108 protein-coding genes and 1 pseudogene (1 of these 109 running past the window's edge) are annotated in these 115,343 nt (G+C 55.1%); 70 read left to right on the top strand and 39 right to left on the bottom strand.

Annotated elements, in window-relative coordinates; genetic code table 11:
• Both ACTIDN_RS01495 and ACTIDN_RS01490 read right to left on the bottom strand, forming a co-directional pair.
• Window positions 1-2,170: the 5' portion of an FUSC family protein gene (locus ACTIDN_RS01495; protein WP_441375764.1), read on the bottom strand. 26 nt of this gene lie to the left of the window's left edge; 2,170 of the gene's 2,196 nt are visible here — the first part of the coding sequence; it begins with the start codon at window positions 2,168-2,170; the stop codon falls past the left edge of the window.
• 134 nt (window positions 2,171-2,304) lie between these two features.
• The gene (locus tag ACTIDN_RS01490; protein WP_415507825.1) at window positions 2,305-4,485 is read right to left on the bottom strand and encodes an FUSC family protein; all 2,181 of its coding nucleotides are present in this window, start codon (window positions 4,483-4,485) and stop codon (window positions 2,305-2,307) included.
• 259 nt (window positions 4,486-4,744) lie between these two features.
• Here ACTIDN_RS01490 and ACTIDN_RS01485 point away from each other — a divergent pair, with 259 nt between their 5' ends.
• From ACTIDN_RS01485 to ACTIDN_RS01475, 3 genes are all read left to right on the top strand, one after another.
• Window positions 4,745-5,116, top strand: coding sequence for a YidB family protein (locus ACTIDN_RS01485; RefSeq protein WP_415507824.1), 372 nt, complete (start codon window positions 4,745-4,747; stop codon window positions 5,114-5,116).
• Between the two features lie 125 nt (window positions 5,117-5,241).
• Window positions 5,242-5,766 carry a hypothetical protein gene (locus tag ACTIDN_RS01480; protein ID WP_415507823.1) on the top strand — a complete coding sequence of 175 codons (525 nt, stop codon included), beginning with the start codon at window positions 5,242-5,244 and terminating at the stop codon, window positions 5,764-5,766.
• A gap of 252 nt (window positions 5,767-6,018) precedes the next feature.
• Entirely contained in the window at window positions 6,019-7,209 is a 1,191-nt protein-coding gene (locus ACTIDN_RS01475) for an MFS transporter (RefSeq protein ID WP_415507822.1), read from the top strand.
• 58 nt (window positions 7,210-7,267) lie between these two features.
• Here ACTIDN_RS01475 and ccmI read toward each other — a convergent pair whose 3' ends face one another.
• The 7 genes from ccmI to ACTIDN_RS01440 are packed head-to-tail and all read right to left on the bottom strand — an operon-like array spanning window position 7,268 to window position 12,582.
• Window positions 7,268-7,999, bottom strand: coding sequence for a c-type cytochrome biogenesis protein CcmI (gene ccmI / locus ACTIDN_RS01470; RefSeq protein ID WP_415507821.1), 732 nt, complete (start codon window positions 7,997-7,999; stop codon window positions 7,268-7,270).
• A gap of 4 nt (window positions 8,000-8,003) precedes the next feature.
• Entirely contained in the window at window positions 8,004-8,498 is a 495-nt protein-coding gene (locus ACTIDN_RS01465) for a cytochrome c-type biogenesis protein (protein WP_441375738.1), read from the bottom strand.
• Entirely contained in the window at window positions 8,495-9,082 is a 588-nt protein-coding gene (locus ACTIDN_RS01460) for a DsbE family thiol:disulfide interchange protein (RefSeq protein WP_441375737.1), read from the bottom strand. Before ACTIDN_RS01460 ends, ACTIDN_RS01465 begins: the two co-directional genes overlap by 4 nt.
• Window positions 9,079-11,067, bottom strand: coding sequence for a heme lyase CcmF/NrfE family subunit (locus ACTIDN_RS01455; RefSeq protein ID WP_441375736.1), 1,989 nt, complete (start codon window positions 11,065-11,067; stop codon window positions 9,079-9,081). Before ACTIDN_RS01455 ends, ACTIDN_RS01460 begins: the two co-directional genes overlap by 4 nt.
• A 47-nt stretch (window positions 11,068-11,114) precedes the next feature.
• Entirely contained in the window at window positions 11,115-11,654 is a 540-nt protein-coding gene (gene ccmE, locus ACTIDN_RS01450; protein ID WP_415507817.1) for a cytochrome c maturation protein CcmE, read from the bottom strand.
• Window positions 11,651-11,812: a heme exporter protein CcmD gene (gene ccmD / locus ACTIDN_RS01445; RefSeq protein ID WP_441375735.1), complete on the bottom strand. Its 162-nt coding sequence runs from the start codon at window positions 11,810-11,812 to the stop codon at window positions 11,651-11,653. Before ccmD ends, ccmE begins: the two co-directional genes overlap by 4 nt.
• Window positions 11,809-12,582 carry a heme ABC transporter permease gene (locus tag ACTIDN_RS01440; protein ID WP_415507815.1) on the bottom strand — a complete coding sequence of 258 codons (774 nt, stop codon included), beginning with the start codon at window positions 12,580-12,582 and terminating at the stop codon, window positions 11,809-11,811. Before ACTIDN_RS01440 ends, ccmD begins: the two co-directional genes overlap by 4 nt.
• A 165-nt stretch (window positions 12,583-12,747) precedes the next feature.
• Here ACTIDN_RS01440 and ACTIDN_RS01435 point away from each other — a divergent pair, with 165 nt between their 5' ends.
• Complete coding sequence (locus tag ACTIDN_RS01435) at window positions 12,748-13,041, top strand: YciI family protein (RefSeq protein WP_415507840.1); 294 nt, start codon at window positions 12,748-12,750, stop codon at window positions 13,039-13,041.
• Between the two features lie 3 nt (window positions 13,042-13,044).
• Window positions 13,045-13,464: an EVE domain-containing protein gene (locus ACTIDN_RS01430; RefSeq protein ID WP_441375734.1), complete on the top strand. Its 420-nt coding sequence runs from the start codon at window positions 13,045-13,047 to the stop codon at window positions 13,462-13,464.
• Window positions 13,465-13,513: 49 nt separating this feature from the next.
• Here ACTIDN_RS01430 and ACTIDN_RS01425 read toward each other — a convergent pair whose 3' ends face one another.
• Together ACTIDN_RS01425 and ACTIDN_RS01420 are read right to left on the bottom strand one after the other, a co-directional pair.
• Window positions 13,514-13,852, bottom strand: coding sequence for a TIGR01244 family sulfur transferase (locus tag ACTIDN_RS01425; RefSeq protein ID WP_441375733.1), 339 nt, complete (start codon window positions 13,850-13,852; stop codon window positions 13,514-13,516).
• Window positions 13,853-13,888: 36 nt separating this feature from the next.
• Window positions 13,889-14,572 (bottom strand): hypothetical protein, encoded by a 684-nt coding sequence (locus ACTIDN_RS01420; RefSeq protein WP_415507812.1) that lies wholly within the window; start codon window positions 14,570-14,572, stop codon window positions 13,889-13,891.
• Window positions 14,573-14,947: 375 nt separating this feature from the next.
• Between ACTIDN_RS01420 and ACTIDN_RS01415 the strand changes: the two genes are divergently transcribed.
• A complete protein-coding gene (locus ACTIDN_RS01415) occupies window positions 14,948-15,766 on the top strand; it encodes an EcsC family protein (RefSeq protein ID WP_415507811.1) in 819 nt (272 codons plus the stop codon).
• 101 nt (window positions 15,767-15,867) lie between these two features.
• Window positions 15,868-16,920 (top strand): NAD(P)H-dependent flavin oxidoreductase, encoded by a 1,053-nt coding sequence (locus tag ACTIDN_RS01410; RefSeq protein WP_441375732.1) that lies wholly within the window; start codon window positions 15,868-15,870, stop codon window positions 16,918-16,920.
• Between the two features lie 69 nt (window positions 16,921-16,989).
• Here the strand turns inward: ACTIDN_RS01410 and ACTIDN_RS01405 are convergent, their stop codons facing one another.
• Window positions 16,990-17,172, bottom strand: a complete 183-nt coding sequence (locus ACTIDN_RS01405; protein WP_415507809.1) for a hypothetical protein — start codon at window positions 17,170-17,172, stop codon at window positions 16,990-16,992.
• 39 nt (window positions 17,173-17,211) lie between these two features.
• Window positions 17,212-18,186: a 2-hydroxyacid dehydrogenase gene (locus ACTIDN_RS01400; protein WP_048838077.1), complete on the bottom strand. Its 975-nt coding sequence runs from the start codon at window positions 18,184-18,186 to the stop codon at window positions 17,212-17,214.
• A 187-nt stretch (window positions 18,187-18,373) separates the two neighbouring features.
• On the opposite strand from ACTIDN_RS01400, the gene aat reads away from it, so the two are divergent.
• Genes aat through ACTIDN_RS01380 form a run of 4 tightly spaced genes read left to right on the top strand, consistent with a single transcriptional unit; the run spans window position 18,374 to window position 21,223 of the window.
• On the top strand, window positions 18,374-19,027 hold the full coding sequence (aat, locus tag ACTIDN_RS01395) for a leucyl/phenylalanyl-tRNA--protein transferase (RefSeq protein WP_441375731.1): 654 nt from the start codon (window positions 18,374-18,376) through the stop codon (window positions 19,025-19,027).
• 47 nt (window positions 19,028-19,074) lie between these two features.
• Window positions 19,075-19,941, top strand: a complete 867-nt coding sequence (locus ACTIDN_RS01390; protein ID WP_415507806.1) for a DUF4412 domain-containing protein — start codon at window positions 19,075-19,077, stop codon at window positions 19,939-19,941.
• A complete protein-coding gene (locus ACTIDN_RS01385) occupies window positions 19,938-20,588 on the top strand; it encodes a hypothetical protein (RefSeq protein ID WP_441375730.1) in 651 nt (216 codons plus the stop codon). The genes ACTIDN_RS01390 and ACTIDN_RS01385 overlap by 4 nt, the downstream gene beginning before the upstream one ends.
• 47 nt (window positions 20,589-20,635) lie before the next feature.
• Window positions 20,636-21,223, top strand: coding sequence for a hypothetical protein (locus ACTIDN_RS01380; RefSeq protein WP_441375729.1), 588 nt, complete (start codon window positions 20,636-20,638; stop codon window positions 21,221-21,223).
• Here ACTIDN_RS01380 and ACTIDN_RS01375 read toward each other — a convergent pair.
• The gene (locus tag ACTIDN_RS01375) at window positions 21,220-24,456 is read right to left on the bottom strand and encodes an AsmA-like C-terminal region-containing protein (protein WP_441375728.1); all 3,237 of its coding nucleotides are present in this window, start codon (window positions 24,454-24,456) and stop codon (window positions 21,220-21,222) included. The genes ACTIDN_RS01380 and ACTIDN_RS01375 overlap by 4 nt on opposite strands.
• A 71-nt stretch (window positions 24,457-24,527) precedes the next feature.
• Between ACTIDN_RS01375 and ACTIDN_RS01370 the strand changes: the two genes are divergently transcribed.
• Window positions 24,528-27,650, top strand: coding sequence for a bifunctional [glutamine synthetase] adenylyltransferase/[glutamine synthetase]-adenylyl-L-tyrosine phosphorylase (locus ACTIDN_RS01370; RefSeq protein WP_441375727.1), 3,123 nt, complete (start codon window positions 24,528-24,530; stop codon window positions 27,648-27,650).
• A 54-nt stretch (window positions 27,651-27,704) separates the two neighbouring features.
• Window positions 27,705-28,181, top strand: coding sequence for a thioredoxin-dependent thiol peroxidase (gene bcp, locus ACTIDN_RS01365; RefSeq protein ID WP_415507802.1), 477 nt, complete (start codon window positions 27,705-27,707; stop codon window positions 28,179-28,181).
• A gap of 70 nt (window positions 28,182-28,251) precedes the next feature.
• Here bcp and ACTIDN_RS01360 read toward each other — a convergent pair whose 3' ends face one another.
• From ACTIDN_RS01360 to ACTIDN_RS01350, 3 genes are all read right to left on the bottom strand, one after another.
• Entirely contained in the window at window positions 28,252-28,671 is a 420-nt protein-coding gene (locus tag ACTIDN_RS01360) for a hypothetical protein (RefSeq protein ID WP_415507801.1), read from the bottom strand.
• A gap of 136 nt (window positions 28,672-28,807) precedes the next feature.
• Window positions 28,808-30,085 (bottom strand): MFS transporter, encoded by a 1,278-nt coding sequence (locus ACTIDN_RS01355; RefSeq protein ID WP_415507800.1) that lies wholly within the window; start codon window positions 30,083-30,085, stop codon window positions 28,808-28,810.
• Window positions 30,086-30,176: 91 nt separating this feature from the next.
• Window positions 30,177-31,475, bottom strand: a complete 1,299-nt coding sequence (locus tag ACTIDN_RS01350; RefSeq protein WP_441375763.1) for a dicarboxylate/amino acid:cation symporter — start codon at window positions 31,473-31,475, stop codon at window positions 30,177-30,179.
• A 366-nt stretch (window positions 31,476-31,841) separates the two neighbouring features.
• Between ACTIDN_RS01350 and ACTIDN_RS01345 the strand changes: the two genes are divergently transcribed.
• From ACTIDN_RS01345 to ACTIDN_RS01115, 47 genes are all read left to right on the top strand, one after another.
• A complete protein-coding gene (locus ACTIDN_RS01345) occupies window positions 31,842-32,585 on the top strand; it encodes a response regulator transcription factor (protein ID WP_441375726.1) in 744 nt (247 codons plus the stop codon).
• Window positions 32,572-33,930, top strand: coding sequence for a sensor histidine kinase (locus tag ACTIDN_RS01340; RefSeq protein WP_415507798.1), 1,359 nt, complete (start codon window positions 32,572-32,574; stop codon window positions 33,928-33,930). The genes ACTIDN_RS01345 and ACTIDN_RS01340 overlap by 14 nt, the downstream gene beginning before the upstream one ends.
• A 130-nt stretch (window positions 33,931-34,060) precedes the next feature.
• A complete protein-coding gene (locus ACTIDN_RS01335; protein ID WP_441375725.1) occupies window positions 34,061-37,231 on the top strand; it encodes an efflux RND transporter permease subunit in 3,171 nt (1,056 codons plus the stop codon).
• Entirely contained in the window at window positions 37,228-38,565 is a 1,338-nt protein-coding gene (locus ACTIDN_RS01330) for an efflux RND transporter periplasmic adaptor subunit (RefSeq protein WP_441375724.1), read from the top strand. Before ACTIDN_RS01335 ends, ACTIDN_RS01330 begins: the two co-directional genes overlap by 4 nt.
• An 8-nt stretch (window positions 38,566-38,573) precedes the next feature.
• Window positions 38,574-40,172: an efflux transporter outer membrane subunit gene (locus ACTIDN_RS01325; RefSeq protein WP_441375762.1), complete on the top strand. Its 1,599-nt coding sequence runs from the start codon at window positions 38,574-38,576 to the stop codon at window positions 40,170-40,172.
• Between the two features lie 106 nt (window positions 40,173-40,278).
• Complete coding sequence (gene rplK, locus ACTIDN_RS01320) at window positions 40,279-40,710, top strand: 50S ribosomal protein L11 (protein ID WP_415507795.1); 432 nt, start codon at window positions 40,279-40,281, stop codon at window positions 40,708-40,710.
• Between the two features lie 4 nt (window positions 40,711-40,714).
• On the top strand, window positions 40,715-41,407 hold the full coding sequence (rplA, locus tag ACTIDN_RS01315; RefSeq protein ID WP_048838090.1) for a 50S ribosomal protein L1: 693 nt from the start codon (window positions 40,715-40,717) through the stop codon (window positions 41,405-41,407).
• A 285-nt stretch (window positions 41,408-41,692) separates the two neighbouring features.
• Window positions 41,693-42,217 (top strand): 50S ribosomal protein L10, encoded by a 525-nt coding sequence (gene rplJ, locus ACTIDN_RS01310; protein WP_441375723.1) that lies wholly within the window; start codon window positions 41,693-41,695, stop codon window positions 42,215-42,217.
• A gap of 99 nt (window positions 42,218-42,316) precedes the next feature.
• Window positions 42,317-42,691 (top strand): 50S ribosomal protein L7/L12, encoded by a 375-nt coding sequence (rplL, locus tag ACTIDN_RS01305; protein WP_415507793.1) that lies wholly within the window; start codon window positions 42,317-42,319, stop codon window positions 42,689-42,691.
• Between the two features lie 232 nt (window positions 42,692-42,923).
• Complete coding sequence (gene rpoB / locus ACTIDN_RS01300) at window positions 42,924-47,096, top strand: DNA-directed RNA polymerase subunit beta (RefSeq protein WP_441375722.1); 4,173 nt, start codon at window positions 42,924-42,926, stop codon at window positions 47,094-47,096.
• 105 nt (window positions 47,097-47,201) lie between these two features.
• Entirely contained in the window at window positions 47,202-51,377 is a 4,176-nt protein-coding gene (rpoC, locus tag ACTIDN_RS01295) for a DNA-directed RNA polymerase subunit beta' (protein ID WP_048838094.1), read from the top strand.
• 345 nt (window positions 51,378-51,722) lie between these two features.
• Window positions 51,723-52,094 (top strand): 30S ribosomal protein S12, encoded by a 372-nt coding sequence (rpsL, locus tag ACTIDN_RS01290; protein ID WP_025826436.1) that lies wholly within the window; start codon window positions 51,723-51,725, stop codon window positions 52,092-52,094.
• Window positions 52,095-52,108: 14 nt separating this feature from the next.
• Window positions 52,109-52,585, top strand: a complete 477-nt coding sequence (gene rpsG / locus ACTIDN_RS01285; protein WP_006557752.1) for a 30S ribosomal protein S7 — start codon at window positions 52,109-52,111, stop codon at window positions 52,583-52,585.
• 95 nt (window positions 52,586-52,680) lie between these two features.
• Complete coding sequence (tuf, locus tag ACTIDN_RS01280; RefSeq protein ID WP_415507791.1) at window positions 52,681-53,871, top strand: elongation factor Tu; 1,191 nt, start codon at window positions 52,681-52,683, stop codon at window positions 53,869-53,871.
• 109 nt (window positions 53,872-53,980) lie between these two features.
• Window positions 53,981-54,289, top strand: coding sequence for a 30S ribosomal protein S10 (gene rpsJ, locus ACTIDN_RS01275; RefSeq protein ID WP_007282720.1), 309 nt, complete (start codon window positions 53,981-53,983; stop codon window positions 54,287-54,289).
• Between the two features lie 10 nt (window positions 54,290-54,299).
• Window positions 54,300-54,983: a 50S ribosomal protein L3 gene (rplC, locus tag ACTIDN_RS01270; RefSeq protein WP_048838096.1), complete on the top strand. Its 684-nt coding sequence runs from the start codon at window positions 54,300-54,302 to the stop codon at window positions 54,981-54,983.
• 4 nt (window positions 54,984-54,987) lie between these two features.
• A complete protein-coding gene (rplD, locus tag ACTIDN_RS01265; RefSeq protein WP_441375721.1) occupies window positions 54,988-55,602 on the top strand; it encodes a 50S ribosomal protein L4 in 615 nt (204 codons plus the stop codon).
• Window positions 55,599-55,934: a 50S ribosomal protein L23 gene (locus ACTIDN_RS01260; protein WP_048838098.1), complete on the top strand. Its 336-nt coding sequence runs from the start codon at window positions 55,599-55,601 to the stop codon at window positions 55,932-55,934. Before rplD ends, ACTIDN_RS01260 begins: the two co-directional genes overlap by 4 nt.
• Before the next feature lie 16 nt (window positions 55,935-55,950).
• The gene (gene rplB, locus ACTIDN_RS01255) at window positions 55,951-56,781 is read left to right on the top strand and encodes a 50S ribosomal protein L2 (protein ID WP_441375720.1); all 831 of its coding nucleotides are present in this window, start codon (window positions 55,951-55,953) and stop codon (window positions 56,779-56,781) included.
• A gap of 13 nt (window positions 56,782-56,794) precedes the next feature.
• Window positions 56,795-57,073 carry a 30S ribosomal protein S19 gene (rpsS, locus tag ACTIDN_RS01250; protein ID WP_048838100.1) on the top strand — a complete coding sequence of 93 codons (279 nt, stop codon included), beginning with the start codon at window positions 56,795-56,797 and terminating at the stop codon, window positions 57,071-57,073.
• Between the two features lie 2 nt (window positions 57,074-57,075).
• Complete coding sequence (gene rplV, locus ACTIDN_RS01245; protein WP_006557761.1) at window positions 57,076-57,486, top strand: 50S ribosomal protein L22; 411 nt, start codon at window positions 57,076-57,078, stop codon at window positions 57,484-57,486.
• Window positions 57,487-57,489: 3 nt separating this feature from the next.
• Window positions 57,490-58,167 (top strand): 30S ribosomal protein S3, encoded by a 678-nt coding sequence (gene rpsC / locus ACTIDN_RS01240; RefSeq protein WP_048838101.1) that lies wholly within the window; start codon window positions 57,490-57,492, stop codon window positions 58,165-58,167.
• A gap of 18 nt (window positions 58,168-58,185) precedes the next feature.
• Window positions 58,186-58,602 carry a 50S ribosomal protein L16 gene (gene rplP / locus ACTIDN_RS01235; protein WP_048838102.1) on the top strand — a complete coding sequence of 139 codons (417 nt, stop codon included), beginning with the start codon at window positions 58,186-58,188 and terminating at the stop codon, window positions 58,600-58,602.
• Between the two features lies 1 nt (window position 58,603).
• On the top strand, window positions 58,604-58,840 hold the full coding sequence (gene rpmC, locus ACTIDN_RS01230; RefSeq protein WP_048838103.1) for a 50S ribosomal protein L29: 237 nt from the start codon (window positions 58,604-58,606) through the stop codon (window positions 58,838-58,840).
• A 13-nt stretch (window positions 58,841-58,853) separates the two neighbouring features.
• Window positions 58,854-59,126 (top strand): 30S ribosomal protein S17, encoded by a 273-nt coding sequence (gene rpsQ, locus ACTIDN_RS01225; protein WP_048838104.1) that lies wholly within the window; start codon window positions 58,854-58,856, stop codon window positions 59,124-59,126.
• A 19-nt stretch (window positions 59,127-59,145) separates the two neighbouring features.
• Complete coding sequence (rplN, locus tag ACTIDN_RS01220) at window positions 59,146-59,514, top strand: 50S ribosomal protein L14 (protein ID WP_006557767.1); 369 nt, start codon at window positions 59,146-59,148, stop codon at window positions 59,512-59,514.
• Window positions 59,514-59,834: a 50S ribosomal protein L24 gene (gene rplX / locus ACTIDN_RS01215; protein WP_441375719.1), complete on the top strand. Its 321-nt coding sequence runs from the start codon at window positions 59,514-59,516 to the stop codon at window positions 59,832-59,834. Before rplN ends, rplX begins: the two co-directional genes overlap by 1 nt.
• A 10-nt stretch (window positions 59,835-59,844) precedes the next feature.
• Complete coding sequence (rplE, locus tag ACTIDN_RS01210; protein WP_048838106.1) at window positions 59,845-60,414, top strand: 50S ribosomal protein L5; 570 nt, start codon at window positions 59,845-59,847, stop codon at window positions 60,412-60,414.
• Between the two features lie 83 nt (window positions 60,415-60,497).
• Window positions 60,498-60,803, top strand: a complete 306-nt coding sequence (rpsN, locus tag ACTIDN_RS01205; protein ID WP_048838107.1) for a 30S ribosomal protein S14 — start codon at window positions 60,498-60,500, stop codon at window positions 60,801-60,803.
• Between the two features lie 9 nt (window positions 60,804-60,812).
• Window positions 60,813-61,211 (top strand): 30S ribosomal protein S8, encoded by a 399-nt coding sequence (gene rpsH / locus ACTIDN_RS01200; protein WP_048838108.1) that lies wholly within the window; start codon window positions 60,813-60,815, stop codon window positions 61,209-61,211.
• Between the two features lie 10 nt (window positions 61,212-61,221).
• Window positions 61,222-61,755, top strand: coding sequence for a 50S ribosomal protein L6 (gene rplF / locus ACTIDN_RS01195; protein WP_048838109.1), 534 nt, complete (start codon window positions 61,222-61,224; stop codon window positions 61,753-61,755).
• Window positions 61,755-62,117, top strand: a complete 363-nt coding sequence (gene rplR, locus ACTIDN_RS01190; protein WP_048838110.1) for a 50S ribosomal protein L18 — start codon at window positions 61,755-61,757, stop codon at window positions 62,115-62,117. Before rplF ends, rplR begins: the two co-directional genes overlap by 1 nt.
• Before the next feature lie 15 nt (window positions 62,118-62,132).
• On the top strand, window positions 62,133-62,711 hold the full coding sequence (gene rpsE / locus ACTIDN_RS01185; RefSeq protein WP_048838111.1) for a 30S ribosomal protein S5: 579 nt from the start codon (window positions 62,133-62,135) through the stop codon (window positions 62,709-62,711).
• Complete coding sequence (gene rpmD / locus ACTIDN_RS01180; protein WP_048838112.1) at window positions 62,704-62,889, top strand: 50S ribosomal protein L30; 186 nt, start codon at window positions 62,704-62,706, stop codon at window positions 62,887-62,889. The genes rpsE and rpmD overlap by 8 nt, the downstream gene beginning before the upstream one ends.
• A 1-nt stretch (window position 62,890) precedes the next feature.
• Entirely contained in the window at window positions 62,891-63,379 is a 489-nt protein-coding gene (rplO, locus tag ACTIDN_RS01175; protein ID WP_086651181.1) for a 50S ribosomal protein L15, read from the top strand.
• A gap of 143 nt (window positions 63,380-63,522) precedes the next feature.
• On the top strand, window positions 63,523-64,881 hold the full coding sequence (secY, locus tag ACTIDN_RS01170) for a preprotein translocase subunit SecY (RefSeq protein ID WP_441375718.1): 1,359 nt from the start codon (window positions 63,523-63,525) through the stop codon (window positions 64,879-64,881).
• The gene (locus ACTIDN_RS01165; protein WP_048838115.1) at window positions 64,878-65,528 is read left to right on the top strand and encodes an adenylate kinase; all 651 of its coding nucleotides are present in this window, start codon (window positions 64,878-64,880) and stop codon (window positions 65,526-65,528) included. The genes secY and ACTIDN_RS01165 overlap by 4 nt, the downstream gene beginning before the upstream one ends.
• Window positions 65,529-65,667: 139 nt before the next feature.
• A complete protein-coding gene (gene rpsM, locus ACTIDN_RS01160; RefSeq protein ID WP_048838116.1) occupies window positions 65,668-66,045 on the top strand; it encodes a 30S ribosomal protein S13 in 378 nt (125 codons plus the stop codon).
• Window positions 66,046-66,111: 66 nt separating this feature from the next.
• Complete coding sequence (gene rpsK / locus ACTIDN_RS01155; RefSeq protein WP_048838117.1) at window positions 66,112-66,504, top strand: 30S ribosomal protein S11; 393 nt, start codon at window positions 66,112-66,114, stop codon at window positions 66,502-66,504.
• A 111-nt stretch (window positions 66,505-66,615) separates the two neighbouring features.
• A complete protein-coding gene (locus tag ACTIDN_RS01150; protein ID WP_441375717.1) occupies window positions 66,616-67,635 on the top strand; it encodes a DNA-directed RNA polymerase subunit alpha in 1,020 nt (339 codons plus the stop codon).
• A 29-nt stretch (window positions 67,636-67,664) separates the two neighbouring features.
• Window positions 67,665-68,090, top strand: coding sequence for a 50S ribosomal protein L17 (gene rplQ / locus ACTIDN_RS01145; protein WP_048838119.1), 426 nt, complete (start codon window positions 67,665-67,667; stop codon window positions 68,088-68,090).
• 305 nt (window positions 68,091-68,395) lie between these two features.
• A complete protein-coding gene (locus ACTIDN_RS01140; protein WP_441375716.1) occupies window positions 68,396-69,721 on the top strand; it encodes an MFS transporter in 1,326 nt (441 codons plus the stop codon).
• Window positions 69,722-69,964: 243 nt separating this feature from the next.
• A complete protein-coding gene (locus ACTIDN_RS01135; RefSeq protein ID WP_441375715.1) occupies window positions 69,965-71,008 on the top strand; it encodes an ABC transporter substrate-binding protein in 1,044 nt (347 codons plus the stop codon).
• Window positions 70,987-71,769 carry an ABC transporter permease gene (locus tag ACTIDN_RS01130; protein ID WP_415508025.1) on the top strand — a complete coding sequence of 261 codons (783 nt, stop codon included), beginning with the start codon at window positions 70,987-70,989 and terminating at the stop codon, window positions 71,767-71,769. The genes ACTIDN_RS01135 and ACTIDN_RS01130 overlap by 22 nt, the downstream gene beginning before the upstream one ends.
• The gene (locus tag ACTIDN_RS01125; RefSeq protein WP_441375714.1) at window positions 71,757-72,572 is read left to right on the top strand and encodes an ABC transporter ATP-binding protein; all 816 of its coding nucleotides are present in this window, start codon (window positions 71,757-71,759) and stop codon (window positions 72,570-72,572) included. The genes ACTIDN_RS01130 and ACTIDN_RS01125 overlap by 13 nt, the downstream gene beginning before the upstream one ends.
• Before the next feature lie 84 nt (window positions 72,573-72,656).
• Window positions 72,657-72,899, top strand: coding sequence for a hypothetical protein (locus tag ACTIDN_RS01120; RefSeq protein WP_441375713.1), 243 nt, complete (start codon window positions 72,657-72,659; stop codon window positions 72,897-72,899).
• A 34-nt stretch (window positions 72,900-72,933) separates the two neighbouring features.
• Window positions 72,934-73,110 carry a DUF1328 domain-containing protein gene (locus ACTIDN_RS01115; protein WP_415508023.1) on the top strand — a complete coding sequence of 59 codons (177 nt, stop codon included), beginning with the start codon at window positions 72,934-72,936 and terminating at the stop codon, window positions 73,108-73,110.
• An 88-nt stretch (window positions 73,111-73,198) separates the two neighbouring features.
• Here the strand turns inward: ACTIDN_RS01115 and ACTIDN_RS01110 are convergent, their stop codons facing one another.
• The 5 genes from ACTIDN_RS01110 to ACTIDN_RS01090 form a co-directional block, all read right to left on the bottom strand.
• The gene (locus ACTIDN_RS01110) at window positions 73,199-74,770 is read right to left on the bottom strand and encodes an efflux transporter outer membrane subunit (protein ID WP_441375712.1); all 1,572 of its coding nucleotides are present in this window, start codon (window positions 74,768-74,770) and stop codon (window positions 73,199-73,201) included.
• A 10-nt stretch (window positions 74,771-74,780) separates the two neighbouring features.
• Window positions 74,781-78,083 carry an efflux RND transporter permease subunit gene (locus ACTIDN_RS01105; RefSeq protein ID WP_441375711.1) on the bottom strand — a complete coding sequence of 1,101 codons (3,303 nt, stop codon included), beginning with the start codon at window positions 78,081-78,083 and terminating at the stop codon, window positions 74,781-74,783.
• On the bottom strand, window positions 78,080-81,256 hold the full coding sequence (locus tag ACTIDN_RS01100; protein WP_441375710.1) for an efflux RND transporter permease subunit: 3,177 nt from the start codon (window positions 81,254-81,256) through the stop codon (window positions 78,080-78,082). Before ACTIDN_RS01100 ends, ACTIDN_RS01105 begins: the two co-directional genes overlap by 4 nt.
• Window positions 81,253-82,530, bottom strand: coding sequence for an MdtA/MuxA family multidrug efflux RND transporter periplasmic adaptor subunit (locus ACTIDN_RS01095; protein ID WP_441375709.1), 1,278 nt, complete (start codon window positions 82,528-82,530; stop codon window positions 81,253-81,255). Before ACTIDN_RS01095 ends, ACTIDN_RS01100 begins: the two co-directional genes overlap by 4 nt.
• Before the next feature lie 263 nt (window positions 82,531-82,793).
• Complete coding sequence (locus ACTIDN_RS01090) at window positions 82,794-84,188, bottom strand: MFS transporter (protein WP_415508031.1); 1,395 nt, start codon at window positions 84,186-84,188, stop codon at window positions 82,794-82,796.
• 108 nt (window positions 84,189-84,296) lie between these two features.
• Between ACTIDN_RS01090 and ACTIDN_RS01085 the strand changes: the two genes are divergently transcribed.
• From ACTIDN_RS01085 to ACTIDN_RS01075, 3 genes are all read left to right on the top strand, one after another.
• Entirely contained in the window at window positions 84,297-84,602 is a 306-nt protein-coding gene (locus tag ACTIDN_RS01085) for a CsbD family protein (protein WP_086651171.1), read from the top strand.
• 124 nt (window positions 84,603-84,726) lie between these two features.
• A complete protein-coding gene (locus ACTIDN_RS01080; RefSeq protein WP_441375708.1) occupies window positions 84,727-85,356 on the top strand; it encodes a ribonuclease HII in 630 nt (209 codons plus the stop codon).
• On the top strand, window positions 85,353-86,486 hold the full coding sequence (locus tag ACTIDN_RS01075) for a site-specific DNA-methyltransferase (RefSeq protein WP_415508018.1): 1,134 nt from the start codon (window positions 85,353-85,355) through the stop codon (window positions 86,484-86,486). The genes ACTIDN_RS01080 and ACTIDN_RS01075 overlap by 4 nt, the downstream gene beginning before the upstream one ends.
• 67 nt (window positions 86,487-86,553) lie before the next feature.
• Here ACTIDN_RS01075 and ACTIDN_RS01070 read toward each other — a convergent pair whose 3' ends face one another.
• The 5 genes from ACTIDN_RS01070 to ACTIDN_RS01050 all read right to left on the bottom strand — a co-directional run bounded on the left by ACTIDN_RS01070 (window position 86,554) and on the right by ACTIDN_RS01050 (window position 94,321).
• Entirely contained in the window at window positions 86,554-87,159 is a 606-nt protein-coding gene (locus tag ACTIDN_RS01070) for an ankyrin repeat domain-containing protein (RefSeq protein ID WP_441375707.1), read from the bottom strand.
• Window positions 87,160-87,229: 70 nt separating this feature from the next.
• On the bottom strand, window positions 87,230-89,407 hold the full coding sequence (locus tag ACTIDN_RS01065) for a VWA domain-containing protein (protein ID WP_441375706.1): 2,178 nt from the start codon (window positions 89,405-89,407) through the stop codon (window positions 87,230-87,232).
• A gap of 6 nt (window positions 89,408-89,413) precedes the next feature.
• Window positions 89,414-92,236, bottom strand: a complete 2,823-nt coding sequence (locus tag ACTIDN_RS01060) for a DUF4159 domain-containing protein (RefSeq protein ID WP_441375705.1) — start codon at window positions 92,234-92,236, stop codon at window positions 89,414-89,416.
• Complete coding sequence (locus ACTIDN_RS01055; protein WP_441375704.1) at window positions 92,233-93,294, bottom strand: DUF58 domain-containing protein; 1,062 nt, start codon at window positions 93,292-93,294, stop codon at window positions 92,233-92,235. Before ACTIDN_RS01055 ends, ACTIDN_RS01060 begins: the two co-directional genes overlap by 4 nt.
• Before the next feature lie 4 nt (window positions 93,295-93,298).
• A complete protein-coding gene (locus tag ACTIDN_RS01050) occupies window positions 93,299-94,321 on the bottom strand; it encodes an AAA family ATPase (protein WP_441375703.1) in 1,023 nt (340 codons plus the stop codon).
• Between the two features lie 131 nt (window positions 94,322-94,452).
• On the opposite strand from ACTIDN_RS01050, the gene ACTIDN_RS01045 reads away from it, so the two are divergent.
• The 5 genes from ACTIDN_RS01045 (at window position 94,453) to ACTIDN_RS01025 (ending at window position 101,165) form a co-directional block, all read left to right on the top strand.
• A complete protein-coding gene (locus ACTIDN_RS01045; protein WP_441375761.1) occupies window positions 94,453-95,013 on the top strand; it encodes a DUF1285 domain-containing protein in 561 nt (186 codons plus the stop codon).
• A gap of 3 nt (window positions 95,014-95,016) precedes the next feature.
• On the top strand, window positions 95,017-96,249 hold the full coding sequence (locus ACTIDN_RS01040; protein WP_441375702.1) for a CCA tRNA nucleotidyltransferase: 1,233 nt from the start codon (window positions 95,017-95,019) through the stop codon (window positions 96,247-96,249).
• Window positions 96,250-96,323: 74 nt separating this feature from the next.
• On the top strand, window positions 96,324-98,198 hold the full coding sequence (locus ACTIDN_RS01035; protein WP_441375701.1) for an ABC transporter ATP-binding protein: 1,875 nt from the start codon (window positions 96,324-96,326) through the stop codon (window positions 98,196-98,198).
• Between the two features lie 226 nt (window positions 98,199-98,424).
• Window positions 98,425-99,591 (top strand): HlyD family secretion protein, encoded by a 1,167-nt coding sequence (locus ACTIDN_RS01030; protein WP_441375700.1) that lies wholly within the window; start codon window positions 98,425-98,427, stop codon window positions 99,589-99,591.
• A complete protein-coding gene (locus ACTIDN_RS01025; RefSeq protein ID WP_441375699.1) occupies window positions 99,588-101,165 on the top strand; it encodes a DHA2 family efflux MFS transporter permease subunit in 1,578 nt (525 codons plus the stop codon). The genes ACTIDN_RS01030 and ACTIDN_RS01025 overlap by 4 nt, the downstream gene beginning before the upstream one ends.
• A 191-nt stretch (window positions 101,166-101,356) precedes the next feature.
• Here the strand turns inward: ACTIDN_RS01025 and ACTIDN_RS01020 are convergent, their stop codons facing one another.
• The 8 genes from ACTIDN_RS01020 to ACTIDN_RS00985 all read right to left on the bottom strand — a co-directional run bounded on the left by ACTIDN_RS01020 (window position 101,357) and on the right by ACTIDN_RS00985 (window position 111,126).
• On the bottom strand, window positions 101,357-101,848 hold the full coding sequence (locus ACTIDN_RS01020) for an RNA pyrophosphohydrolase (protein WP_441375698.1): 492 nt from the start codon (window positions 101,846-101,848) through the stop codon (window positions 101,357-101,359).
• 50 nt (window positions 101,849-101,898) lie between these two features.
• A complete protein-coding gene (locus ACTIDN_RS01015) occupies window positions 101,899-102,996 on the bottom strand; it encodes a divergent polysaccharide deacetylase family protein (RefSeq protein WP_441375697.1) in 1,098 nt (365 codons plus the stop codon).
• 24 nt (window positions 102,997-103,020) lie between these two features.
• Window positions 103,021-104,472, bottom strand: coding sequence for a S41 family peptidase (locus tag ACTIDN_RS01010; protein WP_086651161.1), 1,452 nt, complete (start codon window positions 104,470-104,472; stop codon window positions 103,021-103,023).
• A gap of 105 nt (window positions 104,473-104,577) precedes the next feature.
• A complete protein-coding gene (locus tag ACTIDN_RS01005; protein ID WP_441375696.1) occupies window positions 104,578-106,146 on the bottom strand; it encodes a murein hydrolase activator EnvC family protein in 1,569 nt (522 codons plus the stop codon).
• The gene (gene gpmI / locus ACTIDN_RS01000; protein WP_441375695.1) at window positions 106,147-107,685 is read right to left on the bottom strand and encodes a 2,3-bisphosphoglycerate-independent phosphoglycerate mutase; all 1,539 of its coding nucleotides are present in this window, start codon (window positions 107,683-107,685) and stop codon (window positions 106,147-106,149) included.
• A 161-nt stretch (window positions 107,686-107,846) separates the two neighbouring features.
• The gene (locus ACTIDN_RS00995; RefSeq protein ID WP_441375694.1) at window positions 107,847-109,466 is read right to left on the bottom strand and encodes a tetratricopeptide repeat protein; all 1,620 of its coding nucleotides are present in this window, start codon (window positions 109,464-109,466) and stop codon (window positions 107,847-107,849) included.
• A 120-nt stretch (window positions 109,467-109,586) separates the two neighbouring features.
• Window positions 109,587-110,177 carry a CarD family transcriptional regulator gene (locus ACTIDN_RS00990; protein WP_048838144.1) on the bottom strand — a complete coding sequence of 197 codons (591 nt, stop codon included), beginning with the start codon at window positions 110,175-110,177 and terminating at the stop codon, window positions 109,587-109,589.
• Window positions 110,178-110,250: 73 nt separating this feature from the next.
• Window positions 110,251-111,126, bottom strand: coding sequence for a bestrophin family protein (locus tag ACTIDN_RS00985; RefSeq protein WP_415508004.1), 876 nt, complete (start codon window positions 111,124-111,126; stop codon window positions 110,251-110,253).
• Between the two features lie 315 nt (window positions 111,127-111,441).
• Here ACTIDN_RS00985 and fghA point away from each other — a divergent pair, with 315 nt between their 5' ends.
• Window positions 111,442-112,305: an S-formylglutathione hydrolase gene (gene fghA / locus ACTIDN_RS00980; protein WP_441375693.1), complete on the top strand. Its 864-nt coding sequence runs from the start codon at window positions 111,442-111,444 to the stop codon at window positions 112,303-112,305.
• 7 nt (window positions 112,306-112,312) lie between these two features.
• Here the strand turns inward: fghA and ACTIDN_RS00975 are convergent, their stop codons facing one another.
• Genes ACTIDN_RS00975 through ACTIDN_RS00965 form a run of 3 tightly spaced genes read right to left on the bottom strand, consistent with a single transcriptional unit; the run spans window position 112,313 to window position 114,568 of the window.
• Complete coding sequence (locus ACTIDN_RS00975; protein ID WP_441375692.1) at window positions 112,313-112,882, bottom strand: YdcF family protein; 570 nt, start codon at window positions 112,880-112,882, stop codon at window positions 112,313-112,315.
• A 59-nt stretch (window positions 112,883-112,941) separates the two neighbouring features.
• On the bottom strand, window positions 112,942-113,892 hold the full coding sequence (locus ACTIDN_RS00970) for a cell division protein FtsX (protein WP_441375691.1): 951 nt from the start codon (window positions 113,890-113,892) through the stop codon (window positions 112,942-112,944).
• A 4-nt stretch (window positions 113,893-113,896) separates the two neighbouring features.
• Complete coding sequence (locus ACTIDN_RS00965) at window positions 113,897-114,568, bottom strand: cell division ATP-binding protein FtsE (protein ID WP_415508001.1); 672 nt, start codon at window positions 114,566-114,568, stop codon at window positions 113,897-113,899.
• Between the two features lie 271 nt (window positions 114,569-114,839).
• On the opposite strand from ACTIDN_RS00965, the pseudogene ACTIDN_RS00960 reads away from it, so the two are divergent.
• A pseudogene (locus ACTIDN_RS00960) lies at window positions 114,840-114,893 on the top strand (hypothetical protein); the annotation flags it as partial.
• Window positions 114,894-114,933: 40 nt separating this feature from the next.
• On the opposite strand, the gene ACTIDN_RS00955 reads toward ACTIDN_RS00960, so the two are convergent.
• Window positions 114,934-115,343, bottom strand: a 410-nt coding sequence (locus ACTIDN_RS00955; protein ID WP_441375770.1) for a hypothetical protein, incomplete at its 5' end; no start/stop codon positions are given.

Here is a 115,343-nt window from a genome sequence, read left to right as displayed (position 1 = left end):
GGAAACGGCGGGTTGTGTCCAGAAAGACCGCATTGGTCTCCAGTTCGTACCCGATGACTTCCAGACAACTGATAACCCGTGTGAGTTCAAGGTGAACGGAGAGATTGCCCTCTGATAAGGCAACCGGCAGGAGCTGGTTGAGCGCGCGCGTTGCATTCTGGGCAGGCTTAAGCGTGTAACCCCTGATATGGGCAATGCTCTCCAGCACTGCGCGGACTGGTTCTTCCTGTTCGGCGGTCAAGCTACCACCTGCCAGCACATGCCGGAGGCGTAGCACCAGCAGCCCTACTGTCATCAGACCCATGGCCCCAGCCAGATAGGCTTCTGTTGTGGCATCCGGGGTGTTACCGGCATGGCGGATAATTTGTGCCAACCTACTGCCAGACCGTGCAATCCAGTCGGAGGCAGTACACTGGGTGTCTGATGCAGCAACATGGCGCAGGTCGCGCACCAGTTTGCATCGCAAGCGCCACCGCTCACCAGCAGCATCAAAAGGCAACACCAGCCGGAAGACCCACACGCCTAGCCCTATGCCAAACACTACGGCTGTTGTGGTGTTAAACCACACCATTTCGTTCAGGCGCATGTGGTTGGCAGGCCCCACCATAAAAGGCAGAAAATTGTTATAAGCTGCGGCTGTACCAATGGAGTTTGGGGCTCTTACGGCCAGTCCACCAACAAGCATGGGGAAGAACAGGGAGGCTAGAAGTGTCTCGTTACTGGCCTGTTGCGGTAGCACCAGAAAAACAAGAAAAAACGAAACAACGGCTGCCCATGCTGCGCCACGCAAAAAACCACCGGATGCCAGAACAGGGTTTTCGAAGGACGCAAATCGTGTGCTGGTAACCGCAACAAACATGGCCACGGTGGCCCCCTCCGGCCATGCGGTCACCTCCCACAAAAGCCCCCCCAGACAGATGGCAACGGCCGCGCGTAAGCCATTATTCAGGGCAAGAGTAAAATCTTTTTCCGGGTGGCGGTCAAAATGGAAATGGTCTTTGGCGGGCGGCTCCTGAGTGGCAATGAAGTGCGCCAGAGCTACGTCAAATTCCAGAAGCAGTTTTGTCAGTGCAGCTTCGAGAATACGGCATTCGAGCAGTTCGCGCATGAAAGGCGTTGGGGTGTCAGACAGCACCCGCAAGCGTTCAAATTCGGTCAGATAGTCAACAGAGCGTTGAAGAGAGTCTGACCGATAGCGTTGCAGATCGTCCCGTATGGTTTTTGCGGCGGCAACAGGGTCTGCCCCTTTCAACCTATTGGGGATCTGACTGAGCAGGAGGGAGAGGGCGCGTAACCTATCCTGAAAGAAATCCGGCAGGAGCGGGGTGGCCTGCATATGGCGTTGGAAGCTAAGCCCCCGCGCCAGAAAAGTGGAAATAGCGGCAAGAGCTGCACGCGTGTGGTCACCCGCATGGCTATGTCGGCCCATTTCAATATCGCTGAACTCTGTTTGGTCCGCGAGGGATGGGATGCTGCCAAGCAGTGCGCGAGAACGCATCAAACCATCCTGTTGCCCTAAAAGAAGGTCTGTCATGCTGCGGCTTGCACCGCATAGGGCATCTTGCAGGCGGGTGCGTATTTCCTGCTGGGCGACTTTGTCGAGGCGTGGTGCGAAAAGACCCGCCAATGCACTTTCACACACAATACCCAGCGTAATGTAGGTTGTGCGGGAAAGTGCAATCATAAAAACATTGTCTGGCTGGTTGGCGGCGCTCAATACAATGATAGTGCAGGTAAAAGCGACCAAAACCAGAGCGTAAGAGCGAAAGTTCCTCAGGAAGGTGGCCCACGCGCAGCACGCCCCGGTACCCAATGCCAGAAGCGGAAAAAGCAGCCACGGGCTTTGCGGAAACGCGGCCAGAAAAGCAATGCCCGCAACAGCGCCAATAAATGTTCCGATCAACCGCCAGCGTGCCTTGGAAAGGCTTTGACCACGGGAGTTCTGAGCCACAATCCAAGTTGTCATGGCGGCCCATTGGGGGCTGTCCATTTCCATCCAGAAGGCCAGCGTCAGAGCAAGCAGTGCTGCACAGGTGGTGCGTAACGCAAACCCCAAATTGGCGGGTGATGGCGCAAAGAGCCAAGCAAGCGGCGTGTTTTCAGATAAACCGGAGGGAGCGCGTGCCGTATTATAAACCCAGTTGCGTAAGCGCTGAGGAAAAAGGGCCATCAAAGAAAATACAAGCACGGGTCAGACATGTCCTCCTTCCTTGTTATAACACGAAGTGGAAGAAGCGGACGATGTTAAAATAGTTTTTCAAATAGCGAGGGAGCGCCCCTTACAAGAAGGGGTTTTGGGTGTGTTCAAACGGCCTTGTAGGGTTTGGACGCATCAAGGAAGACGGCATTGGCCTCCAGTTCATGGGACACCACAATCAGGTAGGCGATGGCGCGTGTCATCTCGATACGGGTCGTAATGTTTGGCTCCATGGCTTCAATGCGGCGCAGGGTTTGTGTGGCAATGCGGGCGGAGCGGGAGGTGCGCCCGTACTTCCCTGTAAAGCGGCTCATGCGTTGCATCACCACTTCAATCGGGCGGCGGGCATTGGGGGGTAACTGGTCTCTGGCTAGCAACGTGCGGAGCCGAATAATATTCAACCCGATTGTCATGGCTGCCAGTGTCCCTTGCAGGCAGCCCTCAATTGTTGGGGTGGGTGTGGGGCCAGCGTGGCGAATAAGGCGCGCAAACCGGTCAATGTTGCGGCCAATCCAGTCGCGGGTTTGCGGCATGGGTTCTGCTGAGGCCAAAGTACGCAAATCCCGCAGCATGGTGCGGCGCATCCGCCACCGTTCCGCAGCACTACTGAAAGGCAGGATGGACCGGAACATGACCACTGCAAACGCCACCCCCAGCAAAATGGCGGTTGTGGAATTAAACCACCCCAGTTCGTTCTGTCTGCCCTGGTTCAGTGGGTGCACGAAATTTGGCAGCAACAAGGTGTAGGCGGCAGAATGGAGCGCAGTTGCAGCATTCCGGGCAGCCAGACCGCCAGCAATCATGGGAATGGCCAGAGACGCTACAAGCATTTCGTAATTGGCCTGTGTCGGAAGCACGACAAACACCAGAAAGAACGAAACCAGTGCAGCCCACATGCTGCCAATCATGAACTGGGTGCTGGCCACGACCGGGTTTTCCCGGGTGGCAAAAAGTCCGCAGACAATGGCCACAAAGGTAATGAAGGTCAGGCCATCGGACCATGCCGTCACTTCCCAAACTAACCCGGCACAGGCAATGGCAACGGTTGCCCGAATACCGTTTGAGGCAGCTTCGCGCCGGTCAACATGGGATTGGAGGCGGAAGTGGAAGTGATCACCGCGAATAAAATGCTGGCTGGCATCATATTCCCGTATAGCTTGTTCAAGCTCACCCAATAGCTCGTCCAGAGCATTATGCAGGATGCGCCCATCCAGCAGCACCTGAATGGCATCCTCATTACGCTGGTCCGCCGAGAGGCTGATTTCATGAGTCAAAGCGTCAACAATCTGCTGACGGCACTCTGCACGCAAAAGTTGCAGGTTGCGGAGTAGTTCCTGCACACTTTCATCTGTCTCGAGTTGCGGGGACAGGGTGTTCAGAAACGTGCTGACCCGTACGGCTGTCTGGCGGAAACTGGCTTGGTCTGTATCCAGATATTGCAGACGGACCGCCATACCCAAGCCGCGCGAAAGCAGTACGGAAACAGCAGCCAAAGCCGCCCGTGCGTGGTCCCCCTCGTGGCCGTGGGGGCCCATTTCTACTTCTGAAAATTCGATCTGATCATTAATGGACAGCAAAGGGCCGAACATGGCGCGTGACCGCACCAGCGCCTCGTCATCCCCTGAAAGCAGGCTGGCAACGGAATTTGAGACATTTCCCAGTGCCGTGCGCAATTTATCCCGAATGTTCAGCCGGGCCGTTGTGGCCAGATTATGGGCAAATATGCCCGCAACAGCGCTTTCACAGACAATGCCAAGCACAATGTAAGTTGCGCGGGACATGGCGGTGATAAAGACGTTTTCCGGGTTGTTAATGGCCCCGATGGCAATAATGGCGCAGGTATATCCTGCCAGCACCAGCGCATAGGAGCGAAAATTACGGACCAGCGTTGCCAGCCCGCAGCACAGCCCAACCCAGATGGCCAGTGCTGGAAAAAACAGCCATGCCTGCTGTATGAAAGCCGAAATGAGGGTGATGGACATAACCACCCCCACACCTGTGCCCACCAGACGCCACCGTGCTTTGGACAAACTCTCCCCGCGGGAGCCTTGGGCTACAATCCAGACTGTCATGGCGGCCCATTGCGGGTCATCCAATTCCATCCATAACGCAATGACCAGCGAGATCAGTGCCGCTATGGTTGTGCGGATAGCAAAGCCCAAAGCAGGCAGAGAGGGGGCAAAAAGCCATTGCAGCCGCATGTTCTGCTGCTCGCCGGGGCGCCGCAAGGGACGGAAATGGCGCAATGGACCAATACGGTCCAGAATGAAGAGCGGAAGACTTGGCAAAGCAGGTACTTTACTGACTGCGGCTGTGAGGCGAGGTGAAGGTATGGAACTTAGCGCGATTCCCGGAAATTTCCTTGGGGTGTCCTCTGCATATCAGCTATCGTAAAGCCTAATGCGGCGGATGGTTTTCCAGAATGGCCGGGTTATAGCTCTCGCATATGTCAGCTATTTGGTCCATGATGAAGTATCGTAACCATTCTTGCTGCGGGTGCAGGCTAGTATGGTGCCTGACAGAGAGAATTAAGTGGAGACCAGCCTGATGTCCGATTTTCTTTCCGGTCTTGTTGGAAAGGTAGAGAGCGCACTGGGGACCAGCCTGTCTGGCGCTGTCCAGCAGCAGTTACAGAGCCTGCTACAGCCCGGCACACTGGAAAACATTTTATCCAAAGCGGACGACGCCGGTCTGGGTGATAAGGTACGTTCCTGGATTGGGCATGGTGAAAACCTGCCAGCAACACCTGATGAAATTCGGGAAATTCTGGGCAGCAGCACGGTGCATGATCTTGTGGCACGTACCGGCCTGCCAGCAGATGCTGTTTTAACAGCCGTGGCACATTTCCTGCCTGCCGCAGTGGACAAAACCACGCCTGATGGCACCTTGCCTGCACAGGCTCCAACCAAAGACGCCTGAACTGCATTGCGTCTTTCAGGTGGGGGCAGAGATATCCCCCACCTGAAAGACGCGTATTCCGGCTGACTGTAAAGCTGGAGAAAGTGCAAGCTGCGTTCAGGACCATAATCCGCTATGGTGGACACATGAGTTTAGGTGAACGCATAACCGCAATAGATACTTGGCTGCTGGATAAAGCGTGCCAACCCCTTGCTGACCGCCTGCCTGACAAGCTAAATGCGCTTGATCTGGGCATGAGTTTTCAGTTGGGGTCTCTGCTCTTTTCGGCGGTCTCCATCATTGCAGTTTTTGTGCTGAATGGCATGAGTGATTTCAGCAACATGATTTTTAATGTGCTGATATGGGGCCTGTGCATTACTTTTTTTGTTGCTCTGACCCGTATGCGGGTTCTGGTCAAACCCGGGCACCCAAACCCTTTCCGGTATATGCTGCAAGGGGTTAGGCTTATGTCCATCCCCTTTACGCTTTATACGCTATATCAGGCCTATACTGTACCCCCGCCGTATTTTATGCCAATGTGGTTTAATGCCCTGTCCAACCTGGTTTTTGTGGTTGGCTTGTATCTGATTTCCTGTCAGCCCCGCCCACCCAAAGCACGTGCGCGTGAGGATGTCTGGGCACGCCATCTGCGTGAAGTAGGTACAAACTAATTTCTGACAGGTTCTGGTCTGAACCTGTATTGAGTACGGTAATAGAGAGCCGCGTTGGGCCGCCTTACAGATATGGGGCGGGCCCTACGGGCTCCTCCCAAATAGGCCGTCCCTCTTAAAAATTTTTCTGTTGGTCTGATGCCAGCATAAACCACCATTGGCGTTTGCCTGACTAATCCGAGCAAAAGCAGCCCGGCCTTCTTAAAGGTGCGGCTTTACCTTCCTTTTTTCTAAGCCATTAAGGACAAGCGTGTGACCACGACAAACACGAGAGAACCGGCCCAGAAAGTGTACTCCGCAAAATTAGCACTGCTTTCTCTGGCATGTGGTGCATTTGCAATTGGTGTGACGGAGTTTACCCCAATGGGGCTACTGCCAGTGCTTGCTGAAGGAGTGCATGTCAGTGTGCCTAAGGCAGGCGGTTTGGTAAGTGCTTATGCCTTTGGCGTCATGGGGGGTGCCCCTGTTATCACGCTGTTTCTGGCACGGTACCCGCGTAAATATGCGTTGATCGGGCTCATGGTTCTGTACGCCATTGGTAACCTGGCCTCTGCCATGAGTGGGAGTTATAGCCAGTTGTTGTGGGCGCGTGTCCTGACAAGTTGTGCCCATGGTGCCTTCTTTGGGTTGGGTGCTGTTGAGGCCGCAAGTCTTGTTGCACCCAACCGTCAGGCTAGCGCTGTGGCCAGCATGTTCATGGGGCTGACTGTTGCCAATATCTTTGGTGTGCCTGCGGCCACATGGCTGGGGGACACGTTGGGTTGGCGTTCTGCGTTTGCGACCATATCCTCTCTTGGTTTGATTGCCGGTGTGGCGTTGTGGAGCGCACTGCCGTTGGCGGAGGCTGGCCCAAGGCCCGATGTCCGGGCAGAACTGAAAGCTATTCTACGGCCCAATACCCTCATGGCGCTCGGTGTCACGGTGATAGGGGCAGGGGCGATGTTTGAGCTTTATACTTACATCGTGCCCATGTTGGAGACGATTACAAAAGCAGGCCCTACGCTCATAACGGCAGCGCTGATGCTTATTGGTGTTGGTTTTAGTGTTGGGAACAGTCTGGGCGGACGCGCTGCGGACAGGTCTCTGGTTGGCACACTGCTGACGGTATTCCCGCTGCTCGGCGCAATTATGCTCATCTTCCCATTTGCTGCGCGTACACCCGTGGGGGCTTTGGTGGGTGTGTTTCTATGGGGCGTGGCCTGTTTTTCCCTTACACCGGCCTTACAGATCCGGACCATGACGGCTGCGCACGATGCCCCGGCTTTGGCTTCAGCCGTTAATATTGGTGCGTTTAATCTTGGGAACGCGCTCGGGGCAGGTTTGGGCGGTGCCGTTCTGTCTCTTGGGCTAGGCTATCCCATGGTCTCTGTCGCCGGGCTGGGTCTAGGGCTGCTTGGCGCACTGATGGTGCTTATGTCCCGCACCGGGCGGCTTGCTCCCTAACGGGCTTGAGGCCTGCACGTATATTCCAATTTTTATGCGTGCAGGTTTTAGCTGAAAATCAGGGATTATCCTGATCGTGCTCGCCTTGTGCTATGCGGGCCTGCGCAGAACTGCGCCATGGTGCATCTTTAGGCGCAGCATCCAGCGCTTTACGGAACAATTCAAGCGCCTCTGGGGTCACGTGGTTATTGGCGCGTGTCATGGCTTCAGCAGTGCGGGCGGCAACTTCAGGGTCAAAGCTGATCTGGAGTGCGTGGGTCCAAGCCTCTGCCGCTTCTGCATAATGCGCGCGGGACGCTTCAGCCTGACCCAAGAGCAGATAGCCCTGACGTCGGTTAGGGTCTGTGTCAGGAAGTTGGGCCAGAGTTTGCCGCAGGCGGGCCAACACACCATCGTTCCGGGTGTTTTCCATGTGTTGTGCAACAAGCCGTGGGCCAAGGGGCTGCGCTGGCAGGCTTGGTACACCGTTAGTCAGATAAAGCCCGATGGCAGCAAACGGGATTACCCCAAGCCCAACCCAGACCAGAGGGGAGGCTATGGCATCACGCGCCTCGGTTGGTGCTGTATCTGCTGTCAGAATGCGTCGTTGAATTTCCAGACGGGCAATATCGTGTTCGGTCGGGGCAATCAGGCCTATGGCAAGGTCGCGGTCAATTTCTGAAAGTTGAGCTTCATGCAGGGCAAGAGCTGCGCTGCGTTCATCCCGGATCAGGCGTGTGCGCCGCCAGAGGGGCACGGCTGCGGGAGTGAGAGCCAGAAGGCTTAAAAGAGCAATGGAGAGCCAGATCATGTGCTCATTCCTTCGTCAGCTTGGCAAGACGGGCTTTTTCTTCGTCCGAAAGGGGGGGCGGCGCTTTGGGAGAGGCGGCACGACGGCGGTAGGCAAAAAACGCCAGTGCCAGCCCAATACTCAGCGCCAGAGCAGGCATCCCCCACAACAGCAATGTTCCCGCTGATAGTGGAGGGCTTAAGCGGATGAAGTTGCCATACCGCTCGACCATCCAGTCCATGACCTGACGGTCTGTTTCACCTTTGGCAACATGTTCCCGCACAACGCGGCGCAGGTCTCGCGCAAGGCCAGCACTGCTGTCTTCAATAGATTCATTCTGGCAGACAAGGCAGCGCAACTGGGAGCCAATGGCCTCGGCGCGGGCTTCCTGCTTGGCGTCTGGCAGCATTTCGGACGGGTCATCTACGGCCAGCACCAGAACCGGTGCCATTAGAACGCTCAGGCCCAGCAGGAAAGCGGGTATGAGGCGACGTAGGCGGAAGGATGGCAGACAGTTCATGGTGTTTTCAACTTTGCCAGTAAGGGCACAAGCGTCTGGCGGATTGTGTCTACCTCAAGCGGGGTGGCCGTATGCCAGCGGATAATACCACCCGGCCCGATCAGAAATGTTTCCGGCACGCCCGAAATTCCCCATTCAATACCCACGCGTCCATCCCGGTCGCTGCCAAGGCGCGTGAAGGGGTTACCGGAATGTTTTAAGAAGTTGGCCGCGTTTTCCGGGCGGTCTTTGTAGGCAACGCCCCAAAGTTCAAGGTCATCTTTTAGGGCAACCAGCGTTGGCATTTCCGCAAGGCAGGGAATACACCATGAGGCAAAGAAGTTGACCAAAACAGGTTTGGTCAACGCTTTAAGGTCCTGCGTTGCAAAGCCCTGACCGGGGGCTTGGTCAGGGAGTGTGAAGTCTGGCACAGGGCGGTTGAGGACCGGGGCATTCACATCATGCGGGTTGAAGGACCCGCTTTGCATCCCGGCCAACATTTTCCAGAATCCAACCCCCAGCACCGCCGCCCCGGCAAGGGGAAGGCCCATCATGAGCCTGCGGCGCGTGAGAGAAGACTGTGGTTGTTGCGGTTGGAGGGTCATGCTGCTGTCACCGTGCTGGTAGAGGCATTGCGGGCCCGGCGGGGTGCGCCCACCCGCATCCGTCGGTCAGAAAGGGAGAGTGCGCCACCCAGCGCCATAATCAGGGCGCCAAGCCACATCCACGGAGCAAGGGGGTTGTAGTGCAGGCGCAGCACATAAGTTGGCGCAGCCTCCGTACCGTGCTTGTCACCTAGAACGCCATACAAGTCTGAAAGCAGGTTGGTGTGAATGGAGACTTCGGTTGTCGTCTGGTTCTGGCTGTTAAAGCTACGTTTTGAAGGGTGCATAACGGTTACAATTTTCCCGTTATGTCGGACCTCCAGCGTGGCGACCATGGCGGTATAATTGGGGCCGGGTTCCTGCTCTACCTTTTGCAGGGTCCAGTCATAACCAGCCAGATGCTCCGTCGTACCAATGGGAACATCCACAATCTTGTGCTGGGCCTGAGACATGGCTGCCAGACCGAGTACGGTAACACCCACCCCGGCATGAGCCAGAGCGGTCCCAAAAATGGAGCGCGGCAGCATCCGGGCGCGTTGCAGGCTGCCTGCCAAAGGCATACGGAACAGCTTTATACGCTCGACAATATCCGTAATGCTGGCAGCAATGATCCAAACCGCCACAGCGCAGGAAAGAGCAGGCAACACGCCAGAAACGCCATAGAAGGCCACAGCGCAGGCCAGAGCGGTCAGAAGGGCAGCAATCCAGAGTCGTTGCAGAACTGGCCAAAGTTGTGCCCGCTTCCATGGGAGCATGGGACCAAAACCCATGAACATGAATAATGGTAGTGCCAGCGGAATGGTGGTGGCATCAAAAAACGGTTTGCCCACAGAAATGGTGCGGTCAAACAGCAGAGACATGAAAGGAGGGTACATGGTGCCTGTCACCACAACGGCGCAGATGGAGCACAACAGAATGTTGTTGAGCACCAAGGCTCCCTCACGGGATACAGGGGCAAACAGACCGCCCGCAGTAAGAGCCGGGGCGCGATAGGCGAACAGAGCCAGAGAGCCGCCAATAACAGCAGCCAGCAAGCCAAGAATAAAGATGCCGCGTGCGGGGTCATTCGCAAAGGCATGAACAGAATTCAGAATGCCTGAACGAACCAGAAATGTTCCGGATAGGGAGAAGGAGAAGGTGGCAATGGCCAGCAGGACTGTCCAGATTTTCAGGCCTTCGCGTTTTTCAACCACAATGGCGGAGTGCACGAGTGCCGTGCCGGTGAGCCATGGAATGAGAGACGCGTTTTCTACCGGGTCCCAGAACCAGTAGCCGCCCCAGCCCAGCACGTAATAGGACCACCAGGACCCTAGCGCGATACCACAGGTCAAAAAGCACCAGGCGGCAACAGCCCATGGGCGCACCCAACGGCCCCATGCTGCATCGACCCGGCCTTCCATAAGAGCAGCTATGGCAAAGGCAAACGGTACGGCAAAGCCAACATAGCCGGTGTAGAGAATAGGGGGATGGAAGGCCAGGCCGGGGTCTTGCAGCAGCGGGTTCATGCCCTGACCGTCCATCGGGGCGGGCCAGACACGGGCAAAGGGGTCAGACGTAGTCAGGCAGAAAAGTTCAAACCCGGCAGCAACAAGGCCCAGCACGGCAATAACCCGTGCCCGTAAGGCTGTGGGCAGGTTACGCCCAAAGGCGGCTACAGCAGCACCGCAAATGCCCAGAATGAGCGCCCAAAGCAGAACTGAACCCTCATGGTTACCCCATACGCCCGTGATTTTATAAAGAAGGGGCTTGGAGACAGCACTATTGGCCGCAATGTTCTGAACGGAGAAGTCATTTGTAACTGCGGCATAGATCAGACACAGGAAGGACACAGCCAGCCCAATAAGCTGACCAATGGCCAGCCCCGGTGCAAGCATCATGACTCGTCTGTCGCGCCGGTGCGCGCCTATTAGCGGGAAAATGCCCTGTGCGGCAGCAAAAATACAGGCAAGTGCTAGGGCATAATGTCCGAGTTCGGGGCTCAGCATATCTGGGGGGTAACTCCCGGGGGCTTAAAAAACTGTCAGGTCAGGGTTTAGCGGGCTGCCGGTGCGGGAGAATCCGGGTTTGCCTTGGTCTTCTGGGCATCCTGCGCGGTCATGGTGTTCCAGCTTTCTGCGCTGGGTGGTGGCCCGAAACGCGGGTCCCACTTGCCGGATTTTTTCAAGGCTTCAGCCACTTCCTTAGGCATGTAAGTTTCATCATGCTTGGCAAGGACCTCGCTGGCAACAAAACCATCCTTATGCATGGTGCCAACAGCCACAACGCTTTGCCCTTCCCGGAACAGGTCAGGCAGAATACCTTCAAACCGTACCGTGACGGCAGCCTGACCGTCTGTCACGTCAAAACGGGAAACGGGGGTTTCGCCCTGTTTTTCCTGTTTTACAGACCCAGCGACAACCATGCCACCTAACCGGACCGTACGGTCGGCAGGCGGGGGCTTGGTCTCAACCTGAGACGGTGTGACAAAAAACACGATATCGGATGAGAACGCCTGAAGCATAAGGGCAGCGGCGGCACCAAGGCAGGTCACACAGGCGATAACAAGCCAGAGACGGCGGGTCTTGCGGGTCATGGAGAAGAAGAAGCTCCTGAAGGGCGCGAAGAAGGACGTTCAAGTAGAGCCAGTCTGGCCCGTGCTGTTTTAAGGCGCAGGGCGGCGTTTACTGTCAGCGCAATGGCCAGACCGGCAAACAGGCCGTAGCTGGCAAGAATATAAGGCAGATGGGTCATGCGGCTTCTCCCCGGCGGCGTGGGTTGGAGAGCAGGCTACGCACCCGGCTTTCCATAACAGCAGCCCTCAGGCGGGCAATAACAATGGCAGCAAAGCCCAGCGAAATACCCAGCATGGACAGGCCAAGGGGCCACAACATGCTGCTAGACATTGTTGGTGCGCCTGTCAGGGTAATGCTGTCCGGCTGGTGCAGTGTGTTCCACCACTGTACACTGAATTTAATGATAGGCAGGTCAACAGCACCGGCAAGTGCCAGAATGGCTGCGGCACGGTAGCCACGTTGTGGGTCATCAAACGCCCGGATAAGCGCTATGTGGCCCAGATACAGGAAAAACAGCACCAGGACAGAGGTCAGGCGTGCGTCCCACACCCACCATGTCCCCCACATGGGCTTACCCCAGAGTGACCCTGTAGCAAGGCAGACCGCCGTAATACATGCCCCTACAGGCCCGATTTCCACCGCAGCAAGGTCTGCCAAGGGGTGCCGCCAGACCAGCGAAAGAAGCCCACATACGGCAAGGGCCGCGTAGCCGCTGGATGCCAGAATGGCGGTTGGAACATGCACGTACATGATACGCACGGAATCCCCCTGCTGCCAGTCTGCCGGAGCAAAGAAGAGCCCCCAGCCAAGACCCGCAAAGGTGAAAAGGAGCGCAAGCCCGGTCAGCCACGGTTGCAGCCGCGCAGCCAGTCTTAAAAATCGGCCGGGGTTGGCATACCGATGAAACAGGCTGCCAGTACGTGCAACAAGAGACTGTGGGGCGGTCAAGGGTGTGTCCGTTTCGTTTTCAAAACCAGTAGAGCGGCACCATCATCTGCTCTTTGGGGGGCGTCAAGACGTGTGCTCACATCTTCTCCTATATCATTCAGCCCCTCTTGACACGAGGCCGTTGTTCATGGGCGTCCTGCCTGCACAACACAACAGGAGAGCATGATGCTGTTTGCCGTTATCTGTACCGACCGCCCGAATGCGCTTGAAACCCGTAAGGCTACACGCGCGGAACATGTGGCGTTTCTGGACCAATACAAGGCATCAATCCAGTTTGCGGGACCTCAACTCGATGTGAACGGCGCCCCGAGTGGCAGTCTGGTCCTTCTTGACGTGGCTGATCGTGCCGCTGCCGAAGGCTTTGCCGCAGCAGACCCCTACGCAAAGGTAGGGCTGTTTGAAAGTGTGGTTATTCGTCCACTCCGCACGGTTTTCCGTGATGGCGCGCTGGTGGAGTAGCCCATGGCATACTGGCTGGTAAAAAGTGAGCCCGACGCTTTTAGCTGGGACGAACAGGTGGTCAACGGGGTCGAACCCTGGACCGGGGTGAGAAACCATCAGGCCAAAAAGAATCTTGCCAGCATGAAAGTGGGGGATAAGGCCTTTTTCTACCATTCCAACGTGCAGAGAGCCATTGTTGGTGTGGTAGAGATTGTGCGGGAAGCCTACCCCGACCCAACGGCAGAAAGCGGACAGTGGGTGTGTGTGGATGTCAAAACAGTAGAGGCGGTGCCGCTGCCTGTAACACTGGCGACTATTAAACAGACGCCAGAACTGGAAGACATGGCGTTGATACGTCAGTCCCGCCTTTCGGTCTGCCCGGTCTCAGCCGAGCACTGGCGCATTCTGTCCCAGATGGGTGGGCTGAAAACACCGGCCTAAGTTTTATAAGCACAGGCACCCAGTTTATGGAGTGCCTGTGCGGGCAGGCTCAGCCTTGTGTGGCAAGCGTCCACAACTGGCCTGCGCGGTTGCCCGAGCGGCAATAGCTGAAGATTGGCCCGGGCAGTGTGTTCAATGCTTCCTGCATCTCAATGACCGCATCGGATGACGGTGCCTGACCGCCAACCACAGGAATGGCAATAAAGGACAGACCAGCAGCCTGTGCAGCTTCTGCAACGGTTTGTGCTGTGGGCTGGCCCGGGTCTTCATGGTCCGGGCGTGTGCAGATAATGGTCTTGAACCCGGCATCACGGATGGCGGGAATGTCCTGAACCGTGATTTGGGGAGCGACAACAAAACTGTCTGAAAGAGCGCGATAGGCAACCATTGTTTATATCCTGACTAGAGTGGAAAAGCAGACGGCTTAGCCACGAATGAAGTAAAGATCCGAATACAGGTTTTTCAAAGCAGCCTTGGTGGCCATGCACCGGCGCACAAGGTGGGCCCGCAGGTCAAAAGCAGCTTTCTGCACCATGGGGTCTTTGATATCGGAACTGATTTCCGGGTGCCGTGCAATGCAGGCTTTAAGTTCCGGCTCGTTCAGGTTTAGCCCGGAATTAATTTCTTTCATGGTGTCATTGTAGTCTTTTTCTACAAAGGCATCAGAATACCATTCTGCGAGAGCAGACTGGGTTTTGCCCTGCTTGACCAGATAGGTGAAGGTCAGAAAGCCTGTTTCTGGGGCAGCATTCCCGACCTTTATGGTCATGCGGCAGGAGCGGCGGGAATAAGGGGGAACATTGATATCCGGCATAGGGGTTGCAGCCGTAACCTGTACAGGTGGCAGGGCCGCCGCAGGTGTGCTTGCAACGCTTTTCTGTCCGTTATCTTCATCCCGTGCACGCTGCCATGCCTCAGCCAGAAGGCCGTTATAGCGCGGGGAATAGCAGTAATCTGACCCAGTCTGGGCAGATTTCAGTGCGTCTTGCTCAGCTTGTTGCTGCGGCGTGAGCGCGCAGGCCGTAACACTCAGCAGGGTCAGAACACAGCCCGCATGCAGGGCTGTGCGGAAACGCAGGGGGAGGGAAGAGCGTCGTGGCTCTGGCATGACTCGACTCCTGTTGTGGCGCCGTTGGCGCAGAGAAAAACACGGTTCAGTTCTGTAAAACCTTCGGGCGATGGTTACAATGCTGCTGCCTGCGCCTGCTGCAATGCAGATACCTGACAGAGCAGAGGGCTGGGTGTGCTCTCCTGCCTGTTCCCCCGGATTTGTAAGCTGCGCCCTGTTTCTGCAGTGTGAAACTTATTGCGCCGCCACGCTTTTATGAGAAACACGCAGAGCATATGCCCTGCCAGCACGTTGTGTTTCTTTAAGCAGTGATATGATAGAGACACGACAACCGAATATGAGAGCGCGGCGCACACACTGCGCGGTTGGTCGATACGGCGGTAGCGTGGCGGCCATGAAAGAAAAGAGGCACAAATGAGCACCAATGACACAGCCAGCAGCGATATGGTCTCACTCAAGCTTAGCGGCCAAGACCTGACCGAGTTGGAAAACGCACTGGCACGGGTTGAGGCTGGTAAAGGGGTGCTTGTGCGGCTGGCAGACCTTATGGGCGGAGCGGTTGGTCATGCAGCACGCCTTGGGTTGCGTGGGTTGGGCATGGCCCCCAGCTTTGAAACCAAACTTCAGGGCCTTGCAGAAAGTGCCATTGCCCGCGCTTTTGACGTGGCAGTTCTGGGTATGCGCTCTGTTGATGATAGCCCGGCAGAAGCGAATGCGTGGCGTACTCCCGCCCTTCAGGCGGCTGTTGCGGTTTCTGGTGCTGTCGGCGGGTTTGCTGGTCTGGCTGGTCTGGCACCGGATATTGGCTTCACCACGCTTACCATCATGCGGGAAATTGCGCGCATTGCGCGTGAGGAAGGGGAAGACCTGTCAGACCCGGATGCCCGTATAGCCTGCCTTGAAGTATTCGCCCTCCGCGCATTCCCCAATGCGCGCTCCGAGGAAGAAAATGAACTTGGCTATTTCTCGGCTCGTGCCCTATTGCGTGGCCGCCCCGTGGTCATGCTGATCTCTGAAGTGGCGTCTCACTATGGGTTGGCTCTTGGTCACAAAATCTCGCTTCAGCTCATGCCCGTAGCAGGTGCCTTGTGTGGCGCGTCTCTGAACACAGCATTTTTAAACCATTATCAGGCTTTGGCGCGGGCGCACTTTACCATCCGCCGTCTGGAGCGGGAGCATGGTCCTGTCGTGCGGGATACAGCCATTGCCATGCGGAACCAGCCAAAAAGCTAGAACTTTCTGAGCAGCCGCGCCTCCTGTTTTCCATAGCGGGAGGGAGGAAACGGCTGTGCCCCTCCCGCTAGTCGGGAAAACCAGAGTGACTGTTTCAGCCAATGTGGGAAAAGCTACCTCTAACTCTGCCGCTTATTCAGGCCCCTATGGCAGGGGTTGCAACGCCAGCTTTAGCGGCGGCCGTTTCCAATGCAGGAGGGCTTGGCTCTCTGGGGTTGGGTGCATCGACTGTTGTGCAGGCCCGGCAGATGGTTGCAGCACTCAAAGCCCAAACGCACGGCCCGTTTAATCTGAACGTGTTTATTCACGCCGCTCCACAGCGGGATGTGGCGCGGGAGCAGGCATGGTTAAAACAGGCTGGGTCTGTGTTTGAAAAATTTGGCGCTACGCCTCCATCAATCTTGCAGGAAATTTACACCAGTTCTCTGGATAACCCGGAAATGGTTCGCCTGCTTGTGGAAGAAAGGCCGGCAGTCGTCAGTTTTCATTTTGGTGTGCCATCTGCGGCCATCTGCGCTGCCCTGAAAGCGGAGGGTATTTTCCTGCTGGCAACGGCCACCTGCCTACGGGAAGCTCAGCTGCTGGAAAAAGCCGGAATTGACGCCATTATCGCCCAAGGCTTTGAAGCCGGAGGGCATAGGGGCATGTTTGACCCCAACAGTCCGGACGACCAACTGAGTACTTTGGTGCTTACCCGTCTGCTTGTGCGGGCCTGTCAGGTTCCCATTATTGCAGCAGGCGGCATCATGGATGGGTACGGTATGGCAGCAGCCCGGGCATCTGGCGCAGTAGCGTCGCAGTTAGGGACAGCATTTATCGGCTGCCCTGAATCTGCTGCCGATGCAGCGTACCGTGCCGCTTTGATCGGTCCGGGCGCTTACCATACGCGCATGACACCGGTGATCTCAGGCAGACCTGCTCGTACCTTGCCGAACAGGTTTATGGAACATTTTGGTGAACGGCCTGTGCATGAGGTCCCAGCGTACCCCGTGGCGTACGATGCTGCCAAAGCTCTGCATGCCGCAGCTAAAGCCCATGGTGAATATGGGTTTGTAGCGCAATGGGCAGGGCAAGGTGCGCCTTTGGCACGTACTCTGCCTGCCGCAGAACTGGTGGCCGTACTCATGCGGGAGGCCGGAGGCATAAGCTTGTGACACGCGGGCACGAGCCGCAAGCTTATGGATGTCCTGCCCCTGTGCAGCGCGCACAACTGGGGCTGGTTTTTAGCCTTTTTGATTTATTCCCGCTGGTTTTGTTTCATCAATTACAACGGTTGCAACCAGCGCAAACAGTAGCAGAAGCCCCGCTATAATTTCTGCAGTCAGATGATAATGAGGGGCACAGACTCTCAAAAGCCCTGCCAGAACAATGCCAATAACGCAGGCCAGGCGCAGTGTCATTTGCATGGTGGGTGTGTTCTCCTGTGCCAGTCTTGTTTGTAGCGCTTATGCAGTCACCGGCGAGGGCAGTGGTGTGCCTGCTGCCATGGCCGCAACGTTATCAAGCGCTAACATACACATTGCTGTACGGGTTTCCACTGTTGCGCTGCCAACATGGGGGGTCATGAACACATTGGGTAAAGCCAGAATACGGGGGTCGGGGTTGGGCTCGTTCTGGTAAACATCCAGACCAGCGCCAGCCAGTTGCCCGGAGCGCAAGGCGTCTATCAAGGCGCGTTCATCAATAAGGGAGCCACGGGCGGCATTAACCAGCACGCTACCGCGTGGGAGCAGCCCCAATGTGCGCGCAGTCATGAGCGGTGGGCCGTTAGGGGCACCGGGCATGTGCAGTGTGAGAATGTTGCATTTGGGCAGCATATCTTCAAGGTTAGCGTAATATGTCGCGCCTTGTTCCTGCGCGGCATCAAGCTGGCGGCGGTTGTGGTACAGCACAGTCATGCCAAACCCGCGGGCGCGCTGTGCAACGGCCTGCCCAATACGGCCCATGCCAACAATGCCAAGTGTCTTGCCACTTACGCGATGGCCCAACATCTCATCCATACCTAAGGTATGGCCCCAGCCTTTCTTCATTAGGGTATAATATTCCGCAGCCCTGCGGCAGGCGGCAATAATCAGCATCATGGTTAGATCAGCATTACAGTCGGTCAAAACATCGGGGGTGTTAGAGACCGCAATGCCGCGGGCCAGTAGGGCCGGTACGTCAAGGTGGTCCAGACCCACGCTCACAGTCGCTACCAGTTTTACGCAGTCTGGCAGGGCTGCAACATCCTCTCCTTTTAAAGGAGCATGATGGGTAACGAGGATGGCTGAGGGCTGGAAATCTCGCGCAAGTTTGAGGATGGCCGCTGTATCCAGCGGCGCGGCAGGAGACGGTGGCGCCTGAAATTCCGTCTCAATGCGTTTTTCAGCAGCGGACAGCAGGCGAATGGAGCGGATAAGGCGCGGTTTATCAGCAGACATGAGCAGTCCTGAAAAAGAAGGTAAGATTGAGTTTTTGCACAGCCACGCTAGCATGGTGCTTACAAAAGATCATGGGGCGGCATAACCAGAAAGGAAAGGGCTTGGGCACGCTCTTTCGTCAACACTATCGTGACTGGTTGTATGGCAGCGCAAAACGCAAAAGCGGATGAGGGAGCAGGAAGGTAGCATGGCAGAGCAGGGGTTAACGCCGGAAATCTTACTGGGTGCCTATGCCGCGGGCCTTTTTCCTATGGCTGCCAGTGCAGAAGACCCAGAATTGCAGTGGTACGACCCAGACCCCCGCGGCATTTTACCGCTGGACGGTTTCCATTTGCCCAAACGGTTGCAGCGGACGGTTCTGTCAGACCGGTTTGCCGTTACTACAGATCAGGATTTTCCCGCTGTCATGAAGGGCTGTGCCACCCCGGCACCGGGACGGGAGGAAACATGGATCAATCAGGAAATTTTCCGGTTGTTCTGTGCTCTGAACCAGATGGGATATGCGCATAGTGTGGAATGCTGGCAGAATGGAGAATTGGTGGGTGGTTTGTATGGCGTAGCGTTGGGTGGTGCCTTTTTTGGTGAGAGCATGTTCAGCCGCGCAACCGATGCCTCCAAGGTGGCATTGGTCCATCTTGTCGCCCGCTTGCGGTTACAGGGTTTTTTGGTGCTGGACACACAGTTTGGTACAGACCACCTCTCGCGTTTTGGTGGCGTTGAAATCCCGGCGGATGACTATAAGTCAACACTGGAACGGGCTGTCCAGATGCTGCCATGTTGGCGTAATATAGTGCCAGACGATATGCTAAGAGCCGAAATAAAGGCCATGCGGAGTGGTTGAGACCACTCGCGGCAATGACCAAGCGATAATAAGGGAACAGACGCGTTATGACACTTAGCCACTTCCGCCAGAAGACGGGCCTTCTGACCCGTTGCTGCCTTCTGGCAGGCATATCGCTTGGTATGGGCGTGACAGTACCATCGCGGGTTTTTGCTGAAGATGCGCCCGCCGCGTCTGCCACACCAGCGGCACCAGCCGCACCGGCGGAGCACCCCCGGCTTACCCCCGCGCGGGATGCGATTGTGGATTATATTTTTCAACCTAAACCGCCAGCAGGTGCGGCCCAAACAGCTACGCCACCTGTGGCCGCACCCGAGCGGCATGTGCAGGTTCTGTTCTCCGGCGATGGCGGGTTGATGCGCATCCGTTACCTGAAAGACATGACAAACGATAACTCGCGTGGCTCGGTTATTATCAATCGTGCGGCGCAAGAGGTCATTATCATTCGGGACGACCAGAAAATTTATACGCGTCTGGTGCAGCAGGATGTGGCGCGTAATTCATTCCTGCTGGATATGTCCATGCAGTTTGCCCGCAAAGGGGCTTCTCAGGTTATCGGGCAGGCCTGCACACTGTGGGATGTTCAGAGCGCGCAAGGCAAGGGAACAGCCTGTGTTACGGAAGATGGGTTTGTGCTTGAGCAGGACGGTGTGGATGTTGATGGGCTGAATGGCCACCTCAAAGCCATTCGCATTTCCTATGACGCTCTGCCCGCAAGCGTGTTCACACCGCCAACCGGGTATCAGGAAGTACGGATTCATGCTCCGAAAGGCGCACCAACGGAGGGCGAGAGTGCGGAGAAAGCCCCCGCAGCGCAGCCCATTCCCGGCGGTGTAGGTCCGACCACAACAGTACCGTCTGCCCCTACAACCGATACACAGCCCCCCGTCCCAGCCGATGGGCCGACGCAATGAGGTTTGTGCGACTGGGTCGTGCGCTTCCGGCATGTGTTCTTGCGGCAGGAAGCGTGCTGCTAGTGGGGGGGCTTGCTGTTTCAGTTCAGGCTCAGACTGTACCGCCCTCTGTAGCGCCAGCGTCTTCTGACGCCTGTAATCAGACTGCTCCCTGCATTACGCCTTCAACCGATGCAGATGTGCTCTACGAACTGGCGTCCCCTACTGGGGATGCCACCATGAAGCAGCGGATGCGGTGGCAGGTTGCCTCCCTTCGGCAACGGCTAGACCCTGAAAATTCTTCTGTTTTCATGGTGACATCGTGGCCGGAGCATACACTGAGCGTGGTGGATGTGCCCCGGCACAAGCAAAGTACAATGCCTGCCCCAAGCCAGAACCTGACTCCGCCCGGCCATCCGGCCATGATAGGCACCTATGCGCGTTTGGGGAGTTCCATAGTGGCGGGGGAAAGCTGCACAGTATGGCGGACAAAGGATACGGACGGACATGCCAATGACGTATGTTATACGTCAGACGGTTTGCTGTTGCAGGTAGCGCAAGGGCAACAGATTACGGTACGCGCCCTGAGCGTAAGCCGAAGCCCGCAGCCTGACTCGGTTTTTGCCATTCCGGCAGGGCTGCGTCAGGAAGCTCCGGCAACGCCTTAAAACGCAGGCCACCCGGCCCGTATCCGGAACGACAGGGTTGCGGAGTGATGATGATAAAGCAGAAAACAGTTCAGTCATACGGTGCTATATTCGCGGTATTATTAGCCGCGGCGTCCTGTTTTTCCGCTCCGGTTCTGGCGCAAGCACCCGAGAAAGGGCCTGCTGCCGGTACCCTTGCGCCGATTGTTACAGGGCAGGGCGGTGTGTCCGTCTGTCTGACCACTTCGCAGGACGAACAACAGCCTACTTCTCTGCTGGTCGTGCCATCCGGTACAGTGTTTGAAGCCGCTACAGGGCCGGGTGGTCATACGGCGCAGGCCTTTGTCACGACTGAGACCGTCACCCTGACCAAGGCTCAGCCTTGTGGCATAGCGGATGCCTCAACGGTTGTGTCCCACACGCGCCACTGGTTGGTGAACCCGGTCAAGCCGCAGACGGAAACCAAGTTTCATCCGGTGGGAGAGGTGAGCGGTAACGGGGTGGATACATCCTTTGGGGATGAAGACGCCACACTACGTCATGCCATTACCGCCGATCATCTCATTGCGCGTGTGCAGGGTCGTTTGCATGACACGGTGTTTTTGACCGAAAGTGACGCCGATATTGAAGACCCGGACGCGCCGCCAAAACCCTAAAAAATCTTACGCAAGAGGCCCGGTAGCAGGATGGAAAGCGGGTTGACGTGAAAATCCGGGTTATCCAGCTTGCCGGACAAGTTAAAGGTCATGGCCAGCAGGCCGCCATTTTTCTCTGGGCTGAACAGCCGCCCAATGCCCGGCAAGCGGCCGGGTAGGCGGTTGAGTGCAAAAATAGGCACAACTGTGCCGTCCAGATCCAGCTTGCCGTGGTCAAGATCAATATCGCCTTCCAGCGTGGCACCAAGGGCATCGTTGCCTGTGCTGCTGTCATGAATACGCAGCACTCCATCTGAAAACGTGACCGGCATACTGAGGTGCGTGATCTCAAATTCCGGAGATTTACGGCTGTTGATCCAGCCGTAAAGGGACAGGTTGCGGGCCAGAAGAACAGTCTCTGGTGCTTTGGTAAGCACAAAGGGGCTGACTTTCAGAACACCGCTAAAGGGTGCTGAAGCAAGTGTGTCATCAAATGTTCCCTCTAACGAGGCATGACCCCCTTTGACATTGGGCATGATGTTGAACGCTGTCAGAAAACCGCCCATGTCCGGAATGGTGACATGCAGGCTGCGTTTGGCTCCCTCAGGGGTCAGATGCATGGTGGCAGGCGCAGGGCCACTCATGCTGAACCGCATTTTTTCCAGCCTTAGCCCGTTATGTTCAAAATGACCTTTCACCATACTCAGGGCTGGTTTGGTGTAGTTATAGAGCAGCGCATCACTTTGCAGATCAATGACCCACGCGTTACCGGGCGGCCCATGCAGAGTGCCACTGGCGGCTTCCGGCACATGATAGCCGCCACCAGCTTTACCAGCGGGAGCAGGCGTTGCCGGGTCATTTTCCAGCAGTGGTGTCAGATCCAGCATGGAGGCGTACACACCAACCTGAATGGTTTTGTCAGGCGTGTTGTAAGGCAGGATAAGCCGAGCGTGCCCCTGTGAGCGTTCAATATGGAACGAGGAAATAAGCAGTTCTGGCGCTTTGTTGGGTTGCAGAAGCGCATGTCCCTCTACCGCCAGATTGGGGCCAGACGCGGCAAGCTTGTCAACGCCCGTAATGGTACCGTCAAAGAGGTTGAGTTGGGCGGAAGCCTTGGCAGAGCGCCCTGCGGCCTTGTGCCAGAGCGGAATACGTATTCTGGCGGGTGTCAGGTCAAGATTCAGGCCTACGGTGGCCTGTTTATTTTCCAGCTTGGCGTAGTCTACTGCCAGCGTGGCGCTCCCATCGAAATGATCCCCCGCAGCAAAGCCTGCGCTGGCGGCAGAAGCAGGGGTGATGTGCGCCAAAACGTGGGCTTTTTCTGAAATCTCTGTTGGTTTGAGAGACCTGAAATCCATGAAATAGGAGACATCTGCCGGTAGCCCACCCAGCGCAGCATGGCCGCTGAGATCCATTTTTTCAGTGGTAGCATTAATCTTGAAGCTACCATTGGTAATGGCGCGGCCCATGACAACATTGCCAAGATGTGTTTGCGTAACAGTGGCGTGCGCATCCACGCTCATCTGGTCTGTGGTGACAGTGCTCTCCAAGGGGAGGCTAAGTGTAAAGGCGGCAGTTGCTTTGCCGGAAGGTGCGGTAAAGCTAAGCGGGTGGCGTGAAAGCAGATGCAGCCGAGGCTCGGCCAGAAGTGCCAGAATATCCCGTAAATTCCCATGCAGCTCGGTCGCAATGGTGGCGGTCTGGTCTTTTTTGGTCAGGCCAAAGATTGTCATGCTTCCGGCCCCGGCATCTACACGGCCAACGCCGGTTGCGCCTACATTCTTGTCAGCCAGATTGACCAGTTGGTAGCCATGATCAAACGTGATTTTCAGCGTATCGAGATCAGAGACAGACAGGTGGGCGTCCATGCCTAGCAGCGGAGAAATGGGGCGGAGCCAGTGAACAGTGAGGCCGGAGGCATCTACTCCGCCAGTAGCTCCTGTAACATCCAGCCCTTTCCAGCCCTGCGGGCTATGCAGGGCTAGGGTAACATGCAAGTCCCGCGCCTGCCCGGTGGTGATGTTTTTCATCACCCACTCACGGCCACCTTTGGCCATTTTTGTTGGCCAGAACTGGGCTATATTATCAAAGTCAACATGCGGGATATCAACATCCACCTGTCCGGCCAATGCCTGCGGGCTAAATAGATCTGACGCATTAAGCGTGCCGCGCGCCTGAATGCTGACCCCTTTTTCGGGTGCGTCTGGTTTGTCGGGATCCAGGAGGTCTAGCGTTAGACCCTTAACGGCCAGAACGGCAGGTACGTGGGTGCCTGACTGATGGTTCAGGTCAACATGCACAGCTGCATGGCCGTGTTTCAGCAGAAAACGAGAATGAGCAGCTTCTAGCGGGCCCGCGCCAATATCTGCGGTCAGGTCAAGTGCTGTTGGCAAAAGCCACGTACTGTCGGGGGCAGAGGCAAAAACAGCATCAGCCGTCAGAGCTACAGTGTTCTTTATGGTGGCGAGCGCCGGGGCCAGAACAGCAAATTGCGCAGGCTGGGCGGGCGCAAGGGCAATATGCCACTGCAGGGTTTTGTCTGGCATACGGGTGCCGGTCGCTGTCAGGTTCAGCTTTGCACCGGACTTTGCACCGGTTAGTGTCAGGCTGCCTGTGCCGGTTACACCGTATTTTCCATCAGTTTGGGTGACGGTTACGTCCCCTTCAACTGGCGCAGCAGTCCAGTGGGTACCCGTCAGCTGATCATCCATCGTGATGGTGGCATTGTGGAGGCTCAGCCGCGTAATATCCAGAAAATCAGGTATTGCGGATGTTTTGCCTGTCTTATCCTGTGTTGGGTTCTGGTCAGGTTTCAGAGCCGCAAGTGTTACACTGCCATCTTTCCCTCTGCGCAGTGCAAGGTGCACTCCGCTCACATCAAGCATACGCAGGCCGATGGCACCGCGCGCCAGGGCCAGCGGGTCCAGTGTTGCGTCTGCGTGCTCAATGATATCCGGGGCAGAGTGATCCGCTTTTATCATCTGCACATTCCGGAGGGAGAGCACTAATGGTGCGCCCAAACCGTCATGCAGGCCGTTCCAGCGGATTTGGGCGTGCTTCAGTGTCAGCGTTGCTGCTGGCGGGTGGCCGTGAGCGCCCTCCTGCACGGTCAAGGGCAGGAAAGGGCGGACGACAGGCGTAATGTTTACTGGCCCGAATGTCATCCGCACCAGCAATGCACCTCCGGTAGCAAGCGGGACGCCTACGCTACACGCTACAACAATCAGGCCAATGCGAAGCAGCTTTTTGTGCAAAGGGCGCGGGAGGTCTTGACCTGTTGAAGTCAACGCAGCAACCCTTTGTTCTTCACCAGAATGGTCAGACTATGCAGCCCGTCACACAGCCCCTGTTTAAAGATATCCGCCAGACCAGAAGTGCTCGTACCCAGCGTATCTGGCCGGATGCGGCATGGCCAGCCGCGGCCAATGCGCGCTCGGCATCCCTTTTCAGGGACGACATGCAACAGGCCTTGCACGCGCAGGGGCGGGAGGTCGTTCTGGCTATGGCAGGTACGGATGCCCTGCTGGACTGCCTGGGTGGCAACAGCCCATATTTGTCTGATCTTGCGTTGCAGGATGCGGTTTTCTTCGCGGCGTTGCTGGAAAAAGGCCCGAGCGTCTGTGCTGCGGAAGTGTTTGCCACACTGACCGCGTGCGACATCACCATAAGTTATGACCACGTGGCGCAAACCCTGCGTATCGCCAAAAAACGGGTGGCACTGTTGTGTGCTGTGGCTGATCTTGGCGGATTCTGGCCGCTGGAGGATGTTACGCAAACCCTGAGCCGTCTGGCGGATGTTACGCTGGAAGTTGCTCTCAGGCATTTGATGTGGGCCGCTCATCAGTCCGGTCAGATACAGGTGAAAGACCCCAAACGTCCAACATATGGATGTGGTTTTTTTGTGCTGGCAATGGGGAAGCTGGGGGCACGGGAACTGAATTTCTCCTCAGATATAGACCTGATGGTGCTCTATGACCCCTCCGGGCACAAGCAGCCGGATGCGATGCGGCGTGTGTTCATTCGTATGACTAGCGATCTTGTTCGCCTCATGGAAGCACGAGATGCGGATGGTTACGTTTTTCGCACCGATTTACGCCTCCGGCCGGACCCGGCATCAACCCCGCCAGCGGTTTCTGTTCAGGCTGCAATCGTTTACTATGAGAGCCTCGGCCAGACATGGGAACGGGCCGCTATGATCAAGGCGCGCCCTGTTGCAGGGGATCTGGCTCTGGGACGTAGCTTTCTGGCCGCTATTCGGCCGTTCGTGTGGCGCAGGCACCTCGATTTTGCGCTGATTGATGACATCCACACCATGAAGGCGCGGATAGACCACTACCGCAATACCGGGCGCACCGGGCTGGCAACTTTATCTGAAAGCGTTGTGGCAGACCCTCAAGCCAGTATGGCGTGGTTGCTGGGGCATAACCTCAAATTAGGGCAGGGCGGTATTCGGGAAATCGAGTTTATTGCCCAAGCCATGCAGCTTGTATGGGGTGGACGAGACCCGGACCTGCGCGAGAAAACGACATTTGGTGCTCTAAAAAAGCTGGTGCGGCTGGCTTACCTACCGCGAGAGGAGGCTGAGGTTCTGGCCCGTACCTACCGGCTGTTGCGGGATGCTGAGCACCGGCTGCAAATGCGTTCGGACCAACAAACCCACTCCCTGCCAGAGCAGGCTGAAGCGTTTGACGCGTTTGGTGTTTTCATGGGCTTTGCAGATGGGGCGGCTCTGGCGCTTGATCTCCTCCCGCGCATGCGGGAAGCCAGACGTATTTTTGAACGACATTTTGTAACCCAACCTCATCCGGCAGATGAGCAGGACCAAGCACTTCTTGCCGTTGCGCCAGATAATGAAAATTCGCCCGTAATTCTTCAAAAACTCGGTTTCCCACAACATCAGGCAGCAGATGCTGCACAGGTTTTGGCCCGGTGGCAGGGTAACAGTTTGCGGGCTCTGCGCTCGGAGCGAGCCCATGCGTTGTTACGCACCCTGCTTCCGGCGCTGCTGGCCAGCTTCACGGCACGGAGCAACCCGCTTGCATGCCTGCGGCGGTTTGATGCCTTGCTCACACGCCAACATGCCGGGGTGCAGCTTCTGTCCTTGTTCGAGCGGAACCCGGCCTTGATTGATCGGATTACAGCACTTTTTGATGCCTCTGCCTTTCTGGCAGATCATCTGGCCGACACGCCGTCAGCACTGGAAGGACTTCTGGAGCCGGAACCTGAGGAAGGGCGCAACGTGCAGGCGCGCCTGCGCCAGTTGGCGCAGGAAGTAGAAGATACGGAAATGCTGGTGACAGCGCTCCGCCCCCTCCTGCGTGGGGAAGAGTTTCGTCTCTCTGTTGCTGTGTTGGAAGCGCGTATGAGTGAGGATGAGGCCGAGCGGGCCCGGACCGCCCTTGCTGATACCATAATGACGATTTTGAAACAGGCGGTCGAGAAAGATCATATTCGCCGGTATGGCCGCGTGCCCGGCGGAAGCATGGCGGTGATTGCCTTGGGCAAGGTTGGCTCACGGGAGATGATGCCGGGGTCGGACCTTGATCTGCTACTGGTGTTTGACCATCCGGAAGACCAGTTGGTCAGTCAGGTGGGTAAAGCCGTCCGGCGGGTTACGGCCGAGGGGCTGCCTCTTGCGGCCCCCCGTAGTGTGGCGGTTAGTCAGTATTATACGCGTCTTGCTCATGCTTTTATTGCAGCGCTTACGGCACCGGGCCCGGAAGGCCCCCTGTATGCCGTGGATATGCGGTTGCGTCCTTCTGGTGCTGCGGGTCCTGTTGCCGTACCGCGCCGTGGGCTTATGCAATATCATCGGGACGCCGCATGGACATGGGAGCGCATGGCCTTGACCCGCGCACGTATCATCACGGCCCCGGTAGCGTTGCGTAAAGCTTTTTCTGAGGACATTGCCGCCATTCTGGAAGGCCGTACGCGTGTGCCAAGCGCAGAGACTGCAACCATTTTGGCCGATGCGTGTGCCATGCGGGCACGGCTTGCCCGTGACCTGCCTGCTACCGGCCCGTGGGATGTAAAGCGGCGTGCTGGTGGGCTGATGGAAGTGGAATTTATCGCCCAAACTCTGCAACTCGTTGGGGCTGACAAAGCAGTGCGAGACACCTGTACACGGCGGGCGCTGGTCAAGCTGGGAAAGGCGGGACTGATAGAAGCAGCCGATCTCAGATTGCTGTTACAAGCGGATAGTGCATGGCGGCGCTTGCAGGGGGTATTGCGGCTGTTATGTGGGCCTGTGCCACCACTTGATCTGGAAAAGGAACTCGCTCCGCCATCCCGCGCTGTTGTTCTGCGGGCCATGCGGGTTGAAACCCTGCCGGATCTGGTAAGCCAGTCCAGTGCCATGGCCCGTGCGGTGCGTCATTGCTTCAATAGGCTTATTGGCCCCGTTGCGGAGGGAGATGCCTTTGCCGAAGTGATGGTAGAGGGCGGCTGAAAAACGCGGTGAGCTTATTTTTTACACTACGCTAGAAGAGGGAAACGAAGCAGCATGTCTCAGGATCATCTTTTACAGGAGGGGGCAGTCGCTCCGGAATTTTCTATGCCCGCCAGCAGGAACCGGCGTGTCAGTTCACAGGAACTGAAAGGCAAACCGTTTGTGCTGTATTTTTACCCGAAGGCCGATACGCCCGGTTGTACCAAAGAGGCCTGCGGCTTTAACGAAACCTTGCGTGAGTTTGAAGGGGCCGGGCTGACGATTATTGGTGTTTCCCGCGACCCTGTCAGCAAATTGGATAAATTTGCAGAGAAATATGACCTGACATTTCCTCTGGCCTCTGATGAGGAAGGGAGTGTAACGGAAGCCTATGGCGTCTGGGTGGAAAAGTCCCTTTATGGCAAAACCTATATGGGTATTGATCGGACGACTTTTCTTGTGGGAGCCGATGGCAAAATTGCTCGTATCTGGCGCAAGGTGAAAGTGCCGGGTCATGTTGACGCCGTGCTAGAAGCTGCCAAGAGCCTCTAGACGCATAAACGAAAACAGGGCGCTTGAGCGCCCTGTTCCGGATTTAGAGATCGACGTTCAGTTTCGTGTCTCAGTAGCCGCCATAATAGTAGCTGCCCGGAGCGTAATAGCCCGGAGCCGGTGCAACGGGGACGACCGGCACGGCTGGCACCGCATAGACTGGTGGCGGAGGGGGAGGCGGAGGCCCATACGCCATGGGTGGTGGAACGGAAGGTCCGCTCATTGCGGCCCCTGCCAAAGCACCAATTGCCAGCCCCCCGATCAAGGCGCCTGCAATTGCCCCGCCATGCCCACCGCCGTGACGATAGCCATAACCACCACGTGGGCCCCAGCCACCTGCATAACGTGGCGGTGGTGGGCCGCCCCAATGGCGGCCACCGCCTCCCCAACCATAAGGGCCGCCGGGGTGCGCCTGAGCTGCCGGAACAGTTGCCAGCATTGTGCCTGCAATGAGCGGCAGAGCGAGAAGAGTTTTTGTCAAACGGCGCATGAAATGCCTCCTTCAAACAGGAAGCGGAGAGCAGGCCCTCCGTTTCTAATTCTTTAATAAGGCGCGAGTCATGGCAATTTAAAGGCCGGTTAAGGGCCTATTTTAGGCCCTTGCAGGAACTGGTTATTTGCCGGCTTTAGGCGGTGTGGTCAGTCGTCTCATTCAGTGTTGTGGTCTTTCTGAGTGTCAAAACCGTCAGCAGGGTTACGGCTGCACAGGCTGATACATAGTAGGAAAACCAGCCTTCATGCCCGGCCTGCTTGCACCAGAGAGCAATATATTCGGTGGTGCCGCCAAAGACGGAGACGGTTACCGCGTAGGGAAAGCCCACACCCAAAGCCCGGACCTGAGTAGGGAAAAGTTCCGCCTTAACAATCGCGTTAATGGACGTGTAGCCAGACGCGATAAAGAGGGCGCAGGTAATCAGGCCGAATGCTGCCCACGGCGAGTGCACACCAGACAGAGCAGACAGAAGTGGAATTGTACCCAACGTGGCGCACACGCCAAAATAGATCAGCAAAGGTTTGCGGCCGATACGGTCTGAAAGCGCCCCGAACGCTGGCTGAATAAGTGCGAAGACAACGAGCGATGCTGAGGAGACAAGCGTTGCTGTATCTTTGGGAAAGCCCAAGGTGTTAGCGAGATATTTCTGCATGTAGATGGTGTAGGTATAAAACGCCACCGTGCCGCCAAGCGTCATGCCACAAACCGTCAGGACAGCACGTTTGTGCTGCACCAGCATGGCAAGGCCACCTTTTTCCTTTTTTTCCTGACTTTTTTCAAAGCGTTCGCTTTCGACCATCTGTCGGCGTAGCCAAAAGACCAGCACAGCGCCTGTAGCCCCCAAGAAGAAGGGAATGCGCCAGCCCCACGACTCAATCTGCTGCGGTGTGAGGAAAATATACTGCATAAGCAGCAGGATGATCATGGCCAATAGCTGGCCCATAACCAGTGTGACATAGAGAAAACCGGACCAGAAACCACGATTACTGGGGGTGGCCATTTCCGCAAGATAGGTAGCGGACGCGCCGTACTCGCCCCCAAGGCTCAGGCCCTGCACAAGGCGGGCCACCAAGAGCACAATTGGCGCTAACAGGCCGATCTGCTGGTAGCTGGGGCAGACCGCAATGGCCAGAGACCCAAGACACATGGCCGTGACAGATATGGTGAGCGCGGCGCGTCGGCCATAGCGGTCTGCGGCGGAGCCAAGGAGCCAGCCGCCAATAGGCCGCATAAAAAACCCAACGGCAAAAATTGCCGCAGCGTTCAGCAGTTCTGCCGTTTTGTCCCCTCGAGGAAAGAAGGAGTGGGCAAAATAAATGGTGAAGGAGGAATAAACGTACCAGTCGTAATATTCCAGTAAGTTGCCGGCTGAACCTGCCAGAATGCCGCGAACGCGCTGAGCCGTATTCATATGAGCATTATCCTGTTGTTAGCACGTTTCCTGAACGGGCAAGGGGCGTCTTCAAGGTGTGGTCAGAAGGAAGTGGCCGTTCCAAAACGGGTTAAGGAGCGGGCTTATGTTCAAGGGCTTTGTGCAGTTGCGCTGTATCCAGCGTCTTTTCCCAACGGGAAACAACAATTGCAGCCACCGCGTTCCCCATTAGGTTGGTCAGGGAGCGGCATTCAGACATAAAGCGGTCAATGCCCAGAATGAGCGCCATGCCTGCAACAGGCACATTAGGCACAACAGATAGAGTGGCTGCCAACGTGATAAAGCCAGCCCCGGTGACGCCAGCAGCCCCTTTGGAACTGACCATGGCGACCAACAGCAGAGCCACCTGCTCCCCAAGGCTCAGATGCACATCAGTTGCCTGAGCAATAAACAGGGCGGCCAGTGTCATGTAGATATTTGTGCCGTCCAGATTGAAGGAGTAGCCCATAGGCACAACCAGCCCGACCACCCCCTGCGGGCAGCCCGCGTTTTCCAGCTTGGCAATAAGCCCGGGCAGAGCGGATTCAGAAGAGCTGGTCCCCAGTACAATCAGCAATTCTTCTTTCAGGTACCGTGCCAGACGGAATATGCTGAACCCCATCATACGGGACACCACACCCAGCACCCCAAAGACAAACACAAAGGCAGTGAAATAGAAGGTCAGGATTAGTTCCAGCAGGTTGCCAATAGAGCTTACGCCAAAGCGCCCAACCGTGAAGGCCATGGCGCCAAACGCCCCGATAGGGGCCGCATACATGACCAGCCGCACAACCCCGAAAACAAGTTCGGTCAGTTGGCGGAACAGGGAGAGTACTTTTTCACCCTTAGGCCCCATTTGCGCCAGACTGACACCAAACAGGATGGCAACCAGCAAAACCTGTAGAATTTCCCCAGATGTAAAGGCCCCCGCTGTTGTGACGGGAATGATGCGCATCAGGAAATCTGTGAAGGAATGGGCATGCGCTTCTGTCACGAAGGAAGCAACAGAGCTTGAATTCAGTGATTTAGGGTCAATATGCAGCCCGGAACCCGGCCTCACCACGTTGGCAACAATCATGCCAATAACAAGCGCAAAAGTGGAGAAAAACAGGAAGTACCCCATGGCCTTGCCTGCAACGCGGCCTGTCTGTTTCAGGTCGGCCATGCCCGCAATGCCAGTGCACACCGTCAGGAAAATGACTGGCGCAATCACCATTTTAATCAGTTTGACAAACCCATCGCCCAATGGGCGGAGCGCACTGCCAAGGTTAGGAAAGAAATAGCCGACCAGAATCCCAATCAAAACAGCAGCGATAACCTGCAAGTAAAGTGCTTTATGGCGGGATGACGAGGAGGGTGAAGAGGCGGATAACGCTGAGGGATTGGGCAGATCCACGCTAGTATTTCCCTGTTCTGAATTGTTATTATTGTTTATCGTTTTCTGCTTCTGAAAAACCTATATCACCCAGAAACAGCGCATGTCATTGCATTATCGTGATGGATCAACACTTTAGGCGGTGGGTTGTTGCATAGAAGCCTCTCTGATCTTTGGGAGAACCCCTGTCAGAAAGGAGTAATGCATTTTCTATACTTGGTGTTGCGCTTAGTGCCTCTGTTCTCGATGGTGTGATCGGAATGCAGGCTTTGTGATCGGTTTTGGGATTATAAATCTGACAGGTTTCCCACACCGCTATCCTCCACTAGTCTGAAATGAATTTTACTGGCGCACCCCGCAAGAAAGCAGCATCAGGGTATTATGACTGAACACACACACCATGACGATCAGCAGGACCAGTCAGACAAGCAGGCCGGGCGTATTGCCCGTGGATCTGTTCTTCTGATTGAAGATGACAGCACGATTGCTGAGGAAATTGTGGCCGAACTTACCGGCCATGGTCTTGACGTTCTGCACCGTGCCACAGGGGATTCCGGCTTGGCTGCGGCCCTTGCTGGCGGAGCCGATGTGTTGGTGGTTGACCGCCTGTTGCCTGGCCTGGACGGGCTGAGCGTTATTGAGACACTGCGCCAGCGCGGTATTCGGACGCCAGTTCTGGTGCTGTCCGCTCTTTCCGCCGTTGATGACCGGGTAACAGGCCTGAAGGCGGGCGGGGATGATTACCTGACCAAACCCTTTGCCATGGAAGAACTTCTGGCCCGTGTGGAAGCATTGCTGCGCCGCCCGGACGATACGCGGAGCACAAAGCTGTGCGTGGGCCCTCTGGAGATGGACCTGATCGAGCGTCGGGTCTGGCGGGGAGGGCGTGAAATTGACCTGCTGCCGCGAGAGTTTCGTTTGCTGGAGTACCTTATGCGGCGCCCTGATCAGGTGCTGACACGCTCCATGCTGCTGGAGGATGTGTGGCAGTACCGCTTTATTCCCAGAACAAATCTGGTTGATGTGCATATAGGCAAGCTGCGCCGCAAGGTTGATAGCCCCGGTGAGGAGCCTTTGATCAAGAGCATTCGCGGTACCGGATTCCTGTTACGTGTGGCTGACTGAACTTTGCCGCACTGCGGCGTTTCGCCTCACGCTCATGGCGGTTGCCGCCATGGCCGGTGTGATGGTGATGCAGTTTGGTCTGGTTTACACACAGATGGAAGCAGTTGAATCTCACCGTTCAACTGCCCTCTTGCGGGGTGAGGCCGAACTTCTGGCGCAAATGACGCCAGAGCATCTTGAATATGTGGTTCGTAAACGCGCAACCGATGATATGCGGTTGGTTATCAGTAGTGCCGGGTTGTTTGATGCCAGTCACGCTTTGATCGCCGGTGACCTGCGGGCTTGGCCTCACGGCCTTAAGGCGGACGGCAAGCCGCATAATATTGAAATTTATCCGGAAGAAGGCGCACCCTATCCGCTGCGGCTTCTGGCTGAAACCATGCCGGACGGCACTATTCTGGTGCTGGGAAGAAGTTTCCATCTTCTGGCAGAGCAAAAACTTATGCTCCGCCACGCAACGGTTTTGGCCGCCATTCCCACGTTGCTGTTCGCTCTATTGCTCGGCATGGTCCTCAGCCATCGTGCTCTGTCCCGTGTTAAGGATATGCATGAAGCCATAGACCTGATCATGGCGGGGGATATTCACGAGCGTCTGCCCGCCGGGAAAGAGCGTGACGACCTTGAACGGCTGGCGGGAAGCGTTAATCGCATGCTCGACCGGCTGGAAAATCTGATGGATGGTATGCGCGAGGTTGGTAACGACATAGCGCATGACCTTCGTACACCGCTTTCCCGTGTGCGCGCCAAGCTTGAGCGTGCCCTGTCCACAGGCAGTACGGGAGAGGTGCTGGAAGATGCGGTATCACGTGCGGTAGATGACCTTGACCAATGTCTTGGCATTATCACGGCCTTATTGCGTATTGCCGAAATTGAGAGCAGCCGCAGGCGCGCGGGCTTCGGCGTAGTCAATTTGGCTGAACTGGTTGCCGATGTGGTGGATCTGTACGAGCCAATTGCCGAGACGGAAGGCATTGCCTTGCTGACTAGGGTCAGTTCGGTTCCGGTCTGTATAGACGGGGACCGTCATTTGCTGGTCGAACTGCTAGCCAATCTGGTGGATAATGCCATCAAGTTTACACCGGATGGAGGCACGGTGACTGTATCTGTTATCCGGCAGGGCACCACGCCGGAATTGATTGTGACAGACACCGGTATAGGAATTGCTGTGGAGGAGCGGCAGGCTGTGATGTCTCGTTTTTACCGCTCTGACAAAAGCCGACATGTACCGGGAAGCGGGTTGGGGCTGAGCCTTGTTCTGGCCATAGCGCACCTGCATGAGGCTACCGTGACGATTGAAGCCGGACCAGACGGGCAGGGCACGCTGTTTCGTATTACATTTTCATGACGAACGGCGGCTTTTAGTCTTATTAAAACCATTTTTATTGGCGCAAGCAGGGGATATCTGTATCTCAAAGAGTCATGACCGATTCATCTGGATGCAGCCTTTTGTGTGCGCTTACCGGGGGTAAACGCGCATGAATGAAATTGTCGTTACGGCGCTGAAAAAGCCCTACACGTTCGTCGTTCTCTCTATCCTCATTCTGGTGTTCGGCATCAGAGGGATTTTCAATACACCAACGGACGTGTTCCCCAGCATCAAGATTCCGGTCGTTGCTGTTGTGTGGACCTATACGGGCCTGATGCCTGAAGATATGTCCGGTCGCGTTGTTTATTATTATGAGCGCGCGTTGACCGCCACGGTCAACAATATCGAGCATATCGAAAGCCAGTCTTATTACGGCCGTGGTATTGTCAAAATCTTCTTCCAGCCGGGCACGGATACCGCCGTTGCACAGACGCAGATTACCTCTGTGTCGCAAACCGTCATCAAGCAGATGCCCACGGGGTCCACACCGCCGCTGGTCTTGACGTATAATGCCTCCTCCGTGCCGGTCATTACGTTGCAGGTGTCTTCCACCTCCATGACGGCATCCCAGATTTATGACATGTCCTCCAACCTCATCCGTCCGGCCCTTGTGTCGGTGGCTGGTGCGGCTATTCCCAACCCTTACGGGGGTCAGCCGGGTAACGTCATGGTGGATCTGGACCCCATAAAACTGCTGGCGCACAAGCTCTCTCCCGTTGATGTTTCCAAGGCCCTTAACAGCCAGAACATCGTGCTGCCCGCGGGTGACCAGAGAATTGGCACTTTTGACTGGATGGTCCAGACCAACGCCTCCCCCCGTGCGTTGGATGAGATGAACATGATCCCCATCAAACAGGTGGGGGGCGCTGTTGTCCGGTTGCAGGACGTCGCATGGGTGCATCAGGGTGGCCCGCCGCAGACCAACCTTGTGCTGGTTAAAGGCCAGCAGGGTGTTCTGATTGTTGTGATGAAGAGCGGCGATGCCTCTACCCTAGAGGTTGTGTCCGGGGTTAAGGCTCTGCTGCCAGGTATTATCAAGACCTTGCCGGAGGGCGTCAGCATCAAGGTGCTGAATGACGCCTCAACCTTTGTGAAGGAATCCGTGCAGGACGTGCTGCGCGAAATGCTGACAGCGGCCTGCCTGACCGGGCTTGTGGTTCTGCTCTTCCTTGGGTCATGGCGCTCCACGGTTATTATTGCCACATCCATCCCCTTGGCCATGCTGTGCTCCATTATCGGGCTGGGCTGGGCTGGGCAGACCATTAACGTCATGACGCTGGGTGGCCTTGCACTGGCGGTTGGTATTCTGGTGGATGACGCCACGGTGATGATCGAGAATATCGATGCTCACCTTGAGATGGATAAAGATCTGGAAACGGCCATCATTGATGCTGCCAACCAGATTGTTATTCCAACCTTTGTCTCAACACTCTGCATTTGTATCGTCTGGATGCCGCTGTTCCAGTTGACGGGCGTTGCAGGTTGGCTGTTCATGCCAATGGCAGAAGCTATCATTTTTGCCATGATGGCGTCTTTCATCCTGTCCCGTACGCTTGTGCCCACCATGGCTAAATATATGCTGGCAGCACAGGTGGCGGCGCATGCCCATGGCCCGCAGGAGCCAAAAACAGTTTTTGGCCGTTTCCAGAAAGGGTTTGAGCGCAGGTTTGAGCGGTTCCGTCATGCATATCATGACCTGCTCAAGCACCTGGTTTCCATTCGTGGTACGTTTGTGCCTGTGTTTGTTCTGTGTTCTCTCGGGTCTCTGGGGTTACTGTTCTTTGTTGGGCAGGACTTTTTCCCCGAGATCAATTCGGACACTATGGCTATTCACATGCGTGCGCCGCTCGGCACCAAGTTGTCTGAATCGGGTAAAATATCCCAGTTGGTGAATGCTGAAATTGAGCGCACGTTGGCCGGGCAGGTTGAGAGCATAGTTGATAACTGTGGCCTGCCGTTCAGCCCGCTTAATCAGGCCTTCATTCCTACACCAACAGTAGGAACGCAGGACTGCGATATCACAGTCTCCCTCAAGGAAGCTGACTCTCCTGTTGCGGAGTACCGCAAAAAACTGCGGCACAACCTGAACGAGATGTTCCCGGGTACGCAAATCTCCTTCCTGCCCGGAGATCTGACCGCTAAAATTCTGAACTTTGGCCTGCCTGCGCCGATAGATGTGCAGATTGTCGGCCGCAACCTGTCTGACAACTTCAAGTTTGCAAACCGACTGGCCGACAGGCTGCGCCATGTGACTGGCCTGACCGATGTGTCGGTACAGCAGCCCATGACAACACCCACCCTGCGCGTGAACGCCCAGAGAACCTACGCTTTGGGAACGGGTATTACGGAATCAGATGTTGCCAACAACGCACTGGTTTCACTCTCCGGCAGTTCTCAGGTTGGGCAGGTTTATTGGCTGGATACCAAGACCGGGGTCTCCCATCTGATTGATATTCAGACGCCTGCCACCTTCCTGCAAACCATGAACGATCTGGAACTAACCCCAATTGATAAAGGGGACGGCAACCCGAACGGGCAAAATCCACAGATCCTTGGTGGCTTAAGTAGCATCGAACAGGTGGGCACACCTGGTGAGATCGCACATTATAATATCATGCCGGTGTTTGATATTTACGCCACGAATGAGGGGATTGATCTGGGTACGGTCTCGCGGGAAGTCAGCCGGATTGTGGATGAAATACGGCCAGACCTGCCAAAGGGGTCAACGCTGGAAGTGCGCGGTCAGGCAGTCACCATGAACAGTGCTTACGCGCAGTTGCTGGGTGGCTTGGCTATGTCGGTTCTGCTGGTTTACCTGCTGATTGTCGTTAATTTTCAATCTTGGCTCGACCCTTTCATTATCATCACGGCGCTCCCAGGTGCTTTGGCTGGCATTGCCTGGAGCCTGTTCCTGACAGGCACTACGCTGTCTGTTCCGGCTCTCACCGGCGCCATCATGTGCATGGGTACGGCAACAGCCAACGCCATTCTTGTGGTGTCCTTTGCAAGGGAGCGGCTGGACGAGCATGGTGATGCCATTGCAGCGGCCCTTGAGGCAGGCTTTGAGCGTATCCGACCCGTGCTGATGACAGCGTCCGCCATGATTATTGGCATGTTGCCAATGTCCTTAAGTAACTCGCAGAACGCACCGCTTGGCAAAGCGGTTATGGGTGGCCTGATGGTCGCAACAGTAGCAACCCTGCTGTTTGTGCCCTGCGTGTTCGCCATGCTGCATAACCGCAAAAAACCAGAGACGATGCAAAAGGGAGAAAGCGCATGAGCGCGCAGAATTACGGCAGTCATGACCAGAACGGCCTCCATGACAGCCAGACTCCGCCGCCTTCTCCGCCACGGCGTAAGCTTGCGCTCGTTCTTGTGGGGGGTGCTGCTGTGGTTCTGGCGGTTGCCGGTATTGTGTCGCGCCATTCGCACTACATGAATCTGGCACAGGAAATGGCAATTGAGTCCATTCCCGCGGTGCAGGTCATTGCGCCACAACCCGGCCCCAATGAGCGTCGTCTCTCTCTGCCAGCCAATATCGCTGCATGGTATCAGGCACCCATTTACGCGCAGGTCTCTGGCTACGTGAAAATGTGGTACAAGGACTTCGGTGCCGTTGTGAAAGCGGGCGATGTTCTGGCTGAAATTGATACGCCGGGACTGGATGCCCAGTACGCAGCCGCAAAAGCCAACCTGAATGTGGCGCAGGCGCGGTACAAGCTGGCTCAAATTACCGCCAAACGCTGGAAGGCTCTTCAGGGCACTCAGGCTGTTTCGCAGCAGGAAGTGGACGTGCAGGCTGCCAATGCGGAAGCCCAGAAAGCGCAAGTTGAAGCGGCGGAACACGATGTTGAGCGTTATGCAGCCCTTGAAGGCTTCAAGCGGATTGTCGCACCGTTTGATGGCGTCGTGACATCTCGTTTTGCGGATGTGGGGGACTACGTGAACGCTGGCCGTGGAGATGTTGATTCTCACGGCAATGCCACTGAACTGTTCAGCGTTGCCGATGTTCATGCCATGCGCGTGTTCGTAGCTGTACCGCAGGACTACGCGGATATTATTTCCCCACGGCTTGAGGCCGATCTGGAAGTGCCGCAATATCCGGGGCGTAAGTTTAAGGCCAGATTTCTAGCCACAGCTACAGCGTTCAATGCTTCGACCCGCACCGTAACAACGGAGCTTACGCTGGATAATAAATCTGGCGAGCTATGGCCCAACTCCTACGCGACCGCTCGTTTTCGCGCCCCCGGTGACACAAATATGTTGATCCTGCCGGAAGGTGCTTTGATTTTCCGCGCAGAAGGTACGCAGGTTGCGTTGGTGGATGAGACGGACCACGTGCATCTGGTGAATGTGACTGTTGGCACCAACTTGGGCACCACACTGCAAATTCTCAGCGGGGTGAAGAAAACAGACCGTATTATCAATAACCCATCAGCAGGTTTGTTGGATGGTCAGAAGGTGCGGGTGGTTAAAGGAACGCCCGGCTACAACATGCCCCCTAAAAAACCAGCGCCAGCTAATAAGGCAGAAGGTAACTCTGCGTCACAGGATAACACGCGCGCTATGCCTGAAGACAATACGCCTGCGGCTGAGGCCGGAGGTCGTCCATGACGCATGGCATGATGGCGCGTAAAACCTACCGATACAGTGTGTTGGTAGGGCTGTCTTTCGCAACCATGCTCTCTGGCTGTGATATGGCCCCTAAGTACCAGCCCGTGCCGCTCAAGGTGCCGGAAAGCTGGGGGAATACAGGGGTACTCAAGCAGGCAAGCCCGGCTGATGATGTCATCCGCTCTGACTGGTGGACTATGCTGGGGGACCCTCTGCTTAACCAGTTGGAAGAGCAGGCTATGCGCCTGAACCCAGACCTGCAGGCGCAGGCAGAGGCATTCATGCAGTCCCGTGAAGTGGCAATGGAAGCCAAGTCTCACCTGTACCCGCAGCTTAATGGGGCCGCATCGGGGGATAAGAACAAAGGCTCCCGGCACAGGCTTTGGCGTGGGGGAGGGTCTCAGGGGCCGGTTTATATGTCCTCTGAGCAGTATTCAGCCACAGCCTCTTGGGAGCCTGATTTTTGGTCTGCCATCCGTAACCGGGTTCGTATGACCAAGCAGCGCTCGCAAGAAGCGGCAGCAGAGTATGCCTTGGGGCGTCTGAGCTTGCAGGCTGAGCTTGCGAGTGACTACGTTTTGCTGCGCGGCTTTGATGCACAGAGTGCTGTGTATCGTGATTCTATTCGGTATTATCAAACGGCAGTGCAGGTCACTAAAATGCGTCTGGCGGGGGCTATTGCGCCCGGTATGGACGTATCGCGTGCCGAAGCTCAGCTCTATGCCACTCAGGCGCAAGAGACGGAAATCCAGACCCAGCGCGAGGTTGTGGAGCACGCCATTGCTGTGTTGGTTAATCAGGCGCCGTCATCGTTTCATATTGCGCCAACAACACGTTTGAATTTTGCAGCAACTATGCCGCCCGTTGCATTGCCCGCAACCTTGCTGGAGCGGCGGCCCGATATTGCGGCAGCAGAGCGCCGCATGGCGCAGGCAAACCGTGCAATCGGGGTTTCACGTGCGGCTTTCTATCCTCATGTCACCTTTAACGCCATGACGGGGTTTATGGATAACGGGTTTGACCTCGCGTCTCTCTCCAATTCCATGTACCAGTTTGGCGTTCAGGCGCTCATGCCGTTGTTTCAGGGGGGGCTGAGGCGTGCTGAATTGCAGCGCAACTGGTCTCAATACCGGCAGGAAGAAGACCTCTACCGTTCTACAGTGCTGAGCGCCTTTCAGGAGGTGCAGGATAACCTCACCCGTACAACTCGGCTGAAAACGGAAGAAGCGCAGCAGAGCAACGCCGTGGATGCCGCAGTGCGAACGCAAACCATGACTATGGCGCTCTACACAGGCGGCCTGACAAATTATCTGGATGTGGTTGTCGCGCAGGTAGCAGCACTGCAGGCGCGCATTGCGCTGGTGCAGGTGCAAACCCGTGCCATAGATGCCCGAGTGCAGCTTGTAAGGGCGCTGGGTGGCGGCTGGTCGCGGGCTGATCTGCCTAAGGCGGACCAGATCATGCCGTTTAGCCCTCTTCAGTATGGCAATCTGCGCCATGCTGGACCCGTTGCAGGTGTGACAACTCAAACAGATCCTGCTTCAGCAGACCTCGTGAGAGAGGAAAAAACGTCGCAACCCCTTGACACCCGCAGTCAGCGCCGCTAAGCGCGGCACTCCAATCGAACGCGGGAGGTCTGACTCGCACCATGCTTCGTGTGGTGCAGGGTGGGCCGTAAACCGCGGTTCGGGTTCATTATGAGGAGTCCCGGATATGGCCAAAAAAGTTGTTGGCTACATCAAGCTTCAGATTCCTGCTGGTAAGGCTAATCCTTCGCCTCCAGTTGGTCCTGCGCTCGGTCAGCGCGGTCTGAACATTATGCAGTTCTGTAAAGAATTTAACGCCAAGACCCAGGGTCTTGAGCCAGGTATGCCGATTCCGGTCGTCATCACCGCTTATGCAGACCGTACGTTCAGCTTCATCACCAAAACCCCGCCGAACACGTACTTCCTGCTTAAAGCTGCCAAAATTTCCAAAGGCAGCCAGACGGTTGGTAAAAGTGCCGCTGTGGGTAAAGTGACCATGGATCAGCTGCGCGAAATCGCAGCAGAGAAATCCAAAGACATGAACGCCAACGATATCGATGGTGCAGTTCGGATGCTGGTTGGCTCCGCACGCTCCATGGGTCTGACGGTGGAGGGCTGAGAGCATGGCTACTAAAAAGCGTCTCGCCGCTGCACAGGCGAAAGTAAATAGCGCGCAGGCTTATGGTCTGGACGAAGCGATTGCTCTGGTAAAGGGTAACGCAACGGCAAAGTTTGACGAAACGATCGAAATCTCCCTGAATCTGGGTATCGATCCGCGTCATGCTGACCAGATGGTCCGCGGTTTTGTGTCTCTGCCAAACGGCACGGGTAAAACCCTGCGCGTTGGTGTGTTTGCTCGTGGCGCTAAAGCTGAAGAAGCTCAGGCCGCTGGTGCAGACGTTGTGGGCGCAGAAGACCTGATGGAAAAAGTGCAGGCTGGCGAAATCAATTTCGACCGCTGCATTGCAACCCCGGACATGATGGCTCTGGTTGGTCGTCTGGGTAAAATCCTCGGTCCGCGTGGTCTGATGCCAAACCCCAAGCTGGGCACCGTGACAATGGACGTTAAAGGCGCTATTGAAGCTGCCAAGTCCGGTCAGGTTGAATACCGTGCTGAAAAAGCTGGTATTGTTCACGCTGGCGTTGGTAAAGCATCTTTCGATGCTGCTAAACTGGCTGAAAACGTACGTGCATTTGTTGATGCCGTGCAGAAAGCTCGTCCGACCGGTGCAAAAGGCACCTACATGAAGAAGGCTGGTCTGTCTTCTACCATGGGTCCGGGCGTTCAGCTGGATCTCTCAGCTTTCGCAGGCTGAGACTGAATGTTGCTGTGCCAGGGTTTTGCTCTGGCACAGTATCATGAGGAAATCTGATTTCGGTCTGATTTTCTAAACCTGTCCGAGACCACACGCGGCACGGCCTTAATGAGCCTTCGGGGCTTGCGGGTGGTAAGATGGGGATGCTGGTTGTTCATCGTTTTTCGGTGGCTCCGGTTATTCCGTTTCAAGGACAGGCGAGCTGAGTTTCATGGCGTTCATGAAGCTCTAAGGGCAACCCGTTCTGACTGGCTTTTGTCAGGCAGAACAAGACGGAGACGGGATTTGAACCGTACGGAAAAGCGGGACTTCATTGCTTCCCTTGCCGCCGTGTTTGCCGAAACGTCCATGGTCGTTGTAACCCGTAATGACGGGCTGACAGTGGCTGATGTGACGGATCTGCGACGCAAAGTGCGTGCAGCGGGCGCAACGTATAAAGTCGCGAAAAACCGGCTGGCAACTCTCGCCCTGGATGGGACCCAGTTCGACGGCATCAAGCCGCTGCTTAAAGGCCCGACCGCGCTTGCGTGGGCGGAAGATCCTGTTGCAGTTGCAAAGGTGATTGTCGAGTTCGCCAAAACCAATGACAAGCTCGTGCTGCTTGGCGGTTCTCTTGGCTCTCAGGTGCTTAGCGCCGATGGTGTCAAGGCTCTTGCCGGACTGCCGTCTCTGGATACGCTGCGCGCGCAGCTCGTGGGTCTTATCTCCACGCCTGCTACGCGTATTGCCTGCGTTACCAAGGAACCGGCTGGCCAGCTTGCTCGGGTTTTTGGGGCCTATGCCAAAACGGGTGAGGCGGAAGCCGCCTAAAAACACGCTCTTACAAGAGAGTGTGATGTCTTTAAGGTGCAGCCTTTCTGTTGAGGGGTTGCGCTTTGCAAACCAGTGTTTACATTAGGAAGTCTAATCATGGCTGATCTGAACAAGCTCGTTGACGAACTGTCCGCTCTGACGGTTCTTGAAGCTGCTGAACTCTCCAAGCTGCTCGAAGAAAAATGGGGCGTTTCTGCTGCTGCTCCAGTTGCTGTTGCTGCTGGTCCGGCTGCTGCCGCTGCTGCTCCTGCAGAAGAAAAAACCGAATTTGACGTTGTTCTCACCAAAGCTGGTGACAAGAAAATCAACGTCATTAAGGAAATCCGTGGCATCACCGGTCTTGGCCTGAAAGAAGCTAAGGATCTGGTTGAAGGCGCACCGAAGACCGTTAAAGAAGGCGCTACGAAAGACGAAGCCGAAAAAATCAAGAAGCTTCTTGAAGACAACGGCGCAAGCGTCGAAATCAAATAAGTTCTCACCATATCCGCTGCGTCTGCGGTGGGATGATGAGAAAAAGGTTTTCGGGTGGAGGTATGTATGCCTCTGCCCGTTTGCCTGTTCCGGGTTCTTTATCCGGGGTGGGTATGATGCCAGGGCTTTCCTTGGTGTGTATTAAGGCCTAAATCAAAGGTCGGACCATCAGGCCTGCGGGTAAGCGGCAGGCCTGATGGTCCGAGTAGTTAAGGGCGGGGCAGGAGCGACGATGAACGCAATCACCAAATCGTTCACAGGACGGAAGCGAATTCGCAAGAGTTTCGGGCGGATCCCCGAAATCGCTCCGATGCCGAATCTGATTGATGTGCAACGTGCGTCTTATGAGACGTTTCTTCAGGCGAATGTATCTCCTGATGCACGTACACCAACAGGTTTGCAGGAGGTTTTCCGTTCTGTTTTCCCGATCAATGACTTTGCAGGTCGGGGGCGTCTTGAATTCGTAAGCTACGAATTCGAAGAGCCAAAATATGATGTTGAAGAATGCATCCAGCGTGGCCTGACATTTTCTGCGCCGCTGAAAGTGATTCTGCGCCTTATCGTGTGGGATGTGGACGAAGACACAGGGTCTCGCTCCATCCGCGATATCAAGGAGCAGCCGGTCTATATGGGCGACATGCCCCTGATGACCGAAAACGGTACGTTTATCATTAATGGAACCGAGCGTGTTATCGTTAGCCAGATGCACCGTTCACCTGGTGTATTTTTTGACCACGATAAAGGCAAAACGCACTCATCCGGCAAATACCTGTTTGCCGCACGCGTTATTCCCTACCGTGGGTCTTGGCTCGATTTCGAATTCGATGCGAAAGATCTGATCTACGTTCGTATCGACCGTAAGCGTAAGCTGCCTGTTACAACCCTGCTCTATGCGCTTGAAGGTGCTGCTTCTGAAGCCGCTCGTAAAGCCAAGCTGGCAGAGGGTGGTGATGTTGACCTGCTCGACATCAAAGGCATGGATGACAATGAAATTCTTGCCTATTTCTACGGCAAAGTCATTTTCACCAAAACAGCAAAAGGCTGGGCTCGCCCCTTTGATGCGGATGCATTCCGAGGTCTTAAGCTGCTTGCTCCTCTGGTTGATGCAGAAACAGGTGAAGTTGTTGCAGAGGCAGAAGCCAAGCTGACAGCGCGCGCCGTCCGTAAAATTGCCGAAAAAACCCGTGAAGTGCTTGTCGGTGATATCGATCTTCTGGGTCGTTTCATCGCGCATGATATCGTGAACTACGATACCGGTGAAATTTACGGCGAAGCTGGTGAGGAAATTACCGAAGCTCGCCTCGCTGCGTTGGAAGAAGCTGGTGTTACAGATCTTCCTCTGCTGGCGATTGATGCTGCCAATGGTCCATGGATCCGCAATACCCTGACTGTTGATAAGAACAGCTCTCGTGATGAGGCGCTGATCGACATCTATCGTGTCATGCGTCCAGGTGAGCCGCCAACGGCTGAAACCGCAGATGCCATGTTCCATGGTCTGTTCTTTGACGGCGACCGTTACGATCTGTCTTCCGTTGGTCGCGTCAAGATGAACATGCGTCTTGATATTGATGTGCCTGACACCCTGCGCGTGCTGCGTAAGGAAGACATCCTGCGCACCATCAAAGTCATGTGTGACCTGAAAGACGGTCGCGGCCAGATTGACGACATTGATAACCTGGGTAACCGTCGTGTTCGCTCCGTTGGCGAATTGATGGAAAACCAGTATCGCGTTGGTCTGCTCCGTATGGAACGCGCTATTCGTGAGCGCATGGGGTCCGTTGATATTGATACGGTCATGCCGCATGATCTTATTAATGCAAAACCGGCCGCTGCTGCTGTGCGTGAGTTCTTCGGTTCTTCCCAGCTCAGCCAGTTTATGGACCAGACCAACCCACTGTCTGAAGTCACGCATAAGCGTCGTCTTTCAGCGCTTGGTCCGGGTGGTCTGACCCGTGAGCGTGCAGGCTTTGAAGTGCGTGACGTTCACCCAACGCATTATGGTCGTATCTGCCCGATTGAAACGCCAGAAGGCCCGAACATCGGTCTGATCAACTCTCTGGCAACCTATGCCAAGGTGAATAAATATGGCTTCATTGAAACCCCGTATCGCCTTGTAAAAGACGGCGTTCTTCAGGATGGTTGGAAATATCTTTCCGCCATGGAAGAGGAAAAGCTGATCGTTGCACAGGCTGACGCCAAGCAAAGTGCTGATGGCGCTTTGACCGACGAACTGGTTTCAGTTCGCCGTGGTGGTGACTTCCGTCTGGTGCCACCAACCGAAGTGACAGCGTGTGACGTGTCGCCCAAGCAGCTGGTTTCTGTCGCAGCAGCGCTCATTCCGTTCCTTGAGAACGATGACGCGAACCGTGCACTGATGGGTTCCAACATGCAGCGTCAGGCTGTGCCGCTCGTGCGCTCTGATGCGCCGTTGGTCGGCACAGGTATGGAAGCTGCCGTTGCGCATGACTCTGGCGCTACCATCGTTGCAAAACGTGATGGTATTGTGGACCAGATTGACGGTGCCCGTATCGTTGTGCGTGCAACCGATTCAACAGGTGCTACTCAAGGCGTTGATATTTACCGTCTGCGTAAATATTCCCGCTCCAACCAGTCTACCTGCATCAACCAGCGTCCACTGGTGCATGTCGGTAATCAGGTTAAAGCTGGCGATATCATTGCTGACGGTCCGTCAACCGAATTGGGTGAATTGGCTCTGGGTCGTAACGTGCTGGTCGCGTTTATGCCTTGGAACGGTTACAACTTCGAAGACTCCATCCTGATTTCTGAGCGTATCGCTAAAGACGACGTGTTTACTTCGATTCATATCGAAGAATTCGAAGTCATGGCGCGTGATACCAAGCTGGGTCAGGAAGAAATTACGCGCGATATCCCGAATGTGGGTGAAGAAGCGCTGCGTAACCTCGACGAAGCTGGCATCGTTTACGTTGGTGCGGAAGTGAACCCCGGTGATATTCTCATCGGTAAGGTCACGCCAAAGGGTGAAAGCCCGATGACGCCCGAAGAAAAACTTCTGCGCGCCATCTTTGGTGAAAAAGCATCTGACGTACGTGATACATCTCTGCGTCTGCCGCCAGGCACAACGGGTACGATCGTTGACGTGCGCGTCTTCTCCCGTCGTGGCGTTGATAAAGACGAACGTGCAATGGCCATCGAACGGGCCGAAATTGAACGTCTGTCTAAAGACCGCGATGACGAACGTGCTATTCAGGAACGCTCTTTCTACAGCCGTCTGCGCGAAAAGCTGCTGGGTCAGGTTGCTGGCGCAGGTTTCAAAGGTATCCGTTCTGGCACAGAAATTACCGATGAAGTGCTGGATGAGCATCCTCGCGGTGCATGGCGCAATATCGTTGTAGCGTCTGACTCCGTTATGGCTGAGCTGGAAACACTGCGTCGCGAATTTGATGCTTCCGTGCAGAAAATTCAGGGCCGTTTTGAAAGCAAGGTTGAAAAACTCCAGCGCGGTGATGAACTGCCACCTGGCGTGATGAAGATGGTCAAGGTGTTTGTTGCCGTGAAGCGTAAGCTTCAGCCTGGTGACAAGATGGCTGGTCGTCACGGGAACAAGGGTGTGGTCTCCCGCGTCGTTCCGGTGGAAGACATGCCGTTCCTCGAAGACGGTACGTCTGTTGACATCGTGCTGAACCCTCTGGGTGTGCCATCACGTATGAACGTGGGGCAGATTCTGGAAACGCATCTTGGCTGGGCTTGTGCGAACCTTGGCCGTGGCATTGGTGATCTTGTTGATGATTACCAGCGCAATGGTGAAAAGCGGCAGGAATTGCTGGACCGTCTGAAAGACGTGTACGGCGATGAAATCTACGACGAAGCCATTGCCAACATGAGCAATGATGAGTTGGTAGAACTTGCCAATAATCTGCGCAAAGGTGTGCCCATAGCCACTCCAGTGTTCGACGGCGCTTCTATCCCTGAGATTGAAGCCATGCTTGAGAAAGCTGGTGTCAATAAATCTGGTCAGTCCCAGTTGATTGACGGGCGTACGGGTGAGCCGTTTGAACGTGTGACCACCGTTGGTTACATTTACATGCTCAAGCTGCATCACCTTGTTGACGACAAGATCCATGCTCGTTCCATTGGTCCATACTCTCTTGTTACGCAGCAGCCGCTGGGTGGTAAGGCACAGTTTGGTGGCCAGCGTTTTGGTGAGATGGAAGTGTGGGCTCTTGAAGCTTATGGTGCCGCTTACACACTGCAGGAAATGCTAACGGTTAAATCAGATGACGTTTCTGGTCGTACCAAGGTCTATGAAGCCATTGTGCGCGAGCATGATGACTTTGAAGCCGGCATTCCGGAAAGCTTTAACGTTCTGATCAAGGAACTGAAGTCTCTTGGTCTGAATGTTGAGTTGGAGCAGGGGGGCGAGTAAAGGTAGGCATGACAACACGCTCTAGCATCACTCTCCGTTTTTATTTTGAAGGGGCAGCCGGACTGACACGTCCGGCACCCCATTTCCCTTTGGGGGCTTCGGCACATGAATGAACTCATGAAAATTCTTGGCCAGACCGGCCAGGCGATGACCTTCGATCAGATCAAGATCCAGCTGGCATCACCAGAGCAGATCCGGTCTTGGTCATTCGGCGAAATCAAGAAGCCCGAGACGATCAACTACCGGACATTCAAGCCGGAGCGTGATGGTCTTTTCTGTGCCCGTATCTTTGGCCCGATCAAAGATTACGAGTGCCTTTGCGGCAAATACAAGCGGATGAAATTCCGTGGTATTGTGTGCGAAAAGTGCGGCGTGGAAGTTACACTGGCCAAAGTGCGCCGTGAGCGCATGGGTCATATTCAGCTTGCAAGCCCTGTTGCACACATCTGGTTCCTGAAATCTTTGCCAAGCCGTATCGGTCTCATGGTCGATATGACCTTGAAAGATCTGGAAAAGGTTCTCTATTTTGAGAACTATCTGGTGCTTGAACCCGGTACCTCTCCGCTTAAGCAGTATTCTCTCCTGACCGAGGAACAGTACCTCGATGCTATGGATGAATATAGCGAAGAAGGCGTTGAAGTCGGTATCGGCGCAGAAGCCATCAAGAAAGTTCTTGAGCGGATTGATTGCGATGCTGAAAAAGTAGAACTGCGTCAGGAACTGAAGGAAACCACTTCAGAAGCCAAACGCAAAAAGCTGGTCAAACGTCTCAAACTGGTTGAAGCGTTTGCAGAAAGCGGTTCTCGTCCGGAATGGATGATCCTTGACTACGTACCGGTTATTCCACCGGAACTGCGTCCGCTTGTACCGCTTGATGGTGGTCGTTTCGCAACGTCTGATCTGAACGATCTGTATCGTCGCGTTATCAACCGTAATAACCGTCTGAAGCGTCTGATGGAACTGCGTGCGCCCGATATCATCGTGCGTAACGAAAAGCGTATGCTTCAGGAAGCTGTTGACGCTCTGTTTGATAACGGTCGTCGCGGTCGTGCGATTACCGGTGCCAACAAGCGTCCGCTGAAGTCTCTGTCTGACATGCTGAAAGGCAAGCAGGGCCGTTTCCGTCAGAACCTTCTTGGTAAACGTGTTGACTACTCAGGCCGTTCGGTCATCGTGGTTGGCCCGGAAATGAAGCTGCATCAGTGCGGTCTTCCCAAGAAGATGGCTCTGGAACTGTTCAAGCCGTTCATTTATTCCAAGTTGGAAAAATACGGTCACGCCACAACCATTAAAGCTGCAAAGCGTATGGTTGAAAAAGAGCGTCCTGAAGTGTGGGATATCCTTGAAGAGGTTATCCGTGAGCACCCGGTTATGCTTAACCGTGCGCCTACGCTTCACCGTCTTGGTATTCAGGCGTTTGAGCCCATTCTGGTAGAAGGGAAGGCTATTCAGCTTCATCCGCTCGTCTGTACTGCGTTCAACGCAGACTTTGACGGTGACCAGATGGCGGTACACGTGCCCCTGAGTCTTGAAGCTCAGCTTGAAGCACGTGTCCTGATGATGTCTACGAACAACATTCTTAGCCCGGCAAACGGTAAGCCCATTATCGTGCCGTCTCAGGATATTGTTCTGGGTCTCTACTATCTCAGCCTTGAACTACCTGAGTTTGCGGCAACACCTGACCGTAATGAATACGACAACACGACAGGTGAGCTGATCAAAGCCGGGGCGCCTTCTTTCTCATCCATTGGGGAAGTTGAATATGCTCTGAATGCAGGTGCTTTAAAACTGCACGACAAAATCCGTGCACGTTTTGAAACCATCAAAGACGGCAAGAAAACCTACGAAACAATCGTCACGACACCTGGTCGCGTTCTGATTGCGCAGATCCTGCCACTTAGCGAAGCTATTCCGTTCTCTCTGATCAACAAGCAGTTGACCAAAAAAGCTGTATCTGACGTTATTGATACGGTTTATCGTCACTGTGGTCAGAAAGAAGCGGTTATCTTCTGTGACCGTCTGATGGCTCTTGGTTTCCGTCACGCAGCAAAAGCCGGTATTTCCTTCGGTAAAGATGATATGATCATCCCTGAAGAGAAAAAGATTTTTGTTGAGAAGACTGCTGCTGAAGTTAAGGAATTTGAACAGCAGTATCAGGATGGTCTGATCACCGCTGGCGAACGCTATAACAAAGTGGTTGACGCATGGTCACGTTGCACGGATGAAGTGCAGGCAGCCATGACCAAAGAAATTTCCCGTCAGGAAATTGGTAAGCCGATCAACTCTGTCTGGATGATGAGCCACTCCGGTGCGCGTGGGTCACCAGCACAGATGAAGCAGCTTGCTGGTATGCGCGGTCTGATGGCCAAACCATCTGGTGAGATTATCGAACAGCCGATTATCGCAAACTTTAAAGAAGGTTTGTCGGTTCTCGATTACTTTACGTCCACTCACGGTGCGCGTAAGGGGCTGGCCGATACTGCGCTTAAAACGGCTAACTCCGGTTACTTGACCCGTCGTCTGGTGGACGTTGCTCAGGACAGCATCATTATCGAAAATGATTGCGGTACCGAGCGCGGCCTGACTGTGCGTGCGGTGCTAGACGGTGGTGAAGTTGTGGCTTCCCTCTCCGAGCGTATTCTGGGACGTACAGCCGCAGCAGACATTGTTGACCCAGCATCGGGTGAAGTGATTGTCGCCCGTAATCAGCTCATTGAAGAAGCTGATGCAGAGCGTATTGAAAATGCCGGTATAGAATCTGCTTTCATTCGTTCTGTTCTGACCTGTGATAGCCGGATTGGCGTGTGCGGTCATTGCTATGGTCGTGACCTTGCGCGTGGTACGCCAGTCAATATCGGTGAAGCGGTTGGTGTTATTGCGGCTCAGTCAATTGGTGAGCCTGGCACACAGCTGACAATGCGTACCTTCCATATTGGTGGTGCGGCACAGCGTGGTGCTGAGCAGTCAGCAATTGAAGCCTCTCGTGATGGTCTGGTCGTTATCCGTAACCGTAACGTGGTGCATAACTCTCAGAACGTGCCGATCGTCATGGCGCGTAACTGTGAAATTCTGATCACGGATGAAAACGGTTCAGAAAAAGCACGTTACCGTGTGCCTTACGGTGCACGACTGCTGACAACGGAAGGCGAAGCTGTTTCACGCGGTCAGAAACTGGCTGAGTGGGACCCCTACACACTGCCTATCATTACCGAAAAGGCAGGTAAGGTTGAGTATCTTGATCTGATCGACTCCATTACGCTTGTTGAGCGTATGGACGAAGTGACGGGCCTTACTGCAAAAGTGGTGGTGGACTACAAGCAGGCAGGGAAGGGTGTAGATCTGCGTCCGCGCTTGCAGCTTAAAGGTCCGAACGGCGAAGTCATGAAACTGGATAACGGCAGCGATGCCCGTTACTTCCTGTCGCCTGAAACACTTCTTTCCGTTGAAAACGGTGCAGAAGTCCATGCAGGTGACGTATTGGCCCGCTTGCCACGTGAAGGCTCCAAGACCCGCGATATTACTGGTGGTCTGCCGCGTGTCGCCGAGCTTTTTGAAGCTCGTCGTCCGAAAGACCATGCGATTATTGCGGAGATGGAAGGTCGCGTTGAATTTGGGAAGGACTATAAGTCCAAGCGTCGTATCATCGTGAAAAATGATGAAAGCGGCCATGAGACTGAATATCTGATTCCCAAAGGCAAGCATGTGTCCGTTCAGGAAGGGGACTTTGTCGAAAAAGGCGATCCGCTGGTCGACGGTCCTCGTGTTCCGCACGACATTCTGAAGGTCATGGGTGTTGAGGCTCTGTCCGATTACCTTGTGAATGAAATTCAGGATGTTTATCGTCTGCAGGGCGTTAAGATTAACGATAAGCACATCGAGGTTATCGTGCGTCAAATGCTCCAGAAAGTTGAAATTCTGGAGCCAGGCGACACGACTTACCTGATTGGCGAAACAGTTGACCGGATTGAGTTTGATGTCGAGAATACCAAATGCATGAATGCTGGTGAGCGGCCTGCCGTAGCCATGCCCGTGCTGCAGGGTATTACCAAGGCATCACTGCAAACTCAGTCCTTCATCTCTGCCGCGTCCTTCCAGGAAACAACGCGCGTTCTCACCGAAGCTGCTACGGCAGGTAAGGTTGACCGCCTGAATGGCCTGAAAGAAAACGTGATTGTTGGCCGCCTCATCCCTGCGGGGACAGGAAGCGTCATGAACCGTCTGCGTGCCATTGCGGCATCTCAGGACCGTCAGCGCGTAGGACGCTCCTCTGCGGCTGAGTAAGCCTTAATAGAGGGCACTAGGCTCGGAATAGGGGGTCGGGGCTAACGCTCCGGCCCCTTTTTCTATTTTATAGAGGGTTATCGGCTGAAAACCTTAAGAATCGCGTCTCTCCGCTTGACTTCGCGTGGGCACAGGGTTAGGTAGCAGCCCTCAGCTCCGCTCCATTGCAGGGGCAGGGGTAAATCGTAATTCTTTGTAAAACATGCGGTTGGCTTCCGGCAGGAAGCAACGCCGGATGTCAACATAGCCCCATATGAGCGTTTTGCTCGATGGGATTTTCAAATGACAGTCGGCAGTCGATGAAAAGACTAGCCGACCGAACTGTGTAAGGATCGGGAAAGGCGCATGCCGACCATCAACCAGCTCATTGCCAAAGGGCGCAAGCCTGCAGTTAAGCGCAATAAAGTGCCTGCTCTGCAGAGTTGCCCTCAGAAACGTGGTGTTTGCACCCGTGTTTATACGACGACGCCTAAAAAGCCGAACTCCGCCCTGCGTAAAGTTGCCAAGGTGCGTCTGACGAACGGCTATGAGGTGGTTAGCTATATTCCGGGTGAAGGCCATAACCTTCAGGAACATAGCGTCGTGCTAATCCGTGGCGGTCGTGTAAAAGATCTTCCGGGTGTGCGTTACCATATCCTTCGCGGTGTTCTCGATACCCAGGGTATCGCAAAGCGTCGCCAGCGGCGTTCGCTTTATGGCGCTAAGCGTCCGAAGTAAGGGAAGGTTAAGGTATGAGCCGCCGTCACCGCGCTGTTAAGCGTGAGATTCTTCCTGATCCGAAGTTCGGAGATATTGTCATCACGCGTTTCATGAACGCGCTCATGTATGATGGCAAGAAATCCACTGCGGAAGGGATCGTATATGGAGCTCTTGAGGCGCTTGTGCGCCGGAGTGGAGCTTCTGCGGATCCGGTTGCATTGTTCCACAATGCTCTGGATAACGTTAAGCCTGCAGTAGAGGTTCGTTCTCGCCGTGTTGGTGGTGCGACCTACCAGGTGCCTGTTGAGGTCCGTGCAGAGCGCCGTCAGGCGCTGGCTATTCGCTGGGTGATTGATGCTTCTCGCAAGCGGGGCGAAAACACCATGCAGGACCGGTTGTCTAACGAGCTGCTTGATGCCGTAAACAACCGTGGTGCTGCTGTTAAGAAGCGCGAAGATACCCACCGTATGGCTGAAGCCAACAAGGCATTCAGTCACTATCGCTGGTAATCATTCGAGTATGCTGGCGCTCCCTTGTTTTGGGGTGCTGGTAGACTTATTTGGAAACTGCTCCTTGCATGTGGCGAGGGGTATGGAGTGGAAAAATGGCTAAGGCTAAGTTTGAGCGGAATAAACCGCACTGTAACATTGGTACCATTGGTCACGTTGACCATGGTAAGACGTCTCTGACGGCTGCCATCACCAAGACGCTGGCGAAAGCTGGTGGCGCAGAATTCAAAGCATACGACCAGATCGATGCTGCTCCTGAAGAACGCGCTCGTGGTATCACCATTTCTACGGCTCACGTGGAATATGAAACTGCTAACCGTCACTATGCTCACGTGGACTGCCCCGGACACGCTGACTATGTGAAGAACATGATCACCGGTGCTGCTCAGATGGACGGCGCAATCCTGGTTGTGTCCGCAGCTGACGGCCCAATGCCACAGACCCGTGAGCACATCCTGCTTGCTCGTCAGGTTGGTGTGCCTGCTCTGGTTGTGTTCCTGAACAAAGTTGATCAGGTTGACGATCCGGAACTGCTTGAGCTGGTTGAAATGGAAGTCCGTGAACTTCTGTCTTCTTACCAGTTCCCTGGCGACGATATCCCCATCATCAAAGGGTCTGCTCTGGTAACCCTCGAAGATGGTGATCCGGAAATTGGTGAAAACCGCGTTCGCGACCTGATGGATGCAGTTGATGCCTACATCCCGCAGCCAGAACGTCCGGTTGACCGTCCGTTCCTGATGCCGATCGAAGACGTGTTCTCCATCTCCGGTCGTGGTACCGTGGTGACGGGTCGCGTTGAGCGTGGTGTTGTTAACGTTGGTGACGAAGTTGAAATCGTGGGTCTGAAAGACACCGTGAAGACGACTGTTACAGGCGTTGAAATGTTCCGTAAGCTGCTTGATCGCGGTGAAGCTGGTGACAACATCGGTGCGCTGGTTCGTGGTACGAAGCGTGAAGACGTTGAGCGTGGCCAGGTTCTTGCTAAGCCGGGTTCAATCACCCCGCACAAGAAGTTTAAAGCTGAAGCTTACATCCTGACGAAAGAAGAAGGCGGCCGTCATACTCCGTTCTTCACAAACTATCGTCCGCAGTTCTACTTCCGTACAACCGACGTGACGGGTGTTGTGCACCTGCCAGAAGGTACGGAAATGGTCATGCCTGGCGATAACTGCGCTATGGATGTTGAACTGATTGCGCCGATCGCCATGGATGAAGGCCTGCGTTTCGCTATTCGCGAAGGCGGCCGTACCGTTGGTGCAGGCGTTGTGGCTTCCATCTCCGAATAATTTCGGTAAAGAGGCCAAGGACTGTATGGCCCCGGCTGAGTCACTCAGCCGGGGTCTTACTTGGCGGCCGGGTTTCCCCGGACAAGTTAAAGTGTTGGACTAAAAAACAATGGACAACCAGAACATCCGCATTCGCCTAAAGGCGTACGATCACCGCGTGCTTGATAACAGCACAAAAGAGATCGTAAACACGGCGAAGCGTACGGGTGCGCGGGTTCGGGGTCCTATCCCGCTGCCGACGCATATCGAACGGTTTACTGTTAACCGCTCTCCCCACGTGGACAAAAAAAGCCGCGAACAGTTCGAAATTCGGACTCACCGCCGCTTGCTCGATATTGTCGAGCCAACTCCGCAGACCGTGGACGCCCTCATGAAACTCGACCTCGCCGCTGGCGTAGATGTCGAGATCAAACTTTAAGGTCCAGACGATGCGCACCGGATTGATCGCAAAAAAGTTGGGCATGTCCCGACTCTTCAAGGAAGATGGCACGCATGTGCCCGTCACCGTCCTGCACGTAGATGCGTTGCAGGTGGTTGATGTCCGTACTCAGGAACGTGATGGCTATACAGCTGTTCAGTTGGGTATGGGCAAAGCCAAGGTGAAAAATGTCACCCAGCCCAACCGCGGCCATTTTGCCCGCACGAAGGTTGAGCCGAAAAAAGTTGTTCGCGAATTTCGTGTTGCTGATGATGCAACGCTTGAGATCGGCGCAACTCTTTCTGCTTCACACTTCGTTGTTGGCCAGAAAGTGGACGTGACCGGCACCAGTAAAGGTAAAGGTTTCGCAGGCGCCATGAAGCGCTGGAACTTTGCCGGTCTGGAAGCCAGCCATGGTGTTTCGATCTCACACCGTTCTCATGGTTCTACCGGTAACCGTCAGGATCCCGGCAAAACCTTCAAGAACAAAAAGATGGCAGGCCATCTGGGTGACGAACGTATCACCACCCTGAATCTTGAAATTGCAGCGATCGATCCGGAAAAGAATCTGGTTATGGTGCGTGGCTCCATTCCCGGTGCAAAAAACAGCACCGTCCTGATTCGTGATGCGATCAAAAAAGCCCGCCATGTCGATGCGCCATATCCGGCAGCTCTCGTGACGGCGGAGGGCTGAGGTCATGGAAATCGAAATCAAAACGCTTGATAACGGCACAGCAGGGTCTGCTACTCTCCCTGATGAGCTGTTTGCGGTTGCTCCGCGTGCAGACATTATGGCGCGTGTTGTTCACTGGCAGTTGGCAAAACGCCGCGCTGGTACACACAAGGTCAAAGGCATGGGCGAAGTGTCCGGCACGACCAAAAAGCCATACAAGCAGAAAGGCACAGGTAGCGCTCGTCAGGGCTCTCTGCGTTCGCCTCAGTATCGTACGGGTGGTGTTGTTCATGGGCCGGTTGTTCGCGACCACGGCTATGATCTGCCAAAGAAAATCCGTCGTATGGGCCTGATCTCTGCGCTTTCACAGAAAGCTCAGGACGGCAAGCTGATTGTTCTGCAGTCTGCTTCTGGCATTGAACGCACGAGCGAACTGGCTGTTAAGCTGAAGAACCTCGGCCTTAAATCCGCCCTCATTGTTGACGCTGCTGTTGATGAAGGCTTCGTACGTGCTGCACGTAACCTGCCTAAAATCGATGTTCTACCGACCATCGGCGCCAACGTTTATGACATTCTTAACCACGAGGTTCTGGCCATCACCCAGGCAGGTCTCGAAGGTCTGAAGGAGCGCCTGGCATGACCAACATTCTTGCAGTGCGCAAGAAAGCTGAGCGTCTTTCCCGTGAAGCATTGTACGACATCATTCGTGCGCCGCTGATCACGGAAAAGGCAACCGCGCTTTCCGAAAAAAATCAGGTTGCATTCAAGGTTGCCATGACAGCAACCAAACCTGAAATCAAAGTCGCAGTGGAAACACTGTTTGGCGTCAAGGTTGTTGGTGTTAACACCCTTGTCCAGAAGGGCAAGGCCAAGCGCTTTAAAGGGCGTCTGGGGCAGCGTTCTGACATCAAAAAGGCGTTCGTTCAGCTTGCAGAAGGTCAGTCTATTGACCTGACCGCCAAACTGGCCTGACGTGGGGTAGGAACATATGGCACTGAAGCACTTTAATCCCGTCACGCCGAGCCTTCGTGGTACGGTTCTGATTGACCGCGCTGACCTTTGGAAAGGTAAGCCAGTCAAGCAGCTGACCGAAGGTAAGAACAAGACGGGTGGTCGTAACAATAACGGCCGTACGACTTCTTTCTTCCGTGGCGGTGGTCACAAACAGTCTTACCGTTACATTGACTTCAAGCGTCGCAAGTTTGACGTGCTGGGTACGGTTGAGCGTCTGGAATATGACCCCAACCGCACAGCGTTCATTGCGCTTGTGAAGTATGAAGACGGTGAACTGGCTTACATTCTGGCTCCGCAGCGTCTGAAAGTTGGTGATAATGTTATCGCTGGCGCACGCGTTGACATTAAGCCAGGTAACGCAATGCCGCTGGCCGCTATTCCGGTCGGTACCATTGTGCACAACATTGAGCTGAAACAGGGTGCGGGCGGCAAAATGGCACGCTCTGCAGGGACCTATGCTCAGCTCGTGGGTAAAGACGCTGGCTCCGCACAGATCAAATTGCAGTCTGGCGAGCTTCGTATTGTCCGTGGTGAATGCATGGCTACCGTTGGTGCCGTGTCCAACCCAGACAACATGAACCAGCATCTGGGTAAAGCCGGTCGTGCCCGTTGGTTGGGCCGTCGTCCACATAACCGTGGCGTCGTCATGAACCCGGTTGACCATCCGCATGGTGGTGGTGAAGGCCGTACGTCTGGTGGTCGCCATCCGGTCACACCGTGGGGCAAGCCCACCAAAGGTTACAAAACTCGGGTCAATAAGCGTACGGACAGTCTGATTATCCGTCGTCGCAAGACCGGCAAGTAAGGGGCAATAGAAGATGGCACGTTCCGTCTGGAAAGGCCCGTTCGTCGACGGGTATCTGCTGAGCAAAGCCGAAGCGTCCCGCGCGTCGGGTCGTAACGAAGTGATCAAGATCTGGTCACGTCGTTCCACGATCCTTCCGCAGTTCGTAGGACTGACGTTCGGTGTTTATAATGGTCATAAGTTCCTGCCTGTGCAGGTGACAGAGAACATGGTCGGACACAAGTTCGGTGAATTCTCTCCCACCCGTACATTCCACGGGCATGGGGCCGACAAAAAGTCGAAGCGGGGCTAACAATGAGCAAGCCGAAGCAGCCGCGCACGCTCGCGGAAACAGAAGCGCAGGCCGTTACGCGCAACATTCGGGTTAGTCCCCGTAAGTTGAACCTTGTTGCGGGTCTTATCCGCAACAAGCCAGCGTCTCAGGCAGTCGCCACCTTGACGTTCTCTAAGCGTCGTATTGCGCAGCAGGTCAAAAAGACCCTCGAAAGTGCAATCGCGAACGCCGAGAACAATCATCAGCTTGATGTTGATCAGCTGGTGGTCAAGACAGCTGAGGTTGGGAAGTCTATTGTCATGCGGCGTTTCCACGCCCGTGGCCGTGGTCGTTCCGCCCGTGTGGAAAAATTCTTCAGCCATCTGAAGATTGTCGTTGCAGAGCGGGCTCCTGAGCCTGAAGCAGCTTCTACTGAGCAGAAGGCGGCCTGAGGTATGGGACACAAAGTTAATCCAATCGGGCTTCGGCTCGGGATCAATCGCACGTGGGATAGCCGTTGGTACGCTGATGCCGACTACTCCCGCCTGCTGCATGAAGACCTGAAGCTGCGCGCATTCCTGCGCCGCAAGCTTTCTGGTGCAGGCGTGTCTCGTGTTGTTATCGAACGTCCGGCTAAAAAGCCGCGCGTTACGATTTATGCAGCACGCCCAGGCGTCGTGATTGGTAAAAAAGGTCAGGATATTGACGCTCTGCGTAAAGAGCTGACCCGGATGGCCGGTACCGAAGTTGCACTGAACATCGTCGAAATCCGTAAGCCGGAAATCGATGCGACGCTGGTTGCTGACAACATTGCTCAGCAGCTGGAACGTCGTGTGGCTTTCCGTCGTGCCATGAAGCGCGCTGTGCAGTCCGCTATGCGTCTTGGCGCACAGGGTATTCGTATCAACTGCTCTGGTCGTCTTGGTGGCGCGGAAATCGCTCGTATCGAGTGGTACCGCGAAGGTCGCGTGCCTCTTCACACGCTGCGTGCTGACATCGACTACGGTACGGCAACCGCACAGACCACCTATGGTGCTTGCGGTGTGAAGGTTTGGATCTTCAAAGGTGAGATCCTCGCGCATGACCCCATGGCTCAGGACCGCCGGGCAGCCGAACAGGCTCCTCAGCGCTGAGGCGAAGGATAAAAGATAATGCTTTCTCCAAAGCGGACAAAATTCCGTAAGGCGCATAAAGGTCGTATTCACGGCCTCGCCAAAAGCGGTACAACGCTTAACTTTGGTACGTTCGGTCTGAAGGCTCTTCAGCCCGAACGTATTACGGCACGCCAGATCGAAGCATCCCGTCGTGCTATTACCAGGGCTATGAAACGTGCGGGTCGGGTATGGATTCGTATTTTTCCTGACCTTCCGGTCTCGACAAAGCCTGCAGAAGTGCGTATGGGGTCCGGCAAGGGATCTCCCGAATACTGGGTAGCCCGTGTGAAGCCAGGTCGCATTCTGTTCGAAATCGAAGGTGTGCCACCAGAAGTCGCGCGTGAAGCGCTGGCTCTTGGTGCTGCAAAGCTGCCGATTAAGACCAAGTTTGTGACCCGAATTGGAGATGCGTGAGATGGCAAAGGCAACAAAGCCAGCTGATCTGCGTGCCAAAACGGCCGATGAACTGAACGCGCTTCTGATTGAGCTGAAGCGCGAACAGCTCAACCTCCGTTTCCAGCAGGCAACCGGGCAAACCGAAGGCCAGAGCCGTGTTCGGGTTGTCCGTCGTGAAATTGCGCGCATCAAGACGATTGTCGCGCAAAATGAAAAGACTGCAGCAGGTGCAAAAACATCTGCTGCCATTTCCTGAAGGGAGTTGGACGATGCCAAGGCGCGTCCTTACCGGGCGTGTGACTAGCGACAAGATGGACAAGACCGTTACGGTTCTTGTCGATCGTCGCGTCATGCATCCGCTGTATAAGAAGTTCATCCGTCGCTCTAAAAAATATGCGGCGCATGATGAAGAAAATGTCTGCAAGGTGGGTGATGCGGTGCGAATTATTGAGTGCACCCCGATTTCCCGGCGTAAGACGTGGGCTGTGGTTTCTCGCAATGGCGAAACCGTTGACGCTTCTGCCGCTGGCGTGTCGGCTTAAGTTTAAGGATATCTAAGACATGATCCATCCCGAGACCAACCTCGACGTTGCCGATAACTCAGGTGCTCGTCAGGTGCAGTGCATCAAGGTGCTGGGCGGCTCCAAACGGAAGTCTGCCTCGGTCGGCGACGTGATCGTCGTTTCCGTCAAGGAAGCCATCCCCCGTGGGAAGGTGAAAAAAGGCGACGTCCACCAAGCTGTGATCGTTCGTACCTCTTATCCGGTTCGCCGTCCTGATGGCAGCGCAATCCGTTTTGATAAGAATGCTGCCGTTCTGATCAACAAGCAGCAGGAGCCGATTGGTACGCGTATCTTTGGCCCGGTTGTTCGTGAACTGCGTGCGCGCAAGTTCATGAAAATCATCTCTCTGGCGCCGGAGGTGCTATAATGGCTGCGCGTATTAAAAAAGGCGACACGGTCGTTGTTATCACTGGTTCCTCAAAAGGGACTCAAGGTGAAGTGCTTTCTGTGCGTCCGGCAGAAAATCGCGCCATCGTGCGCGGTGTTGCTATCGTTAAGCGTCACCAGAAAGCGACTCGCATGGGTGGAGAAGGCGGCATCATTTCTCGTGAAGCCCCGATTCATCTTTCAAACCTGAAGCTGGTCGATCCTGCTTCCAAGAAGCCTACCCGCGTTGGTTTCCGTGTTCTGGAAGATGGCCGCAAAGTCCGCGTTGCTAAGGCAACCGGCGAAGTAATCGAAGGCTGAGGGGGCGAGAATGACTGAGTCTAAGAGCGTTCGTTCCGTTCCTCGTCTTCAGGAGCGTTATGAAAACGAACTGCGTGCGAAGCTTCGTGAGCAGTTTGGTTACACAAACGTTATGCAGGTTCCGCGGCTTGAAAAAATCGTCCTGAATATGGGCGTTGGTGAAGCTGCTGGTGACCAGAAGAAGCTTGATGCGGCTGTTGCTGAAATGACACTGATTGCTGGTCAAAAGCCAGTCAAGACTGTGGCTAAAAAAGCTATTGCAGGCTTCAAGATTCGTGAAGGTCTGCCGATTGGTTGTAAAGTTACTCTGCGCCGCGTGCAGATGTACGAATTCCTTGATCGTCTCGTAACGATCGCTATGCCACGCATCCGTGACTTCCGCGGTTTGCCTGCAAACAAAGGGTTCGACGGACGTGGCAACTTTGCTCTCGGTTTGAAAGAACAGCTTGTTTTCCCGGAAATTGACTACGATAAAGTGGATGATATCCGTGGTATGGACATTGTGTTCGTGACCAGCGCAAAAACGGATGCTGAAGCTAAGGCGCTTCTTAAAGCATTCGAACTTCCCTTTGCAGCCTAAGGGAAATAGTCTACCTGTTTTCAGGTGTTGTTGTCTTGGAAAACCGTCGAAGGTTTTCGAAGGGTTCCGGAGGATAGATTTATATGGCTAAGACTTCTGCCATCACGCGGAATGCCAAACGGGCACGTATGTCCGCGCGTGATAAAGAAAAGCGTGCCGCGCTGAAAAACATTGTTATGGACCGTACGCTTCCTGTGGAAGATCGGTTCGATGCGTCTTTGAAGCTGGCTGAACTGCCTCGTAACGGGTCTCGCGTACGTGTACGTCTGCGTTGCAAACTTACGGGTCGTTCTCGCGGTAACTATCGTAAATTCGAACTGTGCCGCATTGCACTGCGTGATCTAGCTTCTGGTGGCCAGATCCCAGGCCTGGTCAAAGCAAGCTGGTAAGGGCGCACAATGTCACTTTCTGATCCGTTGGGTGATATGCTCACCCGTATCCGTAACGCACAGCGTGCGCGTCATGCGTCCTGTGTGTCTCCGGCTTCTAACCTGCGTTCAAACGTTCTGGATGCTCTTCAGCGTGAAGGCTACATTCGTGGCTATAAGCATGAAGAAGTCCGTAAGGGTGTGACTCAGCTTCATATCGAGCTGAAATACTCTGAAGGTGAGCCGGTTATTAAAGAAATTCACCGCGTGTCCCGTCCGGGCCGTCGTGTCTATTCTAAAATTAAAGAACTGCCACGGGTTTGTGCAGGTTTGGGTGTTTCCATCCTGTCTACGCCACGCGGTGTTCTGTCCGATGTCGAGGCTCGCACTGCCAATGTTGGTGGTGAAGTTCTCTGCCGCGTCTTCTGAGGAGCGATAGATGTCACGTGTAGGCAAATATCCCGTCGAAGTTCCTGGTGGGGTGACCGTCTCGATTGCAGATGGTATTTTCAAGGCAAAAGGCAAGCTTGGCGAACTTTCGCTGCCGCTGTCTTCTCACATTGAAGCGGCTATTGAAGACGGTAAGGTCTCGGTTAAACCCGTAGGCACAGCCGCTCAGGCTCGCATGATGTGGGGCACAACGCGCGCTTTGATTGCAACAGCAGTTAAAGGCGTTTCTGATGGGTTCTCAAAAACTCTGGAAATCAACGGCACAGGTTATCGTGCTGCTGTTCAGGGTTCCAACCTTGTGATGAACCTCGGTTTCTCTCACGACGTGGTTTACCCGATTCCGCAGGGTATCAAGATCTCCACGCCGCGTCCGACCGCGATTGTTGTTGAAGGTATCGACAAGCAGCGCGTAGGTCAGGTTGCTCTTGATATTCGCAGCTACCGCAAGCCAGAGCCATATAAAGGCAAGGGCGTGCGTTACGATACGGAAACCATTCGTCGCAAGGAAGGCAAGAAGAAATAATGAGCACTCAGCAGGAACTGCGGAATCGGCGGCGTGCACGTCTCCGTTTTCAGCTCCGTCGCAAGGCTGGTGGTCGTCCGCGTCTATCGGTCTTCCGGTCTGGCAAAAACATTTATGCGCAGGTCATTGATGATGTGCAGGGGCGTACCCTCGCTGCTGCCTCCAGCCTGGATAAAGAACTGCGTGAAGCCCTGAAGACGGGCGCAACAAAAGACAGCGCAAACGCTGTTGGTAAGCTGGTTGCCCAGCGTGCTGTTGCTGCAGGCGTCTCTCTGGTTGTGTTTGACCGTGGGGAATATCTTTATCATGGGCGCGTGAAGGCGCTGGCGGAGGCTGCCCGCGAGGGCGGTCTCTCCTTCTGAGGAAAGGATCACGTAATGGCTCGTGAACCAAGAGAAGGCGGTCGAGGCGGCCGTGATCGCGAACGCGAAGGTGATGAACTGGTTGATAAACTGGTCACCATCAATCGCGTTGCCAAGGTTGTAAAAGGCGGACGTCGTTTCGCTTTTGCAGCACTGGTTGTTGTAGGTGACCAGAAAGGTCGCGTTGGTTATGGTGCGGGTAAAGCTCGTGAAGTGCCTGAAGCAATTCGTAAGGCTACGGAACGTGCGAAACGCGGCATGATCCGTGTACCGATGAAAGAAGGTCGTACCCTGCATCATGACGTTGCTGGTCACTTTGGTGCCGGTAAGGTTGTTCTGCGCTCGGCTGAAGCTGGTACGGGTATCATCGCGGGTGGCCCAATGCGTGCCGTCTTCGAAAGCCTAGGCATCAATGACGTGGTTGCGAAGTCCCTCGGGACGCGTAACCCGCACAACATGGTGAAAGCCACGTTTGATGCTCTGACACGTTGCGCAAGCCCACGTTCAGTTGCTAACCGTCGCGGTAAGAAGGTTGCAGAAATCTTCGGTAAACGTGATCAGGCAGCTGTTGCAGGGGAGTCTGCAGATGTCTGAAGCAAAAACCTTTAAGGTTACTCAGATTGCTTCCGGTAACGGTCGCAAGCCTGGCCAGCAGGCAACATTGATCGGGCTTGGTCTTAACAAGATCGGGCGCGAGAAGGTTCTGGAAGATACCCCGTCAACGCGCGGTATGGTCAGCAAAGTGGCCCACCTTGTGAAGGTGGAGGATTGATATGAATCTGAACGAGCTTCGCGACAACGAGGGTTCTCGTTATCGCAAAAAACGTCTTGGGCGTGGTATCGGCTCAGGTAAAGGCAAGACATCTGGTAAAGGTGTTAAGGGGCAGAAAGCACGTGAAGGTGTTTCCCTTAACGGCTTCGAAGGTGGTCAGCTGCCGCTTTACCGTCGTTTGCCAAAGCGTGGCTTCAAGAACATCTTCCGCAAGGTTTATGCTCCAGTTAACCTTGGTGCAGTTGATAAAGCTATTGCGGATGGCAAGATTGAAGCCGGTGCTGTTGTTACAGAAGATCTGCTGAAAACAGTAGGTCTTGTAGGAACGGGCAAATACGCTGGTGTGCGCATCTTGGGTGAAGGCGAACTGACACGTGCAGTTACCTTTGAAGTTTCCGGCGCTTCTGCATCTGCTGTAGCAGCTGTAGAAAAAGCTGGTGGCTCCGTTAAGGTTCTTGCTCCGAAAGCAGCTGAAGCTAGCGCATCCTAATGCGATGGAGAGGGGAGGCTGTTTTTGGCAGTCTCTCCTTTCAGTCTGTTTTTCCAGAGATTTTTTCTGGTTTAGCTTTTAGACTATCATGCCAGCGTCCCGCATTAAGTGCGGCGGCGCTGTTTGTGTGAAAGGACGGATGCATGGCTTCCGCGGCCGAACAGCTGGCTGCCAACTTCAATGTGGGCTCCTTTGCCAAGGCAACTGAACTCAAAAAGCGGATTTGGTTCACGCTTGGCGCATTGATCATTTATCGTCTCGGAACGTATATCCCCGTTCCTGGTGTAGATGCGACCGTCATGGGCCAGCTTCTGGCACAACATCAGGGCGGCATACTCGGCATGTTCAATATGTTCACAGGTGGTGCGCTTGGGCGCATGACTGTGTTCGCGCTGAACATTATGCCCTACATCTCTGCTTCCATCATTGTTCAGCTTATGTCCACGGCAATACCGTCTCTTGAGACACTCAAGAAAGAGGGTGATGCTGGTCGTAAAAAACTGAACGAATACACACGCTATCTCACAGTCTTCATTGCGTTATTTCAGGCTTATGGCATTGCCGTTGGGCTTGAAAGCATGAGAAGTGCTGCGGGTGCTGCGGTTGTAAGCCCAGGTCCATTTTTTCTGGCATCATGCGTGACAACGCTGGTTGGCGGAACAATGTTTCTGATGTGGATCGGTGAACAAATCACATCTCGTGGTGTGGGCAACGGTATTTCGCTGATTATTTTTGCGGGCATTGTTGCGAACTTGCCGCATGCTTTAGCAAGCTTGTTTCAGTTGGGCTATACGGGGGCATTGTCTCCTATTTTTGTCCTTCTGTTTCTTGTGCTGGCAGCGATTACCATTACGTTCATTGTGTTTATGGAACAGGCCCAGCGTCGGGTGGTTATTCAGTACCCCAAACGCCAGATGGGACAGAGAATGTTTGGTGGTGACACCACACATATGCCGCTGAAAGTGAACACGGCAGGTGTGATTCCTCCTATTTTTGCGTCTTCAGTGCTGCTTATCCCTGTTACGATTTCCGGTTTCATGAACGGTAAGTCCATGCCCGGTTGGCTGTCGTTCCTGGGAGAAGAAATGGGGCAGGGGCAACCGCTCTACATGCTGTTCTATGCAGCAATGATCGTGTTTTTCTCTTACTTCTACGCTGCTGTGACGTTTAACCCGACAGAGACTGCGGATAACCTGCGTAAGCAGGGGGGCTTTATTCCTGGCATTCGCCCAGGTGCTGCCACGGCAGTATATTTTGACAAAATCCTGACACGCCTTACCACCATTGGTGCTGCGTATATGGTTCTTGTCTGCCTGCTGCCGCAAATTCTGATCAGCCGTTACAATGTTCCCTTCTATTTTGGCGGGACCAGTCTGATCATTATTGTCTCTGTAACCATTGATACGGTAACGCAGATTCAATCCCATTTGGTTGCGCACCAGTATCAGGGGCTTATGAAGAAGTCTCGTGGTGGGAGAAAGCAGAGGATTATCCGGCGATGAACATTATCTTTCTTGGCCCGCCGGGCGCAGGCAAAGGTACGCAGTCGAAGCTTCTGGAAGAGCGCTACGGCCTTGTCCAGATTTCTACTGGAGACATGCTACGCGCGGAAGTTGCGCGTGGCTCTGAGACAGGCCAGCAGGCTAAAAGCCTTATGGAGACCGGACGTCTGGTTCCAGATGACCTGATCATCAAAATGCTTGAGTCCAGAATTGCTCAGCCAGATTGTGCCAAAGGGTTCATTCTGGATGGGTTTCCGCGGACAACAGGGCAGGCAGAAGCGCTTGATGCGATGCTTAAAGCAAGCAACAAGCATATTGATGTCGTCCTGTTCCTGGACGTGGACGAAGATATTCTGGCTGACCGTATTTCCGGCCGTTTCACATGCGCAAAGTGTGGAGCGACCTACAACGAGGTCTCGAACCCACCCAAACAGGATGGTGTTTGTGATTCGTGCGGTAGCCATGAGTTCAAACGCCGGGCTGATGACAAACGTGAGACCGTTGTTGAGCGTTTGAAAGAGTACCGGAAACTGACTGCACCTATTTTGCCGTTTTATGAAAAAACAGGTCGTCTTCATGCCATTAATGGAATGCTGCCGACGTCTGAAGTTACGGCTCAGATAGAAACAGTTATGGCTGGACAGTAACAGATCACGAAAAAGTGATCTGTTTTCGTTGACTTGTGCGAGTGGCCGGTATATCTCGCGGCCACTGAGTGAAATCTGCTTCCGTGCATGGAAGCTATGAGAATCTGCCTTCGGGTGGATGTCTACAGGAGTGTAAGGCGTGGCACGTATTGCCGGCGTGAATGTCCCGACGAACAAACGGGTTGTTATCGGGCTTCAGTATATTTACGGAATTGGCGCAACCAAAGCAGCCCAGATCTGCACGGAAGCGGGTATTCCTGACGCGAAACGCGTTAACGAACTGAGCGACGACGAAATCATGAAGCTGCGTGAGCTGATTGATACCCAGTATCGCGTTGAAGGCGATCTGCGTCGTGAAGTTGCTATGAACATTAAACGCCTGATGGATCTGGGTTGCTACCGCGGCCTGCGTCATCGTCGTGGCCTGCCTGTTCGCGGCCAGCGTACCCATACCAACGCCCGTACCCGTAAAGGTAAGGCTGTTGCGATTGCTGGTAAGAAGAAAGTAGCACGCTAATCCGTGTTGTTGAAAAACTCCGGACGGCTTTTGCGGGCTTCTGGGTAGGGACTGAGGTAGAAAATTATGGCGAAAGCCGCAGCACCGCGTATTCGTAAAAAAGAGCGCAAGAACATTATTTCTGGCGTGGCACACGTTCTGTCCACGTTCAACAACACCATGATCACCATTTCAGATGCTCAGGGGAATGCTATCTCCTGGTCTTCAGCAGGTGCTCAGGGCTTTAAGGGGTCACGTAAGTCCACACCGTATGCTGCTCAGGTTGCAGCAGAAGATGCGGGCCGCAAGGCACGTGAGCACGGTATGGAAACGCTGGAAATTGAAGTGTCCGGTCCAGGATCAGGCCGTGAAAGCGCACTGCGTGCTCTTCAGGCTGTGGGCTTCTCCATCACCTCTATCCGTGACATGACACCCGTTCCGCACAACGGTTGCCGCCCGCGTAAGCGTCGTCGCGTCTAAGAGTGAAAATGAGTGGCTGCATTACTGTAGCCACTGTTTTTGGTCTTGTTTGTTAAAGCTCAGAGAAATCGCTGCTTCAGCAGTGGTTTTTCGTATTGAAAGGCCTGCACCTTGGTCCTTCAGAAAAACTGGCAATCTCTGATCAAGCCTGAAAAGCTTGAGGTCGAATCCGGAGTGGAGCCGACACGTATTGCAACGGTTGTTGCTGAGCCGCTGGAACGTGGTTTCGGGATGACCTTGGGCAATGCCCTGCGTCGCGTGCTGCTGTCTTCCCTGCAGGGCGCGGCTGTTACCGCAGTGCAGATTGATGGCGTGCTGCACGAATTCTCGTCTGTGGCGGGTGTACGTGAAGATGTGACGGACATTGTCCTGAACATCAAACAGCTTGCTCTGCGTATGCACGGCGAAGGCCCGAAGCGCATGGTGCTAACGGCAACAGGCCCCGGCGAAGTTCGTGCCGGCCAGATCCAGACAGGTCATGACATTGAAATCATGAACCCTGATCTGGTTATCTGCACACTGGATGACGGTGTGAAGCTGGGTATGGAACTTGTGGTTGGTATGGGCAAAGGCTATGTGCCAGCTGCTGCTAACCGTCCGGAAGATGCTCCAATCGGTCTTATTCCGGTTGACGCCATCTATTCTCCGGTCAAGCGTGTATCTTATAAAGTTGAGCCGACCCGTGTTGGTCAGGTTACCGACTACGATAAGCTGCTGCTGACGGTAGAAACAAACGGTGCTATCACGCCTGAAGATGCGGTTGCGCTTGCTGCACGGATCCTGCAGGATCAGTTGCAGTTGTTCATCAACTTTGATGAACCGCGTCCGGTACAGGCTGAAGAGCCGCAGGATGACCTGCCATTCAACCGCAATCTGTTGCGTAAGGTTGATGAGCTTGAATTGTCTGTTCGTAGTGCGAATTGCCTGAAGAACGACAACATCATCTATATCGGGGATCTCGTCCAGAAGAGCGAGCAGGAAATGCTGCGGACTCCGAACTTTGGCCGTAAGTCTCTGAACGAGATCAAGGAAGTCCTGACTTCTATGGGGCTTTCCCTGGGTATGAATGTGCCGGCTTGGCCGCCGGAAAATATTGAAGATCTGGCAAAACGGCTTGATGAGCCGTTCTAAGCCCACTTCTTACGACTAGGAACTGAACTATGCGTCACCGTATTGCCGGCCGTAAGCTCGGCGTTACTTCTTCTCACCGCGCTGCCATGTTCCGCAACATGGCAGTTGCTCTGATCAAACATGAACAGATCACAACAACCCTGCCGAAAGCAAAAGAACTGCGTCCGGTTGTGGAAAAGCTGATCACTTTGGGCAAGCGTGGTGACCTCCATGCTCGTCGTCAGGCTCACGCTCTACTGCGTGACGATGTAATTGTGAAGAAACTCTTCTCCGCAATTGCTGAACGCTACAAAGGTCGCACAGGCGGTTACTCCCGCGTGATGCGTGCTGGTATGCGTTATGGCGATGCAGCTGACATGGCTGTTATCGAACTTGTTGACCGTGACATCAGCGCAAAAGGCCAGGATAGCGGCCCGCGCCCAGAAGTTGCGGAAACACAGGACCTCGCAGCTTAATAGGCTGAGATGTTTGGGGAGCCGTAGTTTTCGGCTCCCTTTGCCTTTTTTATAAGGCGTCTGTTTACCTCCGTTGGTAGGCAGATATAAGCAACTGCGAATGTTGAGTTTGCTCCATTCAATGTTGTGTGGGTGAGATCTTTCCAGATCTGTCTAATCCGCGCTTTGTAGCGGTACCCAACCCAAAATCTTTTTTCACGAACTAGGTGAGCACTCCCGCCATGGTTCGTATTGATAATGCGCTTTAGTCCTGTGCAATGAGGCACATGGCCTATGCCGTTATCGCGTCTAAGGAGAGCATGTAGATGCAAACAGCAGCCCAGCAGGAAAAACAATCCCTCGCAGATCGAATAGGTATTCCACGGCCTCTGCTTTGGGGCTTTATTGGTTTATTACTTTTCATGATCGGGGATGGCGTTGAAGCCGGCTATTTGGCCCCTTTTCTTGAAGGGCAGGGACATTCCTCTACACAGGTAGCCCTGCTTTTTACCATTTATGGTGTTGCTGTTTCTCTTTCATCATGGCTTTCCGGCCCGCTGTCAGACCTTTGGGGACCTAAAAAGGTCATGTGGGTTGGCCTGTGGATTTGGGGTATTTTTGAAGTCTTTTTTCTGGTTTTTGGTCTTCAACCCAATAATTATCCTCTGATGATTGCCGCCTACACGGCACGAGGCTTGGGTTATCCGCTGTTCGCCTATGGCTTTCTGGTATGGATTGCTGCTGCAACCCCAGCACGGCAATTGGGGTCTGCCGCAGGGTGGTTCTGGTTTGCATTCTCGGGGGGACTGCCCACGCTTGGTTCTCTGTTTGCGAGTTTTGCCATTCCCCGCATTGGTGAAATGGGCACTTTCTGGTCGTCTCTGGCGCTTGTGATGGTGGGCGGACTTGTTGCGCTCCTGTGCACACACGAACCGCGTGGGACCCAACGCTTGAGCCCGCCAGATGTGACGCTGAAACAGGCCATGTTTGGGTCTATCAGCATTATCTGGCGTGAACCAAAAACGCTGATTGCTGGGTTGGTGCGTACCATCAACACTTCTTCTGAATATGCGTTTCTGGTTATTATGCCGGGTGTCTTTACAAAGGTGGTTGGCTTTTCGCTGGAACAGTGGCTTCAGCTTTTGTCTATTGTTTTCCTTAGCAACATTATCTTCAACCTGTTGTCAGGCATGATGGCAGACCGGTTTGGACCACGTGCGGTTGTGGCAGTCGGTGGGGGTCTTGGTGCTGCCATTTCTGTCCCGTTATTTTATTATGTACCGCTCTCAATGCCGCATAACTTTCCTATTGCTGCCGCTATGGGCATTCTCTATGGGGCATCTTTGGCTGCATTTGTCCCACTCTCCGGGCTTATGCCTCAGGTCTGCCCCAAGGAAAAAGCGGCCGCATTGTCAATATTGGGTCTTGGCGCTGGTGCAAGCACATGGGTTGGTCCTGCCATTGTGACATGGTTTGAAGGGTGGCACGGCGTTGAAGGTGTCATCTGGATTTTCAGTGGTCTTTATGTGCTTTCCGCTGTGATGACACTTGCCATTACGGTCTCTCCCGAAGCACGAGCTTATATCCGCCGGTCTGAGGCAGTCTCCCAGTCCGACCGTGAAGCTGCTTTGCACGCTGCGGGAAATCAGTAAAAAATTTCGACGTCTCACAGTATATGCCTAGGAAGGGCGTAAGGGCTTTATCCCTTGCGCCTTTTTTTTGGGCCGCAACAGGGAATGGTTTTCTGGCTTAATTTGCGGAGTAGGGCGGTAAAATACTCGTTGCAAGAATGTGATCGTAATATACCACATACTGCGTATGATTGACATAAAAGGAGATATTACCACTATTGCATGGTAATATTTGTCACTTATCCGCAGATAGGCGTAAAACACATGAAGCGTTTGTTTTCCAGATTGGCGCTGCTGGGCGCTGTAGCTCTCTCGGCGTTTGCAGTGCCAGCTAATGCAGGTACGCCTATAAAGGTTGGTTATATACCGGTCCTTGGCTCATCCGCCTTGTTTGTGGTGGATGGAGAGGGCTGGGCTAAATCTGCCGGGTTGGATTTACAGCTTGTGCGCTTCACGTCTGGCCCGCAAGCCATTCAGGCTCTGGTGTCGGGGCGTATTGATGCCTACGTAGCGGGGGTGCTGCCTTTATTGCAGGCACGTGCGCATGGTGCGGATGTCAAGGTTGTCACCGCTGCCTCTGTAGAGGAGTTAGAGGTTGTAGCGCGCGGCAAGCTGGCTGAAGCACTCCCCAAGCAGCAGGATGGGGATGTACCGGTATCCGCTGTTAAAACGGCCTTCGATAGCTTCAAGGCGCAGCAGTCACGGCCACCGCGTGTGGCTGCTCAGCCTGCCGGATCAGTGCCGGATACGCTGTTGCGTTACTGGCTCCAGAAACGGGTGAACATTCCCACGCCGTTGGCCAATACGGTCAGCATCGTCGGGGTTGATATTGATGCAGCACAGCAGGCTTTTCTTGCAGGTGCGGTAGATGCAGCCGTTCTGCGTGAACCTGCCTTAACGGTTGTCCGGTCACGTCTGCCCGAAACAAGAACGCTTGCGACCGGCCATGACCTGTTACCCGACCAGCCCGGATCAGTCCTTGCTATCGTCAAGCCTGAGGCTCCGGAACATCAGGCGTGGTCTCAAAAACTGGCAGAGTTGTTTGTGAAAGCCACAACACTTCTTGCCACTCAGCCAGATGAGGCTGCGCCTTTTGTTACGAAAGCTCTTGGCGGAGGCATTCTGAGTGAGGAGACCCTCAAAAAAGCGCTTGAACATTCGGCCTCCCGGTTTGTCAGTGACCCCACAAGAATAGTCGAGGGTGTGCGGCAGTTGCAGGATTTTGAAGTTGAGCAGGGCTTGTTACGCAAGGCACAGCCGGTAGATGATCTGTTTGATCTTGATTTATGGCGGCGTGTCAAACAGTGAGTCACACAGTTTCGGCTAAAAGCAGATGGCTCCTATCGGCTGTCGGATTACTTTTCTTTTTTGGGACTTGGGAGGCATCGGTCAGGACTGGCCTGCTTCCTGCTGGTATGGTCCCGGCACCTAGTTCGCTCTGGCAAGCATGGCGAGACGAAGTGCAGGGTGGATTTTGGCAACAGGCCATCAAGGACAGTTTAGGCCACTACCTTCTAGGCTTGGCCATAGGCTCAGTTTTTGGCGCCCTCTTGGGGCTGCTGTGCGGCATGCTTGCTGTGCTGGATGGTCTGCTGGATGGCGTTGTGCGATTGTTGCGGCCTGTGCCGGGGTTGGCATGGGTGCCGTTTGCCATTCTGTGGTTTGGGCTCAATACCGCAGGGGCGACATTTGTTATCGCCATCTCAGTGTTCTGGATTAATTTTTACGCAGCCTATGCCGCTGTAAAAAGCGTGGATCCTGAGTTTTATGAGCTTGCAGCCTCTTTTGGGCATGGCAGTTTTTTTGGCCGTTTGTTCAAGGTTGTCTTACCCGCTTCCGCCCCCGGTCTCATGGCCGGTCTACGTACCGGGCTAGGGCAAGGCTGGATGTCTGTTGTGGCCGCAGAGCTGTTCGGGGTGCCGGGTATTGGCGCCAGAATGATGCAGGCCTCTAGCCTTCTGGCAACAGATGTGGTCGTTGTCTATATGTTGACCATGGCTTTGCTTTATGCGCTGACAGATTTCCTGTTCGGGTTTGTGAGAAAATACGTTTTGCGGTGGCAACCATGAGCAACGCAGACCAGATTGCCGGGCTTGAAAACGTTGGCCTGTCTTATGATGGCGGAAAGAATTTTATTCTTCGTCATGTTAGCCTGACGTTACATAGAAATGAGTTTGTGGCCCTGCTTGGCCCGTCTGGCGTTGGCAAGTCCACGGTTCTGCGAGTGTTTATGGGGCTCACAGCACCATCCGAAGGCCGCGTGGTTTTATCGGATGAAGCCGGAAAGCTGCCACAGGAAAAAGCCAAACGGCGCGCTCAAGCTCTTGTGTTTCAGGATGCACGCCTCATGCCGTGGCGTAACGTTGCACAGAATGTGGCGTTTGGGCTTGAAGGCCTGCATTTGACACGAGAAGAAAAAGCATCTCGTGTCTTGCAAGCGCTGAAGCTTGTAGGGCTGGAGCAGGCCGCTGAACGATGGCCCCGCCAGCTTTCTGGTGGACAACGCCAGCGTGTTGGGGTGGCACGCGCCCTGACAGTTGACCCGGATCTGCTGTTGATGGACGAACCATTTGGCGCACTAGACCCGGTAACACGGCTTAATTTGCAGGATGAGTTGCTCAGGATATGGGAGCAAACTCATAAAACCGTTCTGTTTGTAACCCATGACATAGAAGAGGCACTCAAGCTTGCAACACGCATAGTCGTGCTTTCTGGTGCACCGGCAGGTATTGCTGGAGTTCTGGAGGTGCCCGAAAGTCAGAAAGACCCGCTCTCGGAAGCGTTTCGTATCAACTCTGCCCGTTTACGCGCCATGATCGCGGGTGAGGCAGATCCGGGTGGGGCTCCTTATTGGTACTCCGGCCAAATTTAGGTATTTTATCAAAAATTTGATGCGACCACGCATCCCAGCGCAAAATGCTGCGTTAGAAGAAGTTATTAGAAGGGAGTAGGCGTAATGAGTGACAAGGCAGATGACATTCAGCACAAACTGGAAGACGGTGTAGGCCGCCTGCAAGACGGTGCGGACAAGCTGTTTGATAAAGCCGATACTGCAACGGATGACTTTGTGAGCGGCGTTAAAAGCTGCACGGCACTGGATGCGGTGCGAGACACAATTGTTGACCAACCACTCCTCGCTGTTGGCGTGGCGGGGGCTGCAAGTTTTCTGCTTGGTGCTGTTCTAAAACGCAAACTTTAATCTAGTAACAGCTCTTTTTTAAGGACGTACTCTTATGCTGAAAATGGCTCTTTTCTTTTTGGTGATTTCTATCATCGCCGCGTTGTTCGGATTTGGTGGCATTTCCGATGCAGCCGCCGGTATGGCAAAAATCCTGTTCTTTATCGCCATTGTCCTGTTTGTTGTGTTTCTGGTTGTGGCGCTTTTGGCAGGTCGCACCATTATGAGATGATGCTGCGTTCTTTTTGAACAAGCGTCATAAAAAAAGCCTCTCCCATGAAAGTGGGAGAGGCTTTTTTGCGTACGGATAACGTCTAACTTCAGCGGTTGCTGGGCAGAAAGTTTTTATCTTTTTGGATAAAGCTTGGCAGGAAGGGGTTATCTTTCTGCATGGAATTTTTGCTTGGCAGAGTGGTGATATCCCAACCGCCACCAAGGTTCTGGATAAGTGCCACTGAATCCAAAACGCGGCTTTGCTGAATTTGGAGTGCCGTCTGGGCATTTGAAAGAGCTGTTACTTCAGACGTAATGACCGTCGTATAAATCTGGGTGCCAGCCATATATTGGTTCAGGGCAACAGTAACGGCTTTGTTAGCAGCCTCTAACGCCACTTTCTGTTCGTCTGCCTGCTGTGCAAGAATACGCAGGTTTGAGAGCTGATCTTCCACTCCTTGTAATGCAGTCAGTACTGTCTGGCGGTAGGTGGCCACGTACAGGTCATAGTTCGCGTCAGCTTGATGCACGGCGGCTGTACGGCTGCCACCCGCAAAAAGTGTCTCAGTTGCAGAAGCCCCAAGTGACCAGATACGGTTTGCAACCTGTACCAATGTACCTACCGGGTCGCCACTGTAAGAGTAAGAAGCACTTAGCTTAACTTCTGGATAAAACGCGGCAATGGCAGCACCAATCTGAGCGTTATATTCTTCCATACGTCGTTCTGCAGCGGCTACATCCGGCCGTCTTTCAAGCAGTTGAGCTGGCACGGAGACCGGAATGGCGGGAATATCCCGAGGGAGTGCGCCGGGAGCAATCGACTCGTCTGCCGGGGCCTTACCAATCAGAATGGCAACAGCATGCTCATACTGTGCCCGGCTAACCTGAGTAGCTGTTGCCTGAGCGCGGGTCTGTTCAAGCTGGGTTTTGGCTTGCAGCAGAGTTGTAGGGTCCGCTGTGCCAGCTTCATACTGGTTACGGGTGATATCGTAAGAGCGTTCGTAGAACTTTACGTTGCGTTGCAGCAGGTCATGCAGGCTGTCCTGATACCGCATGTTGAAATAAGCGGTTGCCAACTGGGCCTGATAGGACAGTTTGGCATTGGCTAAGTCAGCCGCACTTGCCTGTGTTTCCGTAACCTGAGCCTGAATCTGCCTGCGGATTTTGCCCCAGAGATCAAGGTCCCAGGAGGCACTAGGCCCCATCCCATACGTATTTGCTGTACTATTAGACGGCGCTGCCCCACCGACGTCTGTCGTGCCACCGTTGCTGACAACTGTACCAGAGGAGCGGGAGCCACGCCCTGCACTTTGCCGGTTAAAAGTGAGAGACCCGCTCAGGGTAGGGTAAAGCTGCGCGCGGATGGAATTAATGCTGGCCCGTGCTGCGCGGTAGCGGGACTCATATTCCTTCACATTCTGGTTGTTCAGTTCAACCTGAGCTTCAAGCTGGTTCAGCACGGGGTCATTATAAATGGTCCACCATGTGCCTTTAGGAAGTTCAGCCAAAGCCGGGTTGGCGTAGTTCCAGCCGGGGGCAGGGCGCAGTTCCTTGAATTTTGAGGATACGATGGGTGTAGGGCGTTTGTAAGATGGTCCAACCATACAGCCGGTAAAAACCAGCGGTGCCAGCAGGATACCCAAACGGCGTGAGAGCGGACGGAAAGGAGAAAGCTTCATCGGCGGTATTTCAGGTATCTTGCAGGTTACGGGAAAAAGGAAGGCGCCACAGTCTACCCTGTTCTATACGCAGGCGCAGGCCGTCTATCAGCAAATAAATAACAGGCGTTGTGTAAAGTGTCAGCGCTTGGCTGACGACAAGTCCGCCAACAATCGCAATACCCAGAGGGCGGCGCAGCTCAGCGCCATAGCCATTGGCGACAATAAGCGGTGCGGCCCCGAGGGCCGCGGCAAGGGAAGTCATCATAATCGGGCGGAAACGCAGCAGGCACGCGGTCCGAATGGCTTCCAACGACGAAAGGTTCTGCTCGCGCTCTGCCGCAATAGCAAAATCTACGAGCATGATTGCATTTTTCTTTACAATGCCAATCAGAAGAATAACGCCGATCATGGCAATGAGTGAAAATTCTTCGCCCGCAATCTGGAGTGCCAGAAGAGCTCCTACACCTGCGGAGGGCAAGGTGGAAAGGATGGTAAGGGGGTGAGCATAGCTTTCATAGAGTACGCCCAGCACCACATAGACGGCTACTAGGGCGGCCAGAATCAGCAGAGGCTCATCGTTAACGGTTTTCTGGAACTGTGCCGCGTTGCCAGCAAAACTGCCATGGATGGTGGGGGGCATGTGCAGTGCAACCTGTGCGGCTTCGATACTTTGCGTAGCAGCGCCTAGAGAGACGTTCTGAGCTAGATTGAACGAGATTGTAGAGGCGACAGATTGCCCCTGGTGATTAACCGAGAGGGGCGTTTTGGTCTGTTTAAGTTGCGATATAAAAGTCAGAGGGACGACGGAGGAAGAGGACGTAGAGACGGCAGAACCATTGGATGCTCCGCTACCACCGGCCAATGCATTGGCAATCTGGTTCTTGAAAGATTGTGTGCTCAGGCTGGATGCAACATTGTTCCCGGCTGAATCCCGCCCTTTGGTGTTGCGTACGCGGATGGTGTTGGCGCGCGTTCCCCCACCAGCGGAGCCGCCGGAAACACTAACCCAAACCTGATGCAGGTCATTGGGAGAAGACCAGAAGGCGGGGTCAGCTTCCATGACAACGCGATACTGGTTGAGCGGATTATAAATGACAGAGGCCGCACGCTGACCAAACGCATCATAAAGCGTGTTGGACAGCATTTGCGGGGTAACATTCACACGCGCTGCCGTGTCACGACTAATCATGACACTGATGGCGGAGCCGCCTTGCTCAACATCGGAGGTAACTTCCGTCAATTCCTTATGTTTTTGCAACTCGGCCTGCAGTTTGCTGGTCCATGAATACACCTCTGAGGCATCTTCTCCTTCCAGCGTGTACTGGTAAGAGGCGCTGCTTTGGCGTGCTCCGGCACGGACCGCACCGGGCTGCATCAGGAAAAACTGAGCGCCGACCATAGAGGTGAATTTGCTTTCAATGCGCGCAATCAACTCGGTTGGCGTATCGTGACGTTCTGATTTGTCCTTGAGTTGTAAAAACATATTGGCAGAGTTGGAAGAACCGCGTCCGCCCATAAAGCTCGCAACACTTTTTACATCCGGGTCGCTTTTGATAATGTTTTGTACCTGCGTAAGCTTTTTTGACAGGGCTTTAAAGGAAATGCCTTGGTCGCCACGTAAATGGCCCATCAACATTCCCGTGTCTTCTGTTGGGAAAAAGCCTTTTGGCATCTGCACAAATAACGCGACGATCATAACAAGTGTTACTGGTAGTGACAGAAGCACCAACCAATAGTGCCGCAAGGCAACATCCAAAGAGCGGGTGTATTGCTCCTGAACATTATCCAGAAAACGGGTGATGCCAGCGGATATTTTGGAAAGAAAGCTATATTTTCTGCGGTGTTCCGGCGGTGTTGATTTAAGGATTTGCGCTGCCATCATTGGGGTAAGTGTCAGGGAAAGCACCATTGAAATAAGAATGGTGATAGACACAGTCATGGCAAATTCATGAAAAAGCCGACCAGCCAAACCGCCCAACAGCAGAATGGGAAGAAAAACTGCAATGAGCGAAATGGAAATGGAAATAACCGTAAAGGCAACTTCCTGACTTCCCTTCAAAGCGGCATCTCTGGGGGACAGGCCTTCTTCAATATAACGCGCAATATTTTCCACAACCACAATGGCATCATCAACCACAAAACCGGTTGAGACGGTGAGCGCCATGAGGGACATGTTATCTAGCGAATACCCCAGAAGCTTCATAGCGCCGAATGTCGCGACAATAGACGTTGGGACAACAATGGCTGGAATAAGCGTCATACGGATAGAGTGCAGGAAGACCAGCACAACAAGAATAACCAGCACAACCGAGATAATGAGGGTGAGTTGTGTATCTGCCAAAGAGGCACGGATGGTCAGAGACCTGTCCAGCCCAATATGCAGGTCAACGCCTCCGGGTAAAGCTGAGCGCAGGAGCGGTAATTTGGCGTTAATTTCATCCACGGTCTGAATAACATTGGCCCCGGCTTGCGGGAACACGATGCCAATGACAGAGCGGGAATTATTAAAAAAACCGGCGTTGTGTAGGTCTTCAACGCTATCATCTACCCGTGCGACATCGGATAGCCTGACAGGGCGGTTGTTGCGCCACGCAATAATCAGGTCACGGTAGGATTGTGCGTCCCGCGCCTGATCGTTGGTATCCAGCGTAAAGCGGTAGCCGTTCTGGTCAATAATCCCTTTGGGCGTGTGTGCATTGGCAGACGCCAGAGCTGCACGAATATCCTCAAACCCGATCCCGTACCGGAAGAGCGGCAGCGGGTTGATTTCCACGCGTACTGCGGGAAGTGAGCTGCCGCCAATTTCAACCTGACCCACACCCCGGATTTGTGAAAGCTGCTGCACCAGAACATTGGTTGCGTAATCGTAAAGCTGGGGCTGCGTATGGGTATCTGACGTAAGCGCCAGAATAAGCACAGGCGCACCGTTGGGGTTTGCTTTGGAATAGCTGGGGTTCTGGCGCAGAGATGTCGGGAGGTCTGCATGAGCAGCCTGAAGAGCAGCCTCAACATCGCGCGCGGCACCGTTAATATCCCGAGATAAGGCAAATTGTAGTGTAATGCGCGTGGTGTTCTGGGAGGATTGAGACGTCATTTCCGTGAGGTCTGCAATCTGGCCCAGATGCCGCTCCAGTGGTCCGGCTACGGCGCTGGCTATTTCCTCTGGAGAGCCACCAGGTTGGCGGGCCTGCACCTGAATGACCGGAAAATCGACATTCGGCAGGTCCGCTACGGGCAGGCTTCTATATCCCATCAAGCCTGCCAGCAGTAACGCCACAGTCATGAGCGTCGTGGCAACTGGCCGGTCAATAAAGATCCGGCTTATGTTCACGGCGCAGCCTGTTCCGGGTGATGCGTCTGTTTGCCCTGCCGCCATGTTGCCCAGCGATGACCCCACGTATCAAGCGTGAGGTAAATGACCGGGGTGGTGAACAGGGTGAGAAGTTGCGAGAGCGCAAGGCCGCCGATAATAGCCAAACCCAGTGGATAACGCAGTTCGGACCCGGTGCCTTGTGAAATGACCATAGGCACAGCCCCCAGCATGGCGGCAAGGGTTGTCATGAGAATGGGGCGGAAACGCAGTGTTGCGGCCTGCCGTATGGATTGCAGAGAGTCCATGCCATGCTCACGCTCCGCTTCCAGCGCGAAGTCGATCATCATGATGGCGTTTTTCTTCACAATACCAATCAGCAGCACAATGCCGATAATACCCATGACATCCAGCCCGGCACCGGCAACCCACAGTGTCAACAGCGCCCCAATGGCAGCAGAGGGCAGGGTAGAGAGAATGGTAACAGGGTGAATGAAGCTCTCGTACAAAATACCCAGCACAATATAAACGGCGATAAGTGCTGCCGCGACCAAGAAGATTTCGTTGCTGAGAGAGCCTTCAAACGCAGCCGCAGTCCCCTGAAAGGATGTCTGGAAAGAGGCTGGTAGTTTGATCTCTTCTTCCACCTTGCGGATGGCTGCCGTTGCGTCCCCCAAAGAATAGCCGGGAGCAAGGTTGAACGAAATGGTTGTGGCTGGAAACTGCCCGAAATGGGTAATGAGTAGCGGTGCAGTATCATGAGTAACAGTTGTAACCGCTGGTAGGGGCACCAGCCCAGACGTTGGAGAACGCGTTGGGCCGGATGCACTCTCGCCCGAGTTTCCGCTAATGCCGGGCAGATAAAGCTGGTTGAGTGAGAACAGGCTGCTCTGAAAGCGGGGGTCTGCTTCCAGAATGACACGGTACTGGTTGGACTGCGTGTAGATGGTAGAGATCTGACGCTGGCCAAAAGAGTCATACAACACGTTGTCGATTGTTTGCGGTGTGATGGAATACCGCGCACCTGTTGTACGGTCGAGCGTAACCTTGGCCACTAGGCCCTGTGCCTGAAGATCCGATGTGACATCAGAAAGCGCAGGTTCTGCCCGCAGGCGTTCCAGCAGCTTTGGTACCCATGTGTTGAAAGCGTTATATTCCGGGTTCTCAAGCAGGAACTGGTACTGCGTTGCTGTAACCGTTGTATCCAGTGAAAGATCTTGCACTGGCTGCATGTAGAGCTTGATGCCAGTAACCTGCGCTGTTTCCTGTGACAGGCGGCGTGCAATCTCGGCAGCGCTGCTGGAGCGGGCGTCATGGTCTTTCAGGTTGATCAGAAAACGGCCCTGATTAAGGGTTGCGTTCTGACCATCTACCCCCACGAAGGAGGAAATGGACACGACATCCGGATCTTTAAGAATAACTTTGGCCAGATCCTGCTGATGGGTTTTCATGCTCTCAAAAGAGATGGACTGTGCAGCAACAGAGATACCCTGAATAACGCCTGTGTCCTGCTGCGGGAAGAAACCCTTGGGTATGACATAGGCCAGCACACCGGTCAGAACCAGTGTTCCTACCGCAACCAGAAGGGTTGTTACGCGGTAGGCAAGCACAACGTCCAACGCCCGGTCATAGGCCGCAATCAGCTTCTCTGTCGCAATCTCAACTTTTGCGGACCAACGCTGAAAGCGAGTGGTTGCGCTGCTGGCATCGTGCGGGCGCTCGGTCAGAATACGGGCGCACATCATGGGCACCAGCGTAAGAGAGACTATGGCTGACAGAACAATGGTGACGGACAGTGTCAGAGCGAATTCATGGAACAGCCGCCCAACAACATCGCCCATGAACAGGAGCGGGATGAGCACCGCGATAAGAGAGATGGTCAGCGAGATAATGGTAAACCCGATTTCCCCAGCCCCTTTGATGGAGGCGGACATACGGTCTTCACCCATTTCGACATAACGCGAAATGTTCTCGATCATGACGATGGCATCATCCACAACAAAGCCCGTTGCGATGGTCAGCGCCATAAGGGAGAGGTTATCCAGCGAGAAACCAAGTAGATACATGATGGCCAGTGTGCCCACGATAGACAGCGGCACGGACAGGCTGGGAATGATGGTTGCCGGGACATTGCGCAGGAAGACAAAAATAACAGCAACAACCAGAACCAGCGCCATAAACAGCTCGAACTCAACATCCGCAACGGAGGCGCGGATGGTTGTGGTCCGGTCCGTCAGGGGGACGATATCAATACCCGGAGGGAGCGATTTACGGAGCTGAGGGAGGGCATCCTTAATGTTGTCCACAACAGCAATCACGTTGGCACCCGGCTGACGCTGGACGTTCATGATCAGTGCTGGTGTCAGGTTGGACCATGCAGCCAGTTGGGTATTTTCCGCCCCAATCACCACAGAGGCAACATCCCGCAAGCGAATGGGGCCGCTGTTCTGATACGCAATGACCTGATTTAGCAGGGTGTCTATGGAGGTAATCTGCCCGTCAACGCGCAGGGTCGCCGCACGGGTTGCGCCATCAAATGTCCCGGTGGGGGAATTGACGTTCACGTTGCCAATGGTTGTCCGCAGTGTATCCAGATCAATGCCGTAGGAGGTCAGCTTAGGAATATTGACCTGAACCCGGATAGCCTTGCGGTTGCCGCCTGACAGAGAGACAAGGCCGACGCCAGAAATCTGGCTGATTTTCTGGGCCAGTCGCGTATCAACGTAGTCTTCCACCTCTGGCAGGGGAATGGTGGCGGACGTGATGCCCAATGTTAATACGGGGGTATCAGCTGGGTTTACCTTGGCGTAAATTGGCGGCGCAGGCAGGTCGCTCGGCAGGAGCGAGTTTGCCTGATTGATGGCGGCCTGTACTTCCTGTTCTGCCACATCCATGGACATGGTCAGGTTGAAACGCAGGGTGATGACCGAGGCGCCACCAGATGAGCGGGACGTCATCTGGTCAAGGCCCGGCATTTGCCCGAACTGCGTTTCCAGCGGTGCAGTGACCGATGTTGCCATAACATCCGGCCCAGCACCGGGGTAGAAGGTCTCAACCGTAACGGTTGGATAATCTACCTGTGGCAGGGCGGAAATGGGCAGAAAATGATAACCCAGCAAACCCGCCATCAGGATGGCAAACATGAGCAGGGTTGTGGCTACCGGCCTGCGGATAAAGAGGGCAGAAGGGTTCACTGCGCTGACGTGCCTGCTGGGGTGTCGGTTTTATCGGTTTTGGTCGCGGCTGGAATGGTGACTTTAGCCCCACCGCGCAGATGGTCCGTGCCGTCTGTTACAACCCGGTCACCAACTTTAAGGCCGGAGCTGACGACAGTGCGTGTGCCATCGGAAATACCAATGGTGACAGTGCGGACGTCTACCGTGTTGTCATCCTTCACCACATAGACAAACTGACCGGATGGCCCTGTTTGAAGAGAGGCAGCAGGAACAAGGATGACATCCTGCAAGGTTTTGACCAGCAGGCGTGCATTAACGAACTGGTTGGGGAACAGATGTTCATCCGTATTGGAGTAGATGGCGCGCAGGCGTACGGTGCCTGTAGCGGTGTCAATCTGGCTATCCAGAACACTGACCGTGCCGTCTGCAATTTTTTTGGTGTTGGAGCTGTCCCATGCCTCAACAGGCAATGAACCTGTAGCGCGGAGCTGTTCCGCTACCTGCGGCAACTGATCTTGCGGCAGGGTGAAAATGACAGAAATAGGCTGCATCTGTGTCAGGACAGCAAGGCCGCCTGACTGACCTGCTGAGAGGTAGTTGCCTTTATCCACTGCACGAATACCTATGCGGCCATCCACAGGGGCCACAATGTGACAGTAAACAAGCTGAAGTTTCTGGGCATCTACCAGCGCCTGATCAGACTTTACAGTCCCTTCAAGCTGTTCGACCATAAATTCCTGATCACGTGCGGTTTTGGCGTCAATACTGTCCTGCTTGATAAGGCGCTGGTAGCGACCGTTATCGACGCGGGCCTGCGCCAGTTGTGCCTTGTCGCGCGCTAGCTGGCCTTCATACTGGTCCAGCAAAACCTGATAGGGGCGTGGGTCGATAATGGCCAGAAGGTCGCCCTTATGAACGTGCTGCCCTTCCGTAAACAGAACATCCGTCAGGTAGCCCTCAACGCGGGTTTGTACCGTGACATTGGTGATGGGGACCACTGTGCCAAGTTCAGTTAGCACAACAGGCATGGTGCCGTGCTGGACAACTTCAACCGCGACGGGTTGTGCGTCTGATGCTCCGGCATTGGCTCCGGGGGCAGTGCTGGCTTGGGTGGCAGCATTATGCCGGTGGTGCTTGCCTGTTGTCTGCTTGGCTCCGTGTGGCCAGAAAGCAAAGGCCAGAAGGCATACGCCAGCAACGGCAACACCGCTCCAGATGAGGCGTTTTTTCTTGCCAGATGTGCGGGGAGGGTGGGGTGAATCGGATCGAGGGTCCGTGGTATGGTTATCCATAGGGCGCGCTTGGTCGTTCACCTGAAATTATTGACTGGAAACATACGAAATAGCCGCACCGGCTTTTGACGGCGTGCCGGGCAGGTAGATAGCTATGCCAGAGTCAGTGCCAATAAGAAACAAATAAAAGCACAAACGCATAGCTCCCAAGAATGAAAAGCAGTTTAGCCTATCCAAGTTTGGGAGGGGGGCCAAGGACAATGGGCTTAAAACAGAGTTTATATAAAAAATGACATATGCAAATAAGCAGAAAGGCGCTGATTTTATGCCTTTTTGCCAGTTAAAACGGCGCCCGCATTTGGCGCGAGCCGAGCCGCTGCCGGGGTGGCAAGTAACGAGATAAACCCAACCACCAGAAACGCTATGACAAAGTCATGTGGCGTGGGCTCGGGATGGACATTCAAGATGCCTGTCAGAGTCAGGGTGCCAGCCGCGATGCAAATGCCCAAAGAGAGCATCAGTTGCTGCATGGTGGCATAAAAGCTGGTTGCGGCACTCATGCGGCTTGCAGGAATATCAGCATAGGCAATGGTGTTATAGGCTGAAAACTGTACGGATTGTGCCATGCCGGATGCCAGCAGGATAGCTGCCAAAACCCAGAGTGATTGTCCGCGGTGATACTGGGCTAAAAGTGCTGCCAGTATGCCTGCGGAAAGTCCGTTTGTGACCAAAACCCGCCGGAACCCCCATTTGCGGAGTATGGCAGGCACAAATGGCCTTATCCCGATAGCGCCAACAGGGGCCAGAAAAGTCACCATGCCGCTTTGGGCTGCCGTCATGCCAGTGCCAATTTGTAGGAAGGTTGGCAGCAGAAAGGGAAAGGCCCCCACGGCAATGCGGGATGCAGCACCCCCGATAACAGAAATGCGGAAGGTGTCTGTGGCCAGAAGGCGGAAGTCCAGCAACGGAGACCGGATGCGTTGGGCATGGAGGCCGTAAATGCTCATCAGGCCAGCACCCATGAGCAGAAGAGTGAGGATGAGGGTTTTAGTCCCCTCATTATGGCTGAATAGCTCCGCTACAAGGGAGAGAAGCGCCAGGCCACCCCCGGCAAGAAACATGCCCTTGAGGTCAAACGGCGGTGGTTGTTTCTCTCTGACTTCTGGAATGAAGCGTCGGGTCAGAATAAGGCCGATAATACCAACCGGTATATTAAGGTAAAAATTCCACCGCCAAGAAAGGTAGGTGGTGATAAAGCCGCCCACAACCGGCCCGAGCAGGGGGCCAAGTGTTGCGGGAAGCATCATCCACGTCATGGTGCGGACAAGCTCTTCCCGAGGGGTGCTGCGTAATACAACAAGTCGGCCTACTGGCACCATTAATGCCCCGCCAATGCCTTGCAATGTGCGCATACAAGCCAGAAACGTGAGGCTGTGCGCGGATGCACAGGCAACCGAGCACAAGACAAACATAATAATGGCCCCGCTCAGCACAGTGCGGCTGCCCAGCCTGTCTGCTAAAGCGCCGGAAGCGGGAATAAATATGGCCAAACCAATAATATATGCAGTCAGCGCAACAGAGGTTGCAACCGTATCCACATGTAAACTGTTAGCAATGGATGGGAGGGCTGTTGAAAGAATGGTGCCATCAAGTTGCTCCATAAATAGCATGGAAGCGACAATAAGGGCTGTGAGATGAACGCGACTAAGTGACACCATGCTAGTCAGAGACGCGTTTTTGCGGTCTGATGCAACATCCGACCACACACTATTACCGCTTTTTTAAGCGGATGTGTGTGGGAAAACGATAACAAAAGGAGACGCCAAATGGCTGACGATAAACTGAAAAACGTGTCCAACAAGGTTGAAGGTCTGGTTGACGAAACCAAAGGACGCGTCAAAGACGCTGTGGGTGGTCTGACGGGTGATCTCGGTTTGCAGGCTGAAGGTAAATTTGACCAGTTTACCGGTGCAGCCCAGCAGGACTTTGCTGACCTGTACGAAGAAGGTGAAGGCGTAGTGGAAAAAGCTGTGACCTTCGTGCGCGATAAACCCCTGCTGTCACTGGGTATTGTGTCCGTAGTTGGCCTGCTGGTTGGCTGGCTGCTTTTCCCACGTGGCAAGCGTTCCTAAAAAAATACCGACTCCGAGTCTTGCGCTCGGAGTCAAAAAGTGATTCTCCTTGCCTCACAGAGTCGGTGATGGTGCGACTCGGTAATTTTAACCGAGTCGTTCCAAATCAGTCGAAAGAGGGGCAATGCCAGATTTTACGCGGGAAATGCAACACGGTGGGCGTGTGGCGGGAGTGGATGAAGTGGGTCGTGGCCCACTTGCTGGTCCTGTCGTGGCTGCCGCAGTCGTGTTTGCCGCTGGCGTGCCGGATGATCTGGCTGCCGTTATTGATGATTCCAAAAAACTGAAGCCAATGCTGCGTGAGGCTATAGCCGCACGCTTGCCCACTGTGCCGGGTATTGAAATCGGGCTTGGCGCAGCCTCGACCTCTGAAATTGACGACATGAATATCCATCATGCCGCACATCTGGCCATGCAGCGTGCTGTTGCGCGCCTGCCAAGTGTGCCGGACCACGTGCTGGTGGATGGCAACAAGACCCCGGATTTTGGGTGCAGCACACAAACGCTGGTTGGCGGTGACGGCCTGAGTCTGTCTATCGCGGCGGCGTCCATCATTGCAAAAGTGGTGCGCGACCGCATTATGGCGCGTCTGGATGCCCGCTGGCCCGCTTATGGGTGGGATAGGAATGCCGGTTACGGCACGCCTGTGCATCGCCATGCGCTGACTACAGTGGGTGTCACGCCGCATCATCGTAAAACTTTCGGCACAGTACGCCGGCAACTTGAACTTTTTAACAGGGAGGGCCGGGCATGAGCGGCGCACAATCAATGGGCATGGAACTGCCTCTGGACCAGATTCTGCGCGGCGAATGTGTGGAAACCATGCGTGGCCTGCCTTCAGGCTCCGTGGATTGCATTTTTGCAGACCCACCTTACAACCTTCAGTTGCGTGGTGAATTGCGCCGCCCAGATGACTCCCTTGTTGATGGGGTGGATGATGACTGGGATAAATTTACAGACCTTCAGGCCTACGACAAATTTACGCGGGACTGGCTGACGGAAGCCCACCGGGTGCTTCATAAAGACGGCACCATGTGGGTGATTGGCTCTTACCACAATATTTTCCGGATCGGGGCTATTCTGCAGGACCTCGGGTTCTGGATCCTGAATGATATTGTGTGGCGCAAGTCCAACCCTATGCCCAATTTCCGTGGGCGGCGCTTTACCAATGCGCACGAAACCATGATCTGGGTGGCTAAAAGCGAGACGAGCCGTTACCGCTTCAACTATCAGGCCATGAAAGCACTGAATGATGATGTGCAGATGCGGTCAGACTGGTATCTGCCCCTCTGCACGGGGAATGAGCGCTTGCGGAACGAGCACGGCCTGAAGCTGCACCCAACCCAGAAGCCCGAAAGCTTGCTGCACCGGGTTATTCTGGCCTCCACGGCTGTTGGGGATGTTGTGCTTGATCCCTTCACGGGCACAGGCACCACACCGGCTATGGCTCGCCGGTTGCGCCGCCGTTTTATTGGTATTGAGCGTCACCCGGACTATGTTGCGGCGGCACGAGACCGTGTTGAGCGTGAAGTGCCTCTCGCCGAGGACGCCGTGCAGGCCACACCTGATAAGCGCGAAACGCCCCGTGTACCGTTTGGCAGTCTGGTAGAGCAGGGGCTTATTGGTGCCGGTGTTGCTTTGTGTGACAAGAAACAGCGCGTTCAAGCCACTGTTGCACCAGATGGCACGCTTGTTAGCGGTACAAAGCGCGGCTCCATTCACAAAATGGGCGCTATGCTGACAAATGCTCCTTCCTGCAACGGCTGGACATTCTGGCACTTTGAGCGGAATGGAGAGTTGCTGCCTCTGGACGTGCTGCGGCAGGAAAGTCTCGCCTTGGCACAAGAGACTATGGAAATGGCGTTAAAAACGGCTGTTGGCTAAAAACAACTGCTTACGCAATAAAAAAGCCGCTCTTATGAGCGGCTTTTTTTGTTTGGGCAGGTCAGGCTTATCTGCCGCCAAACCCGAGAAAACCGACTTCCGGTTTCGGTGTGCCGCCGGACTGATCATAACGATTACCGTAGCGTGACGTTTTGCTCGGAGCCTTACCCGCGCCGATTGTAAGGTGGCCCGAACCGTTTTCCACGCTCATACGTGGCTCACCGGTTGCCACAGCGGTGCGTGCCCCCTGTTCGTCCGCACTGCGGAGGGAGAGCAGCAGAAAGGTGATGGGGTTACGGTTCAGGTCAATAGACATTTCAAGCGGGGTCTGTCCCAGAATATTCCGGTGATACATATCCGCGCCACGGTTGATAGATTCTTTGGCAGCACTCACGCTGCCACGATTGATGGCGTCAAACAGGGCTGCTGTTGGCTCCATGTCCGCATTGGCATGCTCACCGTCATCTTCATCATTCCCCGCGCCGGGAATGGCGGCCGGTGGGGCTGCGCGTTTGGCTTCTTTGGCAGCCTCAGCTTTTTGCTGGGCTTCTTCCGCAGCGGCCTGTTGCTCCTGCTCACGGGCGGATTGCGCCCAGGCAGAGGCAGGGAGGGCAACTGCCAGAAAACCAGAGCAGGCCAGAGTAGCCGGAAGAATGCGGAACAAGCGGGTCATGTTCTGTCCATACGGAAAACGATAACAGCCAAACTATCACATTGGCAGGACGGCGGGAAGAAGAAGCCGCTCAAGAACGTCCTTCCCGCCACCAGCCTATAAAAAGAAGGCTGAGTGAGACTATAAGCATAAGCCACGCAGGCAGGAGCGGTGTTGCGGTTCGGCCCGTGACGACATGAGCATTCCTGTGAGGAAACCCTGCCCAATCGGCCCCGTGAAAGGAAGAACCCTCTACCAGTTTAAGGCTTGGTACCTGCGCCGGAACCCCAGTCCAGAAAATGCCCCCGCCACTGGCGGTACTGAGTGGGGCGAGGCGCGAGGCCGTTGCCCGGATATCGGTAAATTCCTGTGGGTCAGGCGGCATGGCCGCAGCAAATGCCTTGTGGGTTCCGTCATCGACCTGCCAAATTCCGGCTTGCTCCGCCTGCATGTGGCCAGTGGCAATGCCACTTTTTACAGGAGAGGAAGTGGACGCAGCTTTATCTGGCTCAGCAGTCTTCAGGGCCAGAGGGTGTGTCTGCCCATCCGGTGCTGTGACTGTTACAGTGGGGGGAGTGCTGCCAGAAGCACTGCGGCGTGTGACTGTGAGTACGCCCCCTTCATTCTGTGCTGTCAGTTGTTCTTCTTCCAACTCCGGCTCTTTCATAAGCCAGTGAGAAATACGCCGTAACAGCTCAGCCTGTGGGCCTCCGCCTCCTTCCCCGCGTGACCAGAGCCATATTTGGTCAGAGAGCAGAAGGGCGACCCGGCCTTGATCCACCCGGTCTAATATCAGGAGCGGCGCATTGTCTGGCCCACTGAGCAAGGTTTGGCCATGTGTGGAACTGGGTTTGAGAGACCGATACCATGGCCCCCATTGGCCTGTGATGGTGTGCGCCGTGTCAGCCTGTGTGCCGGTGGCGGGCGTTGGAGCACCCGGTAAAGCGGCCGTAACAGGGTGATTTTGCCCCTCTGCTGTCAGACGCGGGCGGAAGGCCTGCTCTACCATGCTGCCATCAAGCGGAACATGCGCAGGCAGAATATCGCCTACCGCAGTGTCCTGTAACGTACCGGGGCCGACAAATTCCGGCCCGGCAGTCAGCAGCAGGCCGCCCCCTTTACGCACAAAATTTGCAATGTTGCGTAGGTAGCTGGGCGGTAGAATGTTCTGATTTTCAAACCCGTCCAGAATGATCAGATCAAACTGATCAATCTTTTCCTGAAAAAGCTCCCGAACCGGGAAGGCGATCAGAGCGAGGTCGGACAGGGGGGTACCATCATCCTTATCCGGTGGCCGCAGAATGGTGAAGTGTATGAGATCGACAGAAGGGTCAGCTTTCAGCAGACGCCGCCAGACGCGCTCTCCCTGATTGGGGGTGCCGGAGATCAACAGAACGCGGAGCCGATCGCGTATGCCATTCATCCGGGTAACGGTCTGGTTGTTCAGGTTGGAGACTTCGCCCTCCAGAGGGGACACCGCAAGGCTGACAAGAATTTGGCCTGGGTGTGAGGCCGGTATTTCAATATCCTGTGGTGTACCTGTTGTAATTGGTAAGGTGAAAGGGGCATCCCCATTCACACGCACCGTCAGGGTGGCTGCGGTCCCTTTTGCCGTACCGGGACCGGAATCATCAGCCTGCACACGCACGGTGGCGGGTTGGCCCACAATGGCATAAGGCGGGGCTTGCAGAACCCTTAGCCGACGATCACTTTCCTCCCCTTTGGCGGGAAGAATAACATGCAGTGGCAGTGTGGTTTTACGATCATCCGGGGCGGTGGGAGTCAGTTTTTCGGGCAGGCTTTGTGGTGTGTCCGCAACCTGACCATCCGTTAGCATGATAGCTCCGGCAAACTGGTCAGAGGGAATATCTGCCGCAGCTTGATCCAGCGCCTCAAACAGGCGTGTACCATCGTGGCCGGAATTCCGCACTGTCACTGTGCGAAGGTTCAGGCCCTGCTTTTTATCATTGGCCAACAGATGTTCTGCCTGTTGTGCCAGTGCAGCGCGTTGGCCCAGTGACATGGAGGGGGATTGGTCCACCACCAGCAGCGCTGTTTCTGGCAGCATATGCCAGCTTTCATGCAGGCGTTGCGGTCCTGCCAGCCACACAAGAACAGAGAGGATAGCGGCCAGCCGAAACATCGCGCCTTTTGTACGGTGGCGTAACGCATACCCGCACAGGGCAAGAGCGGCACAGCCCAGTGCGATGAGAGCCCATAACGGCACAAGAGGGGCAAAACCCAAGCTGGAGGTGAGGTGAGTGAGCATGGCCTCTTATTCCCCCAGCCGTTTAAGCAGCATGGGCACGTGCACTTGATCTGCTTTATAGTTGCCAGTCAGGGCGTAGATAACGGCATTAACCCCGAAGCGATATGCCAGTTGCCTCTGCTCCGTGCCGCCGGGAATAACGGCATAGGGGGTGTTGCCGTTTTCATCTACCGCCCATGCGTGCGCCCAGTCACCCGAACCAATGATAACGGGGCTGACATCATCATTCTCAGCAACGCCTTCACGCGCCACCCATATATTTTGCCCAGCATAACGGCCCGGAAAGTCGTGCAGCATATAAAAAGTATGCGCCAGAAGGTGGTGGTCGGTCATAACGCTGAGCGGCGGAATGGGTAGGCCATTCGTCACGCGCCGCAGGGCGGAGCGTGACCCGGGGGCATCCCCGGCAAAGCCAGCAGAAGGGTCAGTAGACTCTGCGTTGCCGGAATCCTGCCCTTGCGTATCAATCAGCAAAATGCCGCCATGCGCCATAAAGGCTGTTAACGCAGCGGTCTGCTGTGGGGTGATGTGTGCATCTGCCGTAATCGGCCAGTAAAGCAGGGGGTAGTAACTCAAATCATCCTGCCCGAGGGTCACTCCGTCCGGGTGCCCAAGCATGGCGGAGGTGCGGGCATTGGCATAATCAGACAACCCCTGAAGACCCTGCCGGGAGACGGTATCAATGTCGGTATGGCCAGTCAGAACATAAGCCAGCCGGGTTTCAAGCGCTCCACCGGGAACATGCGCCGGTGCTGGCGCGCTGTTAGTTGGTGCCACAGGCGTCTGTGCTTGTGCGGCGGGGTGCGCGGAGCACAACAGAACAAGCACCATGGCGACACTGCCACGACGGCTAAAGGTCTGTTTGCCCAGTTTTAAGCCTTGTCGCATGGCTAGGACCAGCAGGGCGTCCAGCAGAAGCAGCGCAAGGGCTGCCAGCAGGCAATAGCGGCCTAACGGCGTGTCTGGCCTATGACCAGATGGGCTGGTTATGACCCCAAACGCTGCCGCTGGGGTTAACATGTGCAACTGTGTCGCTGCATTAAGGGCACGGCGTGTGGCGCGTGGACCGTACAGGCCCGGTGGATGTGCTGCAGATGCCTGCGTGGTGGCAAAGGCATCGGCCTGTAAGCCCTTGGCTGTAGCAGGCGGAGGGCCAAGAGCGCCGTCTCCATCCAATGTCAGCACAGGAGAGAGAATGCTGTTATCCGCTGGCATGCTCACACCATTGGCGTGTTCCGTCAGGCGTTGCAACATGCTGACAAAAAGGCCGGACAGGGGCAGGTTAGACCAGTCTGCCGTGCTGCTGACATGAAAGAGAATGACCTCGCCTTTGCCAAGTTCTTTATGGGTGACAAGCGGTGTGCCATCTGCCAGCCGTGCCCAGCTATGGGCAGATAGGTCTGCCATAGGGCTGGCCAGAACCTGCCGGGAAATTGTGACATCTGACGGAATGGCCAACCCGTGAAAAGGAGAGGAGGCGTCAAACGGAGCAAGCTTCTGCGGTGTGCCCCAGGTCATGGTGCCGCCAAGCTGCCGCGACCCGTCTAGTAAGGCAACGGGGAGCAGTGCATCGTGACCATTATCCAAAGGATCTGTACCAGTTGGGGCATCGGCTGGAGGGGGCGTGCTACCATCGTGCTGGGCACCAGCAAGAGCCGGGCCTGCAAACCGAATAAGCGTACCGCCATTTTTGACCCATTCCGCTACTTTCTGGCGCAGGGCAGGGTCTGCCAAGGCGCCGTCTGGTGCAATTAGCACAGAAAAGGGTTGTGATAGCAGGGTTGCGGCAGGGCCTTCATGCAAATCTGCTGTCGGGGCTAAAGCACGGCGAAGGTAGAAAAGCGGGCCTATGAGAGGTGTATCAGCAGCGCCTGTCGTCATGAGACCAACCGGGCGCAGGCGGTCACCTTCATCAAGCAAAAGAGTGGTGGCGGCACTGGGTTGACCAGAGAGAGATAACCGGTCAATCCGGTTACGCACGGTGGTAGGGAGATCTACCACAATATCTGTTCCACCACTTTTGGCGGGGAGTGTGACAGGAACAACGGCTAGCGTTCCGCCATCCTGTGTATGAACGTGCACGGTAACAGCCCTTGGGGCATCGGTGGGCAGGGCAAGAAGATGCCCCATGACAGCCCCTGTGTGGGAGTGCGCCGGTTGCAGGGCGTAGATGGCACTGTCCGGAATGCGTATTTCCTGTACCGGGCCAAGCGCCTGCAGGCTTTTTGCCAACAGGGCATCTCCGTCACTGGCTACACCGTTAGCGATGTAAATCACGTTTCCGAAGGTCGGCAGGCTGTGCGCAGAAAGTTTGCGAGCCAGAGCGGTGCGATCTGTTTCCCATGGGGAGGGACGGAGGGAGGCCAGTTCCTGCCTGACCACGCTTGCCGGGCGGAGTACTGAGGGGGCGTCAGTAGCGTCTTCAGTACTCGTGCCCGCTGTGCGTAACAGCAGAATGGGTCTCTTAGCGTGGTCTGCATCATCAACAAGGCTTTGTGCCACGGCTAGCCGTTCGGGCCAACTTGCAGCGGACAGCATGTCATCATCCAGTACCAAGGCAATGGGGCCATGCCCGACGGAGGGGAGGGCATCCCCCGTGATAACAGGGCGAGCTAAACCCAAAACCAGCAATGTCACCGCGCACAGCCGTATAAGCAACAACCATAGAGGCGCACGACTGGCATCCACTTCCTGCGGATGGAGGCTACGTAAGATCTGGATAGCAGGAAAACTCTGCCTGCGTGGCCGGGGTGGCGTAGCCCGGAGCAGAAACCAAACAACCGGCAGGCTTAACAGCCCCAACAGGGCGAGAGGCGTTAGGAAGATCATAGGCGGTCTCCCTTCTGTGCGGCCTTATGGCGTATGGTGTTTTGAACTGCGAGCAGGCAACTTAGCGGCGAGTCCTGCGTGCAGTGAGTTACCAGCGAATGGCCATAACGTGCGGCCTGTGCCGCGAGGGCATTGTGACGTGCCAGAAACTGTTTTTCGTAATCGGCCCGCAGCGATTGCACATGTGGTAGATCGAGCGGTGCTTCCTGCTCCAGCCCTTCAAATGAAACACGGCCCTGATAAGGGAGGGTTCGTTCTGCCGGGTCATAAATATGGATGAGATGCGCTGCGGAAGGGACGCCCGCCAGTTGGCGGAGTGCCGTGTGCAAAGCCGCATCCTCGCACAAAAAATCGCTTGTTATCAGGAGGTGCGCGTGACGAGGAATATAGGCTGCTATAGGAAGAGCGGGGCACGAATGCTCGGCTGTTTCTGCAAGGCGCAACAAACCCAATGCCAAGCGTTCCAAGGGGCTTCCCCCTGTGGGAAGGGTGGCCAGCCCAGCGGGCGTCAACAGGCGTACGCGTTCTCCGGAACGCAAAAGGAGCGCTGCTACCGTAAGTTGTAACAGCAGAGCACGATCACGCTTTTCCGGTAGACTACTGTGAGAGCACCACTGCATGGACGGAGAGAGGTCGCACCACAAAAGGAGGGTCTGTGGTGCCTCGGCCTCAGTTTCACGCACGTATGTCTGTGTGCTTCGGGCGGATTGCCGCCAGTCGATATGGGCCGCAGGTTCTCCCGGCTGTGCTTGCCTGTATTGCCAGAAGGCTTCGCCCCACCCACCACGCCGTTGCCCGTGCTGACCCGCATGAAGTGTAGCCGCAATACGATTGGCTTTGAGCAACATGTCGGGCAAGCGGGCAGCAAGAGCCGCTGCCTGTGGACCAAGGTGAGTGCCCTGCAAGCCGAGGGCATTGTTGCCACTGTCATCAGGCTGCCTCCCGTGCAGAGACGCAGAAAAATCCTGCGTGGCAGCCCTATCGCTCCCCTTCAGTAAGGACGTGGCCTGACTGGTGCGCCCCTTCAGGCGTTGCAGGAGACTGGCGGGAGAAAGCAAGATGTCAGCCCAAATGTTTGAGGAGCTGGGTAATGACAGCATCAAGCTGCACCCCATCCGCCCGCGCCGCAAATGTTAAAGACATACGGTGGGCCAGAACAGGGTGCGCCAGAGCAATCACGTCGTCCAGATTGGGGGAGAGGCGTCCATCCAGAAGGGCGCGGGCCCGTGTGGCAAGCATGAGGGCCTGCGCTGCACGTGGGCCGGGGCCCCATGCAATTTGGTTGCGGAGGGTGTCATCATACGTGGTTTCCGGCCGTGCGGAGCGGACCAGCTTCAGAATGGCATCCACCACTTTGTCACCAACCGGGAGGGTGCGGACAAGGAATTGTGCGGCCAGCAAGTCCTGCGGTGTCATGACCGGTTGGGCGGTGGTGCTTTCGGCTCCTGTTGTGGCCAGCAGCATGGCCCGCTCGGCAGCTTCATCTGGGAAGTTGAGCGGAATTTGCAGCATGAAGCGGTCAAGCTGGGCTTCTGGCAGAGGGTAGGTGCCTTCCTGCTCCAGCGGGTTCTGGGTTGCCAGTACATGGAAGGGATACGGCAGGGCATGGTCCGTGCCAGCAATGGCAACGCGCCGTTCCTGCATGGCCTGAAGCAGGGCGGACTGGGTACGCGGGCTGGCACGGTTAATTTCATCGGCCATCAGAAGCTGACAGAAGACTGGCCCAGGCACAAAACGAAAACTCCGATGACCGGCCGCGTCTTCGTCCAGAATTTCACTGCCGGTAATGTCGGAGGGCATCAGGTCTGGGGTAAACTGCACGCGCCGGGCATCAAGCCCAAGCACAGTGCCAAGTGTTGTTACCAGCAGGGTTTTGCCAAGGCCCGGAGCGCCAACTAGCAGCCCGTGCCCGCCTGCCAGTATAGCTGTCAGGGTCTGGTTGATAACCCGTTCCTGCCCAAAAATAATGCGCGCAATTTCTTGCTGCACTGTTTTCAGGTGGGCGCAAAGGCGGTCAGCCTCACGCACATCTGGGGTTGCTGTGGCGGTCTGGCCGGTGATGGGCTGAGGGTCTGATGCGGTCATGGGTCCAATCTGGGCAGATACGGGGCTTACATCAAGCGGGGTATCATCCCTATATCATGGTCTACGCAGTGAAACAGTCATAACAGGATTATCTGCCAGTGCACGATGAAGGCCCATTCCAACAGAGCGCGGTGCCCTGCCATACCGCAGGACCGGAGGAAGCCGCACGCGGCGAAACTGACAGAAAACTGCCCTTTTTGATAAAGCGTGATGGTGTCTGGCTCTATAAGGGTACACCTATCAAACGCAAAGCCATGGTCTGTTTATTCGGGTCCATGCTCACGCGGGATGATAAGGGGGCATATCTCCTCCGCACTCCGTTTGAGAGTGGATGCATTGAGGTAGAGGATGTACCGTTTTTGGCGGTAGGGCTGGACTGGAAGGGCTGTGGGCGGATGCAAAAGCTCTGTTTTTGCACCAATGTGGACGAACCAGTGGTTGCCAGTCGTGAGAACCCGATTCGCGCGCAGTGGGACGTTCCGCCGGATGCATGCGCTGAGGGTGGTTGCCCGCCCTATATCACCGTGCGCGCTGGGGATGGTCGGTTTCCCATAGAGGCGCGTCTTTCCCGTTCTGTCTGGTACGAGCTTGCTGCTTTGGCTGAGCCCGGCCAGTGCAATGGTGTGCCCTGTATGGGCGTGTGGAGTTGTGACTGTTTTTTTCCGCTTTCCCGTATGCCCGCGGAAAGTTGATTCATGGCGAAGGAAAAATTGCAGCCTGTGTTGACGAAGGGAAGTGAGGGGTTAAGCCCACCGCAGCGTCAGGCTTTGGCTGAAATTTGGCATATTCTGCCAGAGGCCCGGCTGGTTGGTGGTGTTGTGCGTGACCTGATGGTAGGCCGCACCGTTGCGGATGTTGATCTGGCCACACCGGAGCCACCAGAACAGGTGCAGGAAAAGCTGGAAGCCGCCGGGATAAAAGTGGTGCCGACTGGGCTGTCCCATGGGACCGTAACGGCTGTTATCGGGGCTGCACCGTATGAAATTACGACCTTGCGCCGGGATACGGAAACGGATGGACGCCACGCCATTGTATGCTGGACACAGGACTGGCGAGAAGACGCTTTAAGGCGAGATTTTACCATCAATGCCATGTCCCGTGACAAAGAGGGGCTGCTTCATGATTATTTTGGCGGGCAGGCAGACCTTCTTGCCGGACATGTGCGCTTTGTCGGGCAGGCAGGGCTCCGAATAGAAGAAGATGCTCTGCGCATTTTGCGTTTTTTTCGGTTTCAGGCTCGCTATGGCCAAGGTCAGCCAGACCCGGACGCTGTGAAAGCCATAGCAGACCGGGTTGGGTTGTTGGCGCGCCTTTCTGTGGAGCGCATCTGGTCAGAGTTGCAGCGGCTCTTGAGCGGGCCAGCGCCAGCAGGGCAGTTGGCTCTTATGGCGGAACTTGGTGTGCTGGGGGCATTGTTTCCGCAAGGGGTTACACTAGAGCGTTTTAGCGCCTTGATGGATCTGATGCCTCCTGCCGATGCGGTGCTGCGTCTTGCCGCCCTTGTGCAAGGGGATGTGACGACCCTTGCGCGAGGGCTAAAATTTTCCCGTGCGGACGAATTTTCTCTAAAAGCTTTAACTGAGCAACCTGTTCCGGCACCTGATATGGATGACGCGGCGTTACGGTGCCTGTTATCTGATACGCCAGCCGCTATTCTGATCGGGCGGACATGGTTGGCGCAGGCTGACTTCAAGCGCGATAAGCCTCAGTCAGACGCAGAAAAAGCTCAGTTTGAGCGGGTGCGTCACAGGCTTGCTACCATGGATGCCCCCGTCTTCCCTCTGGCAGGGAGAGACCTGCTTGCCGCCGGTTTACCGCCGGGGCCAGAAGTCGGGCGTATATTGGCGCATATTCGGCACTGGTGGCAGCAAGGGGGCTGTGTGGCATCCCGGCAGGCGTGCCTTGCTTATGCGGGTTTGGTCTTGTGAGTTCGGCTGGGTAAAAATTTTTTTTAGGCTCTGCGGCTTTCACGCGTGGGGAAGAGGCTGGTAGAGGAAGCAGCATGAGCTCTTCTGACCCACTTGTACCATCTCCGTCTTCTCGCGCATCTGTGCAGGCGCAGCAGCATGAACCCTCTGCCGCAGTACGGCAGACTGATGAAGGCTCCCCTAAAAAGAAGAAGCGCGAAAAAGCGGCTCTCTCCGCTGATGATACGCGCGTGTTGCTGGGGCGGTTGTGGCGCGAGCAGGTTCGGCTTTACCCCAGTCGTATTATTGCTGTTATCGGCCTGACAGTGCTCACTGCCGTGTTTACTGCGCTGTATCCGTTGGTGATCCAGCGTGCGCTGGACATGTTTGCAGAACGCGACCCGCGTATTCTGTATCAGGTGCCCATGTTGGTGGTGCTGATTACGCTGGCAAAGGCAATTTCTCAATACGCCCAGACCTTGGCCGCACAAGGGTTGGTTCTGGTGGTAATACGCGGTTTGCAGGGCACGATGTTCGAGCATCTTGTGCAAACAGACATTACCCGTATTGAAAGCGAGGCCCCGGCCAAGCTGGCAGCCCGCTTTACAACAGATGCCGTGTCTATTCGCGAAGCCATGATACGGGCCGTCAACTCCTTAGGGGACGTTGTGACGGTCGTGGGATTGATTGTCTCCATGTTCTACATGGATTGGGAGCTGAGCCTGATTGCGGGTTTGCTCTACCCCATAGCTGCGGTGCCTATTCAAAAACTGGGTAAGCGCGTTCGCAGGGCTTCCGGTGGGATGCAGGAACGTATTGGCGAAACTGCTGCCTTCCTGACGGAGAGTTTCTCTCAGGCGCGGACGGTGCGTGTGTACGGGATGGAGCAGGGCGAAAAAGCAAGGGCTACACTGTCTTTCGATCGACTGTATCTTGCTATGCTCAGCATCACCAAAGGGCGTGCGCGTGTTGACCCGTTGCTTGAAGCTCTGGGCGGTGCTGCTGTGGCTGCCGTGCTGGGTTTTGCCGGGTGGCGTGCTGCTATGGGAGGGGCCACACTCGGCGATTTTTCCGGGTTTGTTGCAGCGTTGTTGCTCGCTGCCCGCCCGCTGCGTGCGCTGGGGTCTCTCAATGCAGCAGTGCAGGAGGGGCTGGCTGGTCTGATCCGCATTTTCAGCATTATTGATGAGAAAACTGCGGTGACTGATAGCCCCCATGCAGTAGACCTGCCGCCGGGGAAGGGCCATCTGGTGTTTGAGGATGTCGGTTTTGTCTACAGTGATGGCCGCGTAGGGCTTGATAAACTGAGCTTTGAGGCTTTGCCGGGGCAGACCGTGGCGTTGGTCGGCCTCTCCGGTGCGGGAAAGTCCACTGCGTTGTCTCTGGTGCCGCGTTTGCATGATGTCACGTCTGGCCGCATCCTTCTGGACGGGCAGGATTTACGGACTTTAAAGCTTGAGAGCCTGCGTGGCGCTATTGCTTATGTCAGTCAGGACCCGTTGCTGTTTGACTATTCCGTGCGGGAAAATATTCTTATCGGCAAGCCCGATGCATCTGAGCAGGCCGTAGAGCAAGCCGCTCAGGCGGCCGCAGCAGACTCCTTTATTCAAAGCTTGCCAGATGGTTACCAAACAGGGGTGGGGCCGGGGGGGCAGCGCCTTTCTGGCGGTCAGCGGCAACGTGTGGCGCTGGCACGTGCTCTTTTGCGCGACCCGCGGTTGTTGCTGCTTGATGAGGCGACCAGTGCGCTGGATAGTGAAAACGAGGCCGCTGTACAGCAGGCACTGGCGCAGATGCGGGATAAGCGGACCACGATTATTGTCGCGCATCGGCTTTCTACCGTCCGGTCAGCCGATCTTGTGGTTGTACTGGCTGAGGGGTGTGCGCTGGAGAGCGGTACCCATGAAAGCCTGATGGCGCAGGATGGTCTCTATGCCCGTCTGGTGCGTACCCAGGGGCTGGAGCGTTAAAAAGAGAAGTGCCGGAGAATTGGTTTAAGGGATTGTTTCCGTAGACCTTTTCTCAGGCTCCATTTGGCCGGGCGTAGGTGAAAATCAGGCAGGGCACGTTATGCCTGCTTGAAGCGCTCTTCTGATCGTGTCACATACTGACCGAACCGATCGGTCAGTGGCGTGCGAGGTATGCGCTCATGGCCGGAAGTGAGTGCGGTATTGCGTTTGAAAGACGGGGAACAGGATGGCTGACGACCATAACGAACAGTCTGGTGAAGAGGCTGAGAACGGGACAAAGCCTGCTGGGAAGAAAAAGAGTGCGCGCGGTAAGATCATTCTTACGGTCGTTATTCTGGTTCTGGCTGTTGCCGCAGGGGTTTACTGGTTCCTGACCCGCAACGAGGTAGAGACGGATGACGCCTTTACCGCAGGCCGCGCCGTTACCATTTCTCCCCACGTTGGTGGTTATGTGACTGAGCTGCTGGTGAACGATAACCAGTATGTTCACAAAGGTCAGTTGCTGGCTCGTATTGACCCGAGGGACTGGAAAGCTGCGCGTGATAAAGCGGCAGGTGTGCTGGAGCAGGCGCAGGCTGGGTTTCAGGCGTCTGAGATGCTGCGGGATGTTGCCGCCCTTGAATTCCCGGGTCGTCTGACGCAGGCGCAGGGTAATCTGGCAGCCGCCAAAGCGCAGGCCCTGAAAGCTGAAGCAGATTACAAACGCCAGCGTTCTGTTGAGCGTGCCGCAACATCGCAGCAGGATATTGACTACGCGCGCGCCGCGCTGGAGTCTGCCAAAGCGCAGGTTATGGAAGCCCAGGGTGCGGTACAGACTGCTACACCTGTTCTGCCAAACATCAACAACACCAAAATTCGTGTCAGCCAGCAGGAAGGGCAGGTTAAGTCTGCTCAGGCTGACCTTGATAACGCTGCCCTGAACCTTGAATGGACGGAACTGCGTGCCCCCTGTGACGGCTGGATTTCCCAGCGTAATCTGGAGCGCGGCAACTATGTGGCTGCAGGCCAGCATGTGCTGTCTATTGTAGAACCGGAAGTATGGGTTGTTGCTAACTATAAAGAAACGCAGCTCACGCACATCCGTCCCGGCCAAGCCGTGGATGTGAAGGTCGATGCGTATCCCTCCCTTAAACTGCATGGTCATGTTGACTCCTTGCAGAAGGGAACGGGCGCAACCTTCAGTGCATTCCCGCCAGAAAACGCAACCGGCAACTATGTGAAAATTGTACAGCGTGTGCCGGTAAAGATTCTGATTGATGACGGGTTGGATCCCAACCTGCCATTGGCTCTGGGGCTTTCCGTGGTGCCGGTCGTGCATATCGATACAGATGGCCATTCTGATGCCCCGGCACACACTGCGGCGCAACCAGCTCATGAGCATATTGCGCAATGAGCGGACAGGCCGACACAGCTAAGGCGGGGTGGAAGCCCCGCCACAACCCGTGGGCCGTTGCCTTCGTGGTAACCATGGCGGCCTTTATGGAAATTCTGGACACGACAATTGTTAACGTGTCCCTGCCACATATTGCTGGCAGTCTTTCAAGTACTTATGACGATGCAACATGGACACTGACCGCCTATCTTGTTGCTAACGGTATTGTTCTGACCATTTCCGGATGGTTGGGAAAAGTCTTTGGTCGAAAACAGTATTTCATGATCTGTATTGTCATGTTTACTGTCTCCTCGTTTCTTTGCGGTATGGCCACATCTCTGGTGGAGCTCATCATCTTCCGTATGATGCAGGGCTTCTTTGGCGGGGGATTGCAGCCCAATCAGCAGTCCATCATTCTTGACAGCTTCCCGCCGGAAAAGCGGGCGGCTGCCTTTGGCCTGACAGCCATTGCCGCTGTGGTGGGGCCGGTTATTGGCCCAACGCTGGGTGGCTGGATTACTGATAACTTCTCATGGCGCTGGATCTTCTTCATCAACGTTCCCTTTGGCTTCCTGACAACATTGGGTGTTGCCACCATGGTGGAAGACCCGCCATGGGCCAGAAAGCGCAAAGCGCCGGTTGACGTCATAGGCATAAGCTTGATCACGCTGGGCTTTAGCTGCCTTGAAGTGATGGTTGACCGTGGTGAGGATGCTGACTGGTTTGGTTCAACCTTCATTCGTATTATGGCTGTTCTGGCAGTGCTTGGCATTGGTGGTGCCATTATGTGGCTGCTGCATACGGACAAACCTGCCGTGGACCTGCGTGTCTTCAAGGACCGTAATTTCGCAGTAGGCACAGCGCTTATCGGGGCTATGGGGGCTTTGCTCTATGCATCGGCTATCATTGTCCCGCAGTTTGCCCAGCAGGTGATGGGGTACACGGCTACACTGTCCGGCCTGATTCTTTCGCCGGGTGGGATTGCCGTTATTATTCTCATCCCCATTGTCGGAAAGCTTATGTCGCTTACGAGCGTTCGTAACGTGATTGCGCTGGGGTTCTTCCTGATGGGGATAGCGCTTTATACCTCCGCCAATCTTGTACCCGCGCTTGACTTCAAGCATCTGGTCTTCTTCCGCATGATCCAGACGGCCTGTTTGGCCTTTCTGTTTGTGCCGCTCTCAACCATTGCGTATTCCACCATCCCTGAGAAGATGAATGCGGATGCGTCAGCGTTGTTCAGTATGTCGCGTAACGTGCTGGGGTCTTTGGCAATTTCTGGTGCAACAGCTTTGTTGACCGAACGCAGGCAGGCGCATCAGGCCCATATGGTGCATTGGATGACCCCGTTCCATCAGCCCTATAATGACTACCTGAACCATGTAAAAACAGCGGCAGAAGCCAATGGAGCCTTGCCGCAAACAGCGCAGGCAATAGCGGAGCATGTGCAGTTTGTGCGCTTCTCCCAACAGGTTGCGTTGCTGACTTACAATGAAGTGTTCATGATTTTGGGTGTAGGGGCGTTTTTGTGTGTTCCATTCTGCTTCCTGTTTTCTCCGGTGCGGGGAAATGGCAAGCCAGGTGCAGCACATTAAGTTTTTAACTGAGCACAAAAAGGGCCTGTACATCCGGTGTGCAGGCCCTTTTTTATTGATAGAGATGGTGCAATTTAAGTAACGCGCTTAGCTATGCGAGTATTCTCAATATTAGCGTAGAAAGATGGCGCAGCGTTTAGCAAAGCTTCATAAAGCCCAATAAGAGGCTATCAGCCGATAGAGTTCATGCGTTACGGGCGTGAGACGTAATGTGCCAAGACATGCTCATAGAGCGCTTTTTTGAAACCAAGATCCAACGCTAGAAACTCGGCTGGTGATACCCATTGGAAAACGTCAAATTCCGGAGGGTTCTGAAAAGCAAGGTTTATGTCTGAATCCTTGCCGAGGAATTCAACAACAAACCATTTCTGCGTCTGCCCTTTGTAACGCCCACCCAGTGCCTTACCGATGAGATGCTCTGGCAAGTCGTACGGGATCCATTCGGGATATTCGTATTTTATAATGAATTTGTCTGTCCCGAGTTCTTCGTGCAGCTCACGCAATACTGCGTGGCGCGTGTCCTCGCCTGCATCAATGCCGCCCTGAGGGCATTGCCAAATACCTTCAGACAAAGGGCCGCCTGCTCCGGGCATATCTGTGCGTCGCGCAGCCAGTAATTTACCATCTGCGCGTACAATAAGAGCACTCACATTGGGGCGGTAGGGGAGGTCTTGTGGTAACATGCTCAGCGTGGCTCGTTCTTCTTCTGTCGGGCGAAAGTAAGAAAAATATCTTACTGCTGTTTGCCCATTCGTGGGTTGGTCAGGTGAACGCGCATTGCTCCGTTATCCATCGTCGGTCCTGAACTGGAAGAGGGCGGGGCCGCTTGTGGTTGGGCTACTGGAGCAACCAGCATACTGACCGGCACCAGTGTAATCCCTACGTCCTTCAGATGTGGAATCCAGGCGCGGAGGCAGGCCAGAGCAACGGGACGCAGTGGCCCCATAACACCAATGGCACGACCATTGCGGCGGGCAGCCTGTTGCAGCTTGAGAAGCTGAATATCAATATTGACGATATCCGTATCCGTATTCACGGCAATATCGGCAGTCCCTGTGACCCCGGTTTTGCTGGGTAACGTCGTGTTGGGGGTGGCGTTCAGGTACAGAAGGCCGCGCTTATCAATATCGTCCAGCAGGGGGCTGAAGGCTGCGGAGTGTGTAAAGTCACTCTGGTTTGCGCCGGGCGCTGCATTTGTTACGCCAACATAACCGGCAAGGCTGGACAGTGCCCACTGGTAGTTTTGCAGGTTCTGGCGTGCGGAAAGATCACTTCCCAAAGCATTTGGGCCGGCTAAAGAAGCGGTTGTCTCAGCACCGCCTTTGTTCGGCTGGATGGGCAGAGACAGCAGGGTTTCGTGTTTGTTGGCACGTGCCTCCTCCAGCAAGTGCTTCATATCCGGCGCATAGGGAGAAATTACCAGAGAGACCGCGCCGGGTAGGGAGGTCAGGGCTTCGTCCGTCAGGGCACGCGCATCCCCTACACCAGTCACGACCAGAGCAATCTGGGCTTCTCCTGCCGGAACATCCACTGCAGGAGCCGCGTAAACCTGCCGTGCCACATGGCCATGCTGCCCCCGGCGCGGCAGTGGGTACCCGTTAGGGCCAGACCTTTTTTCCAGCAGATCAGCCTGCAAGCCGGGAATATCAGATTTATCCGCCGGGTTAAGTGCAGGAGTGGAGACGTCAATATCGTCACCGCCCATTGGTGGAGGGCCCGCAATTTGCAGGCCAATGGCCAATACGCCAGCGGCAACGGCACAGCCGCCCCAGAAGCGTACAAAAAGACGCCCGGAAGATGGCATTTGTTGCCAGAGGGACGCGCTGTGCATTGTCATTTTCCTTACCAACCGGCGTTATTTTGACGGTGCTTTACTCTCGTCTTTCTTGTCCACCGGCTTTGCCGGGGGCAATGCGGCGGCTGGGTCAAGCGCTGGCAGCCCCGCCATGGACCGTACAACCCGTAAGCCTTCCTGAAGCTGGAAGTCTGTCTTTGGCTTCAGATAGTCAAATTCTGGCCAGTTTGCCGGGGGCTCGTTAGGTATATCCTTGGCGATAGCGGGAAGATCCGTGCGAGGTGTGGCTTTGGTCTGGTTCCCACCCTGATTCTTCAGAATATGTTCAAGGTCAGCCTCGTGCAGGCTGAAGCCCGGATCTTCGCGGGATTCCTTGACTGTAATATCAGGAGTGATGCCCAGAGCCTGAATAGAACGCCCTGATGGCGTGTAATAGCGCGCCGTGGTCAGGCGTACAGCGCCATTGCCGGGTATGGGGATAATGGACTGCACAGACCCTTTGCCGAAGGAGCGAGTACCCAGCAGCACAGCCCGTTTATGGTCCTGCAAAGCGCCGGACACGATTTCGGAGGCGGAGGCTGATCCACCATTAATCAGCACGACAATGGGGAGGCCATTGGTAATATCTGTCCCATGTGCATCCCAACGCTGGCTATCCTTGGGGTGGCGCGCGCGGGTGGAGACGATCTCACCAGAACGGATGAAGTTGGAAGAGACTTCAATAGCCTGATTCAGAAGGCCACCGGGGTCACTCCGCAAGTCAAGAACCAGTCCCGCCAGTGTGCCGCCCGCCTGCTGTTTGAGCTGGTTGTAGGCTTTGAGCAGGCCTTTTTCCGTTTCTTCGTTGAACTGGGCAATACGGATATAGCCAACGCGGTCATACAGGGCAGACTTGATGACCTCGATATGGATGATCTCACGCGTCAGGGTGAGGATAATCGGTTTGGGCGTTTTTTCACGCACCAGCGTCAGCGTGATCTTGGTGTTGGGTTTGCCGCGCATTTTCTTCACGGCTTCATCCAGCGGCGTACCATCAACAGGGTGTCCGTCAACAGCAATGATATAATCACCCGGCTTGATACCAGCCCGGAAGCCCGGTGTGCCATCAACGGGGGAGACAACACGGATATGGCCGTCCTGCTGTTGCAGCTCCAGCCCCAGCCCGCCGAACTCGCCTTTCATCTGCGTCATCATGTCTTCGTACTGTTTTTCAGTCATGTACGAGCTATGAGGGTCAAGACCGGTCAACATGCCGTTCAGCGCGTTGGTAATCAGGTCCTTGTCAGAAACGGGTTCGACATAGTCTGCCCGGACCAGATCCAGCACGGTGCCAAACAGGGTTAGCAGGCGGTAGGTTTCTGCGTGGTTGGAGGTGGGGGAGGCATCAGGGGCTTTTTCCGCCAGAGCAGAAGATACCAGCATGGAGGAGCCCGGAAGCACTCCAGTGTGGGAGGCTACGGCAAAGCCTGCCAGAAAAGTGGCACCGAGCATCAGGCCTGTGCGAAACTTCATGCGTTCTCGTCTCCTGTCGCCGGGCGGTGCCCGTGCGGGTCGTATCCTTGTAGCTGGCAAGGTTAGCTGTTTCTTTGTGTCAGGAAAACTGCCTGCCAGCTTTTCTTAGAGGAAAGGCGCTGGATTTATGACTTTTTGGCCGTGCCTAAGCTGAATGAAGAGGGTGCCAGACCCACTCATATGCCCGACGGGAGCGCCTTTCGTCAGGCTTTGCCCCGTTTCTACGTCCAGCCCGCCTAACCCTGCCATGATGAATCGGTAGTGCTGACCACAGTTCAAAATAACCATCTGGCCGTAGGTTCTGAACGCCCCAGCAAAATCCACCCTGCCGGAGCAGGGGGTCCGCACACTCGCGCCCGAGGGTGTACTGTAGGTAATGCCGGTTGAAGGACCAGTCTCGGTCGCAGCCCCCCATGTTGCCACAATGCGGCCTGCAACAGGGCGCGTGCCGGAACTGGGGCCACTGCCGACTGAGGCACTGGTATCGGGTGAAGATGTGGTGGTTTTTTTAGAGGGTTGTGCGGCAGAGTGTTCGCTCAGGCCGGGGCCAGAAGACCGTTGCAGGGCCGCCATTTTGCGGCGTGCCTCCGCAGCGCGTTCTTCAGCCAGCTTACGAGCAGCTTCATCCCGCGCGGCTTTGTGGGCACGCTCTGCCGAGGCGATTTCTTTTTGTAGAGCACTTTCGGCATCGGCCTGTAATACGTCCAGCCGTGCAACGGCATCCTGTAAACTGGAGGCCTTGCGTGTCGCGTCTGCCAATCGTTGTGCGGCGGCTTTGGCTGCTGTGTTAGCCTGCTGCTGTGCCTGTTTTGCTTTAAGCGCCTGCTGGCGGACGGTATCGCGCTGGGTGGTTTGTTTGTGTTGCAGGGTCCCTAACTGGGCAAGGTGGTTGGTCAGTTCTGTATCAAGTGCTGTCAGTTGCGTTTGCCGGGTCCGCATATCTTCAGCCTGATGTTCCAGTTCCCTTGAAAGCCCTTTCAGAACAAGAAACCCGGTAACAGCCTCACCTTGCGGAACCGGGGCCGCCAAAAGTGTGTCTGACGGGTAGAGGGATAATCTTTCGGCAAGGGGTAAAACAGGCGCAAGGGCTTTTGCATCTTCCGCCAGTGCGCTGCGCAGTTTTTCCTGCTCCTGCCGGATAGTGGCAATGCGGCCATCCAGATCCGAAATCTGCTGCTCTGTTGTTTGCAGTTGGGATGTTGCGGTCACTGTCGCGGCTGATAATGCGGTAGCTTTAGCAGCACTTTGCACAGCCAGAGCCTGCGCGGCGTTACTTCTGGCGCGGGAAGCCTCAACCGCTGCCGCCTGCGCGGCTTTCTGTTTGGCTATGGCATCCCTTTGGGTTTGCGTAGTTTGCAACGCATCTCGCGCCTGCTTGACGGATTGCTCTGCCTGCACCTCCGCTTTGGTCAAAGGGCGTGCGGCAGCGGGATGTGACCCAGCAGAGGAAGATTTGCGGGAAGGAGAGGTTTTGTGTGGCTGCGGGGCACTTTTTGGGGTGCTGTGGCGTGCAGCAGAGTGATGAGCCCCCGTATGTTTATGCTCCGCTGCGTAAGAGTTTGCAGCAGTGCATAGGAGCATACAGCCTAAGGCTGTTTTAAAAACTCCCTTGCCAGCGCCGCCGCAAAGGCGATGCATGTGGGGAAAGCGCGGCAAGGGGGAAGAAGAAAGCATTTAGTCCGATAACAGGGATTGGCCCGTCATGTCATCCGGTTTGGCAACACCCATTATGGCCAACAAGGTGGGGGCCAGATCTGCAAGACGGCCATCCCGCAACGTCTGTTTACCAATATTGAAGGCCACCAGCGGCACTTCGTTGAGTGTATGGGCCGTATGGGCTTCCCCGGTTTCGGGGTCTTTCATGGTTTCACAGTTTCCGTGATCTGCGGTAACCAGCAGAGCGCCATTCTGTTTTTTGAGCGCCTCCAGAATACGGCCTACGCCAGTATCAACCGTTTCAACAGCTTTGATGGCGGCTTTCAGAACGCCGGTGTGACCGACCATGTCCGGGTTGGCAAAGTTCAGGACGATAAGATCGTATTTTCCGCTTTCAATGGCTTCAACCGCTTTGTCTGTCAGTTCCGGCGCAGACATTTCTGGTTGCAGGTCATAGGTGGCAACTTTGGGTGATGGAACCAGAATGCGGTCTTCACCTTCAAACAGCATTTCCCGGCCACCATTGAGGAAGTAGGTGACGTGCGGATATTTTTCTGTCTCGGCCATGCGTAATTGTGTGCGCCCGGCACGGGAAACAACCTCACCCAGAATATTTGTGAGTGTTTCGGCTGGGAAGAGTATGGAAATCTGCTCGGCCAAGGCATCACTGTAATGCGTCATGCCCAGTACAGCAGAAAACTGTACGATTTTTTTGCGGGCAAACCCGTCAAAAGCAGGGTCAACCAACGCATCCAGAAGCTGACGGATACGGTCGGCACGGAAATTGAAAGACAGGATGGCGTCACCATCCTTCATGCCTGAATAGCTACCGATCACTGTAGGCAGGATGAATTCGTCTGAAATATCAGCCGCATAAGCCTGTTTTATAACATCCAGCGGGGTGGCTGCGACTGGGCCTTCACCACTGACAAGCGCATTGTAATTTTTTTCAACACGGTCCCAGCGTTTGTCGCGGTCCATGGCATAATAGCGGCCGGAAACGGTTGCAATGGTTGCGCCGGAGGGGAGGGCAGCTTCCAGCTTCCCGACATAATCCAGCGCAGAGCGGGGTGCGGTATCGCGCCCATCAGTAAAGACGTGAAAGGCAACCGGAATACCTGCCTGCGTTACAAGTTTTGCTAGTGCAACGGCATGGTCCTGATGAGCATGGACACCGCCGGGGGACACCAGCCCCATCAGGTGGCAGGTGCCGCCAGATTTTTTCAATGTTGCCAGAAACTCTGCCATGACCGGGCTGCGGGCGACAGAGCCATCGTGCAAGGCAGCAGAAATACGCGGCAATTCCTGCATGACAACGCGGCCAGCGCCGATATTCAGATGCCCGACTTCAGAGTTACCCATCTGCCCGTCAGGCAGGCCGACATCTGCACCGCAGGTGCGCAAAAAGCTGCGTGGGCTGTTTTGCCACAGGCTGTCAAAAACTGGGGTTTTGGCAAGGCGGACCGCATTGTCGGCATCGTCTTCACGCCATCCGAATCCATCTAGGATAACGAGCATGACGGGGCGATGAGGCTGAGCGGTCAGGGGTGCATTCATTATGGTATGCCTTCTTCGTGTTTATGCAGTGATAATGCCACTAAAAAAGACAGAGGACAAAGCCCCTACCAGCATGGCCGGAACGCTTGAAGGTATGAGGAGTGGTATTCCAGAAGACGAGAGCCTGAAAGCCCCTTTCACACTCGGTTTGGGGGCAAGTTCTACGCTTTTGCAGACCGTATGGCCTTGTATCGCGCCATATCGTGCAACCCGGCACAGACTGTATTGACGACATCGCTCCATTCCCGCGGCTTGCTCTGGCGAATAATACGCAGGGTAGGGTACCAAGGGCTGCTTGCGGTATTGTGCAGCCAACGCCAGCAATTATCAAAACGGTCCATCAGCAAAACAGGTTTGCCAAGCGCACCGGCCAGATGCACACAGGAGGTATCAACCGATACCAGAACATCCAGCGACATCAGCAGGGCTGCCGTGTCATCCATCGTGTGCAATTCGTCTGTTGGGTCGTAGATCGTCATGCCGTCCGGCGGGGTTTGCAATTGGTCAGCATAGGGGCCTTTTTGCAGGCTTATCAGGTTCAGGCCTTGCACGTTTGCTAGTGGAGCCAGTGTTTCCAGCGGCATGGAGCGTCTGCGGTCCGTCATGTAGGCGCCAACCAGTGTAGGGCGCGGGGCTCCTCCCCAGATCAGGCCGACATTCAACTTGCCGTTTTGCGGGACCAGTCCTGCAAATTCCCGAATTTTCGCAGTGTCTGCCTTCAGGTACGGGACGGGTGCGCCCATGGCATCGTGAGTGGCGGAAAACACGCGGGGAAGGCTGATAAACGGGCAATGCCAGTCAAATTCCGGAACATCGCCACCAACCTGCACAATGGCTGCGCCGTTTACCCGGCGACAGAGGTCGCCCAATGTGTCTGGCACCCACAGGTGCGGTATGGCACCGCGCTGGGCCAAAGGCTCAATATAGCGGAGATACATCAATGTATCGCCTAACCCTTCCTCCTGCGTAATGAGCACCCGCTTGCTCCGAATATTACTGTCGGGACCAAGAGATGGCATGAGTGTTGCTGAGGGCAGGTTGCTATGGCCGAGCAGCTTCAGGCGCCATTCGTGCTCGCTCCAGCCTTGAGCATAACGCCCGGCTTTGAGCAGGGAAATGGAATGGTTAAGACGAATTTGCGGGTGTGTGGGGTTATGGGAAATGGCTCTGCGATAGAAATTGAAGGCATCTTCCATCCTGCCAATAGCGGAAAGCGCGCAGCCCATATTGGACAGCGTACCTGCGTGCGTCGGGTCTTTTTTGAGGGTGGCTTCCAGTAAGGCAAGGCACTCTTCCGTATCGCCGCGCTCGGATAGGGCCATAGCAAGTAGGTTGGCCGAAAAGCTGTTGTCCGGCCTGAGCGCGACAGAGCGGCGGAGCAGATCAACCCCTTCGTCAAACGCACCCATTTGCACTAGTATAGTGCCGAGTATGTCATAAACTCTGGCATCTTCGGGTGTTAGAATTATAGCCGCACGGCATACTGGCAGGCTTTCTTCCCGCTTGCCCAGTTCTATCAGCAGGTCGGTAAAAGGCTGGAGCGGATGTTGCTCCGTAGGTTTGGCTGCTGCAAAAGTACAAAATATTTTCGCAGCTTTTTCAGCTTTGCCGGTGCCTGCAAGGCATGCGGCAAGCAATAATTGGGTCTGCTCATCTTTACTGCGGGCAAAAGGTTTCAGAGCCTCAAGCGTGGACGCAAAGTTGCCGACCTTGATTTCGCTCTGAGCGCGGCGAAGCATCGTTGGGTCTGGAGTAAGTACGGTTGGGGCAGCGTGCGTCATGACCGTGACTGTATCCTGCTTGTTTAAGGCGGGAAAGACGCTCCATGCAGGGCAAAGTCATAAAAAAACCGGTGACCCATAAGGGCACCGGTTTTTCATAACCTGTTCAACAAAGCAGTTTTAGGCTGCCTTCATGACCTCGGTCAGGGCAGTCAGAACGTCTGTCGGCTCTTTTTTCTCAAGAACAGCAACTTCTGCTACAAAGCGTTCCTGAGCGGCTTCAAACAGTTTGCGCTCGCTGAAGCTGCCATCCAGGCTATCCACATTGCGGCGCAGGTCACGCAGGACCTCTGCAATCTGGACAAGATCACCAGAGTTGATCTTTTCCTGATACGCAACAGCCCGGCGTGCCCACATGCCTTTGCTGACATGCGGCTTGCCTTTGATGATGGCCATGGCTTTATCAACAATCTCGCGAGAGACGATTTTCCGCAGACCGGCCTTGCGGGCTTTGGTCAGCGGGATACGCAGGGTCATCTGGTTGCCGGGAAAGGAAATCTGAATGACTTCCAGCTTGGTGCCAGCAATTTCGTCTACACCAATGCGGTCAACGCGTCCTACGCCGTGGGCTGCATAAACAATGGCGTCACCTTCCTGGAAGGGGTCATCATCCTTGACCTTGGTTTTGGCCTGTGCAGCGGTAGCCGCTGCTGCTGTGCGTGCCATTGCATCTGTCACGCCGCCTTTAGGGGTGGTTCTGAATGTGCTCATAACACAGGGTTATAGCACAAAAACGCAGGCCTGTCTTCCATCATGCAACCGGCCTGCGGTCTCTGTTACTGCTTTAGGCCTGAATACCTTTTACGGCGGTCAGGGGTGGTGGAGACTGTGTACCCGTTGGCTGGACCACATCAATTTCAATGGTACGGGCCATTGTTGCCATAGGTAGGGCGTGCGGCGTGTTAGAGAATGGTTCCTGAAGGTCATCCGCACTTTTGTCGAGCACAAGGAACAGAAGGCCCACAAGGGAAGACCCCAGCGGGGTAATCCATTCCAGCGTCTGCACCATGGACAGCGGGAGCACGATACAGAAAATATTGACCAGCGTTCTGGGGAGTGCCGAGAACTGCATGGGAAGAGGCGTGTTGCGAATACGCTCAAGGCCACCCTGAGCGTTGGCAAGATCGGATAAAATGCGGTCAATCTGGCCATGAACCGCGCCGTCAATGCCTTTCTTCGCCACTTCCTCACTCACACCCAAGCCGAGCTGATATAAAATGGCGTTGGGCTGGTTTCGCCACCCAACAATGGCCTCTGCCATTTCTGGCGGTAAAAGACGTTTGACATCTTCAGAGGAATCAATTTTGCCCAAGGCGCCGCGCAGGGCATGGGGATAGGCTGCTATGCCATACATAAGATCCGGGCGGTCACCCAGCAGGGTGCCGACCTGCCGCCCGAACGAGCGGCAGTTGTTGGTAATGGCACCCCATAATGTGCGGGCTTCCCACCAGCGTGCGTAGGCACTGTTGCTCCGGAAGCCCATGAACAGCGCAAGGGCAGAGCCAATGAGTGAAGTTGGCAGGCTGGGCTGTTCCATCCATTCCTGATGGAAAACCTGAAACAGAATAACCACGGCAAAATCCCACGCTGCCATAAGCAGGATAACGCCAAGGATCTCTTTGCCAATGATGCGCAGGCCGACCCTCTGGTCAACGATCATTCACATATTCTCCATTCTGTATCATTCCGGTTGAGGAAAAGGACTTAACAGCTATGGGCTGCTGAAGGTTCCAGAATGATGGTAAAGCGGGCAGGGCTTAACACCCCGTCTTTCGTTTTCTGGCTGACACGCTACATCTTCCATTTGCGTATTCCAAGTATGCCATTACTGCATGATGGTCAGTTTTTTCTCAATCCATTGATGGCAGCATCAGGGGTGAGGTGTTTTCTGATAAAAAGATCCCGATAAAAAAGAATTGTATCCAAACAGGCCTGTGACATGCTGCCGACTGGTGTCGGGAGGGGGAGTGTCGTCATGACAGTTGCAACAATAACCGTGCGTTCAGAAAGTTTGTGCGCGGGGAGTACTGTAGGGTTTTATGAACATCAGTCTGAAGCTCTAGGACTCACGGCCCGGTTTGCTGTGTTTGTGCCGCCGCAGGCCAGCGCTCAGAACCCTGTGCCGGTTGTGCATGTTCTGGCTGGCCTGACCTGTAATGAAGAAACATTTTTCATCAAGGCACATGCTTTAGAAGAAGCTGCCCGGCTTGGGATCGCCCTTGTGGCAACGGACACGTCACCCCGTGGAGCGGGGGCTGCGGGCGAGACTGATAACTGGGACTTTGGGGTAGGCGCAGGTTTTTACCTTGATGCAACCCAAAAGCCCTGGAATCAAAATTATCGTATGGGGCGCTATATCACGCAGGAACTGCCTGCGTTGACGGAGGCCCATTTCCCTCTTGATGGTACACGCCGCGGCATAATGGGGCATTCCATGGGCGGACATGGGGCTTTGGTGCATGGCTTGCGTGCGCCCCAGATGTGGCGCTCTGTCTCTGCCTTTGCGCCCATTTGTCATCCGTCTGTTGTGCCGTGGGGGCAGAAGGCTTTTACCGGCTACCTTGGGCCGGACCCGCAGGTATGGCGTGCTCATGACGCAGTTTGTCTGCTTGAAGACGGTTGCCGTCACCCTAACCCTATTCTGGTAGATCAAGGCATGGCCGACAAATTTCTGGAGCGCGAGCTTCAGCCTTGGCATTTGCAGTCAGCGGCTGAGAAAGCGGGGCAAAGCCTGATTTTGCGCGAGCAGCAGGGTTATGACCACTCTTACTGGTTCGTGCAAAGTTTTGCCGCGGACCATATACGCCATCATGCGACCCTCCTGAAAGCGGTAGTCTGAAGGCGGCTTATCCGTGGGAGGGGTTGTGTACAAACCCCGCCAATGCACCCAGCCATTTGATGTATTCAGTGCCAAGCAACCGCAGGGTTTCCGTCTTGAACGGGTGTTCAAGTGCTGGGGGTCTGACGGCATAGGAATAAAGGGTGACACCCGGCAGGGTCCGCCCAAGTTCCAGCATGGCGCGCCGCATATGGTAGCCTGCTGTCACGACCGTCAGGCTGTAAATATGGTTATCAGCAACCCAAGCAGCGGTCTCAGCAGCATTTTCAATGGTGGAGCGTGCTTGGTAGCCAAGAGTAATGCGCTGCCTGAGTGCCTCTGGCATAGGCGGAAGCAGATCCTTGCTGCCCGTTTGTGGGTCCACCCCGGAGATAAGCAGTTTGTTGCCGCTGTTTCTGGCAAGAAGTCTGAGGGATGTCTCGATACGGCCTTGGCCGCCCGTAAGGGCCACAATGCCATCTGTGTGTGGTGGGAGCCGCTGGGGGCTTGGTTGTAACGCATCATAAGCAAACCAGCAGAATGCCAGAAACAGGCAGACACACCCTAAGCCTGTCAGCCGGATAAGGAAGATGGCCATGCGTACCAAGCGCGGCCTCTGTTTTTTTTGTTGAGGTGGCGGTGCGCGGCGATGTGTGTTCATGGCATTCCACGAAGCCACAGGCGCACCATAACCTGCGTGGTAAACCAGCCAATAAAAGCGGCAACAACAGGTAGCCCGGCAAGGCCTATCAGGAGGTCTGGTGGCAAAAGGCGGGGAAGGGTGTCCCAGCTAGGCATAGTGGCAGTTGCTGTTTGTAAAGAGGTTGCTGCAAAAGGGGCTGCCATTCTGAATAACAGGGCCAGCGGAGCCATTGCCAGCACCGTACCCAATAGGCCGCCCCCAAAGGCCAGAGCGCCCGTACGGCTGGCAAAACGCCCGGCTATATAACTATCTGTAGCACCCAGACCATGTAGAATTCTGATGATGTCTCGACGGCTGGACAAGCCAGAGCGTGTTGCCAGAGCGGTAATCATGGCAGCAATTCCCCCTACGGCGGCTAAAGCTAGTGCAGCGCAGGCCAGCAGACTGTCCGCAAGAGCGCGCAGACGGCTGCTCCATTCTGCATTATGTTCCACCACTGTGCCCGGTACTTGTGCATTGAGGGTCTGTTCCAGTGTTGGCGGGCTATCCGTACCAGCAGGCAGGCGCACTTCTATAACGGCGGGAAGAGGAAGGGCGCTATTGTTTGCATCGCCCAGCCATGGCGCGAGGAGGTGTGCCAGTTCTTCCTTGTTTAGGCGGTGTACCTGTGTGCCGGGGGGGAGTGCAGCCAGAGCGTCAACAACAAGATCGGCCCGGGTTTTCTGGGTGGCATTTTTGGTGCTTCCGGCCCCGTCAGGAACATGGTCCGGTGCGGTAACCTGAATGGTTAAGAGCTGTGCGGCTCCACCAGACCAGCGGGCGGAGAGCGCACGTGCGCCAGTGGCGCCTGTCAGGGTAAGAGCGGCCAGAAAGCTCATCATGGCAACAAGAATGAACAGGCTTCTGTCCGGCAGTGCTTCCGAGAGGGACAGGCCATCCTTACGGCCTGAAAAAGGGAGGGCCATGGTGTTATTCTCCCTCCCGTACAAGGCGGCCACGTTCCAGATATAAGGACGGACGCGGCAGGCGGCGTATCAGGGCCTCGTTATGCGTTGCCACAAGAACCGTTGTGCCCATTGTGCTGAGTTCATCGAACAGATCAAGCAGCTTATGGGCCTGAGGTTCTTCCAGCGCATTGGTGGGTTCGTCAGCCAATATAAGGCCCGGACGGTGGACAATGGCACGAGCTATGGCGGTGCGTTGCTGCTCGCCGCCGGAGAGGTTGGCGGCCGGAACACCAATCCGCTCCCCCAGCCCCACCCATTTCAGGATGGCATGGACTTCATCATGAATCTCGTCTTCCGGGCGGTGTTGCAAGCGGAGGGGGAGTGCCACGTTATCGACAACGGACAAGCCCGGCATGAGCCGATAGTTCTGGTGCACCATACCGATTCGTTGCCGCAGGCGTACAAGTGTCGCGCGGGGTGTGTCGGCAGAGACGGGTTTGCCCAGAATTTCCAACTCACCTCGCGCAGGCAGGCTTTCAATGTGAAGCAGGTTCAGCAAACTGGTCTTGCCCGCGCCAGACGGCCCCAGCAACCAGCGGAATCCACCTTGCGGCACGCTGAAGCTCAAGTCAGACAGAACAGGTTTTTCCTGTTTGCGTGCACGTTGCCAGAAAACATTTTTCAAACGGATCATGCTGAAGGTCCAGCCAGAGCAGGCACAACGCGCAGGTAAGGCACAGTGTAAAACATGCTCTGACTGTAGCGGAGAGCGCAGGGCGCTGTCGATAATAAGCCGCATTCAATGGTGAGAGGTGTAATTCTTCCGGTTTGTGGTAAAACTTGCATGGCGTACTAAAGAGCCTCTTGTAAAAAGAAGCTCCGGCCTTGTGGAACGTGAGTGTGTTAAGGCCAGATACAGATAGTCTGTCGGGCGCTGACGGGCGTGATGTTTAAGAGAGTGCTTGATGAGAATTGTTTGCCCATCATGTGGTGTTAGCTATCAGGTTCCTGAAGCGTTGCTTGCCAAAAGGCAGACACTCAAATGTTCTGCATGTGGTACTAAGTGGCACATTCATGCACCAGCACCAGCACCAGCACCTGAGCCCCCGGCCCCGGTTGTAATATCCGATGCTCCCGCGCAATTTGAGGCAGAGCACACACCGTCCCACTCTGATGTGGCGCAACCAGAGCATCAAAGTGTAGCCGGGCCACAGGCTGACGTTCAGCCGACACAGCCTGAGCCTGCCGTAGACACGCAACGCCATACCACACCAGATGGTGAGCTGACGGCTGAGGAAGGCACTGTTCAGAAAACTGAGCAAGCGGAAGAAAAAAGAGAGCCGTCGGCGGAAAAAGAGCTTGCGGTTCCGGCACCGGTCGAACACATCCCAGAGCCAGAGCCAGAGCCAGAGCCAGAGCCAGAGCCAGAGCCAGAGCCAGAGCCTGAGCCCGCGGCTGAGCCCGAGCCC

Source organism: Acetobacter sp., assembly GCF_052102375.1.
In the GTDB taxonomy this organism is placed as follows: Bacteria; Pseudomonadota; Alphaproteobacteria; order Acetobacterales; family Acetobacteraceae; genus Acetobacter.
This window is presented reverse-complemented; position numbering and strand designations above follow the sequence as displayed.

Coding starts and splice junctions, on each gene's coding strand:
- ACTIDN_RS01455 (WP_441375736.1), bottom strand. CDS start 11,067: ATGCTGAGCCCCGAACTCGGACATTATGCCCTAGCACTTGCCTGTATT.
- rplF (WP_048838109.1), top strand. CDS start 61,222: ATGTCACGTGTAGGCAAATATCCCGTCGAAGTTCCTGGTGGGGTGACC.
- ACTIDN_RS01335 (WP_441375725.1), top strand. CDS start 34,061: ATGAATGAAATTGTCGTTACGGCGCTGAAAAAGCCCTACACGTTCGTC.
- ACTIDN_RS00990 (WP_048838144.1), bottom strand. CDS start 110,177: ATGAGCACATTCAGAACCACCCCTAAAGGCGGCGTGACAGATGCAATG.
- ACTIDN_RS01090 (WP_415508031.1), bottom strand. CDS start 84,188: ATGGTGTCACTTAGTCGCGTTCATCTCACAGCCCTTATTGTCGCTTCC.
- ACTIDN_RS00965 (WP_415508001.1), bottom strand. CDS start 114,568: ATGATCCGTTTGAAAAATGTTTTCTGGCAACGTGCACGCAAACAGGAA.
- ACTIDN_RS01390 (WP_415507806.1), top strand. CDS start 19,075: ATGACACTTAGCCACTTCCGCCAGAAGACGGGCCTTCTGACCCGTTGC.
- ACTIDN_RS01085 (WP_086651171.1), top strand. CDS start 84,297: ATGGCTGACGATAAACTGAAAAACGTGTCCAACAAGGTTGAAGGTCTG.
- rpsE (WP_048838111.1), top strand. CDS start 62,133: ATGGCTCGTGAACCAAGAGAAGGCGGTCGAGGCGGCCGTGATCGCGAA.
- ACTIDN_RS01120 (WP_441375713.1), top strand. CDS start 72,657: ATGAGTGACAAGGCAGATGACATTCAGCACAAACTGGAAGACGGTGTA.
- ACTIDN_RS00975 (WP_441375692.1), bottom strand. CDS start 112,882: ATGGCCATCTTCCTTATCCGGCTGACAGGCTTAGGGTGTGTCTGCCTG.
- ACTIDN_RS01040 (WP_441375702.1), top strand. CDS start 95,017: ATGGCGAAGGAAAAATTGCAGCCTGTGTTGACGAAGGGAAGTGAGGGG.
- rpoC (WP_048838094.1), top strand. CDS start 47,202: ATGAATGAACTCATGAAAATTCTTGGCCAGACCGGCCAGGCGATGACC.
- ACTIDN_RS01260 (WP_048838098.1), top strand. CDS start 55,599: ATGACCAACATTCTTGCAGTGCGCAAGAAAGCTGAGCGTCTTTCCCGT.
- ACTIDN_RS01070 (WP_441375707.1), bottom strand. CDS start 87,159: ATGACCCGCTTGTTCCGCATTCTTCCGGCTACTCTGGCCTGCTCTGGT.
- rplO (WP_086651181.1), top strand. CDS start 62,891: ATGAATCTGAACGAGCTTCGCGACAACGAGGGTTCTCGTTATCGCAAA.
- rplR (WP_048838110.1), top strand. CDS start 61,755: ATGAGCACTCAGCAGGAACTGCGGAATCGGCGGCGTGCACGTCTCCGT.
- bcp (WP_415507802.1), top strand. CDS start 27,705: ATGTCTCAGGATCATCTTTTACAGGAGGGGGCAGTCGCTCCGGAATTT.
- ACTIDN_RS01370 (WP_441375727.1), top strand. CDS start 24,528: ATGCAGCCCGTCACACAGCCCCTGTTTAAAGATATCCGCCAGACCAGA.
- rplA (WP_048838090.1), top strand. CDS start 40,715: ATGGCTACTAAAAAGCGTCTCGCCGCTGCACAGGCGAAAGTAAATAGC.
- ACTIDN_RS01060 (WP_441375705.1), bottom strand. CDS start 92,236: ATGATCTTCCTAACGCCTCTCGCCCTGTTGGGGCTGTTAAGCCTGCCG.
- rplN (WP_006557767.1), top strand. CDS start 59,146: ATGATCCATCCCGAGACCAACCTCGACGTTGCCGATAACTCAGGTGCT.
- rplX (WP_441375719.1), top strand. CDS start 59,514: ATGGCTGCGCGTATTAAAAAAGGCGACACGGTCGTTGTTATCACTGGT.
- ACTIDN_RS01330 (WP_441375724.1), top strand. CDS start 37,228: ATGAGCGCGCAGAATTACGGCAGTCATGACCAGAACGGCCTCCATGAC.
- ACTIDN_RS01345 (WP_441375726.1), top strand. CDS start 31,842: ATGACTGAACACACACACCATGACGATCAGCAGGACCAGTCAGACAAG.
- ACTIDN_RS01020 (WP_441375698.1), bottom strand. CDS start 101,848: ATGTTACCACAAGACCTCCCCTACCGCCCCAATGTGAGTGCTCTTATT.
- ACTIDN_RS01010 (WP_086651161.1), bottom strand. CDS start 104,472: ATGAAGTTTCGCACAGGCCTGATGCTCGGTGCCACTTTTCTGGCAGGC.
- rpmC (WP_048838103.1), top strand. CDS start 58,604: ATGGCAAAGGCAACAAAGCCAGCTGATCTGCGTGCCAAAACGGCCGAT.
- ACTIDN_RS01075 (WP_415508018.1), top strand. CDS start 85,353: ATGAGCGGCGCACAATCAATGGGCATGGAACTGCCTCTGGACCAGATT.
- ccmE (WP_415507817.1), bottom strand. CDS start 11,654: ATGACCCGCAAGACCCGCCGTCTCTGGCTTGTTATCGCCTGTGTGACC.
- rpsL (WP_025826436.1), top strand. CDS start 51,723: ATGCCGACCATCAACCAGCTCATTGCCAAAGGGCGCAAGCCTGCAGTT.
- rplV (WP_006557761.1), top strand. CDS start 57,076: ATGAGCAAGCCGAAGCAGCCGCGCACGCTCGCGGAAACAGAAGCGCAG.
- ACTIDN_RS01415 (WP_415507811.1), top strand. CDS start 14,948: ATGAGCACCAATGACACAGCCAGCAGCGATATGGTCTCACTCAAGCTT.
- rplC (WP_048838096.1), top strand. CDS start 54,300: ATGCGCACCGGATTGATCGCAAAAAAGTTGGGCATGTCCCGACTCTTC.
- ACTIDN_RS01460 (WP_441375737.1), bottom strand. CDS start 9,082: ATGACCCTCCAACCGCAACAACCACAGTCTTCTCTCACGCGCCGCAGG.
- ACTIDN_RS01400 (WP_048838077.1), bottom strand. CDS start 18,186: ATGTCTGCTGATAAACCGCGCCTTATCCGCTCCATTCGCCTGCTGTCC.
- ACTIDN_RS01485 (WP_415507824.1), top strand. CDS start 4,745: ATGTCCGATTTTCTTTCCGGTCTTGTTGGAAAGGTAGAGAGCGCACTG.
- ACTIDN_RS01025 (WP_441375699.1), top strand. CDS start 99,588: ATGAGCGGACAGGCCGACACAGCTAAGGCGGGGTGGAAGCCCCGCCAC.
- rplP (WP_048838102.1), top strand. CDS start 58,186: ATGCTTTCTCCAAAGCGGACAAAATTCCGTAAGGCGCATAAAGGTCGT.
- ACTIDN_RS01140 (WP_441375716.1), top strand. CDS start 68,396: ATGCAAACAGCAGCCCAGCAGGAAAAACAATCCCTCGCAGATCGAATA.
- fghA (WP_441375693.1), top strand. CDS start 111,442: ATGACAGTTGCAACAATAACCGTGCGTTCAGAAAGTTTGTGCGCGGGG.
- ACTIDN_RS01480 (WP_415507823.1), top strand. CDS start 5,242: ATGAGTTTAGGTGAACGCATAACCGCAATAGATACTTGGCTGCTGGAT.
- ACTIDN_RS01165 (WP_048838115.1), top strand. CDS start 64,878: ATGAACATTATCTTTCTTGGCCCGCCGGGCGCAGGCAAAGGTACGCAG.
- aat (WP_441375731.1), top strand. CDS start 18,374: ATGGCAGAGCAGGGGTTAACGCCGGAAATCTTACTGGGTGCCTATGCC.
- rpsH (WP_048838108.1), top strand. CDS start 60,813: ATGTCACTTTCTGATCCGTTGGGTGATATGCTCACCCGTATCCGTAAC.
- rpsS (WP_048838100.1), top strand. CDS start 56,795: ATGGCACGTTCCGTCTGGAAAGGCCCGTTCGTCGACGGGTATCTGCTG.
- gpmI (WP_441375695.1), bottom strand. CDS start 107,685: ATGAATGCACCCCTGACCGCTCAGCCTCATCGCCCCGTCATGCTCGTT.
- ACTIDN_RS01115 (WP_415508023.1), top strand. CDS start 72,934: ATGCTGAAAATGGCTCTTTTCTTTTTGGTGATTTCTATCATCGCCGCG.
- tuf (WP_415507791.1), top strand. CDS start 52,681: ATGGCTAAGGCTAAGTTTGAGCGGAATAAACCGCACTGTAACATTGGT.
- secY (WP_441375718.1), top strand. CDS start 63,523: ATGGCTTCCGCGGCCGAACAGCTGGCTGCCAACTTCAATGTGGGCTCC.
- ACTIDN_RS01110 (WP_441375712.1), bottom strand. CDS start 74,770: ATGAAGCTTTCTCCTTTCCGTCCGCTCTCACGCCGTTTGGGTATCCTG.
- ACTIDN_RS01425 (WP_441375733.1), bottom strand. CDS start 13,852: ATGGTTGCCTATCGCGCTCTTTCAGACAGTTTTGTTGTCGCTCCCCAA.
- ACTIDN_RS01005 (WP_441375696.1), bottom strand. CDS start 106,146: ATGCTTTCTTCTTCCCCCTTGCCGCGCTTTCCCCACATGCATCGCCTT.
- ACTIDN_RS01080 (WP_441375708.1), top strand. CDS start 84,727: ATGCCAGATTTTACGCGGGAAATGCAACACGGTGGGCGTGTGGCGGGA.
- ACTIDN_RS01385 (WP_441375730.1), top strand. CDS start 19,938: ATGAGGTTTGTGCGACTGGGTCGTGCGCTTCCGGCATGTGTTCTTGCG.
- ACTIDN_RS00985 (WP_415508004.1), bottom strand. CDS start 111,126: ATGATCGTTGACCAGAGGGTCGGCCTGCGCATCATTGGCAAAGAGATC.
- rpsK (WP_048838117.1), top strand. CDS start 66,112: ATGGCGAAAGCCGCAGCACCGCGTATTCGTAAAAAAGAGCGCAAGAAC.
- rpmD (WP_048838112.1), top strand. CDS start 62,704: ATGTCTGAAGCAAAAACCTTTAAGGTTACTCAGATTGCTTCCGGTAAC.
- ACTIDN_RS01435 (WP_415507840.1), top strand. CDS start 12,748: ATGCTGTTTGCCGTTATCTGTACCGACCGCCCGAATGCGCTTGAAACC.
- ACTIDN_RS01380 (WP_441375729.1), top strand. CDS start 20,636: ATGATGATAAAGCAGAAAACAGTTCAGTCATACGGTGCTATATTCGCG.
- ACTIDN_RS01095 (WP_441375709.1), bottom strand. CDS start 82,530: ATGGATAACCATACCACGGACCCTCGATCCGATTCACCCCACCCTCCC.
- ACTIDN_RS01065 (WP_441375706.1), bottom strand. CDS start 89,407: ATGCTCACTCACCTCACCTCCAGCTTGGGTTTTGCCCCTCTTGTGCCG.
- ACTIDN_RS01130 (WP_415508025.1), top strand. CDS start 70,987: ATGGCGGCGTGTCAAACAGTGAGTCACACAGTTTCGGCTAAAAGCAGA.
- rpsG (WP_006557752.1), top strand. CDS start 52,109: ATGAGCCGCCGTCACCGCGCTGTTAAGCGTGAGATTCTTCCTGATCCG.
- ACTIDN_RS01035 (WP_441375701.1), top strand. CDS start 96,324: ATGAGCTCTTCTGACCCACTTGTACCATCTCCGTCTTCTCGCGCATCT.
- ACTIDN_RS01355 (WP_415507800.1), bottom strand. CDS start 30,085: ATGAATACGGCTCAGCGCGTTCGCGGCATTCTGGCAGGTTCAGCCGGC.
- ACTIDN_RS01430 (WP_441375734.1), top strand. CDS start 13,045: ATGGCATACTGGCTGGTAAAAAGTGAGCCCGACGCTTTTAGCTGGGAC.
- rplK (WP_415507795.1), top strand. CDS start 40,279: ATGGCCAAAAAAGTTGTTGGCTACATCAAGCTTCAGATTCCTGCTGGT.
- ACTIDN_RS01360 (WP_415507801.1), bottom strand. CDS start 28,671: ATGCGCCGTTTGACAAAAACTCTTCTCGCTCTGCCGCTCATTGCAGGC.
- rpsN (WP_048838107.1), top strand. CDS start 60,498: ATGGCTAAGACTTCTGCCATCACGCGGAATGCCAAACGGGCACGTATG.
- ACTIDN_RS01410 (WP_441375732.1), top strand. CDS start 15,868: ATGTGGGAAAAGCTACCTCTAACTCTGCCGCTTATTCAGGCCCCTATG.
- rplL (WP_415507793.1), top strand. CDS start 42,317: ATGGCTGATCTGAACAAGCTCGTTGACGAACTGTCCGCTCTGACGGTT.
- rplQ (WP_048838119.1), top strand. CDS start 67,665: ATGCGTCACCGTATTGCCGGCCGTAAGCTCGGCGTTACTTCTTCTCAC.
- ACTIDN_RS01405 (WP_415507809.1), bottom strand. CDS start 17,172: ATGCAAATGACACTGCGCCTGGCCTGCGTTATTGGCATTGTTCTGGCA.
- ACTIDN_RS01420 (WP_415507812.1), bottom strand. CDS start 14,572: ATGCCAGAGCCACGACGCTCTTCCCTCCCCCTGCGTTTCCGCACAGCC.
- ACTIDN_RS01015 (WP_441375697.1), bottom strand. CDS start 102,996: ATGCACAGCGCGTCCCTCTGGCAACAAATGCCATCTTCCGGGCGTCTT.
- ACTIDN_RS01030 (WP_441375700.1), top strand. CDS start 98,425: ATGGCTGACGACCATAACGAACAGTCTGGTGAAGAGGCTGAGAACGGG.
- rpsQ (WP_048838104.1), top strand. CDS start 58,854: ATGCCAAGGCGCGTCCTTACCGGGCGTGTGACTAGCGACAAGATGGAC.
- ACTIDN_RS01050 (WP_441375703.1), bottom strand. CDS start 94,321: ATGACCGCATCAGACCCTCAGCCCATCACCGGCCAGACCGCCACAGCA.
- rpsC (WP_048838101.1), top strand. CDS start 57,490: ATGGGACACAAAGTTAATCCAATCGGGCTTCGGCTCGGGATCAATCGC.
- ccmD (WP_441375735.1), bottom strand. CDS start 11,812: ATGACCCATCTGCCTTATATTCTTGCCAGCTACGGCCTGTTTGCCGGT.
- ACTIDN_RS01465 (WP_441375738.1), bottom strand. CDS start 8,498: ATGAACTGTCTGCCATCCTTCCGCCTACGTCGCCTCATACCCGCTTTC.
- rplD (WP_441375721.1), top strand. CDS start 54,988: ATGGAAATCGAAATCAAAACGCTTGATAACGGCACAGCAGGGTCTGCT.
- rplB (WP_441375720.1), top strand. CDS start 55,951: ATGGCACTGAAGCACTTTAATCCCGTCACGCCGAGCCTTCGTGGTACG.
- rpsJ (WP_007282720.1), top strand. CDS start 53,981: ATGGACAACCAGAACATCCGCATTCGCCTAAAGGCGTACGATCACCGC.
- rpoB (WP_441375722.1), top strand. CDS start 42,924: ATGAACGCAATCACCAAATCGTTCACAGGACGGAAGCGAATTCGCAAG.
- ACTIDN_RS01135 (WP_441375715.1), top strand. CDS start 69,965: ATGAAGCGTTTGTTTTCCAGATTGGCGCTGCTGGGCGCTGTAGCTCTC.
- ACTIDN_RS01325 (WP_441375762.1), top strand. CDS start 38,574: ATGATGGCGCGTAAAACCTACCGATACAGTGTGTTGGTAGGGCTGTCT.
- ccmI (WP_415507821.1), bottom strand. CDS start 7,999: ATGATCTGGCTCTCCATTGCTCTTTTAAGCCTTCTGGCTCTCACTCCC.
- ACTIDN_RS00995 (WP_441375694.1), bottom strand. CDS start 109,466: ATGACGCACGCTGCCCCAACCGTACTTACTCCAGACCCAACGATGCTT.
- rplE (WP_048838106.1), top strand. CDS start 59,845: ATGACTGAGTCTAAGAGCGTTCGTTCCGTTCCTCGTCTTCAGGAGCGT.
- ACTIDN_RS00970 (WP_441375691.1), bottom strand. CDS start 113,892: ATGGCCCTCCCTTTTTCAGGCCGTAAGGATGGCCTGTCCCTCTCGGAA.